This is a genomic window from Catellatospora tritici (assembly GCF_019083965.1).
In the GTDB taxonomy this organism is placed as follows: Bacteria; Actinomycetota; Actinomycetes; order Mycobacteriales; family Micromonosporaceae; genus Catellatospora; species Catellatospora tritici.
In genome coordinates this window covers 57672-172651 of the sequence record NZ_JAHRCY010000015.1, presented here as the reverse complement: position 1 = coordinate 172651, position 114980 = coordinate 57672, and the positions used below count along the sequence as shown (strand labels likewise).

At 71.4% G+C, this 114980-nt stretch carries 101 protein-coding genes, 1 tRNA gene and 2 riboswitches (2 of these 104 cut by a window edge); of the genes, 58 read left to right on the top strand and 44 right to left on the bottom strand.

Translation table 11 applies throughout. The annotated features are described in order from the left end of the window. The 5 genes from KUA19_RS29365 to KUA19_RS29345 all read left to right on the top strand — a co-directional run. Positions 1 to 208 carry the end of a citrate synthase gene (locus KUA19_RS29365; protein WP_217401013.1) on the top strand. 1076 nt of this gene lie to the left of the window's left edge, so 208 of the gene's 1284 nt are visible here — the last part of the coding sequence; its start codon lies beyond the left edge, outside the window; it ends in the stop codon at positions 206 to 208. Positions 209 to 293: 85 nt separating this feature from the next. Next, positions 294 to 893, top strand: coding sequence for a sulfite oxidase-like oxidoreductase (locus tag KUA19_RS29360; protein ID WP_217401011.1), 600 nt, complete (start codon positions 294 to 296; stop codon positions 891 to 893). Next, positions 863 to 1627, top strand: coding sequence for a ferredoxin reductase (locus tag KUA19_RS29355; RefSeq protein ID WP_217401009.1), 765 nt, complete (start codon positions 863 to 865; stop codon positions 1625 to 1627). Before KUA19_RS29360 ends, KUA19_RS29355 begins: the two co-directional genes overlap by 31 nt. Positions 1628 to 1641: 14 nt before the next feature. Continuing rightward, the gene (locus tag KUA19_RS29350) at positions 1642 to 1947 is read left to right on the top strand and encodes a DUF6510 family protein (protein WP_217401007.1); all 306 of its coding nucleotides are present in this window, start codon (positions 1642 to 1644) and stop codon (positions 1945 to 1947) included. A gap of 37 nt (positions 1948 to 1984) precedes the next feature. Continuing rightward, on the top strand, positions 1985 to 2374 hold the full coding sequence (locus KUA19_RS29345; protein ID WP_217401005.1) for a PPOX class F420-dependent oxidoreductase: 390 nt from the start codon (positions 1985 to 1987) through the stop codon (positions 2372 to 2374). 21 nt (positions 2375 to 2395) lie between these two features. On the opposite strand, the gene KUA19_RS29340 is transcribed toward KUA19_RS29345, so the two are convergent. The 3 genes from KUA19_RS29340 to KUA19_RS29330 are packed head-to-tail and all read right to left on the bottom strand — an operon-like array spanning position 2396 to position 5630. Beyond that, positions 2396 to 3577: an ABC transporter permease gene (locus KUA19_RS29340; protein ID WP_217401003.1), complete on the bottom strand. Its 1182-nt coding sequence runs from the start codon at positions 3575 to 3577 to the stop codon at positions 2396 to 2398. Beyond that, entirely contained in the window at positions 3577 to 4284 is a 708-nt protein-coding gene (locus KUA19_RS29335; RefSeq protein ID WP_372451874.1) for an ABC transporter ATP-binding protein, read from the bottom strand. The genes KUA19_RS29340 and KUA19_RS29335 overlap by 1 nt, the downstream gene beginning before the upstream one ends. Continuing rightward, a complete protein-coding gene (locus tag KUA19_RS29330) occupies positions 4281 to 5630 on the bottom strand; it encodes an efflux RND transporter periplasmic adaptor subunit (protein WP_217401001.1) in 1350 nt (449 codons plus the stop codon). The genes KUA19_RS29335 and KUA19_RS29330 overlap by 4 nt, the downstream gene beginning before the upstream one ends. 234 nt (positions 5631 to 5864) lie before the next feature. On the opposite strand from KUA19_RS29330, the gene KUA19_RS29325 reads away from it, so the two are divergent. The 3 genes from KUA19_RS29325 (at position 5865) to KUA19_RS29315 (ending at position 10566) form a co-directional block, all read left to right on the top strand. Then, the gene (locus KUA19_RS29325; RefSeq protein WP_217400999.1) at positions 5865 to 7496 is read left to right on the top strand and encodes a DUF4331 domain-containing protein; all 1632 of its coding nucleotides are present in this window, start codon (positions 5865 to 5867) and stop codon (positions 7494 to 7496) included. Positions 7497 to 7624: 128 nt separating this feature from the next. Beyond that, positions 7625 to 8920 (top strand): tetratricopeptide repeat protein, encoded by a 1296-nt coding sequence (locus KUA19_RS29320; protein ID WP_217400997.1) that lies wholly within the window; start codon positions 7625 to 7627, stop codon positions 8918 to 8920. After that, positions 8917 to 10566 (top strand): hypothetical protein, encoded by a 1650-nt coding sequence (locus KUA19_RS29315; RefSeq protein WP_217400995.1) that lies wholly within the window; start codon positions 8917 to 8919, stop codon positions 10564 to 10566. Before KUA19_RS29320 ends, KUA19_RS29315 begins: the two co-directional genes overlap by 4 nt. A gap of 79 nt (positions 10567 to 10645) precedes the next feature. Here the strand turns inward: KUA19_RS29315 and KUA19_RS29310 are convergent, their stop codons facing one another. After that, the gene (locus KUA19_RS29310) at positions 10646 to 11143 is read right to left on the bottom strand and encodes an NUDIX hydrolase (protein WP_217400993.1); all 498 of its coding nucleotides are present in this window, start codon (positions 11141 to 11143) and stop codon (positions 10646 to 10648) included. A gap of 211 nt (positions 11144 to 11354) precedes the next feature. On the opposite strand from KUA19_RS29310, the gene KUA19_RS29305 reads away from it, so the two are divergent. Further along, positions 11355 to 11675 carry a hypothetical protein gene (locus tag KUA19_RS29305; RefSeq protein WP_217400991.1) on the top strand — a complete coding sequence of 107 codons (321 nt, stop codon included), beginning with the start codon at positions 11355 to 11357 and terminating at the stop codon, positions 11673 to 11675. 2 nt (positions 11676 to 11677) lie between these two features. Continuing rightward, entirely contained in the window at positions 11678 to 12487 is an 810-nt protein-coding gene (locus KUA19_RS29300) for a DUF6585 family protein (protein ID WP_217400989.1), read from the top strand. A 52-nt stretch (positions 12488 to 12539) separates the two neighbouring features. Here KUA19_RS29300 and KUA19_RS29295 read toward each other — a convergent pair whose 3' ends face one another. From KUA19_RS29295 to KUA19_RS29265, 7 genes are all read right to left on the bottom strand, one after another. Further along, the gene (locus KUA19_RS29295; protein ID WP_217400987.1) at positions 12540 to 13451 is read right to left on the bottom strand and encodes a GNAT family N-acetyltransferase; all 912 of its coding nucleotides are present in this window, start codon (positions 13449 to 13451) and stop codon (positions 12540 to 12542) included. Further along, the gene (locus tag KUA19_RS29290; RefSeq protein WP_217400985.1) at positions 13451 to 14365 is read right to left on the bottom strand and encodes a GNAT family N-acetyltransferase; all 915 of its coding nucleotides are present in this window, start codon (positions 14363 to 14365) and stop codon (positions 13451 to 13453) included. Before KUA19_RS29290 ends, KUA19_RS29295 begins: the two co-directional genes overlap by 1 nt. An 85-nt stretch (positions 14366 to 14450) precedes the next feature. Continuing rightward, positions 14451 to 16400 carry a M14 family metallopeptidase gene (locus tag KUA19_RS29285; RefSeq protein ID WP_217400982.1) on the bottom strand — a complete coding sequence of 650 codons (1950 nt, stop codon included), beginning with the start codon at positions 16398 to 16400 and terminating at the stop codon, positions 14451 to 14453. Between the two features lie 71 nt (positions 16401 to 16471). Continuing rightward, entirely contained in the window at positions 16472 to 17896 is a 1425-nt protein-coding gene (locus KUA19_RS29280; RefSeq protein ID WP_308167709.1) for a trypsin-like serine protease, read from the bottom strand. Between the two features lie 122 nt (positions 17897 to 18018). Next, positions 18019 to 18999: a TAXI family TRAP transporter solute-binding subunit gene (locus KUA19_RS29275; protein WP_217400980.1), complete on the bottom strand. Its 981-nt coding sequence runs from the start codon at positions 18997 to 18999 to the stop codon at positions 18019 to 18021. Between the two features lies 1 nt (position 19000). After that, entirely contained in the window at positions 19001 to 19423 is a 423-nt protein-coding gene (locus tag KUA19_RS29270) for a roadblock/LC7 domain-containing protein (RefSeq protein ID WP_217400978.1), read from the bottom strand. Next, the gene (locus KUA19_RS29265; protein WP_217400976.1) at positions 19420 to 21939 is read right to left on the bottom strand and encodes a sensor histidine kinase; all 2520 of its coding nucleotides are present in this window, start codon (positions 21937 to 21939) and stop codon (positions 19420 to 19422) included. The genes KUA19_RS29270 and KUA19_RS29265 overlap by 4 nt, the downstream gene beginning before the upstream one ends. A gap of 291 nt (positions 21940 to 22230) precedes the next feature. On the opposite strand from KUA19_RS29265, the gene KUA19_RS29260 reads away from it, so the two are divergent. Beyond that, positions 22231 to 23868: a PQQ-dependent sugar dehydrogenase gene (locus KUA19_RS29260; RefSeq protein WP_217400974.1), complete on the top strand. Its 1638-nt coding sequence runs from the start codon at positions 22231 to 22233 to the stop codon at positions 23866 to 23868. 54 nt (positions 23869 to 23922) lie between these two features. Here KUA19_RS29260 and KUA19_RS29255 read toward each other — a convergent pair whose 3' ends face one another. Continuing rightward, on the bottom strand, positions 23923 to 24936 hold the full coding sequence (locus tag KUA19_RS29255; RefSeq protein WP_217400972.1) for an OmpA family protein: 1014 nt from the start codon (positions 24934 to 24936) through the stop codon (positions 23923 to 23925). Beyond that, on the bottom strand, positions 24936 to 25586 hold the full coding sequence (locus KUA19_RS29250) for a helix-hairpin-helix domain-containing protein (protein WP_217400970.1): 651 nt from the start codon (positions 25584 to 25586) through the stop codon (positions 24936 to 24938). The genes KUA19_RS29255 and KUA19_RS29250 overlap by 1 nt, the downstream gene beginning before the upstream one ends. 330 nt (positions 25587 to 25916) lie before the next feature. On the opposite strand from KUA19_RS29250, the gene KUA19_RS29245 reads away from it, so the two are divergent. Together KUA19_RS29245 and KUA19_RS29240 are read left to right on the top strand one after the other, a co-directional pair. Beyond that, a complete protein-coding gene (locus KUA19_RS29245) occupies positions 25917 to 27323 on the top strand; it encodes a cellulose binding domain-containing protein (RefSeq protein ID WP_217400968.1) in 1407 nt (468 codons plus the stop codon). A 40-nt stretch (positions 27324 to 27363) separates the two neighbouring features. Continuing rightward, the gene (locus tag KUA19_RS29240; RefSeq protein ID WP_308167708.1) at positions 27364 to 27846 is read left to right on the top strand and encodes a MaoC family dehydratase; all 483 of its coding nucleotides are present in this window, start codon (positions 27364 to 27366) and stop codon (positions 27844 to 27846) included. A 4-nt stretch (positions 27847 to 27850) separates the two neighbouring features. On the opposite strand, the gene KUA19_RS29235 is transcribed toward KUA19_RS29240, so the two are convergent. Both KUA19_RS29235 and KUA19_RS29230 read right to left on the bottom strand, forming a co-directional pair. Next, complete coding sequence (locus KUA19_RS29235) at positions 27851 to 28054, bottom strand: hypothetical protein (protein WP_217400966.1); 204 nt, start codon at positions 28052 to 28054, stop codon at positions 27851 to 27853. Positions 28055 to 28081: 27 nt separating this feature from the next. After that, on the bottom strand, positions 28082 to 29134 hold the full coding sequence (locus KUA19_RS29230) for a coiled-coil domain-containing protein (protein ID WP_308167707.1): 1053 nt from the start codon (positions 29132 to 29134) through the stop codon (positions 28082 to 28084). Positions 29135 to 29423: 289 nt separating this feature from the next. On the opposite strand from KUA19_RS29230, the gene KUA19_RS29225 reads away from it, so the two are divergent. Next, positions 29424 to 32420, top strand: coding sequence for a putative bifunctional diguanylate cyclase/phosphodiesterase (locus tag KUA19_RS29225; RefSeq protein WP_217400964.1), 2997 nt, complete (start codon positions 29424 to 29426; stop codon positions 32418 to 32420). A gap of 125 nt (positions 32421 to 32545) precedes the next feature. Next, positions 32546 to 33274 (top strand): helical backbone metal receptor, encoded by a 729-nt coding sequence (locus KUA19_RS29220; RefSeq protein ID WP_217400962.1) that lies wholly within the window; start codon positions 32546 to 32548, stop codon positions 33272 to 33274. A gap of 190 nt (positions 33275 to 33464) precedes the next feature. Here the strand turns inward: KUA19_RS29220 and KUA19_RS29215 are convergent, their stop codons facing one another. From KUA19_RS29215 to KUA19_RS29205, 3 genes are all read right to left on the bottom strand, one after another. Continuing rightward, positions 33465 to 34907 carry a carboxylesterase/lipase family protein gene (locus tag KUA19_RS29215; RefSeq protein WP_217400960.1) on the bottom strand — a complete coding sequence of 481 codons (1443 nt, stop codon included), beginning with the start codon at positions 34905 to 34907 and terminating at the stop codon, positions 33465 to 33467. A gap of 125 nt (positions 34908 to 35032) precedes the next feature. Continuing rightward, entirely contained in the window at positions 35033 to 36679 is a 1647-nt protein-coding gene (locus KUA19_RS29210) for an FAD-binding dehydrogenase (protein ID WP_217400958.1), read from the bottom strand. A gap of 234 nt (positions 36680 to 36913) precedes the next feature. Next, positions 36914 to 38503, bottom strand: coding sequence for a PKD domain-containing protein (locus KUA19_RS29205; RefSeq protein WP_217400956.1), 1590 nt, complete (start codon positions 38501 to 38503; stop codon positions 36914 to 36916). Positions 38504 to 38776: 273 nt separating this feature from the next. Between KUA19_RS29205 and KUA19_RS29200 the strand changes: the two genes are divergently transcribed. Together KUA19_RS29200 and KUA19_RS29195 are read left to right on the top strand one after the other, a co-directional pair. Then, on the top strand, positions 38777 to 39739 hold the full coding sequence (locus tag KUA19_RS29200; RefSeq protein ID WP_308167706.1) for an isopenicillin N synthase family dioxygenase: 963 nt from the start codon (positions 38777 to 38779) through the stop codon (positions 39737 to 39739). Between the two features lie 130 nt (positions 39740 to 39869). Beyond that, the gene (locus KUA19_RS29195; RefSeq protein ID WP_217400951.1) at positions 39870 to 40217 is read left to right on the top strand and encodes a hypothetical protein; all 348 of its coding nucleotides are present in this window, start codon (positions 39870 to 39872) and stop codon (positions 40215 to 40217) included. A gap of 394 nt (positions 40218 to 40611) precedes the next feature. On the opposite strand, the gene arfB is transcribed toward KUA19_RS29195, so the two are convergent. Next, positions 40612 to 41025, bottom strand: coding sequence for an alternative ribosome rescue aminoacyl-tRNA hydrolase ArfB (gene arfB, locus KUA19_RS29190; protein ID WP_217400949.1), 414 nt, complete (start codon positions 41023 to 41025; stop codon positions 40612 to 40614). 277 nt (positions 41026 to 41302) lie between these two features. Between arfB and KUA19_RS29185 the strand changes: the two genes are divergently transcribed. From KUA19_RS29185 to KUA19_RS29170, 4 genes are all read left to right on the top strand, one after another. Beyond that, positions 41303 to 42577 (top strand): ABC transporter substrate-binding protein, encoded by a 1275-nt coding sequence (locus KUA19_RS29185; RefSeq protein WP_217400947.1) that lies wholly within the window; start codon positions 41303 to 41305, stop codon positions 42575 to 42577. A 106-nt stretch (positions 42578 to 42683) separates the two neighbouring features. Then, complete coding sequence (locus KUA19_RS29180) at positions 42684 to 43616, top strand: carbohydrate ABC transporter permease (RefSeq protein WP_308167705.1); 933 nt, start codon at positions 42684 to 42686, stop codon at positions 43614 to 43616. A 74-nt stretch (positions 43617 to 43690) separates the two neighbouring features. Further along, positions 43691 to 44551 (top strand): carbohydrate ABC transporter permease, encoded by an 861-nt coding sequence (locus KUA19_RS29175; protein ID WP_254550291.1) that lies wholly within the window; start codon positions 43691 to 43693, stop codon positions 44549 to 44551. Then, positions 44551 to 47007, top strand: a complete 2457-nt coding sequence (locus KUA19_RS29170; protein ID WP_217401100.1) for a glycoside hydrolase family 2 protein — start codon at positions 44551 to 44553, stop codon at positions 47005 to 47007. The genes KUA19_RS29175 and KUA19_RS29170 overlap by 1 nt, the downstream gene beginning before the upstream one ends. A gap of 675 nt (positions 47008 to 47682) precedes the next feature. On the opposite strand, the gene KUA19_RS29165 is transcribed toward KUA19_RS29170, so the two are convergent. Beyond that, the gene (locus tag KUA19_RS29165; protein WP_217400945.1) at positions 47683 to 48303 is read right to left on the bottom strand and encodes a GTP cyclohydrolase II; all 621 of its coding nucleotides are present in this window, start codon (positions 48301 to 48303) and stop codon (positions 47683 to 47685) included. 218 nt (positions 48304 to 48521) lie between these two features. Here KUA19_RS29165 and KUA19_RS29160 point away from each other — a divergent pair, with 218 nt between their 5' ends. From KUA19_RS29160 to KUA19_RS29150, 3 genes are all read left to right on the top strand, one after another. Next, positions 48522 to 49910, top strand: coding sequence for an MFS transporter (locus tag KUA19_RS29160; protein ID WP_217400943.1), 1389 nt, complete (start codon positions 48522 to 48524; stop codon positions 49908 to 49910). Next, complete coding sequence (locus tag KUA19_RS29155; RefSeq protein WP_217400941.1) at positions 49907 to 51373, top strand: pyridoxal phosphate-dependent decarboxylase family protein; 1467 nt, start codon at positions 49907 to 49909, stop codon at positions 51371 to 51373. Before KUA19_RS29160 ends, KUA19_RS29155 begins: the two co-directional genes overlap by 4 nt. 168 nt (positions 51374 to 51541) lie before the next feature. Beyond that, a complete protein-coding gene (locus tag KUA19_RS29150; protein WP_217400939.1) occupies positions 51542 to 52192 on the top strand; it encodes an FMN-dependent NADH-azoreductase in 651 nt (216 codons plus the stop codon). A gap of 47 nt (positions 52193 to 52239) precedes the next feature. Here KUA19_RS29150 and KUA19_RS29145 read toward each other — a convergent pair whose 3' ends face one another. The 4 genes from KUA19_RS29145 to KUA19_RS29130 form a co-directional block, all read right to left on the bottom strand. Next, a complete protein-coding gene (locus KUA19_RS29145) occupies positions 52240 to 52647 on the bottom strand; it encodes a PaaI family thioesterase (RefSeq protein WP_254550264.1) in 408 nt (135 codons plus the stop codon). 145 nt (positions 52648 to 52792) lie between these two features. Then, a complete protein-coding gene (locus KUA19_RS29140) occupies positions 52793 to 53290 on the bottom strand; it encodes a hypothetical protein (RefSeq protein ID WP_217400937.1) in 498 nt (165 codons plus the stop codon). A gap of 109 nt (positions 53291 to 53399) precedes the next feature. Beyond that, positions 53400 to 53693 (bottom strand): GlsB/YeaQ/YmgE family stress response membrane protein, encoded by a 294-nt coding sequence (locus KUA19_RS29135; RefSeq protein WP_217400934.1) that lies wholly within the window; start codon positions 53691 to 53693, stop codon positions 53400 to 53402. 91 nt (positions 53694 to 53784) lie between these two features. Further along, positions 53785 to 54807: a lactonase family protein gene (locus KUA19_RS29130; RefSeq protein WP_254550263.1), complete on the bottom strand. Its 1023-nt coding sequence runs from the start codon at positions 54805 to 54807 to the stop codon at positions 53785 to 53787. 134 nt (positions 54808 to 54941) lie between these two features. On the opposite strand from KUA19_RS29130, the gene KUA19_RS29125 reads away from it, so the two are divergent. Then, on the top strand, positions 54942 to 56501 hold the full coding sequence (locus KUA19_RS29125; protein ID WP_217400932.1) for an NAD(P)-binding domain-containing protein: 1560 nt from the start codon (positions 54942 to 54944) through the stop codon (positions 56499 to 56501). Positions 56502 to 56590: 89 nt separating this feature from the next. Here KUA19_RS29125 and KUA19_RS29120 read toward each other — a convergent pair whose 3' ends face one another. The 3 genes from KUA19_RS29120 to KUA19_RS29110 form a co-directional block, all read right to left on the bottom strand. Then, positions 56591 to 57244, bottom strand: a complete 654-nt coding sequence (locus KUA19_RS29120; protein WP_217400930.1) for a nitroreductase family protein — start codon at positions 57242 to 57244, stop codon at positions 56591 to 56593. A gap of 82 nt (positions 57245 to 57326) precedes the next feature. Further along, the gene (locus KUA19_RS29115) at positions 57327 to 58430 is read right to left on the bottom strand and encodes a carboxylate-amine ligase (RefSeq protein ID WP_217400928.1); all 1104 of its coding nucleotides are present in this window, start codon (positions 58428 to 58430) and stop codon (positions 57327 to 57329) included. 376 nt (positions 58431 to 58806) lie between these two features. Next, positions 58807 to 59946 (bottom strand): M20 family metallopeptidase, encoded by a 1140-nt coding sequence (locus KUA19_RS29110; protein ID WP_308167704.1) that lies wholly within the window; start codon positions 59944 to 59946, stop codon positions 58807 to 58809. A gap of 189 nt (positions 59947 to 60135) precedes the next feature. Here KUA19_RS29110 and KUA19_RS29105 point away from each other — a divergent pair, with 189 nt between their 5' ends. Then, entirely contained in the window at positions 60136 to 60687 is a 552-nt protein-coding gene (locus KUA19_RS29105; protein WP_217400924.1) for a carboxymuconolactone decarboxylase family protein, read from the top strand. A 32-nt stretch (positions 60688 to 60719) separates the two neighbouring features. Here the strand turns inward: KUA19_RS29105 and KUA19_RS29100 are convergent, their stop codons facing one another. Together KUA19_RS29100 and KUA19_RS29095 are read right to left on the bottom strand one after the other, a co-directional pair. Continuing rightward, entirely contained in the window at positions 60720 to 61724 is a 1005-nt protein-coding gene (locus tag KUA19_RS29100) for a sensor histidine kinase (RefSeq protein WP_217400922.1), read from the bottom strand. Beyond that, a complete protein-coding gene (locus KUA19_RS29095; protein WP_217400920.1) occupies positions 61717 to 62418 on the bottom strand; it encodes a response regulator transcription factor in 702 nt (233 codons plus the stop codon). The genes KUA19_RS29100 and KUA19_RS29095 overlap by 8 nt, the downstream gene beginning before the upstream one ends. A 144-nt stretch (positions 62419 to 62562) precedes the next feature. Between KUA19_RS29095 and KUA19_RS29090 the strand changes: the two genes are divergently transcribed. The 11 genes from KUA19_RS29090 to KUA19_RS29040 all read left to right on the top strand — a co-directional run bounded on the left by KUA19_RS29090 (position 62563) and on the right by KUA19_RS29040 (position 78160). Continuing rightward, positions 62563 to 63135 carry a DM13 domain-containing protein gene (locus KUA19_RS29090; protein WP_254550262.1) on the top strand — a complete coding sequence of 191 codons (573 nt, stop codon included), beginning with the start codon at positions 62563 to 62565 and terminating at the stop codon, positions 63133 to 63135. Between the two features lie 116 nt (positions 63136 to 63251). Then, on the top strand, positions 63252 to 63728 hold the full coding sequence (locus KUA19_RS29085; protein ID WP_217400918.1) for a hypothetical protein: 477 nt from the start codon (positions 63252 to 63254) through the stop codon (positions 63726 to 63728). 143 nt (positions 63729 to 63871) lie between these two features. After that, on the top strand, positions 63872 to 64357 hold the full coding sequence (locus KUA19_RS29080; RefSeq protein ID WP_217400916.1) for a GbsR/MarR family transcriptional regulator: 486 nt from the start codon (positions 63872 to 63874) through the stop codon (positions 64355 to 64357). Positions 64358 to 64406: 49 nt separating this feature from the next. Next, the gene (locus tag KUA19_RS29075) at positions 64407 to 66176 is read left to right on the top strand and encodes a glycoside hydrolase family 35 protein (protein ID WP_217400914.1); all 1770 of its coding nucleotides are present in this window, start codon (positions 64407 to 64409) and stop codon (positions 66174 to 66176) included. A gap of 536 nt (positions 66177 to 66712) precedes the next feature. Continuing rightward, positions 66713 to 67903: an ROK family transcriptional regulator gene (locus KUA19_RS29070; protein WP_217400912.1), complete on the top strand. Its 1191-nt coding sequence runs from the start codon at positions 66713 to 66715 to the stop codon at positions 67901 to 67903. Between the two features lie 43 nt (positions 67904 to 67946). Next, entirely contained in the window at positions 67947 to 69524 is a 1578-nt protein-coding gene (locus tag KUA19_RS29065; protein ID WP_217400910.1) for a sugar ABC transporter ATP-binding protein, read from the top strand. Next, complete coding sequence (locus KUA19_RS29060) at positions 69521 to 70561, top strand: ABC transporter permease (RefSeq protein ID WP_217400908.1); 1041 nt, start codon at positions 69521 to 69523, stop codon at positions 70559 to 70561. Before KUA19_RS29065 ends, KUA19_RS29060 begins: the two co-directional genes overlap by 4 nt. A gap of 107 nt (positions 70562 to 70668) precedes the next feature. After that, the gene (locus KUA19_RS29055; RefSeq protein WP_217400906.1) at positions 70669 to 71724 is read left to right on the top strand and encodes a substrate-binding domain-containing protein; all 1056 of its coding nucleotides are present in this window, start codon (positions 70669 to 70671) and stop codon (positions 71722 to 71724) included. A gap of 57 nt (positions 71725 to 71781) precedes the next feature. After that, on the top strand, positions 71782 to 72972 hold the full coding sequence (locus tag KUA19_RS29050) for a Gfo/Idh/MocA family protein (protein ID WP_308167703.1): 1191 nt from the start codon (positions 71782 to 71784) through the stop codon (positions 72970 to 72972). Between the two features lie 108 nt (positions 72973 to 73080). Continuing rightward, positions 73081 to 74085, top strand: coding sequence for a sugar phosphate isomerase/epimerase family protein (locus KUA19_RS29045; RefSeq protein ID WP_217400904.1), 1005 nt, complete (start codon positions 73081 to 73083; stop codon positions 74083 to 74085). Between the two features lie 139 nt (positions 74086 to 74224). Next, complete coding sequence (locus KUA19_RS29040) at positions 74225 to 78160, top strand: ThuA domain-containing protein (RefSeq protein ID WP_217400902.1); 3936 nt, start codon at positions 74225 to 74227, stop codon at positions 78158 to 78160. Positions 78161 to 78327: 167 nt separating this feature from the next. On the opposite strand, the gene KUA19_RS29035 is transcribed toward KUA19_RS29040, so the two are convergent. After that, positions 78328 to 79209 carry a phytoene/squalene synthase family protein gene (locus tag KUA19_RS29035; RefSeq protein WP_372451877.1) on the bottom strand — a complete coding sequence of 294 codons (882 nt, stop codon included), beginning with the start codon at positions 79207 to 79209 and terminating at the stop codon, positions 78328 to 78330. 219 nt (positions 79210 to 79428) lie between these two features. After that, a complete protein-coding gene (locus KUA19_RS29030; RefSeq protein WP_217400898.1) occupies positions 79429 to 80175 on the bottom strand; it encodes a M23 family metallopeptidase in 747 nt (248 codons plus the stop codon). Between the two features lie 236 nt (positions 80176 to 80411). On the opposite strand from KUA19_RS29030, the gene KUA19_RS29025 reads away from it, so the two are divergent. After that, positions 80412 to 82421, top strand: a complete 2010-nt coding sequence (locus tag KUA19_RS29025; RefSeq protein WP_217400896.1) for an AfsR/SARP family transcriptional regulator — start codon at positions 80412 to 80414, stop codon at positions 82419 to 82421. A 44-nt stretch (positions 82422 to 82465) separates the two neighbouring features. Here KUA19_RS29025 and KUA19_RS29020 read toward each other — a convergent pair whose 3' ends face one another. Then, positions 82466 to 83539, bottom strand: a complete 1074-nt coding sequence (locus KUA19_RS29020; protein ID WP_217400894.1) for a golvesin C-terminal-like domain-containing protein — start codon at positions 83537 to 83539, stop codon at positions 82466 to 82468. 148 nt (positions 83540 to 83687) lie between these two features. Between KUA19_RS29020 and KUA19_RS29015 the strand changes: the two genes are divergently transcribed. Continuing rightward, positions 83688 to 83828: a hypothetical protein gene (locus tag KUA19_RS29015; RefSeq protein WP_217400892.1), complete on the top strand. Its 141-nt coding sequence runs from the start codon at positions 83688 to 83690 to the stop codon at positions 83826 to 83828. A gap of 40 nt (positions 83829 to 83868) precedes the next feature. On the opposite strand, the gene ftrA is transcribed toward KUA19_RS29015, so the two are convergent. Beyond that, entirely contained in the window at positions 83869 to 84852 is a 984-nt protein-coding gene (gene ftrA / locus KUA19_RS29010; protein ID WP_217400890.1) for a transcriptional regulator FtrA, read from the bottom strand. Positions 84853 to 84978: 126 nt separating this feature from the next. On the opposite strand from ftrA, the gene KUA19_RS29005 reads away from it, so the two are divergent. The 3 genes from KUA19_RS29005 to KUA19_RS28995 all read left to right on the top strand — a co-directional run bounded on the left by KUA19_RS29005 (position 84979) and on the right by KUA19_RS28995 (position 89634). Next, positions 84979 to 85437, top strand: coding sequence for a rhodanese-like domain-containing protein (locus KUA19_RS29005; RefSeq protein WP_217400888.1), 459 nt, complete (start codon positions 84979 to 84981; stop codon positions 85435 to 85437). 329 nt (positions 85438 to 85766) lie between these two features. Next, positions 85767 to 85979, top strand: a riboswitch (cobalamin riboswitch). A gap of 146 nt (positions 85980 to 86125) precedes the next feature. After that, positions 86126 to 88627, top strand: coding sequence for a ribonucleoside-diphosphate reductase subunit alpha (locus KUA19_RS29000; RefSeq protein ID WP_372451868.1), 2502 nt, complete (start codon positions 86126 to 86128; stop codon positions 88625 to 88627). After that, complete coding sequence (locus KUA19_RS28995) at positions 88618 to 89634, top strand: ribonucleotide-diphosphate reductase subunit beta (protein WP_217400886.1); 1017 nt, start codon at positions 88618 to 88620, stop codon at positions 89632 to 89634. The genes KUA19_RS29000 and KUA19_RS28995 overlap by 10 nt, the downstream gene beginning before the upstream one ends. A gap of 3 nt (positions 89635 to 89637) precedes the next feature. On the opposite strand, the gene KUA19_RS28990 is transcribed toward KUA19_RS28995, so the two are convergent. Both KUA19_RS28990 and KUA19_RS28985 read right to left on the bottom strand, forming a co-directional pair. Then, positions 89638 to 90363 (bottom strand): HD domain-containing protein, encoded by a 726-nt coding sequence (locus tag KUA19_RS28990; RefSeq protein WP_254550261.1) that lies wholly within the window; start codon positions 90361 to 90363, stop codon positions 89638 to 89640. Positions 90364 to 90426: 63 nt separating this feature from the next. After that, on the bottom strand, positions 90427 to 91266 hold the full coding sequence (locus tag KUA19_RS28985; RefSeq protein ID WP_217400884.1) for an MHYT domain-containing protein: 840 nt from the start codon (positions 91264 to 91266) through the stop codon (positions 90427 to 90429). A 248-nt stretch (positions 91267 to 91514) separates the two neighbouring features. Between KUA19_RS28985 and KUA19_RS28980 the strand changes: the two genes are divergently transcribed. Then, a complete protein-coding gene (locus KUA19_RS28980) occupies positions 91515 to 92165 on the top strand; it encodes a dTMP kinase (RefSeq protein WP_217400882.1) in 651 nt (216 codons plus the stop codon). Positions 92166 to 92459: 294 nt separating this feature from the next. Further along, entirely contained in the window at positions 92460 to 93392 is a 933-nt protein-coding gene (locus tag KUA19_RS28975) for a sigma-70 family RNA polymerase sigma factor (protein WP_217401086.1), read from the top strand. A gap of 107 nt (positions 93393 to 93499) precedes the next feature. On the opposite strand, the gene KUA19_RS28970 is transcribed toward KUA19_RS28975, so the two are convergent. After that, positions 93500 to 94477: a C40 family peptidase gene (locus tag KUA19_RS28970; RefSeq protein WP_254550260.1), complete on the bottom strand. Its 978-nt coding sequence runs from the start codon at positions 94475 to 94477 to the stop codon at positions 93500 to 93502. A gap of 9 nt (positions 94478 to 94486) precedes the next feature. After that, positions 94487 to 94631: riboswitch (cyclic di-AMP (ydaO/yuaA leader) on the bottom strand. A 470-nt stretch (positions 94632 to 95101) separates the two neighbouring features. Here KUA19_RS28970 and KUA19_RS28965 point away from each other — a divergent pair. Further along, positions 95102 to 95632: a DUF6232 family protein gene (locus KUA19_RS28965; protein ID WP_217400880.1), complete on the top strand. Its 531-nt coding sequence runs from the start codon at positions 95102 to 95104 to the stop codon at positions 95630 to 95632. 13 nt (positions 95633 to 95645) lie between these two features. On the opposite strand, the gene KUA19_RS28960 is transcribed toward KUA19_RS28965, so the two are convergent. Next, on the bottom strand, positions 95646 to 96380 hold the full coding sequence (locus KUA19_RS28960; protein ID WP_217400878.1) for a PIG-L deacetylase family protein: 735 nt from the start codon (positions 96378 to 96380) through the stop codon (positions 95646 to 95648). Positions 96381 to 96411: 31 nt separating this feature from the next. Next, positions 96412 to 97284 (bottom strand): helix-turn-helix domain-containing protein, encoded by an 873-nt coding sequence (locus tag KUA19_RS28955; protein ID WP_217400876.1) that lies wholly within the window; start codon positions 97282 to 97284, stop codon positions 96412 to 96414. A 248-nt stretch (positions 97285 to 97532) separates the two neighbouring features. Between KUA19_RS28955 and KUA19_RS28950 the strand changes: the two genes are divergently transcribed. Further along, positions 97533 to 97727 carry a DUF397 domain-containing protein gene (locus KUA19_RS28950; protein WP_217400874.1) on the top strand — a complete coding sequence of 65 codons (195 nt, stop codon included), beginning with the start codon at positions 97533 to 97535 and terminating at the stop codon, positions 97725 to 97727. 139 nt (positions 97728 to 97866) lie between these two features. On the opposite strand, the gene KUA19_RS28945 is transcribed toward KUA19_RS28950, so the two are convergent. Then, positions 97867 to 98583: a serine/threonine-protein kinase gene (locus KUA19_RS28945; RefSeq protein WP_217400872.1), complete on the bottom strand. Its 717-nt coding sequence runs from the start codon at positions 98581 to 98583 to the stop codon at positions 97867 to 97869. 107 nt (positions 98584 to 98690) lie between these two features. Then, a complete protein-coding gene (locus KUA19_RS44685; RefSeq protein WP_217400870.1) occupies positions 98691 to 99275 on the bottom strand; it encodes a thermonuclease family protein in 585 nt (194 codons plus the stop codon). A 95-nt stretch (positions 99276 to 99370) separates the two neighbouring features. Between KUA19_RS44685 and KUA19_RS28935 the strand changes: the two genes are divergently transcribed. The 8 genes from KUA19_RS28935 to KUA19_RS28900 all read left to right on the top strand — a co-directional run bounded on the left by KUA19_RS28935 (position 99371) and on the right by KUA19_RS28900 (position 108151). After that, positions 99371 to 99784, top strand: coding sequence for an organic hydroperoxide resistance protein (locus tag KUA19_RS28935; protein ID WP_217400868.1), 414 nt, complete (start codon positions 99371 to 99373; stop codon positions 99782 to 99784). 4 nt (positions 99785 to 99788) lie between these two features. Further along, positions 99789 to 100256, top strand: a complete 468-nt coding sequence (locus KUA19_RS28930) for a MarR family winged helix-turn-helix transcriptional regulator (protein WP_217400866.1) — start codon at positions 99789 to 99791, stop codon at positions 100254 to 100256. Next, a complete protein-coding gene (locus KUA19_RS28925) occupies positions 100253 to 101260 on the top strand; it encodes an NADP-dependent oxidoreductase (protein WP_217400864.1) in 1008 nt (335 codons plus the stop codon). Before KUA19_RS28930 ends, KUA19_RS28925 begins: the two co-directional genes overlap by 4 nt. A 79-nt stretch (positions 101261 to 101339) precedes the next feature. Continuing rightward, positions 101340 to 101774 carry a Rieske (2Fe-2S) protein gene (locus KUA19_RS28920; RefSeq protein ID WP_217400862.1) on the top strand — a complete coding sequence of 145 codons (435 nt, stop codon included), beginning with the start codon at positions 101340 to 101342 and terminating at the stop codon, positions 101772 to 101774. Positions 101775 to 101877: 103 nt separating this feature from the next. Continuing rightward, on the top strand, positions 101878 to 102825 hold the full coding sequence (locus tag KUA19_RS28915) for a hypothetical protein (protein ID WP_217400860.1): 948 nt from the start codon (positions 101878 to 101880) through the stop codon (positions 102823 to 102825). Positions 102826 to 102828: 3 nt separating this feature from the next. Then, positions 102829 to 104541, top strand: coding sequence for a M16 family metallopeptidase (locus tag KUA19_RS28910; RefSeq protein ID WP_217400858.1), 1713 nt, complete (start codon positions 102829 to 102831; stop codon positions 104539 to 104541). A 100-nt stretch (positions 104542 to 104641) separates the two neighbouring features. Further along, complete coding sequence (locus KUA19_RS44110) at positions 104642 to 106525, top strand: right-handed parallel beta-helix repeat-containing protein (protein ID WP_217400856.1); 1884 nt, start codon at positions 104642 to 104644, stop codon at positions 106523 to 106525. Between the two features lie 198 nt (positions 106526 to 106723). After that, complete coding sequence (locus tag KUA19_RS28900) at positions 106724 to 108151, top strand: hypothetical protein (RefSeq protein ID WP_217400854.1); 1428 nt, start codon at positions 106724 to 106726, stop codon at positions 108149 to 108151. A 7-nt stretch (positions 108152 to 108158) separates the two neighbouring features. On the opposite strand, the gene KUA19_RS28895 is transcribed toward KUA19_RS28900, so the two are convergent. Then, positions 108159 to 108235: transfer RNA gene (locus tag KUA19_RS28895), tRNA-Arg, on the bottom strand. 110 nt (positions 108236 to 108345) lie between these two features. Beyond that, a complete protein-coding gene (locus KUA19_RS28890) occupies positions 108346 to 109314 on the bottom strand; it encodes an alpha/beta hydrolase (RefSeq protein ID WP_308167701.1) in 969 nt (322 codons plus the stop codon). A gap of 164 nt (positions 109315 to 109478) precedes the next feature. Here KUA19_RS28890 and ssb point away from each other — a divergent pair, with 164 nt between their 5' ends. From ssb to KUA19_RS28870, 4 genes are all read left to right on the top strand, one after another. Beyond that, positions 109479 to 110135, top strand: a complete 657-nt coding sequence (gene ssb, locus KUA19_RS28885; protein WP_217401080.1) for a single-stranded DNA-binding protein — start codon at positions 109479 to 109481, stop codon at positions 110133 to 110135. Positions 110136 to 110205: 70 nt separating this feature from the next. Further along, entirely contained in the window at positions 110206 to 111738 is a 1533-nt protein-coding gene (locus KUA19_RS28880; RefSeq protein WP_217400852.1) for a cobyric acid synthase, read from the top strand. Beyond that, complete coding sequence (locus KUA19_RS28875) at positions 111735 to 112310, top strand: uridine kinase family protein (protein WP_217400850.1); 576 nt, start codon at positions 111735 to 111737, stop codon at positions 112308 to 112310. The genes KUA19_RS28880 and KUA19_RS28875 overlap by 4 nt, the downstream gene beginning before the upstream one ends. A 59-nt stretch (positions 112311 to 112369) precedes the next feature. After that, positions 112370 to 113743, top strand: a complete 1374-nt coding sequence (locus KUA19_RS28870; RefSeq protein WP_217400848.1) for a dipeptidase — start codon at positions 112370 to 112372, stop codon at positions 113741 to 113743. A 126-nt stretch (positions 113744 to 113869) separates the two neighbouring features. On the opposite strand, the gene KUA19_RS44105 is transcribed toward KUA19_RS28870, so the two are convergent. Together KUA19_RS44105 and KUA19_RS28860 are read right to left on the bottom strand one after the other, a co-directional pair. Further along, positions 113870 to 114625 carry a hypothetical protein gene (locus KUA19_RS44105; RefSeq protein ID WP_217400846.1) on the bottom strand — a complete coding sequence of 252 codons (756 nt, stop codon included), beginning with the start codon at positions 114623 to 114625 and terminating at the stop codon, positions 113870 to 113872. A 162-nt stretch (positions 114626 to 114787) separates the two neighbouring features. Next, positions 114788 to 114980: the 3' portion of an SURF1 family cytochrome oxidase biogenesis protein gene (locus KUA19_RS28860; protein WP_308167700.1), read on the bottom strand. The gene runs 581 nt beyond the window's last position; 193 of the gene's 774 nt are visible here — the last part of the coding sequence; its start codon lies beyond the right edge, outside the window; the stop codon is at positions 114788 to 114790.

Below are 114980 nucleotides of genomic sequence, written 5' to 3'. Positions count from 1 at the left end.
GAACGTGGACTTCTACACCGGCCTGATCTACAAGGCCATGGGCTTCCCGACGAAGATGTTCACGGTGCTGTTCGCCCTGGGCCGCCTGCCCGGCTGGATCGCGCAGTGGCGCGAGATGATCAGCGACCCGGCCACCAAGATCGGCCGCCCGCGCCAGGTGTACATCGGCTCGCCGGAGCGGAACTTCGTGCCGCTCGACCAGCGCTGACGCATACCGTCGAAACCGCTCTTCGCCCCCGCTCCCGGCAGGCGAAGAGCGGTTTTTCGTGTCCCGGGTGTGGTAGCTCTAGTGGATGGGCATCGTCTCGCCGGGGTTCCACGGGCGGCGCTCGGCGGCGGCTCCCAAGCTGCCGCCGGGGCAGTACCTGACCGAGGACTTTCCCGTGCTCACGGCCGGGCCCACGCCGCGCGTGCCGACCGACACCTGGGAATTCGTGATCATCACGGAGGCCGGGCAGCGGTACACCTGGAGCTGGGAGCGGCTGATGGCGCTGCCCAGCCAGACCGTCACGGTCGATCTGCACTGCGTGACGAAGTGGTCGAAGCTCGGCACCACCTGGACCGGGGTCAGCCTGGACACGCTGCTGGAGAACGTGGAGACCGCCGCCGACTTCGCGCTGGTGCACTCCTACGGCGGCTACACCACCAACCTGCCGGTGGAGGACCTGCTCGACGGGCAGGCGTGGGTGGCGTTCAAGTACGAGGGCGAGGACGTGCCGCCCGCGCACGGCGGCCCGGCCCGGCTGCTGGTGCCGCACCTGTACCTGTGGAAGTCGGCCAAGTGGGTGCGCGGGATCCAGCTGCTCAACGAGGACGAACCGGGGTTCTGGGAGAGCGCCGGCTACCACGACTACGGTGACCCATGGCGCGAGCAGCGGTATCAGGGGGACTGAGCCGGCGGCTCGAGTGGCGCGTGGCGCGGCTGGTGGAGCGCCGCGCCGAGACGTCCAGCGCCAGCACCCTGGTCCTGGACGTGCCGGGCTGGCCGGGACACCTGCCCGGTCAGCACGTGGATGTGCGGCTGACCGCCGAGGACGGGTACAGCACGCAGCGCAGCTACTCCATCGCCTCGGCGTCGAACGGTTCGCACGTCGAGCTCACCGTGCAGCGAGTGGACGAGGGCGAGGTCTCGCCGTACCTGGCCGAGGTGCTGGCGGTGGGGGATCCGGTGGAGATCCGTGGGCCGGTGGGCGGCTGGTTCGTGTGGCGGCACACCGACACCGTGCCGGTGACGCTGGTCGCGGGCGGTTCCGGGATCGTGCCGCTGATGGCGATGGTCCGCACCCGGCGCGCGGCGGGCAGCATGGCGCTGTTCCGGTTGCTCTACTCGGTGCGTACGCCCGAGGATCGCTTCTACGCCGACGAGCTGCGTCGCCGCGCGCGCGAGGACTTCGGCCTGGACGTCGCGTACGTGTACACGCGGCAGGCGCCGGAGGGCTGGCCCGGTGAGCCCCGGCGGCTGGGCGTGGCCGAGGTGAACACGCACGGCTGGCCCGCCGAGTTCCAGCCCTCCTGCTTCGTGTGCGGGCCGACCGGGTTCGTGGAGGCGGTCGCCGACATCCTCATCGCGCTCGGCCACGAGCCGCGCCGGGTGCGCACCGAACGCTTCGGCCCGAGCGGCCCCTGACCGAGAGGATCACGATGAACCCGTTCCAGGGCCCTGGCGAGGACTACCTCGCCGACGGCGACTACACCGACGGAAACGCGCTGGCCGGGCCGCTGCGGGAGATCTTCGCGGTGGATCTGACGGCGGCCAGCGGCAGGTGCGCGCACTGCGGCGCCGAGGGGCCGGTGGCACTGCTGCGGGTGTACGCGCACGCGCCCGGCCTGGTCGCCCGCTGCCCCTCCTGCACCGAGGTGATCATGCGGCTGGTCTGCGGCCCGAGCAGCGCCTGGCTGGACCTGCGCGGCGCGGTGAGCCTGCGCATCCCCCTCGGCATCGAATGACCTATGTGCTGCGGTTTCGCCCGGTAGATTCGCTCTCATGCCAATCCTGACCGAAGAAGACGTCGCCCTGCTCAACGAGCCGCAGCTCGCGCACGTGGCCGTGACCGCGTTCGACGGCTCCCCGCACGTCACCGCGGTATGGGTCGACACCGACGGCGAGCACATCATCTTCAACACCGCCAAAGGCCGGGTGAAGTACGACGCCCTGGTCCGCGACCCCCGCGTCGGCATCTCGGTCGTCGACCGCGCCGACGACTACCGCGCGCTGTGGGTGAAGGGCACCGCCGAGCTGGTCGAGGAGGGCGCCCGTGCCCACATCGACAAGCTGTCCAACAAGTACCTCGGCAAGGACTACCCGTTCGCCAAGCCGGGCGAGGAGCGCGTCATCGTGCGGATCACCCCGACCGCCAAGCTCGGCCAGGGCTGACCTCACTCCGTCCGGCCGACCTCACTCCGTCCGCAGCGCCGGTACGGGGTCCAGGCGGGCGGCGCGCAACGCGGGCGCCACCCCGAACACGACCCCTACCGTCGCCGCGACGGCGAAACTGAGCAGCACCGACCACCAGGTCAGCGCCGCGGGCACCGGGGTGAGCCGGTCGACCAGCACCGAGCCGAGCGCGCCGACGCCGATGCCGACCACGCCGCCGACGCTGGTCAGCAGCACCGCCTCGGCCAGGAACTGGGCGGCGATGTCGGCCGGTCCGGCGCCCAGTGCCCGGCGCAGGCCGATCTCGCGCACCCGCTCCCGCACCGACACCAGCATGATGTTGGAAACGCTCACCCCGCTGACCAGCAGCGAGATCCCGGCGGTGGCCGCCAGCACCCCGCCGAGCAGGCTGAGCACCCGGTCCAGCACGCCGACGATCTGATCCTGGGTGACCACGCTGAACTCGGTCTCGGGATGGCGGGCGGCCAGTTCGGCCGAGATGCGGTGGGTCAGGTCGGCCAGTTGCGCGGGCGCGTCGGCGCGTACGGCCAGCATGTCCACCCGGCCGGTGCCCAGCAGCCGGTGCGCCGTGGTGAGCGGGATGTGCAGCTCGTCGTCACGGTCCACGCCCAGGCTCTGCCCGAGCGGGGCGAACACCCCGATCACCCGAAACCGCACCCCGGCGACGCTGACCTGTGCCCCGACCGGGTTCGCGGGGCCGAACAGCGTGCGCGCGACCGTGGCACCCAGCACGGTCACCCGCCGGGCCAGGTCCACGTCGGTGGGCGACAGGTAGGCGCCCGCCGTCAGCTGCCGGGTCAACACCCGGGGCGAGTTGTCCAGCGCCCCGACGACGCTGGTGTACAGCTTGGCGTTGCCCGCCCGTACGGTCTCGCCCGAGGCGACCGAGGCGGCCACCCGGTCCGGGTCCCCGACGACCCGCGCCACCGCGGTCACATCGGACAGCTGCAGCCGCGAGGTGGCGGGCATGCCGATCTCCAGCTTGCCCGGCACCACCAGGAGCAGGTTCGAGCCGAGACTGGACACCGTCCCGGCCACCTCCTGCCGGGTGCCGTTGCCGACCGCGACCAGCACCATCACCGAGGCGACCCCGACGGTCACCCCCAGCATGGTCAGCGCGCTGCGCAGCGGGGTGGCGCGCAGCGACGCGGCGGCCACCCGGCACGCCTCGGCGAACCTCATCACCACTCCGTTCCGGTGTCGGCGGTGATCCGCCCGTCGTGCAGCTCGATCCGGCGCCGCGCGCGGTCGGCGATCCGGCGTTCGTGCGTGACGATCGCCAGGGCCACCCCGCGTTCGACGTTCAGTTCCTCCAGCAGGCTGAGCACCTGCTCGCCCGCGGCGGAGTCCAGGTTGCCGGTGGGCTCGTCGGCCAGCAGCACCGCCGGTTCGGTGACCAGCGCCCGCGCCACCGCGACCCGCTGCTGCTCACCGCCGGACAGCTGGCCGGGCCGGTGCTGCGCCCGGTGCGCCAGACCGACCCGGTCGAGCAGGTCCAGGGCGCGGCGGCGCCGCTGCGGGCCGGGCACGCCCCGGTAGACCAGCGGCAGGGCGACGTTGTCGACCGCGGTGGCCTGCGGTTGCAGGTGGAAGCTCTGGAACACGAATCCGATCACGCTGTTGCGCAGCCGGGCGAGCCTGCCCGCGGGCAGCGCGCCGACGTCCTCGCCGTCGATGAGCACCTGCCCGGCCGTGGGCCGCTCCAGGCCGCCGAGCAGGTGCATCAGCGTCGACTTGCCGGAGCCGGACGGGCCGGTCAGGGCGACGTGCTCGCCGCGTACGATCCGCAGGCTCACGCCGTGCAGCGCGGCGACGGCGGTCGTGCCGACCCGGTAGTCGCGCGAGACCTGCCGCGCCTCGATCACGGCGACGGAACCGGCGGCCGTCACTCGACGGTCATTCCCTCGCGGACCCGGGCCAGGCCGCTCACCACGATCTGGTCACCGTCGGTCAGGCCATCCAGGATCTCCGTACGGCCGTCGCCCGCCGCCCCGATCTTGACCGCCTGGGCCACCGCCTTGCCGGCCCGGACCAGCCAGACGAAGCTCTGACCGAGCTTGGTGAACAGCGCGTCGGTCGGCACCGACAGCTTGGCGTTCGTGTCGCCCACCGGCAGGTGCGCCACCGCGGACATGCCCGGCAGCGGCACCGGCTCCAGCTCGCCGTTGAGCGCGAACTTGGTCCGGTACGCCACCCCGCCGCGCGCCGACTTGGTCGGCAGCACGTCGATCGAGGTGATCGAGGCGTTGAACCGTGCCCCCGGCGCCGCCTCCAGGCTGACCGTGGCGTCGTCGCCGTTCTTGACATTCAGCACGTCGGTCTCGTCGATCTCACCGACCAGTGACAGCTCGCTGGTGTCGACGATGGTGACGATGGCCCGGCCCGCCGTGACGGGATCGCCGACCTCCGGGGTGTCGTTGACCCCGGGGTCCCCGGGCCCGCCGACGCCGACGTCGATGCCGGTGAGGCCGGGCAGCAGGGTGGCCAGCGGTCCCTGCGGCAGCCGGTCGGCCAGCATCGACGCGATGATCGCGTTGCTCTCCGGGCCGCCGAGCTGCACCGTGCCGTCGATCGGGGCGACCAGGGTCAGCGCGTCCACGGTGTTCTGCGCCGCGTCGGCGGCCGACTGGGTCAGCAACCGGGTCACCGCGTTGATGCCGACCAGGATCTCGTCGAGCTTCTTGAGATTGTCGTGCACGTCGTCGGCGAAGTCGTCCACGTCGTCGATGGTGTCCTTGAAGAGGTCCTCGCGCTCGTCGATCTCCTCGAGCGCGGCGTCGCGCAGCTCCGGGAACGGGATGAGCTCGGCGACGTCACGGGCCTCGTCGAACTGCTCCTCGCCGGTCTTGCGCAGGTCGTCGATGATGTCGTCGAGGTCGGCGGGGTCGATCTTCTTGATGTACTTGACCGTGTTCGCGGCCTGGCGGGCGCGGGCCAGCCGCTGCATCGCCAGCGGGGAGTCGACGCGGCCCAGCACCTCGCCCTGGTGCACGAACTGGCCCGGCTGGACGGTCAGCTCCACCAGCACGCCGCGGGCCGGGGCACGCAGCGTGGCCGAGTTGCGTGCGGCCACCTGGGCCGGAACGTCGATGAACTCGGAGACGCTGGCGCGGCGCACCTCGTCCAGGACGATGGACGGGTCGGGCTCCTCGACCGCCGCACCGGCCACCGTGAACGGCAGCGTGGCGGCTGTCAGCCCCAGGACGGCGCGGCGGGCGGTGAAGGCACGGGTCACCGCACCAGCCTAGCGACATTGTGTCACATTACGGACTTATCACCACTGTGTCCGCCGGAATTGTGTATCCGGTCGAAAGTGCCCGCCGAGCCGCGACGTGGGGGGTGATTCGGTGCCGAGGGCCGCGCGGATGGCCCGGTGACGCCATGTCGACAACGGCCAATCCATGCCGGTCGGTGGGCCCGAAGTCCTCGCGCAGTCAGCTCTCGACTGTCCGAAGGGGAGGACCATCCGATGTCAGACATCCCGCGCCGCAGGGCACGTCGCCTCGGCGTCGCGCTCGCGGCAGTCACCTGCCTCGCCCTGGCCGCCGCCGGGTACGCGCTCGGCCCCGGCTCGGCCGGGGCGTCCAGCCACCGCGAGGCGCCGCTCATCGCGCTCGACCCGGCCGTCGACGCGACCGACCTGTACGCCTTCGTCAGCCCGGACCGCCCCGGCTACGTCACCTTCGTCGCCAACTGGGTGCCGTTCCAGGAGCCCAACGGCGGACCGAACTTCTACCCGTTCGCCACCGACGCGGCGTACGCGATCAATGTGGACAGCGACGGGGACGCCCGGCCGGACGCGCGGTTCCGGTGGACGTTCCAGAACGTCGACAAGCGCGGCAACTCGACGTTCCTGCTCAACAACGGGCCGGTGACCTCGCTCGACGACGAGAACCTGCTGTTCCGGCAGACCTACACGCTGGAGTCGTCGTTCCACGGGGAGGCGTTCCGGACCCGCGCGAGCAGCGTGCCGGTGGCCCCGTCCCGGGTCGGCCCGGCGTCGATGCCCGACTACGGCGCGCTGCGCGAGCAGGCGACGATCAAGCTGTCCGGCGGCTGGCGCATCTTCGCCGGGCAGGCCGACGACCCGTTCTTCCTCGACCTGCGCGTCTTCGACCTGCTCTACGGCGGCGACCTCAGCGAGACCGGGCAGGACACGCTGGCCGGATACAACGTCAACACGATCGCGCTGGAGGTGCCGTTCAAGGACGTCGCCCTCGGCGGCGACGGCACCCGCAACCCGGTGATCGGCATCTGGACCAGCACCGAGCGGCCCCGGGTCCGCATCACCGGCAAGACCGGCGACATCCGCTCCGGCGAGCGGGTGCAGGTCTCGCGCCTGGGCAACCCGCTGGTCAACGAGGTGGTGGTGCCCGCCGGGCTCAAGGACGCGTTCAACGCCTCCACTCCGGACGGGGACGCGAAGATCCCGCAGCTGGTCCAGCGGGTCACCGAGCCCGAGGTGCCGAAGCTGATCGAGGCGATCTACCAGATCCCGGCCCCGGCGACGCCACGGAACGACCTGGTGGAGATCTTCCTGACCGGCATCACCACCAAGGCGGGCGGCCCGATCAAGGCCGACCTCAACTCGCAGCTGAACAACGCCGACGTGGACCCGAAGCGGTTCCGCCCGGCGGAGATGCTGCGGCTGAACCTGTCCGTGCCGCAGACGACCGGCCCGAACCGGCTGGGCGTGCTCGGCGGCGACCTGCAGGGCTTCCCGAACGGGCGGCGGCTGACCGACGACGTGGTCGACATCGAGCTGCAGGCGCTGGTCGGCGCCGCGCAGACCGGCAAGCTGGTCGACGCGCTCGCGACCGGCGACGGGGTGGACGCCAACGACAACGCCTTCGGCGACACCTTCCCGTACGTGGCCCTGCCCAACGCCACCGCCGTCAACGGCGGCACCGTCGCCCGGGGCGCCCCGCCCGCCACCCCGGACCCGGACGCCTCCCTGGCCCCGGCGGCCTCGTCCGCGACCGACACCCCGATGACCAGCGGACAGATGTGGGCCACGGTCGGCACCGCCTCGGCGGGTGCGCTGGGGTTGGCGTTCTTCGTCGGCTGGTGGATGCGCCGCCGCCGCACCCAGCCCCACTGAAGTAAGCAAGGGCACCTTCTTATCGGAATCCGTTGCAGAAGGTGCCCTTCTTGACCCGCTTCCGGCACAGGCCGGACGACCTTCTCCGGTGCGGAGCCGGAGGCAGCGAGCGAGCAGGGGAGAAACAGATGTGGCGCAGGATTGCCGCCGTGGTGATCACGGGGTTTCTGCTGACGGGGCTGGGTGGCGCGCTCGGCGCGGCACCGGCGGCGCCGGTCGACGGGGCGCCGGGCGAGCTCGCGTACGACCGACCCGACCCTGTCGCCCGCGGCGTGGCGCAGTTGCAGCGGCGGCTGGCCGACGTGCCCGGTGACTGGGCGGCCTGGGCGGCGCTGGGCACCGCGTACGTCGAGCAGGCGCGCCGCACCGGCGATCCCGGCTACTACCCGCGGGCGCAGGGCGCGCTCGACCGGTCCCGGCAGGTGCGCGCGGACAACGACGCGGCCCTGGTCGGCCTCGGTGCGCTGGCCAACGCGCGACACGACTTCGGGCAGGCCGAGCGGCTGGCCCGGCAGGCCCTGTCCGCCAACCCGTGGAGCGCCGACGCGTACGGCGTGCTGGCCGACGCGCTGACCCAGCTCGGCCGCCCCGCCGAGGCCACCACGGCGGTGCAGCGCATGCTCGACCTGCGGCCGGGGCTGCCCGCGCTGGCCCGCGCCGCGTACGACCTGGAGCAGCACGGCCAGGTCGAGACGGCCCGCGAGCTGTGGACCCGGGCGCTGGCGGCCGCGGTGGCCCCGGCCGACGTCGCGTTCGTCCGCCAGCAGCTTGGCGACCTGGCCTGGCACGCCGGTGACCGCACCGCCGCCGCCGAGCAGTACCGCGCCGGACTCGCCGCCGACCCGCACCTCCCGGCGCTGCGGCTGGGGCTGGCCCGGGTCGACGCCGGCACCGGCCACACCGACGCGGCCCTGTCCGCGTACGCCGACCTCGCCGCCGCCCAGCCCGCCCCCTCCCTGCTGGTCGAGTACGCCCAACTGCTGACCGCCGCCGGGCACCCCGACGCCGCGCGGGAGCAGCTGCGGCTGGCCGGGGCGGCACTGGCGCTGCTGGCCGCCAACGGTGGCGGCGACGAACTCGCCGCGGCCGAGGTCGCGCTGGCCATCGGCGACACCGAGGCAGCCGTCGCGCACGCGCGGGCCGAGTGGCGTCGCCGCCAGCACACCGACGTCGCCGATCTGCTCGGCTGGGCGCTGCACCGGGCGGGACGGTCGCGCGAGGCGCTGACGTACGCGCGGGCCGCCAACGCGCTCGGGACGCGCAGCGCCGGGTACGCGTACCACCTCGGCATGATCGAACTTGCTCTCGGTGACCGCGCGGCCGCGCGCCGGGACCTGGCCCGTGCGCTGGCGCTCAATCCCCACTTCTCGCCCGTCGACGCGCCCGCGGCGGCGCGCGCCCTCACCCTGGCAGGTGCCCGATGAGACCCGTCCGCCTCCTGACCGTGTTCGTCGCCGCGCTGGCCGGGGGACTGCTGCTGCCAGCGCCCGCCTCGGCACACCCGCTCGGCAACTTCTCGGTCAACCAGCTCGTGGCGCTGACCGTACGCCCCGCGACGCTGCACGCCACCGTCGTCGTCGACCTCGCCGAGCTGCCGACCCTGCAGGACCGGACGGCGGTGGACGCGTCCGGGGACGGGCTGGCCGAGCCCGCCGAACTGTCCGCGTACGCCCGGCGCAGCTGCGCCGACGTCGCCCGCGACGTCACCGTCACCAGCGGATCCGCCCGCCTGGGCTGGACCCTCGACTCCGCCGTCGCCGGGTACGCCCCGGGCGCGGCGGGCCTGTCCACCAGCCGTGTCACCTGCACCCTGCGTACGGGGCTGCCCGGGGCGCGGGTCGAGCTGTCCGTGCACAACGGATTCCGGGCCGACCGGGTCGGCTGGCGTGAGATCACCGTGGCCGGGGCGGGTGTCACCGCGACCGGCACGACCCCGTCCGGCGCCATCCTGCCCGCCCACAGCGGCACCGACGAGCTGCGCGTGTACCCGACCGATCCGCTCGCCTCGCCGCTGGACGTCCGAGACGCCCGCCTCGACATCCGGCCCGGCGCCGCCACCGCGACCGACACCGACACCGACACCGCCGCCGCGACCAGCACCGCCACCGGTGCCGACACGAGTACCGGCAGCACGGCCACGCCGCTGCGGCTGCTCGGCTGGGCGCAGGAGCGCATGCTCGCCGCCGTCGGTGGATCCGAGCTGACGCCGCTGGTCGGCGTGCTCGCGGTGCTGCTGGCGCTGCTGCTCGGGGCCGCTCACGCACTACTGCCCGGCCACGGCAAGACCGTGATGGCCGTATACCTGGCGGGTCGGGCCGGTCGCCCGCGCGACGCGTTGACCGTCGGCATCACCGTGACCGCGACCCACACGGGCGGGGTGATCGTGCTGGGCCTGGTGCTGACCGTGGTCTCCGGCCTGACCGGACAGACCATCCTGGGCTGGCTCGGCGTGGCCAGCGGCGCCATCGTCACCGCCGTCGGCCTGGGCATGCTCCTCCCCACCCTCCGCCACTCCCACCCGCACCCGCACCCGCACCCGCATCCGCGCCCGCACTCAGGCGACAGTTTCGGGGAAACTGCAGGAAAAGAGCCCTCGATTCCAGCAGTTTCCCCGAAACTGCAGCCAACCCACGGACACGCGCACGACGCGCACGCGCACGCGCACGCGCACGCGCACGGGCATGTGCATGGGCACGGGCATGCGCATGGGCATGGGCATGGGGGACACCGGCATCGGCACGGTGGGGGCGGGGGCGGGCGGGTGGGGATCGGGGCGCTGGGGGTGGCGGCGGGGCTGGTGCCCAGCCCGTCGGCGCTGGTGGTGCTGCTGGGCGCGATCGCGCTGGGGCGCACCGGGTTCGGGATCCTGCTCGTGCTCGCGTACGGCGTGGGTATGGCCGCGACGTTGACCGCCGCGGGCCTGCTCCTGCTGCGGCTGCGTGATCGCTGGTCAGCCCGCCTGAGCCGGTTCCGCCCGCTGGTCACCGCCGGTCCGGCGGTGGCAGGTCTGCTGGTGCTCGTGGTCGGCCTGGGGCTCGCGGCGCGCTCGGCCGCGCTGATCCCCGCCTGAGCCCCGGGCCCGGATGCCCCGCGGCCCGGTAGCCCCACCGGGCCGCGGCCTCAATACGCCCGGCGGACTCCGGCCGGGGTCACAGGCCCAGCTGCACCGGTTCGGCCGGAATGCCGCCGGTGAGCAGGACGGGCAGCAGGGTGGCCAGGGCGCGGGGCGAGAACAGGTCCGGACCCGCGTACGCGGTGATCTCCGGCAGTGACCACCAGCGCCAGGCGAAGAGGCTCTCCGCGGCCAGTTCCTCGTCGGTCATCGCACCGCGCGGCGTGAACGCCGCGGCGCGGACCAGGAAGTAGTCGTTGACGACGCCGTCGTAGCCCTTGGCGTGCCCGGCCGCGACGACCCGCTGGTGCCACACGTGCGGCGGCTCGGCGCTGATGGTGAGCCCGGTCTCCTCCCGCAGTTCGCGGTGCAGTGCGTCGAGCGTCGACTCGCCGGGTTCGACGCCGCCGCCCGGCGCGGCCCAGACGCTGATCCGTCCGGTCGGTTTGTCGAGGTCGTGTCGGCACAGCAGGATGCGGTCGGCGGGGTCGAGCACGATCGCACGGGCCGCTGGTCGCAGGTTCGGCGTCAGCATTGCCGCAGCCTACGACCCGGGTGATCAGGTCGCAGCCCGTTATCGGGCCTGGTGAGTCACCGCAGGTCACGCCGATGGTCCTGTTCGCACGGATGGCAACCGCCGCACTGAGCCGTGTCGAGCCATCCGAGAGCCGATCGGCCGATCCGGTATGGATCTCCCCGGTCGTAGGGTGTCGCAATCTTGACAGCTTTTACACAGGGGAATTTCCATGAGTAGAAAAGCGGTGCCGTACCTCCTGCTCCTCCTGATCGGGCTGGCGATGGCGGTCGGTGGGTTCCTGTTGCTGGACACCAAGGTGACCTGCGACGGCGAGGAGATGAGGCCCGGCGACCAGTGCATCGAGTACAGCGACACCAGCCGTAAGGCCTACACCTTCGACGAGTACGCCGACAAGGGCCGCCGTCAGTCCCTGGTCATCATGATCGGCGGCCTGGTGATCGCCGCCGGCAGTGCCTTCGGCGCCTGGCGCGCGGGCCGGACCCAGCACACCCAGGCCGAGGCCGCGGCCGCCTGGCAGCAGGGGTCCTGAGCATGTCGGCTACGGATGTGGTGACGGAGCCCGTCACCGTCACACAGGCGGCGGCGACGGCCGGCCTGGGGGAATTCCGCGCCTTCCACCGTGCCCGCAACGCGGTCACCCTCATGGTGGTCTGCGGCATGTTCGCGCTGATGTCGCTCGGCTGCGCCGGAGCCCTGCTGGTGGTCGACACGGACAGTCCCATGTACGACCAGCACGCCGCGGGCGCCCCGTACGTGGCGATCCCCGGGCTGGTGTTCCTGGTGCCGCTCATCTGGCTGATCGTGCGCAGCCCGGCGGTGTCGGCCAAGGCCCGCCGGTACGGCGTCTACGAGTACGAGCACGGCTTCGTGCACCTGCGGGCCAAGGGCGTGCAGGCGTACCGCTACGAGGCGGTGCAGACGGTGCACATGCGGATCGTCCGCAACAACACCTACGGCGCCGTCAACATGATCTACGACTACAACCTGGTGCTCAGCGACGGCCGCAAGCTGCAGCTCGGCACGTACGCCGCGGACATGGCCAAGTTCGGTCCGGTGCTGGCGGCCCAGGTCGCGCAGGCTCAGCTGCCCAAGGCGCTGGCCTACTTCGACCAGGGCAACCCGGTGACGTTCGGCCGGTTCACCGTCAGCGAGGAGGGCGTGTCCTCCGGCAAGAAGCTGGTCGCCTGGTCCGAGCTGGCCGGGATCACCGTGGCGCAGGGCCGGGTCTCCGTCCTGCGTACCGACGGCAAGTCCGTCGGCTGGAACATCGAGGTCGCCACGGTGCCGAACCTGTACACCATGCTCGCGCTGGTGGACAAGCTGCAGAAGAAGGTCCGCTGATCCGGCGGCACACGGCGGTGGGCGGCACTGGCGCGCCGCCCACCGCCACGTTTCACAGCTCCTTGAGATACGCCTGCTCGCTGGCGAAGATCTCGTAGCCGAACCAGTCGTTGACCGCGAGCATGGCCGCGTTCTCGTAGTCGTTGCAGGTGAACGCGGTGTGGATGCCCGCCTGCGCGGCCCGGCGCAGCGACTCCCACTTGACCAGCCGGGCCAGCCCGCGCCCCCGGTACGCCCGCAGCGTCGACGTGGTCTGCGTCATCGCCCGGCCCAGCTCCCGGTTGCCCTCGACCAGGGTCACCGAGGCGGGCACGCCGTCGACCACGGCCACCACGCCCACGTCCGGCAACTGGTCCGGGTTGTGCCAGCTGCGGTCGAGCCAGTCGGCATAGCCCAGGCCGTCGTACGGGACGTCGCCGGGCAGGTCGAGCATGGCGGCGTGCTCCAGCGTGAACACCGCCTCCGGACCGACCTCGGCCGCGGTGCGCAGCTCGACCCCGGCCGGGACGGGTGGCCGGGGTGGCAGTGTGCCGGTGTCGATCCGGGAGAAGCGGTTGCGCGCGCCGGGCCGGTAGCCGCGCGCGAGCGCGAAGGCGTGGTCTCCCGGGTCATGCTCGGTGATACCGCGCACCTGCCGGGCGCCGATGTCGCGCAGGTGCGCCTCCAGCCGGTCGTGCAGGGCCGAGCCGATGCCGCGACGGCGGTGGGCCGGGTCGACGACGATGTGGATCACGGCCGCGCCGGGCTGCGAGGTGTGGTCGTTGAATCCGGCGACCCCGACGGCGACGACCACGCCGTCGACCTCGGTGAGCAGCCGCAGCGTGCGTGTGGCGGCCGTCACGGTGCGCCAGCGGTTGACCTGGTTGGACAGGCTGGCGACGTACCAGGGAAAGGCGGCGTAGCGGACCCGCGACAGGTGCGGCACGTCGGCCTCGGTCGCCTCGCGGATGACCATGTCGCTCATCACAGCTCCTTGAGGACGGACCACTCGGCCGCGCAGACCTGGTAGCCGAGCCAGTCGTTGACCGCGAGCATCGGCTTGTTCTCGTAGTCGTTGCAGGTGATCGCGGTGTGGATGCCGACCTCGGCGGCCTTGCGCAGCGCGGCGGACTTGACCAGCTTGGCCAGGCCCCGGCCGCGGTAGTCGCGCAGGGTGCAGGTGCCGGTCGAGGTGCCGCGACCGGTGGCCTGGTCGGCCTCCATGAACGTGGCGCACGCGGGCACGCCGTCGACGACCGCCACGGTGCCGACGTGGTGCTGCTGGTCGGGGCTTCCCCAGTAGCGCTTGAGCCACAGGTCATAGGGCGTGCCGTCGTACGACACGTCGCCGGGTTCGTCGATCGAGGCGGCCTGGTCGAGGTCGTACACCGCGCGCGGACCGGCCTCGGTGAGGCTGATCAGGGTCACGCCCGGCGGCAGCTCCGGCATGGGCGGCAGGGCACGGGTGTCGAGCTGGGAGAAGCGGTCCTTGGCGCCGAGGGTGAAGCCCCGGTCGCGGGCGAAGGCGAGCGTCGCCTCGTCGTCGTTGGCCCACGCGTGCACCCGGGTGGCGCCGATGTCGCGCAGGTGCTCCTCCAGACGGCTGTGCAGCGCCGAACCGGTGCCCCGGCGGCGGAAATCCGGGTCCACCACCAGCGTCAGCGCGCCGGTGTTGGGCACCGAGGTCTGCAGGTTCAGGTTGGCCATGCCGAAGCCGACGACGCGGCCCTCGTGCTCGGCGAGCAGGCGCAGCGCGCGGCTGGCCTCGGGCACGGTCTGGAACCAGTTCTCCTGGGCCGCCACGCTGGCGGTGAACCAGGCATAGCTGGCGGTCCGGATGCGGGCCAGCTCAGGGACGTCCGCCAGGGTCGTCTCACGGATCAGCAGTTCGTCGGTCACGCCCCCTGTCTAACAGCGGCCGCAACCCATTTACCGGGTACGGCACCCGCCCGCTGGGCAGCCGGGCGGGTGCCGTACCCGGGTCTCACAGCGTCAGCGTCCAGGAGTTGACGTAGCCGGTGTCGGCCGAGGCCGCGTCCTGCACGCGCAGTCGCCACACGCCGTCGGCCGCCTCGCCCGACAGGTTCACGGTGAACGTCTGGTCGATGTTGTCGGCGCTGCCGCCGGTCCGGTTGGCCAGCGTGTAGACGCTGCCGTCCGGCGCCACCAGGGCCACCACCAGATCACCCTTGTACGTGTGCACGATGTGCACCTCGGCGGTGGCCGTCGCCGAGGCGTTGCGGCCGCAGCCGGTGATGGTGATGTCGCTGTAGACGGTGCTCAGGTCGGGGATGGTCACGTCGGTCGGGTTGGTGCCGACGCAGCCGGGCGCCCCGTTGACGGTCAGGGTGTAGGTCGCGGTCCGGGTCGCGCCGGTGCCCGTGCCGGTCACGGTGATCGGGTACGTCCCCGCCGGGGTCGACGCCGAGGTGCTGACCGTCAGCGTCGCCGACTGCCCCGAGGTGACCGAGGACGGGCTGAACGACGCGGTCGCGCCCGACGGCAGGCCGCTCGCGGTCAGGTTCACCGTCTGCGCCGCCCCGTTGGTGACCGCCGTGGCGACCGTCGAGGTCACCGCGCTGCCCGGGTTGACCGCGCCCGAGGCCGGGCTCAGGCTCACCGAGAAGTCGTTGGCCGCGGTGCAGTACTGCGCCTGCTTGTTGATGGCCCGGTACGGGCAGTCGGCGTACTCCGACAGCAGCAGCACCGCGTCGCGGTTGCGCGAGGTCTGCGCCGCGATCACCTCGTCGGCCGGGTAGAAGCCGGGGCTCGACGAGACGGGGTACATCTCGAACGTGTACGTCCATACCCGCTGGTCGCCCCAGAGCCAGTCGGTGATGTCGCCGTCGGTGATGTAGAGGTCGCTGCCCTGCTCCGGGGTGTAACCGTTGGTGGCGGCCATCTGCTGGCCGATGGTGGCGAACACGTTGTGCTCGTCGGCTGTCATGCCCGGGTTGACCGTGTCGGCGGTGGTGTACCCGAACGGCCACAGGATCAGCTCACCGTAGGTGTGGAAGTCGATGTTGGCCTTGACCTGCTGCACCCCGCCGATCCGGCGCGAGAGGACGAAGTCGCGCAGCACCTGCGCCTCCGGGGTGGAGAACGCCGACGGACCGCGGTAGGTCTCGCTGGAGGTCGTGCCGCTGGAGCCGCCGCAGCAGCCCCACTTGTAGCCGAAGTTGCGGTTGATGTCGGTGCCGACGCTGCTCGAACCGCTGTTGGGCTGCCGGTTCTTGCGCCAGGAGCGGTAGGAGCCGGTCGCGATGTCGTACTCGCCGCCGTCGGGGTTGAGGTCCGGGATGATCCAGATCTCGCGGGAGTCGACCACGGCGCGCACCCGGCTGTCGGTGGCGTACTGGTCGGTGAGCAGGTTGGCCAGGTAGAGCGCCATCTCGACGGTCAGGTGCTCGCGCGCGTGCAGGTGCGCGTTGATCAGGATCTCCGGCTCGTTCTCGTCGGTGCCGACGTTGTCGGAGATCTTCAGGGCGGTGATGGCCCTGCCCTCGTACGAGGTGCCGATCTGGGTCTTGGTCGCCAGCGTCGGATGGTCGGTCACGATCTTGTTCAGCTCGGCGGTCGCCTCGGCGAAGTCGTGGTAACCCGAATCCGCCGATGGGAACCCGTAGGCGATCGCGCCGGGGCTGCTCAGCTGGGCCGGGCCGGGCTGCTGCTCGAGCGTGAAGCCCAGCGCGCGGATGCGGGCCACCTCGGCGCCGGTGGCGGTGATGTAGATGCGGCCGTGCTCGACCAGGTCGATCGCGGCGCCCGTGCGGGCGACGGCGTTGCGGTCGGCCAGCGTCTTCGGGCCGACGACGAGGTACTGCGCGGAGCTGTCCGCGGTGGTGCTGGGGCCGACCGGCGCGGCGGCGGCCGGGGCCGTCACCACCAGCGCCGCGCCGAGCGTCAGCGCGGTGAACAGGATTCTGCCTCGCATGGGGTGTCCCTTCCGGGGGTATGGGGCAGGCCCGGCCGACGGGGGAGCGACCGGGCCTGCCAGGAGTGAGGTCAGAGGGTGAGCGTCCAGCTGTTGATATAGCCGGTGTCGGCCGACGCGGCATCCTGGACACGCAGGCGCCAGGTGCCGTTGCGGGCCTCGCTCGACAGGTTCACGGTGAAGGTCTGGTCGATGTTGTCGGCGCTGCCACCGGTGCGGTTGGCCAGCGTGTAGACGCTGCCGTCCGGCGCCACCAGGGCCACGACCAGGTCACCCTTGTACGTGTGCACGATGTGCACCTCGACCGTCGAGGTCGCCGATGCGTTGCCCGTGCAGCCGGACATGGCGATGTCGCTGTAGACCGTGCTCAGGTCCGGGATGGCCACGTCGGTGCCGTTGGTGACCGCGCCGCAGCTGCCGACCGCGTTCACGGTCCAGCCGAACGAGGCGGTGCCGGTCTTGCTCGCGCTGTCGGTGGCGGTCACGACCACGGTGGAGCTGCCGGGGGTGGTCGGCGTGCCGGTGATCTGGCCCGTGCTCGCGTTGATGGACAGGCCTGCGGGCAGGCCGGTCGCCGACCAGCTGTACGGCGCGGTGCCGCCGGAGGCGGTGTTGTTCAGGGTGACCGCGGTGCCGACGGTGGTGGTCTGGTTGCCGGGGTTGGCCACCGCGACGCCGCCCGGCGCCCCGCCCAGGGACACGGCCGCGTTGTAGATGTCGGTGGCGAAGTAGCGGACCTCGGTGTAGACGCCCGGGTTCTGGGCTCGGGCGCAGCCGGTGCCCCAGCTCGTGATGCCGACCTGGACCCACTCGTTGGCCGCGTTGCGCTTGAACATCGGGCCGCCGGAGTCGCCCTGGCAGGTGTCCACCCCGCCGGAGCTCCAGTTGCCCGCGCAGATCTCCTCGTTGGCGATCAGGCCCGAGTAGTCGCCGCCCGCGCTCTGGCACTGGGTGTCGGTGATGAACGGGACGTCGGCCTTGCGCAGGTAGCGCTGCTGCGCGCCGCCCTCGCTGGCCGCACCCCAGCCGGCCACGGTGAACGTGCCGCTGTGCAGGGAGGTGTCGGTGGCGATCTTCAGCAGCGGGGCCTGGGTGATCGGGCTGGACAGGCGGATCAGGGCCCAGTCCTTGCCGGTGCCGTTGTAGCCGGGGGCCCGGTAGACGTAGTTGGACGTCCGGGTGACCCGGCTGGAGTCCTGCAGGTCGACCACGCCCCAGGTGGCGGTGATCGAGCTGTTGTTCCCGGTGGCGCCGACGCAGTGGGCCGCGGTGAGCACGAGGCTCTGGGTGTACATGGCACCGCCGCAGCCCATGGACAGGCGCACCATCCACGGGAACTCGCCCTGCGTGGCGAGCACGCCGCCGACCACGGGCTGTGGGCCCTCCGGCCCGATGGGCACGGCCTGCGCGGGCGCTGCCGCGGCCAGGCTGCCGATGACGGCCGCGGCCAGCGCGATCGCGCCGGCCCGCAGGGCCGTTCGTAGTGTTTGCCTCACGGATCCTCCCAAGGTCCGACCGGCCGCCCGGTGGCTTCTGGCCCCGGGCAGCGGTGAGTTCCCCTGGAAGGTAACGATTCCAGTGATACATGGCAATATTGAAGTTAGTGAAACTTTGTGGGTCAGCCGGCGGCGTAGAACAGCTCCGCGCCGGTGTGCAGGGGGAGGGGGTCGGTCTGGGGCGCGATCGCCTTGTCGATGTTGCCGCCCTCGGGGTGCACCGCGGCCAGCTCCGACCGGTAGGTGAACAGCAGCTCGGTGAGCTTGTTCGCCAGGTCGATCGGCATGTCCTCGCCCACCACGATCAGGTTCGGCACGGCCACCGTGGCCACGCCGCGGTCCAGCCCGTACGTCGCCTTCGGGATGGTGCCCGCGGTGTAGATGTTCGGATGTGCCTTGTCCAGCGCGGGCAGCACGTCGGCCAGCGACACCAGCGTGAACTTCCCCGGCGCCTGGCCGAACAGCGCGGTGATGCCGACCGTGGGCAGGCCCGCGGTGTAGAACATCGCGTCCAGCGCGTCGTCACGCATCATCGTCGCCATCTGCGACAGCGACGCCGACGTGCGGTTCAGGTCCCGGTCGGGGCTCAGTCCGGCCGCGGTGAGCACCCGCAGCGCGACCTCCTCGGTGCCGGAGCCCTTCGGGCCGGTCGCCACCCGCAGCCCCTGCAGACCCTTCACCGACGAGATGTGGGCGTCGGCGCGGACCACCAGATGGGTGTAGCTGTTCCACACCCGGGCCAGGGCACGCAGCCGCACCGGCTTGCCCGCGAAGGCGCCCCGGCCCGCCGCGGCGTCGGCCGCCACGTCGGCGAAGGTGAACGCGATGTCGACGTCGCCACGGGCGAGACGCTGCAGGTTCTCGCCCGCGCCGTTGGTCGGCGGGGCCAGCGCCTCGTACCCGGGCAGGTGCCGGTTCACGACGTCGGCGTAGCCGACGCCGATCTGGTTGAACACGCCGTTGGTGGGCCCGGTGCCGATGGTCAGGATGCCGTTGTGCCAAGGCGGCAGGCCGCCGTCCGGCTCGGACGAGCACGCCGTCGCGACGGCGGCCAGCAGCACGGCCGACACCATGACGGCCAGTCGGCGTCGGATCCCCCTCATGTCAGCCCTCGGTTCGGGCGCCGGGCTCGAGGGCGTACGCCACGCGGTGGGCCAGCAGGGCCGTCTCGTAGCCGATCTGACCCAGGTCGCAGCCGGGCGCGGTGACCACGGCGAGGAAGGCCCGGTCGCGTACGGCCATGATGAGCAGCACACCCTCGTCCATGTCCACCACCGTCTGCCGCACCTGCCCGGTGTTGAGGCAGGTCGCGGCACCGACGGTGAGGCTGGCCAGGCCGCTGGTGATGGCCGAGAGCTTGTCGGACAGGTCCTGGCGCAGTCCCTCGGACGACGCGATGGTCATGCCGTCCACGGACACGGCGAGGGCGTAGGTGACGTCGGCGATCCGTTTGGCGAACGAGGTCAGCAGCCAGTCCAGGCTGTGGACCTCTTCGGCACCGGCGAGCTGGGCGGAGTTCTGATTCATGATGTGCTTTCCTTCTTAGCCGGCGAGCTTGCCTGCTGCTCGAGGGCCAGTTCGCGGTGAGCGGCCGCGATACCGGTGGCCAATCCCGACAGCCGGGTCCGGACCACTTCCGGGTCCAGTGCGTCGACCCGTGGTCGGGCTACGGTGCCGCCGTCCGGTGCCAGCACGTCGCCGGGTCGGCGACGCGGCAGTCCTGACGGCAAGAGCTCGCGTTCGTGATGAGCGGGGGGTGCGGCGACGACCGCAGGGATCACCTGGGTCGCCGCTTCGGTGCCGCCCGGACGGACCGGGAAGTGGACGGCGGAAGACGGGACGGACGGGGTCGGCGGAACGGCGGTGACGGTGATGATCGGAGACGGGACGGTGGGTGAGTCGAGCGTAGGTGATGGAACGGTCGGCGAGGGGTCCCGGGACGGCTCGACGCCGCCACGCCGGGTGCGCAGCATCTCGCCGTCGGGCAGCGCCGGGCCGGGCGCCGACACGGTCAGCCGCTCGGCCGCGACGGGTGGCGGGGCCAGCAAGGTCGTCGGCAGCAGCACCAGTGCGACAGTGCCGCCGCCGGGGCTGCTGCGCAGCTGCACCGAGATGCCGCGCCGGGCCGCGATCCGGGCCACCACCAGCAGACCCATGGTGCGGGTCAGGTCACTGGTCAGCGTGGACGGACGGGTCAACCGCTCGTTGATCTCGTCGAGCTGCTGCGGCGGCATGCCGATGCCGGAGTCGAACACGCTGAGCGTCAGGCCGTCCACGCCGCGGCGGCTGGAAACCAGCACCCGGCTGTTGGGCGGGGAGAAGTCGGTGGCGTTCTCCAGCAGCTCGGCCAGCAGGTGCACCACGTCACCGACCGCGTGGGCGACCACGGACAGGTCGGCGATGGCCTGGGTCTCGATGCGGGTGTACTGGTCGATCTCGGCGGCCGCCGCGTGCACCACGTCGATGAGCAGCTCGGACCGGACGAATCGGCGGCTGGGCTCGCCGCCCGCCAGGACCAGCAGGTTCTCCTCGTTGCGGCGCATCCGAGCGGCGAGGTGGTCCAGCGCGAACAGCCGGGCCAGCGACTGCGGGTCGGTCTCGTCGCGTTCGAACTCGTCGATCAGGTGCAGCTGCCGCTGTACCAGCGTCTGCCCGCGCCGGGACAGGTTGACGAACATCGCCGACACGTCGTTGCGCAGCATCGCCTGATCGGCCGCCAGGCGCAGCGCCTGCTGGTGCAGCGCGCCCAGCGCCGCGCCGACCTCACCGATCTCGTCGGCGGGACCGGACAGCTGGGTGTCGACCCGGGTGGTCGCGGTCTTGGTGAGGCGGCGCACCGTCTCCGCGCTCGGCGCGGCGGCGACCTCGGCGATGGCGGTGGGCAGTTCGTCGGTGGCGACGGTGAGCGCGGCTCGGCTCAGCTTGCGCAGGCCACGGCTGGTGCGTACGGCCAGGAACACCGCGAAGGCCAGCGACACGATGATGGCCGCGACCGTGCCGCTACCGACCAGCCACGCCCTGCGCTGCGCGGTGGTCTGCAGCATGGCGGCCCGGTCGTCGAGATCGGTGACGACCTCCAGCTCGAACAGGTAGAGCCGGCGCAGCGCGTTGGTCTGGGCGATGTGCCAGGTGTCGGGGTCGACGCGCAGGGCCGCCGGGTCGGTGTCGCCGCGTAGCGCCGCCTCCAGCAGTTGCTCGGCCTTGTCCACGTCCTCGCCGCTGACCACCTTGAGGTAGCGGGCGTGCAGGCTCGCCCCGGCGATCGGTTCGAGCTGCGCCTCGCGCTCGATCTGGGCGCCGTGCAGCTCGGCGAGTTCGGCCAGCTGGCCGGGCTCGAACTCGTTGCGGCCGAACGCCTCGCGCAGCAGGCCGCGCGCCTCCGACCGGTGGTGCTCGAGCGCGTTGAGCACCGACACGGTACGGGCCAGCGCGTTCAGGTCCGCGTCCTTGGGTTCGGCGGCCAGCGCCTCGCCGACGGCGACCATCGCGTGGGTGAGGTCGTCGTAGATCTCCTCCGGGGAGGTCTCGCCGTCCTTGCTCTCGGCGTTCAGCGCGGCGGGCTGCTGGGCGCGGTCGCGCAGCTGGGGCAGGGCGGACAGGTCGGCACCGGCCTCGGCCAGCAGGTCGCGCAGGGCGGGCGTGGTCTGCATGACCTTCGCCGCGGCATCTCCATATCGCTGCACGGCCTCGTCGGTGCGCCGCCGCTGGGCCACGAGCAGCTGCTCGCCCGCCTTGCCGCCGCGCTGCAGCAGCGCCTCGGTCTCGGCGACCTCCTGCTCGAGTTGGTGGCCGAGTCGGACGGTGGCGGTGAGCGCGTCGGTCAGCACCACCGACTGCCGGGCGTCGTCGATGCTGCGCATCGCCGTGCGGGTCTGGATGCCACCGAGCACGGCGAGCGCCGCCGTGGCCACGGCGATGGGCAGGAGCAGCCGATACCGGATCGAGCGCAGCGGCTTGACCCGGCGGCGCGCTGGAAGGGCCGGTTCGGTTTCCCGCGCGTAAGGAGGTGCCCACGGCGGCGTGGAGCCGCTCGTGCCTGTCATTCCATGCACCTCCGGACAGTGTGTCGCGCCTTATTGAGCGTTGCGTGCGCAAACGTGTGCCACAACCCCCGAATCGTCCACCGGACGGCTACTTCGTGGTCACCTATGACGACACGTTCAGCGGTACCGGTGGCCGATCTGAGGGGATGGTAGATGTTTCAACGGTGTTTCGGTGAAGCGTGCTCACGTTAACGGGTTCTCATCGTCACCGGGCGTGTGGCGCCGTCGTGACCCAGGCGCTGTGGGTAGCCTGACCCGGATTGCCGAATAACTGGTGATTCTGGGGGAAATATGAAAACCCGCAACACCCTCGTCCTGGCGGCGGTGCTGGCCGTCGCGGTCGGCGGCGGCGCCTGGACCGCACTGCGACCGGCAGCATCCACATCGGACCCTGGTGTTGCGGCCGACGCGCCCGTCATCACCGAGCCCGCGGTGGAGGGTCGGCTGGTCAGCGGCGCCGACGTGCACATGGAGACGGCGCCGGCGGCGGCCGAGGCCGCCGCGCAGGTCCACGGGGCCACCCTGGGCTGCACCGACTGGGAGATCTGGACCACCCAGCCCGCGCGGCGGGTATGGTTCGGCGGCTGCGTGGGCGGCCCGCAGAAGGTACACGCGCACCTGGGCGACGGGGTGTTCGAGAACGAGTTCGCCGGGCGCGCGGACCTGGCCCCCGATCGCGACTACGAGCTGCGGGTGCGCTACCGGTTCGACACGGCGGGCGGGCAGACCCAGTGGGGCGCGTACGGGCAGCGGGCCTTCCGCACCGACGCGCGGCGCGAACCGCTGCCCAACGGCGACCGCTGGGTGGTGCGCCAGCCCGGTTACCGGGTCGAGGAGGTCGCCGACGGGTTCGAGCTGCCGGTGCACATCGCGATGGTGCCGAAGCACTCCGACGACCGCGCGGCGCCACTGGCGTACGTGACCGAGCTGTACGGCTCGATCAAGGTCGTCACCGGCGACTTCAAGACCCATACGTACGCCAAGGGCCTGTTGAACTTCGACCCCAGCGGCAAGTTCCCCGGCAAGGGCGAGACCGGCGTGACCGGCGTGGTCGTCGAGCCGCAGACCGGCGACGTGTTCGCGGCGATCCTGCACGAGTCCGACGGCAAGCACTTCCCGCGCGTGATCCGGCTGCACAGCACCGACGGCGGCCTGCACGCGGCCAAGCAGACCACGGTGCTGGACATGCCCGGGGAGTCGCAGGAGGCCGCGCACCAGATCTCGCAGCTGACCATCGGCCCGGACGGCAAGCTGTACGTGCACATGGGCGACGGCATGACCCCGGAGACCGCGCGCAACCTCGACTCCTTCCGAGGCAAGATCCTGCGGCTGAACCCGGACGGCAGCGCGCCGGAGGACAATCCGTACTACGACGCCAAGGACGGGATCACCTCCCGCGACTACGTGTACGCCCTGGGCTTCCGCAACCCGTTCGGTGGCGCCTGGCGGCCTGAGGGCGGCTACTACGAGGTGGAGAACGGAACCTCCATCGACCGGCTGGCCAAGGTCGACAAGGGCGTGGACTACCAGTGGAACGGCGAGCGCGAGAGCATGCGCCGGCCCGCCCTGTACGTCTGGGAGCGTTCGACCGCCCCCACCGCGATCGCCTTCATCGACCCGCAGGTCAACCACGGCGCCGGCTTCCCGCAGGACAAGTACGGCCACATGTTCGTGGCCGAGAGCGGCCCCACGTACGCGCTCGGGCCGCAGGAGCTGGGCAAGCGGATCGTGGAGTTCACGTTCGGCCCGGACGGTTCGGTGTCCGACCCCAAGCCGCTGATCGAGTACAACGGCGAGGGCCGCTCGACCGTGGTCGGCCTGGCCGCGGGCCCGGACGGCCTCTACTTCACCGCCCTATGGCCCGACGCCGAGAAGGACGACCCCACCTCGGCCCACGCCAAGGTCTACCGCGTCCGCTACACGGGCTGACCGAAACGCAGAGCGCCCCGCGACAGCTGTCGCGGGGCGCTCTGCGTTCGTGCGTCACTGCAGGACGATGAACTCCACCCGGCGGTTGATCGCCCGGTTGGTCTCGGTCGTGTCCGGCACCTTCAGCCGGGTCTCGCCGTAGCCCACCGAGGTGAGCCGGTCGGCGCTGACGCCGTGCGCGACCAGGAAGTCCACCACCGTCTTGGCCCGCGCCCTGGACAGCGCCAGGTTGGACTCGTTGCTGCCGATGGTGTCGGTGTGGCCCTCGATGCGCACCTTGACCGTCGGGTTGTCGGTCAGGATCTGCGCGGCCTTGACCAGCGCGGCCTGCCCGGCCTCGGTCAGCACGGTGCGGTTGTCCAGGAACGTCACCGGCGGCAGGCTGATCAGCGCCTGCTGCACCTCGACCTTCATCTGGTCGATGACGGTGGCGCCACCGGCCGTGGCCGCGGTCGCGATCGCGTCCTTGGCCGCCTGGGTCTTGACGGTGCCGGTGAGCGTCAGCGCGCCCTCGCGCAGCTCCACCGTGGCGTCGGCGGCGTTCTTGCCCAGTGCCTGCAGCACCGGGGCCAGACTGCCGAGCCCCGTGTCACTGACCGTCGCGTCAACAGTGACCTGGTTGTCGACCTCGGCCGAGATCGCGGTCGCCGCCTGCGCCAGCGCGGTGCGGGTGGCCTCGTCGGGCACCTTGCCGCTCAGGGTGACCTTGCCGCCGGCCACGGTGACCAGCACCGACGGCAGGACGGGTGCGGGCGGCGGGGTGGGCGCGGGGGCCTCGGGGATGACAGCCTCGGCGACCCGTACGCCCTCCAGCGCGCGCACGATGGCCAGGGCCGGGTCCGCCTGGTCCGCCGAGGCGACGCGCAGCGTGCCGTCGCGGCCGATGAAGCTGACCCGGATGCCGGTCAGCCCGGCCGCCGCCAGCGCCTGCTCGGAGCGGCCGGTGAGGTTGTCCTCGATCCGGTGCCGAATGGGGATGTGCTGCGCCACCACGATGCCGGTCAGGCCGACCACGGCGACGGTCAGCCCCACCAGCCGGCTGAACCTGCGGTTGTTCCGGTCGCTCATCAGGCCCGTCCCGTGTCCCGCCCGGCGACCAGGCGACGGGTCAGGTCCTCGAACCCGGCCTCGTCCCCGTCGGCGAGCAGTTGGGCCTGCGCGGCCCAGGTCACGATGCTGGGCGCGAAGTTCATGCCCGCGTTCTCGATCGCCGTGCGCAGGGCGGTCTCGTCGGCGGTGGCGAGCTGGGCGTACGTGCGGATGCCGGCGGCATTCAGGGCGGCCTTCATCTTCGGCCCGATGCCCTCGATGCGCTCGATGTCGTCGGCGGGGGTGTCCTCGGTCGCGACCGCGACGGCGGCGACCACCGGGATGTCGGCGTCGGCGGCGTCATCCGGCTCGACCTGCTTGGGGATCGCGGCCTTCACGATCGGAGCGACCTTGGTGACCGGGCGCTGCTGCACCTCGATCTCGTCGGACTCGGCGGCGGCGACCACCGGCTGCTCGGCGGCGACCTGCGCGGTGTCGGTCTTGGCCGACTCCATGGCCACCACCTCCTCCCTGATCCGGGACAGCGTGATGGTGTCGACCATCTCCTCGTCGACGGTCTCCTCAATGGACTCCGGCTTGCGCCGCGCCCAGAGCAGATAGCCGACGAGCAGGCCCAGGATGAAGGCAGCGATGATTATGAGGAGCGACTGGCCGATGAACCAGGCCACGAAGACCTCCAAAGTGAACGCGCTTTTCGGGGTGAAGCGCTGCGGGAAACTCGGGGCAGCTTCGCATACGCCTGTCGGTTGCGACAGAGCGCACCGGCCTGTTGTGGCGTCGTCGGCAGGGGCGGAGCCGGTTCGGCTGCTTGACACTCCACCGCTCGGACACCGGGTGTCGGCCACCCGGTGTGGTGTGCGACGATATCGACGGGAGCCTACGTCGTCGGCGGCCATCAGGGTGGGTCAGACCCGGCCGGACCACGGCGTCATGTCAGCCAAGCAGCGACACTCGTCACCGTGCCGTGCGCCGGTGGCGGGCGAAAGGACTTCCCGCTCATGACGACTCGACCTCTGTCCCTGTCGCGGCGCGCCGGTGAGCTGCGCCTGCGCGCGGCGGTGCTGGCCGCGCTGTCGGCGCTGGCCCTGGCCCTGCTCATGCTGCCGCGCCTGCCCGCGGCGGCGCTCACCGTGACCACGCCGGTCACCGGCAACACCACCTGGTTCGACGCGCTCGGCGCGCCGTACGGCGGCTGCGGCATGCCGCAGGCCAACCTCGACAGCCAGGACTTCATCGCGCTCAACGTGTTCAACACCCCGAACGACTACGCGTACTCGACGCGGCCGGTGCCCGCCGGGACGAAAGTCGGGGCGTGGGACAACGGGCGCAACTGCGGCCGGTGGGTGCAGGTCACCGTCGGCGACTACTGCACCGGGATCAACGACGGGGCACCCGGCCAGGCATTCTGCCGCAACGGGTCATACGTCGCCGACGGCTACAACGGCGGCGTGCTGAACATGCTGGTCGCCGACAGCTGCGGTGACGCCAACGCGTGGTGCCGGGACGATCCGTACCACATCGACCTGGCCAAGGCGTCGCTCAACCGGTTCGTCAAGAACGGCGCCACGGTGACCGACATGTACCCCAACCACTTCAACAACCGCCACATGACCTGGCAGTTCATCTCCGCGCCGAACTACAGCGGGGACATCAAGGTCGGGTTTCTGCAGGGCGCGCAGTCGTGGTGGGGCGCGATCGCGGTGTCGCACCTGGCCAACGGCATCCACGGGGTGGAGTACTTCGCCAACGGCGCCTGGCAGACCGCGAACATGAACAGCGACATGGGGCAGAGCTACCTCACCGCGCCGGTCACGGCCGGTGGCACCCAGTTCCAGATCCGGGTACGCGACGCCAACGACGCCCTGATCAACAACGGCCGGGTGTACACGTTCTCGCTGCCCGCCTCCTGCGGCTCGTCCTGCCCGGCGGCGTACACCGAGGTCGCCTACACCACCAGCGGCGGCCCGTCCGGCAGCCCTTCGGCCAGTGCCAGTGCCAGCGCCTCGCCGCGCCCCAGCACCTCGCCGAGCGCGTCGCCCAGCCCGTCGCCGAGCGCGAGCCCGTCGCCGAGCCCGTCGCAGAGCCCCTCGCCCAGTCCGTCGGGCCAGGGCGGGGCGTGCACCGCGACGCTGTCGCTGTCCAGCCAGTGGCAGGGCGGCTGGCAGGGCCAGGTCACCGTCACCGCCGGGGCGGCGGCGATCAGCGCCTGGACGGTCAAGTTCACGACCCCGTCCGGTGCCTCGATCACCCAGCTGTGGAACGGCGTGCTGACGGTCAGCGGATCGAACGTGACCGTCAAGAACCAGACCTACAACGGCAGCCTGACCGCGCGGGCCTCCACCACGTTCGGCTTCACCGCGACCGGTTCCCCGTTCAACGTCCCGCTCACCTGTACCAGCCCGTGAGCCGATGATCGGCACATGGGCATCCGTCTAGGATGCCCATGTGCCGAAGACGATCACGCACGTACACGACCTGGACTCGGTGGTGGGCCGGTTTCTGGGCCACAGCGAGTGGCACGAGATCACCCAGCGCCAGGTGGACCTGTTCGCCGAGGCGACCTGGGACCACCAGTGGATCCACACCGACCCCGAGCGCGCCGCCGCCGGGCCGTACGGGCAGACCATCGCGCACGGCTTCCTCACCATGTCGCTCACCCCGACGCTGCTGGCCGAGATCTGGCGGGTCGACGGCGTCGACATGACCGTCAACCAGGGTCTGGACAACCTGCGCCTGCGCGCCCCGGTGCCGGTCGGCGCCCGGGTGCGGATGGGGGCCGACCTGCTGTCGGCCCGCACCCGCCCGCGCGGCTACTTCGAGGTGGTGGTGAAACTGGTCTTCGAACTGGAGCACGCGGGCCGGCAGAAGAAGGCGGCCACCGCCGACCTGACCATCCTGCTGCGCGAACCCGCGCCGCAGGCGGCCTGAGCGGTCAGGACTGCTGCCCGCTCCAGCGGGCGTCGTCCTCGTCCCACTGTTCGTTGCGCTCCTGCACGCGCTGGAGCGCCTGCTCGGCCTCGGCGGGCGTACCGTACGGGCCGAGCAGGTTCTTCGCGGGGCAGCGTTCCTTGCCCGTCTCGACACGGTGGTGCACTACGCACCAGAAGTACTGCGGCGGGTTTCCGACATCCGTCATGAAATCACTATGCCCCGCCGCGCACCCCTACAACACCGAGACGTGTACGTGGTTGGTGTGGTCGCCGGCGGGGGAGTCGCCGCAGTTGGAGCCCGCTGAGCTGTACGACTTCCAGGCGCCGTTGACCCAGATCTTGCAGTACCAGATCACGTACATGATGCCGAGGCGGTTCGCGTTCTTGATGAAGAACGAGGCCAGCTCGTTGCCGTACGTCCGGTTGGCGCCACTGGCCGACCTGTTCTCGAACCCGCTGACGCCGGCGGCGAAGTCGCAGGCGCGGCCCTTGGGGTGCTCGCCGTCGCCGCCGTCGCGGTGGCAGGAGACGTAGTGGTTGAACCCGGCGGCCTTGGCCTGCTTCATCGCCCAGAGCGTGCGCGGGGTGATGCAGCCGCCCGTGGTCGGGTCGTCCACGCTGCACTTCTCGCTGGGCCAGGACCCGTCGGAGTTGCGCGGGGCGGGCTTGGCCAGCGGCGAGTTGGGGTTGATGTATCCGCTGGTGGTGCCGCCGCCGACGGCCGCCTGCAACGCCTTCTCGGCCGCCTTCTTGCGCTTGTCCATGTCGGCGAGCGCGGCCTGCTCGGTCTTGATCTCGGCTTCGAGGGCGGCCTTGGCGTCGGTGATGTCCCGCTGGCGCCGGGTCAGTGCGGCGAGGCGGCTCTGGTCGCGCTCGGTGAGCCGGTCCATCGCGCTGGCCCGCTGGAGCAGCGAACCGGGCTCGCCACCGCTGATCATCAGGCTGATGACGCCGAGGCGGCTGGTCTTGTACGCCTCCGCGGCGTACACCGCGACGAGCTTCTTGAGCCCGACCAGGTCGGCCTCGGCGGTGGCCAGGTCGGCGGTGAGCGTCTTCTGTCGGGCCTGCGACGCCTCCAGGGTCGCCTGGGCTTCCAGGTAGCCCTTGGCCAGGCTGTCGAGGTTCGCGCGCAGCTGGGCCAGCTTGGTGCTGCTGCCCTCGTTCGGCGGCTCGGCCAGCGCGGGCGCGGCCGGGGCGAGCCCGGTCAGCAGCAGGGTCACGGCGGCCAGCAGCAGCGCGGCCGTGGTGCCACGTCGCCTCGGCCGTCGGGGCGCGATGGGGGTCACGGGGGTTCCTTCCGTCGTTGCCGCGCGGACTCCGGGGTGCCGTCCGGGCCACCGGGGGTGGCGGCCGGGTAGACGGGCCAGGTGGTGGGGCCACTGGCGGAGTCGGGGTGCGCGACGGTTGGCAGGCGGTACGTGAACAGGGCTCGTTGCCAGGACAGGCGGTCAGACTACCGCGTCGTGGCGGGGCCCCTCAAAAGCGCATTCGAGCGACGCCCGGCCGGTCACGTAATACTGTTATCCGGAGGGGATTGTGTCGTCTCGCACCGTTTCGGCGCTATTCACGGCCTGGATGGTGCTGCTTGGCGCGCTCTACTACGCCATCGCACCGATCCAGGTGTGGCTGTGGGCCGTGCTCGGGGTAAGCGGCATCCTGGCCGTCGAGCTCGGGATACGCCGCAACCGCCCGAGACGCGCGCGCCCATGGCATCTGCTCGCCCTGGCGCTGTGCCTGTTCGTGGTCGGCGACGCCGCCTCGGCGGTGATCAATCGCGACAGCGGCACGCCCTACCATGTGCCCCTGGCGATCGACCTGTGCTACCTGGCCATGTTCGTGCTCATGAGCATCGGGCTGATGGGCCTGGCCAGCTCGGGCTCGGCGGTGCGCGACCGGGCGGGGCTGCTCGACGCGCTCACCCTCATTCTCGGCACCGGTCTGGTCGCCTGGGTGCTGGTCATCGAACCCCGGTTCACCACCCCCGGCCTCTCCCCGTTCGACCAGATCACCACCGTCGCCTATCCGCTGGCCGATCTGGTGCTGCTGGCGCTGGTGATGCGGATCGTGGTGGTGTCGCGCTGGAGCGCGCCGGTGATCCTGCTGGCCGTCGGCGGGGCGGGCATGTTCGTCAGCGACATGCTGCACCTGTTCGCCCGCCTGGACGGGTTCTGGCACATCGGTGGGCAGCTCGACGTCGGCTGGATGCTGCTGTACTGGGGCTGGGGCCTGGCCGCGCTGCATCCGGACATGGTGTGGCTGACCGAGCCTCGGCCGCTGCAGTCGGCCGAGCTGAGCGGGCGGCGGCTGGTCGTGCTGGGGCTGAGCTCGCTGGCGCCCCCGGCGGTGCTGCTGGTCGAGGCGCTACGCGGGCCGGTCGGCAACGGCGAGATCATCGCCGTGCTCACCGTGGCGATGTTCGCGCTGGTGCTGATGCGGCTGGTCGACGCGATGCGTACACATCGGCAGTCGCTGCTGCGCGAGCGCATGCTGCGCGAGGTCGGCGCGGAACTCGTGGGCTTCACCGACTCGGCTCAGGTGACCGAGGCGGTGCGCCGGGCCGCGACCGGGCTGATGCCCCGGGACACCGACCACCGGGTGATCCTGACCGTGGACCGGCCCGACCAGCCCACCCGGTCCGGTCCGGCCACGGTCGCCGCGCCCAGGAGCGCGCTGCTGTGCCGGATCGGCGACCTGCCCGAGCCGGACGCGCGCGAACTGGCCGGGTTCGACGTCGCGCTCAGCTGCCCGCTCGCCCCGGCCGATGGCGCCGCGGGCGGGCGGCGCATCGGCACCCTGCTGGTCGCCGCCGAGGAGAACGTGCTGCGTACGCTGCAGGGCTCGATCGAGGTGCTGGCGCTGCAGGCGGCGCTCGCGCTGGCGCGGATCACGGCCAACGAGGAGATCAACCGGCGCGACAGCGAGGCGTACTTCCGCGCGCTGGTGCACAACACCGCCGACGTCATCATGATCGTCGAGGCGGGCAACGAGATCCGGTACAGCAGCCCGTCGGCCATGGCCATGTTCGGCCGCGACCGGCTGGAAGGCACCGACCTGCTCGACCTGGTCGTGCCCGAGGAGCACGAGCGCAGCGCCGCCTACCTGCGGCGGGCCCGCAGCGAACGGCGCGGCGAGACCACCGACTGGACCGTCTGCGGGGTCGGCAACCGCCGCATCCAGGTCGAGGTCTCCAGCCGCGACCTGCGCGACGACCCGACCGTGGGCGGGCTGGTGGTCACCCTGCGCGACGTCACCCAGCGCCGCCGGCTGGAACGCGAACTAACCCACCGGGCCTTCCACGACTCGCTCACCAGCCTGGCCAACCGGGCGCTGTTCGTCGACCGGGTGACCCTCGCCGTCGACCGGGCCCGGCGCAACAGCACCATCGCGGGCGTCCTGTTCATCGACCTCGACGACTTCAAGGACGTCAACGACACCCTCGGCCATCCGGTGGGCGACCAACTCCTGGCAGAGGTGGCCGAGCGGCTGCGCGGGGTGCTGCGCCCGCACGACACCGCGGCCCGGCTGGGCGGCGACGAGTTCGCCGCCCTGATCGAGGACGCCGCGGACAACGCCGCGATCGAGCGGGTCGCCGAGCGGGTGGTGCGGGCGCTGTCGCTGCCCGTTCCCATCGGCGACCATATGGTGCCCGCCGAGGCCAGCGTCGGCGTCGCCACCACCCGCCACGCCGACGACGGCGACGAACTGCTGCGCCACGCCGACCTGGCCCTGTACGCCGCCAAGGGCGCGGGCAAGGGTCAGTGGCGCCGATACCAGCCCGCACTGCACGAGGCGCTGATCGAGCGCCTCCAACTGCGCGCCGACCTGGACCGGGCCGTGGCCGAGCAGGAGTTCAGCCTGCGCTACCAGCCGGTGGTGGGACTCGACGGCGGGCAGACCGTCGGCCTGGAGGCGCTGGTGCGCTGGGAGCACCCCGCCCGGGGCACCCTCGCCCCGGACGAGTTCATCGGGGTGGCCGAGGAGTCCGGGCTGATCGTGCCGATCGGCACCCAGGTGGTACGGCAGGCCCTGGCCGCCGCGGCGCTGTGGCCGACCCGGGTCGGGGTCGGGCCGTACGTCAGCATCAACGTCTCGGCCCGCCAGTTCCGCACCCCCGGCGTCGTCGCCGACCTGCTGCGCGAGCTCGACGAGGCCGGGCTGCCCCCGCACCGGCTGATGCTGGAGATCGTCGAGACGCTGCTGCTGCACGACGACGAGGAGGTCTGGGCCGACCTGGCCGAACTGCGCGAAGCGGGGGTACGGGTGGCCATCGACGACTTCGGCACCGGCTACTCCTCGCTCAGCTACCTGCGCCAGGTGTCCCTGGACGTGGTGAAGCTGGACAAGTCGTTCGTCGGGGCCATCGAGACCTCGCCTCAGCAGCGCGCCCTGGTCGAGGGCATCGTCCGGCTCGCCGCGACGCTGGGGCTGGAGGTCATCGCCGAGGGCATCGAGACCGAGCAGCAGCGCGACATCCTGCGCGACATCGGCTGCGGCTTCGGCCAGGGCTACCTGTTCAGCAAGCCGCTGCCCGCCTCCGACACCGTCGCCTGGCTCGTCACCGAACTGAAGTAAGGAAGGGCCCCTTCTTATCGCTTTACGTGGAGGAAGGGGCCCTTCTTGACGCCTACCTGCGGCGGTGCGTGGCGCTGGGCGGCGGCGCGCGGCAGCGGGCGAGTGTGGCGGCGTAGCGTGGCGGGGTGCGGATCGTGTCGCTGGTGCCGTCGTTGACCGAGGCCGTGGCCGCGACCCTGCCCGACGATCTCGTCGGCGCCACCGACTGGTGCACCCACCCCGCCGACCTGGCGGTCCCCCGGGTGGGCGGCACGAAGTACCCCGACCTCGACCGCGTGCTCGCGCTGCGCCCCGACGTGGTGCTGGTCAACATGGAGGAGAACCGGGTCGAGGACGCCGACGCGCTGCGGGCCGCGGGCGTGGAGCTCCACGTGACCTTTCCGCGTACCGTCGACGAAGCCCTATCCGACCTGGGCACCATGCTCGCCGCCCTCGGCGCGCCCGCCGAACCCGGCTGGCTGGCCGATGCCCGCGCCGCCTGGGCCGCCGTCGGGCCGCGGCCCGCCCGCCGGGCGATCGTCCCGGTATGGCGCCGCCCGTGGATCGTGCTCGGCGGCGGCACCTTCGCCGGGGACGTGCTGCGTCGCCTCGGCGTCGACAACGTCTACGGCGACGACCCGGATCGCTACCCGCGCCCCGCCCTCGCCGAGCTGCGGGAGCAGGGCGCCGAACTGGTGGTGCTGCCCGACGAGCCGTACGCGTTCACCCGCGACGACGGCCCCGAGAGCTTTCCCGGCACGCCGTACGCCCTGGTCAGCGGGCGCCACCTCACCTGGTACGGCCCGTCGCTGACCGAGGCGCCGACCCTCCTCGCCGAGCAGCTCGCCGCCGCCCGCATGCCACCCGCGCCCTGAGCCCGGATCCACCCGCCCGCCCGCCGCCCAGATGATCGTGCAGTTTCGGGGAAACTGCACGAATCCGCCCCAAGATTCCAGCAGTTTCCCCGAAACTGCAGCCTCCGCCCGGCGGCCCGGCGGCCCGGCGGCCCGGCGCGGCGCGTGGCGTGGCGCGCGGACTGGCGCGGGGTGTTGCGTCGGGGCGGAGTCACGGCCAGGCGTTGAGTTCGGCCGCCCGGGGTGCTCGGACCAGCTCGGACGCGGGTGCGTCGAAGCGCATGACGGGTCGGGTCGGGTCCCAGGCGGGCCAGCCGGGGTCGCCGGTGGTGGCGAAGGAGACCCAGGCGCGGTGCATGGTGTCGGCCAGCGGCTGCGGCGGGGCGTCCCCGGCCAGGGCGCGGCCGTCCGGGCTGGACAGGGTGTCGAAGACGAACCCGATCTCCAGCGCGTGGCAGGCGCCGAGCCGGTCCACGGGGGACTGCCAGGCGAACTCGTACAGCCAGGTGCGGGCGGGCAGGCGGGCGTCGGCCAGCCGGTTCAGGGGCAGCCGCAGCATCCGGTCGGTGGCGATGATGCCCAGCAGTTCGCCGGGGCGTGCCAGCGGCCACGCCGCGCGGTAGACCTGGGTGGTCCGGCCCGAGACGCGGAACTTCGCCAGCGCCAGCCGCAGCGTGAGGCCGTTGACCTTCTCCAGCAGCCCGGTGGGTACGAACCACAGCCGGTACTCCTCGGCGTTGTAGCCGAGCAGCACGTCGATCCCGGCCCCGGCGCCCGCGTGCAGCGCGCTCATCGGGTCCCGCGGCACGGTGTCGCCGTCGACGGCCAGGGTGAACCCGTTTCCGTTGCCGATCGGCGGCCCGCCCCGGGCGATGGCGACCTGCGCGTCGAGCAGCCGTCGCGGTTCGACCGCGGCGAACGCCTCGGCGGTGGCCGGGACGCGCAGCTTCTTGGCGATCATCCGGGTCGGCCGGGCCGCGGCATCGCGCGGCTGGGCTGTCGGGGCGCCGCTCTGCAGCACCGCCCGCCGGAACAGTCCCTCGGCGTACGGGCTGGTCAGCAGGGCGCCGATGGAGATGGAACCGGCGGACTCGCCGAAGACGGTCACGTTGTCGGGGTCGCCGCCGAACGCGGCGATGTTGTCGCGCACCCACTCCAGCGCGGCGATCTGGTCCCGCAGGCCGAGGTTGGCGGGGGCGTCGGGGAAGACGCCGAAGCCCTCGATGCCCAGCCGGTAGTTGAGCGACACCAGCACCACGCCGTCGCGGGCGAAGGCGCTGCCCTCGTACGCGGGCGGGCAGGACGAGCCGTTGCGCAGCGAGCCGCCGTGGATCCACACCATGACCGGGCAGGCGGAGCCGTCAGTCGGTGCCCAGACGTTCAGGTTGAGGCACTCGGTGCCGGGCACGTCCGGGTCGGCCAGCAGCCGGTCCATCGGGGGCGGGAACGGGGCCTTCGGCGCGGTCGGGCCGTAGGCCAGCGCGTCGCGTACCCCGTCCCAGGGCTGCACCCGGGCGGGGCGCCGAAACCGGTGCTCGCCGAACGGGGCGGCGGCGTACGGAATGCCCAGGAACACCGCGATCCCGTCGCTGATCCGCCCGCGGACCCGACCGGCCCGGGTGGCGACGATCGCCTCCGTCGCAATCTCGGTCATGGCCGTATTCTGCGCCCCCCGCGGTAAGGAAGGGCCCCTTCTTATCGGAATACGAGGTAGAAGGGGCCCTTCTTAACGCGTCTGCGGCCCGCCGCGGCGCGCGGTTCGGGGGCGGGTCGCGCGGGTCAGAGCGCCGCGGCGGCCGCGCGTCCGGCCTGGCGGCCGGAGAACAGGCAGCCGCCGAGGAAGGTGCCCTCCAGCGACCGGTACCCGTGCACGCCGCCGCCGCCGAACCCGGACACCTCGCCCGCCGCGTACACGCCGGGCAGTGGACTTCCGTCGGCGCGCAGCACCCGCCCGGACAGGTCGGTCTCCAGCCCGCCCAGCGTCTTGCGGGTGAGGATGTTCAGCCGTACCGCGATCAGCGGCCCGGCCTTCGGGTCGAGCAGCCGGTGCGGCGTGGCCACCCGGATCAACTTGTCGCCCCGGTAGTTGCGGGCGCCCCGGATCGCGGTGACCTGCAGGTCCTTGGTGAACGCGTGGTCCATCTCCCGGTCGCGGGCCTCGACCTGGCGGCGTACCTCCGGCAGCTCCAGCAGCGGGGTCTCGGTCAGCTTGTTCATGCCCGCGACCAGCTCGTCCAGGGTGTCCGCGACGACGAAGTCGGCGCCGTTGCGCTTGAACGCCTCGACCGGGCCGGGCGCGCCGGGCAGCACCCGCTTGAGCAGCTGGCGCACGCTCTTGCCGGTCAGGTCGGGGTTCTGCTCGGAGCCCGAGAGCGCGAACTCCTTCTCGATGATCTTCTGGGTGAGCACGAACCAGGTGTGGTCGTGCCCGGTGGTCATGATGTGCTCCAGCGTGCCGAGGGTGTCGAAGCCGGGGAACAGCGGTACCGGCAGGCGGCGGCCGGTGGCGTCCAGCCACAGCGACGACGGGCCGGGCAGGATCCGAATGCCGTGCTTGTCCCAGATCGGCGCCCAGTTCTCGATGCCCTCGGTGTAGTGCCACATCCGGTCCGGGTTGATGATGTTGGCGCCCGCGGCCTCGGTGATGCCGAGCATCCGGCCGTCCACGTGCGCGGGCACGCCCGACAGCAGCTTCTTCGGCGGGGTGCCGAGCCGCTGCGGCCAGTTGCGCCGGACCAGGTCGTGGTTGCCGCCGATGCCGCCCGAGGTCACGATCACGGCCTGGGCGCGAAGTGCGAATTCGCCCGCGGGGGTACGGCTGGACGCCTCGCCCCGCTGCGCGGGGCTCGGTTCGAGCACGGTGCCGCGTACGCCGTCGACGACGCCCCCGGTCACCGTCAGTTCGTCCACCCGGTGCCGGAACGCCAGCTTGACCAGCCCTCGCTCGGCCGCCGCCCGCACCCGCTTGATGAACGGGGCGAGCAGCCCCGGCCCGGTGCCCCAGGTGATGTGGAAGCGCGGCACCGAGTTTCCGTGCCCGTCGGCCAGGTACCCACCGCGCTCGGCCCAGCCGACGACCGGGAAGAACCGCACCCCCTGCGCGTGCAGCCAGGGCCGCTTCTCGCCCGCGGCGAAGTCGACGTACGCCTCGGCCCAGCGGCGCGGCCACGCGTCGCACTCGCGGTCGAACCCGGCGCTGCCCAGCCAGTCCTGCAGGGCCAGCTCACGCGTGTCGCGGATGCCCATGCGGCGCTGCTCGGGGGAGTCGACCAGGAAGAGGCCGCCGAAGGACCAGAACGCCTGCCCGCCGAGCGCGGCCTCGGGCTCCTGGTCCAGCAGGATCACCCGCTTGCCCGCGTCGGCCAGTTCGGCGGTGGCGACTAATCCGGCCAGGCCGGCACCTACGACGATGACGTCGGCGTCCACGGGCGCCACTCTCCTCTGCTCGCCGCGGCTGTGATGCGCGGCACGCCGCGAGCTTAGCGAACGCGAAACCCATTCGCTTCCGGGGTCGCCGCTCGGACGGGCGGCGCCCCGCCCTTCAATGACACTGGCCTATCTGGAGGACTGTTGCGGGGGTCCGCGTCCTCTAGATAGGCCAGTGTCAATGCTGGGTGGTGGCGTGGTGCCGCCGGGCCACCACCGGTCCGGTCGAGCGGGTCACGCCGCCTGGAGGATGAAGGTCCAGGTCGTCGTGGTGGTGCTGGCGGCGGCAGCGGTGGCGGTCAGACCGCCGTAGTTGCCGGTCGGCAGCGAGCTGCCCGAGTCGGCCAGCAGACCGGTGACCCGGCCGCCGCCCGTCTGCGAGCCGTTGCTGCGCACCTCGACCCCGGCCGGAGCGGTCAGGGCCGTGGAGGCGGCGTCGCCGTGCATCCAGTACGACACGCCCCAGCTCTGGCTCCCGGTCACCGCCACGGTCGGCGTGATCCGGCCCGCGCTGCTGGCGATGTCCGTGGCACTGGCGAAGGTCACCCCGTCGACGCCGCGGTACGCCGCGACGATGAAGTTGCCCTTCGACTGCGCCGACAGCGTCACCCGCACCTGGGTGCCCGCGTCCCCGGCCGCCGCGACCTTGGTCCACGCGGTCGTGGTGGCGTAGCCGCCGTCGAGGCGCTCCAGCTGGGTCCAGCCGGTCACCCCGGTCGGCGCACCCGTGGTGGCGTGCGTGTTCTGGCTGAGGACCAGCAGCAGCCGGTCGCCCGCCTGCACCGAGGACGGCACCGTCACCACGTGCTGGGCGACGTTCGCGTTCGCGGTGGCCTGCCCGACGAAGGAGATCTTCTCCGGGATCGGCGCGACGGTGACCTGCTGGGTGTCGGTGTCCGTGGCGCCCCGGTCGTCGGTGACGGTCAGCGTGACGCTGTACGTGCCCGCCGCCGCGAAGGTGTGCGACGTCGCCGGGACGCTGTCGGTGTCGGCACTGCTGCCGTCGCCGAAGTTCCAGGCGTAGTTCTGGATCGCCCCGTCGGAGTCGGTGGAACCCGAACCCGACAGCGAGCAGATCAGACCGGTGCAGCTCGGGGCGAGGTGGGCGACCGGAGTGGCGTTGGCCGCGCCGCCCGCGCCCTTGAGAATCTTGATGTAGTCGATGTCGCCCACGAAGTAGTCGCAGGTGACCGTGACGCCATCACAGGCGCTCTTGCCACCGATCGAGAACTGCCGGGTGTTGGAGATGGTGCCGGTCGGGCCGTTGAGGCGGCTGGTGCGCACGCCGTCGACGAACATCTCGACGTACGCCGAGGTCCGGTTGCAGGTGACGGTGTGCCACTGGCCGTCGTTGATCGTGCCGTCCATGTAGCCGGTGCGCGAGGCGCCGTCGCCACCCCGGAACAGGCACTTGGGGCTGCCACCGGGCGCCTCGAACTTCCAGTAGCCGCCGACCTGGCTGCCCTGCCCCTTCTGCATGATGTTGCCGAAGGAGTAGGTGGTCCGGTAGCGGATGGTGAACGAGAAGTCGCCCGCGTCGGGGTTGAAGTCGTTCGTGTTCGGGACCGTGTTCACGTGTCCCGGCACGTACTCCTCATCCTCGGGCAGGTGCACGGCGAACCGGTGACCGGTGGCTCCGGCGTACAGCGTGCCGGTGGCCACCTCGTCGCCGATGGTGCCGTTCTTGCCGTTGCCGCTGCTGTCCACCAGCACGGTCGAGCCCGAGGCCTCGTCCATGCTGTAGAACGCCACGGTCTTGGTGGCCGTCGCGTGCGCCGGCGCCGCTCCTACGAGGACCCCCGCGAAGGCCACAGCGGCGACCATGCCCAGCCTTCCGGCGGAGCGTAGCCCGCTTGGCCTGATGCTTGAACGCATGCGTTCCTCCTAGTCGTTGCTTGGGGCTCACCCTTCCATGTGTGAACAAACGGTTGAATGGCCCTTTGGGTGGACCGGCTGACGCATTTCCGTCGCAGGTGGAGGGACTGGTTGACGGACGATCGGACGGTTGACCGGTGCGGTCGTATACGGGTGGGTGGCCCTATTCGAGGTAGCCGGGATCGGCACGCGCGGCCGCTCGGGGTGCGCGAGGATGGAGGCGTGAGCAGCCTGCCGATCATCGACCTGGCCCAGCCGCGCGCGACCGTGGCCCACGGCATCCGCGCGGCCTGCCGTGACAGCGGCTTCTTCTACCTGACCGGGCACGGTGTGCCGCCCGAGCTGATGGCGCAGCTCGACCAGGCCGCGAGGGAGTTCTTCGAGCTGCCCGAGCCCGACAAGATGGAGATCGCGATGGCGCGCGGCGGGCGGGCCTGGCGCGGCTTCTTCCCGGTCGGCGGCGAGCTGACCTCCGGCCGCCCAGACCTCAAGGAGGGCCTGTACTTCGGCACCGAGTTGCCCGACGACGATCCCCGCGTACGGGCCGGGCTGCCGCTACACGGCGGCAACCTCTTTCCACGGCAGGTGCCCGAGCTGGCTCCCCTCGTGCTGACCTATCTGGACGCGCTGACCGCGGTCGCCCAGGAGGTCATGCGCGGGGTGGCGGTCAGCCTGGACCTGGACGAGGACTACTTCGCCGCCGGATACACCGCCGATCCCACCGTGCTGTTCCGGATCTTCCACTACCCGCCCGCGCCGGCGGGCGACGACGGCTGGGGCGTGGGCGAGCACACCGACTACGGCCTGCTGACGCTGCTGGCCCAGGACGACAACGGCGGCCTGCAGGTGAGGACGCCGCGCGGCTGGATGGAGGCGCCGCCGGTGCCGGGCACGTTCGTGTGCAACATCGGGGACATGCTCGACCGGCTCACCGGGGGGTGGTACCGGTCGACCCCGCACCGCGTACGCAACACCAGCGGGCACGACCGGCTGTCGTTCCCGTTCTTCTTCGACCCCGCGTTCGCCGCCACGGTGCCGCCGCTGCCCGGCCGGGCCCGGACCGGAGACGACGGCCGCGACCGCTGGGATGGCCAGGACCTGCGCGCCTTCACCGGAACGTATGGCGAATATCTGCTGGGTAAGGTGGGCAAGGTCTTCCCTGAGCTGGGCGGGGCGGTGCTGTGATCGTCTCTTCGCCTGTTGGGTGACGTGCTGTTCACCGTATGGCCAAATTCTGTCCACGTTGCCGGGTGACGGTGTTCTGATCCGGTGTGCGGCCATTGCCCCGGACCGTCTGGCAGAACGGGGATCGTCGGTGACCGCTCGGTTCGAGTTCTACGAGCGGCCGCCGATGGGCGTCACCTGGCGCCTGCTGTCCAGCAACAACCGCGATCTCGGCCGGTCCGCGTCCGGCTATCCCGACGTCGACGAGTGCATTGTCGCGGTCGAGGCACTGCGCGCGGCCCTGGCCGACACCGAGCCCCAGGTGTACCGGGTGAACCGGCTCGCCTGGGCGTGGCGGCTGGACGTCGCGGCCGACGCGACGGCCGTGGCCAGTCGCGCCTACCAGCGGCGGGTCCAGGCGCAGACCGCCTGCGGCCTGTTCGTCAAACTCGCCGCCCTGGCCGAGGTCACCCCCGCCGTCCGCCAGGCCCGCAGCTGACCCTGACTGTCCAATCCCGTCGATTCATCGGCCGGTGGGCGCGATGCGTGGGGGCGGGGTTTCACTCGGAGCGCGTTCTGGGGCAAGATCGCGGTCTGCGGAACGTTTCGGTGTATCCATGATGGCGGATGCCTGTCCGGCGGCTCGGATGTTGGGACGGCTGCTTCGAAGATCGCTACGAGCGGTCATTTCCGTGCATGGCCATGGCCCACTTCTCCGCATTCTGACCACTGACGCCGATCTCCCCGATGATGATCGCCGCTTTCGGTCAAAACCTGCGCCCCCAGCCCACATTTTGACCGCCATCAGCGATCATCCTCCCGCCCTCCGGCCCCGGCGGGCGGTCGACGGGCGGGCGGCCAGTGAGTCGGTTGCTGTTGCCGCGGCTGGTGGGTCAGTCGCTGTAGCCGGAGCGGCGGTTCTGCTTGATGGCCGAGCGGTGACGCTTGGACTCCAGGCGGCGGGCCTGGGCGCCCTTGCTGATCCGGGTCGGGCGGCGGGCCGGTGGCGGCGGGGCGATCGCCGTACGCAGCAGGGCGGCCAGCCGGGCGCGGGCGGCTTCGCGGTTGGCGAGCTGCGCGCGGTGCTCGCTGGCGGCGATCGTCAGCACGCCGTCGACGAGCCGGTTGGCGAGCTGCGCCAGCGCGCGCTGACGCAACGGTTCCGGCAGTGCCTGGGAGCGCTCCACATCGTATGAAAGCTCCACCCGACTGTCGGCCGTGTTGACCCCCTGTCCACCCGGCCCGGAACTGCGCGAGAAGCGTTCCCGCAGCTCTCCGGCCGGAATGACCACATGCTCACTGATCATCAAATCCTGTGCCACGGTCCGTTTCACCTCTTCTCGTCGCCGCACACCACCCGACGATCATGCCCTACGGAGAGCGTGTTCACGACCAACTTTTACCGTCATAAATCAATGATCATAAATATAGCTTAATCGGTTTTCATGCGCCACGTCACAGAACTGTCACGGCGAAGACTCACGGTTGACACATGAACGCGGCGCTCGTAGCGTAGGGCCACTTATCCGGTTCAGTAGACGCTTCGCTATATATGGGAGCGCTCCAAATGGTACGGAGGATGCCATGCGACTGACCAGGTCCCGTTGGGCCACAGTCACCGCAGTCCTTGCCGTCGGCGCCGTGGTCCTCGCCGGGTGCAAGGGCGGGGACGACCCCGAGAAGCCCGGCGGCACGGTCGAGCTGAAGATCGCCTTCTGGGGCGACTTTGGCCTCGACGAGCTCAAGGCCAAGTACGAATCGGCACACCCGAACGTGAAGATCGTCCTCAACTCGGGCGAATACAACGCGCAGCACGAGGACCTGCAGAAGAAGCTGATCGCCGGCTCCGGCGCGGCCGACATCGCCGCCATCGACGAGGGCTTCATCGTCAGCTTCCGCAGCCAGGCTGACAAGTTCGTGAACCTGCTGGACAAGGGCGCGGGCAAGTACCAGGACAAGTACCTGCCCTGGAAGTGGAAGCAGTCCCTGTCGGCCGACGGCAAGACCCAGATCGGCCTCGGCACCGACGTCGGCGGCCTGGCCATGTGCTACCGCACCGACCTGTTCAAGGCGGCGGGCCTGCCCACCGAGCGCGACGAGGTCTCGGCGCTGTGGCCCACCTGGGACGAGTTCATCAAGGTCGGCCAGGGCTACACCGCCAAGTCGAAGAAGAAGTTCCTCGACAACGCCACCAACCTGTTCAACCCGGTCCTGGGCCAGCAGCCGGTGGGCTTCTACGACGAGCAGGAGACCCTGAAGATGGACGGCGGCCCCAAGGTCGCCTTCGACACCACCATGAAGGCCATCGACGCGGGCCTGTCGGCGAACCTGGCGGCCTGGTCGCCGGAGTGGAACGCGGGCTTCGTCAAGGGCGACTTCGCGGTGCTGGCCTGCCCGGCCTGGATGCAGGGCCACATCAAGAACACCGCGCCGGACACCTCCGGCAAGTGGGACGTGGCCGCGATCCCGGGCGGCGGCGGTAACTGGGGCGGCTCGTTCCTGACCATCCCGAAGTCCGGCAAGCACACCGCCGAGGCGTACGAGCTGCTGGAGTGGCTGATCCAGCCCGAGCAGCAGATCGAGATCTTCAAGAAGGTCGGCAACCTGCCCTCCCAGCCGGCCCTCTACAAGGACCCGGCGATCGCCGACTTCAAGAACCCGTTCTTCAGCGACGCCCCGGTCGGCCAGATCTTCAGCAAGACCGCCGAGGGTCTGACCCCGCAGTACCTGGGCAAGAAGAACGGCCCGACCCGGGTCGCGGTCGAGAACGTCATCAACTCCGTGCAGGCGGGCACGACCAAGTCCGCGGACGCCTGGGCGCAGGCGCTCAAGGAAGCGGACAAGGCGGCCAAGGCCTGACCCGCGTTGCAGTGGGGATCTGAAGGGGTGGGCGTCTCCCTACGGCGTCCACCCCTTCGCCCGCGACCGCATCATATCGACCGATCTCGGTTAACTGGAGGTAATCGTGCGCGGGCTATCGCACCGGCTGCACCGCTTCGACGTGCGGCAGATGCCGTACGTCCTCGTCGCTCCGTTCTTCATCCTCTTCGCCGTGTTCGGGCTGTTCCCGCTGATCTTCAACGGGATCGTGGCCCTGCGCACGTGGCGCCTGGACGACCCGGCCCAGGACGGCTGGGCCGGGTTGGCCAACTTCGAGCGCCTGACCGGCGACGAGGACTTCTGGAACGCGCTGTTCAACACGTTCGGCATCTTCGTGCTGTCCACGGTGCCGCAGCTGTTCGCCGCCGTGTGCCTCGCGCACCTGCTGAACCGCAAGCTCAAGGGCAAGATCTGGTTCCGGGTGAGCATGCTGCTGCCGTACATCACGCCGCTCACCGCGTCCACGTTGGTCTTCCTGGTGATCTTCTCCAAGAACAGTGGCGTGGCCAACTGGGTGCTGTCGCTGATCGGGCTGAACGACCCGAGTGACCCGCTGGACTGGCGGGCCGGGAAGGCGCAGTCCTGGATCGCCATCGCCACGATGGTCAACTGGAAGTGGATCGGCTACAACGCGCTGCTCTACCTGTCGGCGATGCAGACCATCCCGCGGGACATCTACGAGGCCTCGGCGCTGGACGGCGCGAGCGCGTGGAAGCAGCTGTGGCGGGTCACCGTACCGATGATCCTGCCGGTCGTGATCTTCACGGTGGTGCTGTCCACCATCGGCGGGCTGCAGCTGTTCACCGAGCCGATGCTGTTCGAGGCCAACCCGGCGGCCGCCACCGGCGGCTCCAACGGCGAGTGGCAGACCATCGCCCAGCTCATCTACAAGGTCGGCTGGAAGAACCTCAACCTGGGCTACGCCGCGGCGATGTCCTGGGCCCTGTTCCTGATCATCATCCTCGTCGCCGGGCTCAACGCCCTGGTGGCGAACCGGCTCGGAGGAGGACGTCGGTGACCACGACCGTCGACCGGCAGCACACCGCGCAGCCGGTCCCACCCGCGCGGGTGCGCCGGACCAAGCCCTCCCAGCTGGGCCGCGCCCCGCAGGACACCCCCGCGGGCGCCTGGACGTACGTCCTGCTCACCGTGTTCTTCCTGGTGTCGGCGTACCCCATCTACTGGATGTTCGTCATCGCCACCAGCACCGACGCCGCGCTGGCCGACATCCCGCCGAAGTTCCTGCCCGGCGACAACCTCGGCACCAACCTGACCGAGGTGTTCACGCTCGAGGACGTCTACTTCGCCGAGTCGCTGCTCAACAGCGTGATCGTGTCCACCCTGGTGACGGTGTCGATCCTGTTCTTCTGCTCGGTGGCTGGATTCGCCTTCGCCAAGCTGCGGTTCCGGGGCAGCAGGGTGCTGATGCTGATCGTCATCCTCACCCTGACCGTGCCCAACCAGCTCGGCGTGGTCGCGCTCTACATCCTGATGGGCAAGCTGCCCGGCCAGGGCGAGGGCGGCTGGAACGGCAGCCTGCTCGCGGTCATCGTGCCCGGCCTGGTCAGCGCGTTCGGCGTGTTCTACATGCGGCAGTTCATCATCGGCGCGGTGCCCGACGAGCTGATCGAGTCCGGCCGCGTCGACGGCGCCACCACCATGCGCGTCTACTGGAGCATCGTGCTGCCCGCGATCCGGCCCGCACTGGCCGTGCTGGGCCTGCTCACCTTCGTCGGCACCTGGAACGACTTCCAGTGGCCGCTGATCACCCTCGGCGGCTCCGACTACCCCACCTCGATGGTGGCCCTGTTCGACCTGGCCAGCGGCAACTATGTGCTCTACCGCCGGGTGCTGGCCGGTGCGCTGGTGGCCACCGTGCCGTTGATTCTGATGTTGGCAGTCGGGGGCAGGCAGATCGTCCGCGGCATCATGGAGGGTGCGGTCAAATCGTGATGGCGACAGCAAGCAGCATGGTCCGGCTGCACCAGGGCTGGACCGTGTCCGCCCGGGACACCCCGGTGCGGGTCACCGAGGTGCCCGCGAGCGTGCCGGGCTGCGTGCACACCGACCTGCTCGCGGCCGGGCTGATCGAGGACCCGTACCTCGACGACAACGAGAGCCGGCTCGGGTGGATCGGGCGCACCCGGTGGGAGTACCGGACCGGCTTCGAGTGGGCCGGTCCGGGCGACGACCGGATCGACCTGGTCTGCGCCGGACTCGACACGGTGGCCACGATCGAGGTCAACGGCGTCGAGCTGGGTCGGACCGCGAACATGCACCGGAGCTACCGGTTCGACCTGCGCTCGGTGCTCAACCACGGGCACAACGACCTGAAGATCACCTTCGATTCCGCGTACGACTACACGGCCGCGATGGCGCGGCAGGTCGGCACCCGGCCGGGGGCGTACGACGAGCCGTACAACCTGATCCGGAAGATGGCCTGCAACTTCGGCTGGGACTGGGGCCCGACCCTGGTCACGGCTGGGATCTGGCAGCCGATCGGGCTGCACAGCTGGTCCACGGCGCGCCTGGCGCAGGTCCGCCCGCTGGTCACCGTCGAGGGCACCACCGGCCGGGTCGAGCTGCACGTCGAGGTGGAACGGGCCTCGGCCGAGGCGCTGACCGTCACCGCCGAGATCGGCGGTGTCAGGGTAAGCGGCGGCCTTGCCGCCGGGCAGATGAGCACCGTGCTGCACATCGAGGTGCCCGACGTGCGGCGCTGGTGGCCGCGCGGCTACGGCGAGCAGCCGCTCTACCCGCTGCGGGCGGTCCTGGCCACCGGCGGCGGCCGCGAGCTGGGCCGGTGGGAGCGCCGGGTCGGGTTCCGCACGGTACGGCTGGACACCACCCCTGACGAGCACGGCACGCCGTACACGGTGGTGGTCAACGAGCGACCGGTCTACGTCAAGGGCGTCAACTGGATCCCCGACGACACCTTCGTCACCCGGATCACCCGCGAGCGGCTGGCCGAGCGGTTCGCCCAGGCGTGCGCCGCGAACGTCAACTACCTGCGGGTCTGGGGCGGCGGCCGGTACGAGTCGGAGGACTTCTACGAGCTCGCCGACGAGCTGGGGCTCATGGTCGGGCAGGACTTCCTGTTCGCGTGCGCGGCGTACCCGGAGGAGGAGCCGTTCGCGGCCGAGGTGGCGGCCGAGGCGCGCGAACAGGTGGTGCGGCTGGCCTCGCACCCCAGCCTGGTGACCTGGACCGGCAACAACGAGAACATCTGGGGCTTCGCCGACTGGGGCTGGCCGGAGCGGTTGCAGGGGCGCAGCTGGGGTGCCGGCTACTACCACGGGCTGCTGCCGTCCATCGTGGCCGAACTCGACCCCACCCGGCCGTACTGGCCGGGCAGCCCCTGGTCGGGCCGCGCCGACCGGCACCCCAACGACCCCGACCACGGCACCACCCACCTGTGGGAGGTGTGGAACCGGATCGACTACACCCACTACCGCGACAGCGTGCCCCGGTTCGTGGCCGAGTTCGGGTTCCAGGCCCCGCCCGCGTACGCCACCCTGCGCCGGGCGCTGCACGACGAGCCGCTGGCCGCCGACTCACCCGGCATGCGGCACCACCAGAAGGCGACCGACGGCGACCTCAAACTGCGCCGGGGCCTGGACGCGCACCTGCCGCTGCCGGTCGACTTCGCCGACTGGCACTACCTGACCCAGCTCAACCAGGCCCGCGCGATCAGCCTGGCGCTGGAGCACTTCCGCTCGCACACCCCGCACAACATGGGCGCGATCGTCTGGCAGCTCAACGACTGCTGGCCGGTCACGTCCTGGGCGGCCGTCGACGGCGACGGGCGGCGCAAACCCCTCTGGCACGCGCTGCGCCGGTCGTTCGCACCCCACCTGCTCACCATCCAGCCCCGGCCGGACGGCCCGGCCCTGGTCGCGGTCAACGACACCGACCAGCCCTGGTTCGCACCGGCCGTGGTGACCCGGCACGGCCTGGGCGGCGACGTCCTGGCCCGCACCGAGGTCACGCTGGACGTGCCTCCCCGCTCGGCGGTCACCGTGCAACTGCCCCCGGACGTCGCGACCTGCGGCGACCGTACGGGCGAATTGGTGCGGGCGGTCGCCGGGGACGAGAGCGCGCTGTGGTTCTTCGCCGAGGACCACGAGATCGACTACCCGGCGGCCCGGTTCGAGGCGAAGGTCGAGCCGGTCGTCTCCGGCCCGGCCGTCATCGCGTACGAGGTGACCGTCACGGCCGGGACGATCCTGCGCGACCTCGTGCTCTTCCCCGACCGGCTCGACCCGGCCGCTCAGGTGGACCAGGCCCTGGTCACCCTGCTGCCGGGGGAGTCGACGACGTTCACGGTGACCGGCGCCGAGCTCGGCGACCCGTCAGCCCTGGCCGCCCGGCCGGTGCTGCGGTGCGTCAACGACATCACGCGCGCCTGACCCCTCCACACCCCTCCCAAGGAGCACGCGCATGAACCGAAGGATCCTGGCGGCTGCCGCCGGGGCGCTCGTTCTGCTGCTCGGCACCGGCCCCGGCTCCTTCGACCTGGACCACGTCCGCGCCGAATAGCCGCTGCTCGGCATGGGCCATGACGCCGGCTCAGGACAACGGGCCGAGAGCTTCGGCTCCCGGCCCGTACTTCCGCGCCCTTCACGCCGCCGGCTCGTTCCGGCCTCGACTCGATCTTCACGAGGCCGATGATCGGCGTCTGCGGTCACTTCCTCGGCTGTAAGCCGACGATTTGACCGCAGACACCGATCATCGCCGGGGACGGCCCCCAAGATCGCTACTTCCGGTCATTCTCCTGCGCGGCCCAGGGGCCGAAACCCGCTTTCTGGCCACAGATGCCGATCATCTGCGGGCGATGTCGGCCAAGATCGCTATCTCCGGTCATTTACCTGCACGCGTCAAGCGCCACACCCACGTTCCGTCCCCAAGCGGCGTTCCTCGGTCCGAAGATCGATGCCTGCGGTCATTTCCTGCCCCTGTAGCCCGAGAATTGCCCGCAGGCAGCGATCTTGGCGACGCAACGCGGCGGCACGCGGCGCGGCGCGGCAGGGCGCGGCGCGGCCCGGCGCGGCGGCCCGGGGCGAGGGCGGCCGGATGCGGTGCGGTCAGGCGGGGATGGGGAGGGTGAGGGTGTGGTGGGTGTGGTTGACCTTGGCGAGCAGGTAGTTGAGGTTGTCCGGGGCGGCGTGCACGCCGGTCGGGACCACGTCGGCGATGTCGATGCCGTGGTCGCGCAGCTGGCTGGGCTTGTCCGGGTTGTTGGTGAGCAGGTCGACGCGGGACACGCCCAGGGCGGTCAGCATCTGGGCGGCGGCGGTGTAGTCGCGCTCGTCGTCGCCGAAGCCCAGGGCCCGGTTCGCGGCGTACGTGTCCAGGCCGGTGTCCTGTAGGGCGTACGCGTCGAGCTTGGCGTACAGGCCGATGCCCCGGCCCTCCTGACGCAGGTAGAGCAGGTAGCCGCCGCGCTCGGCGATGCGCTGGACGGCCTCGCGCAGCTGGGGTCCGCAGTCGCACCGGGCGGAGCCGAAGACGTCGCCGGTCATGCACTCCGAGTGGGCGCGCACCAGCGGTGTCGCCGCGCCCCGGTGGTCGCCGAGCCCGAGCGCGATGTGCTCCTTGCCGTCACCGAGCCCGGTGAAGGTGAAGACCCGCGCGTCCACGGCGTAGCCGTCGGCGAAGCGCAGCGGCACGGTCACCTGCGTACGGATGCCCAGCTGTTCGGTCATGGTCACCAGCTCCAGTGCTGTCCGGGCCGGGCCGCTGAAGTCGCGGTCCGGTTCATGATTGTTGAAGGATCAAGTGGCGTGTCGCATTCCCGCATCCGGCGGCGTGCTGTTGTGACCTGTGCCGCGTAGCCCACCCGGCGCTGACCTTCGTGAAAAGGCGAATAAGTCTCGCGGCGGGCCCTTCTGGGTGTGACCCGGGCCGCGTACCATCCGCCACCATGACCGTGTCCCCCTCCCCGTCCCAGGTCAGCGCCCCCGCGCGGCCGCTGTCCGGGGGCGTGCGCGCCGGGTACGCCCTCGGCTCGCTGGCCACCGGTGCCTTCGGCACCGTGCCGGGCCTGCTGCTGCTGCCGTACCTCACCGACAACCTCGGCGTCGCCGCGGGCCTGGCGGGCCTGCTGGTGCTGCTGCCGAAGGCCTGGGATGTCCTGATCAACCCGTTGGCCGGGCGGTTCTCCGACCGGACCGTCTCGCGCTGGGGCGCTCGACGACCGTACCTGCTGTTCGGCGGGTTGGGCGTGGCGGTGCTGTTCGCGCTGATGTTCGCGGCCCCGTTCGGCACCGGCGCGGGCGCTTCGGCCTACGTCGCGGTCGCGTTCCTGGCCACGGCGACGGCGTACGCGTTCTTCCAGGTGCCGTACGTGGCGATGCCCGCCGAGATGACCGACGACTACAGCGAGCGCACCCGCCTGATGACCTGGCGGGTCGCGGTGCTCGCGGTGGCGATCCTGGTCTCGGGCGCGGTGGCGCCGATCGTGGTGAACAGTACCGGCGGGGGCGTCGCCGGGCACCGCTGGATGGGCGTGTTCGTGGCGGCGCTGATCGTGGCCGGGTCGCTGGGGGCGTTCTTCGGCACCGCGAAGGCGCCGACCGGGCAGGTCACCGAGAGCGAACCGTCGCTGCGTGCCCAGCTCGCGGTGGTACGCGCCAACCGTCCGTTCACCGTGCTGCTGACCGTGTTCGTGGTGCAGTCGATCGGGGTCGCGACGATGCTGGCCGGGGTCAAGTACCTGGCCGACCACGTGCTGCACCGCCCCGATGACGGGCCGACGTTGCTTTTCGCCTGCTTCGTCGGACCGGCGCTGCTGGTCATGCCTTTGTGGACCCGGGTCGGCGCCCGGCTCGGCAAGACCGGGTCCCTGGTGCTGGCCTCGCTGCTGTTCGCGGCCGGGGCGTTGGCGCTGGTGCTGGCCGGTTCGGTGCCGCCGGTGGTCGCGTACGTGGTGACCGGACTGATCGGCGTCGGGTACGCCGGGCAGCAGGTGTTCGCGATGGCGATGCTGCCCGACTGTGTCGCCTACGACGCCGCCCGCACGGGCCGTCGCCAGGCGGGTGTGTTCACCGGCCTGTGGACGGCGGGGGAGACTCTGGGCCTGGCGCTCGGCCCCGGCCTGTACGCGCTGGTCCTGCAGCTGACCGGCTACGTCTCCTCCGACACCGGCACCGCCGTGGCCCAGTCCGGCACCGCCCGCCTGGGCGTGCTCCTCGGCTTCACGGTCGTGCCCGCGTTGCTGGTGGGACCGGTGGTGCTGCTGCTGCGCCGGTACGACCTGACCCCCGAGCGGCTGGCGTCGGTCCAGGTCGAGACGGATAGGGTGCCCGCATGATCGACGCTTTGCCGACCCAGGGGGTCCCCGCCGAGCAGGTGCTCGCCGAGCTGCGCGGGCTGCGCTCGGCCGACCTGCCGACCCACGGCGGCCGCCTGTTCGCCTACGTGTACGACCCGGCGAGGGCCGGGCTGGACGAGCTGGCGATGTCGGCGTACGCCCTGTCCGCGCACGTCAACGGCCTGGACCCGACCGCGTTCCCGTCTCTGCTGGCCACCGAGAACGCGCTGGTCGCTGCCGCCGCCCGGGTGCTGGGCGCCGGTCCGGGCACCGCCGCGCCGGACGTGGTCGGCTCGGTGACCAGCGGCGGCACCGAGTCGCTGATCCTGGCGGTGAAGACCGCCCGCGACGCGCACCCCGAGATCGAGCACCCGCGCCTGGTCATCCCGTCGACCGCGCACGCGGCGTTCGCGAAGGCGGCGCACTACCTGGGGGTGGCCCTGGATCTGGTGCCGGTCGATCCGGTGACCTGCGTGCCCGACCCGGCCGCGATCGCCGCCGCGATCACGGCGGAGACGGTGCTGGTGGCGTGCTCGGCGCCGTCGTACGCGCACGGCGTGGTCGACCCGGTCGAGCAGATCGCGGCGCTCGCGGCCGAGCGGGGCGTGCGCTGCCACGTGGACGCCTGCTTCGGCGGCTGGGCGCTGCCGTTCCTGCGCCGGATCGGGGCGCCGGTGCCCGCGTTCGACTTCGGCGTGCCGGGCGTGACCAGCATGTCGGTGGACCTGCACAAGTACGCGTACACCCCGAAGGGCGTGTCCGTGCTGCTGCACCGCGACGCGTCCCTGCGCCGCCCGCAGTACTTCGCCTTCGCCGACTGGCCCGGGTACACCATGATCAACCCGGTGATCTCGTCGACCCGCTCCGGCGGCCCGATCGCGGCGGCGTTCGCGACGCTGCGGCACCTCGGCGACGAGGGCTACCTGGAGCTGGCCCGGCAGACCCGCGACGCGGTGGCCGGGCTGGCCGCCGCAGTGACCGCGACCGAGGGCCTGCGGCTGCTGACCCCGGCCGACTACACCGTGGTGTGCCTGACCTCCGACGATGCCGAGCTGGACCTGTTCGTGCTCGCCGACGAGCTGGCCGCGCGCGGCTGGCACACCCAGCCGCAGCTGCCGTTCGAGGGCATCCCGGCCAGCATCCACCTGACCGTGACCGCGTCGGTCGCCCCGCAGGTGGCCCAGTTCGGTCCGGCACTGGCCGAGGCCGCCGCGGCGGCGCGGGCGCAGGGCCCGGTGCGGCTGCCCGCGGAGCTACTGGCCATGGCGGCGCACCTGCAGCCCGACCAGCTCACCCCGGAGCTCGTCGGCGGCCTGGCGGAGAGCCTGGGCCTGGGCGGGTCCGAGCCCGGCGCCGCACCGCGCCTGGCCGTGGTCAACACCGTACTGGCCGCCGCGCCGCCGCGCCTGCGCGAGCGGCTGCTGGTCGAGTTCGTCGGACTGCTGCAGCGGCCGTCCTGGTAAGCGGTCGACGCTTATACGCGACATGGGCGCGACTCCGCCATCACCCGGATTGCGGAGGTCGCGCCCATCGATTCACCAATAAGGGCGCCATAACCTGACACTCGGCTCCTGGGCAGCGACGACGGCTCTACATTGGCCTTTTCGCCACTCCATTCAAGGAGCCGGTAAGTGCGAATTCTTCACATCGTGGCGACACCTCGCGGCGAACAGTCCCACACGCTGCGGATAGCTCAGGAATTCATCGACACCGTGGTCGAGCGCAACGGCGACGTCGAGGTCGACGTGCTCGACCTTTACCGGCACGACCTGCCCGCGATGGCGGGCGACAACATCGAGGCCAAGTACACCCTGATGGTCGGGCGCCCGATCGACCGGGGCCACGCCGAGTCCTGGCGCGAGATCGAGTCGCTGATCGAGGACTTCACCTCCGCCGACGCGTACGTGGTCACCGCGCCGATGTGGAACTTCGGCATCCCGTACGCGCTGAAGTACTACATCGACTGCGTCGTGCAACCCGGCTACCTCTTCCGCTACGACGAGACCGGCAGCGTCGTGCCGATGGTGACCGGTAAGAAGATGGTCTGCGTGACCTCCCGCGGCGGCGACTACTCGCCCGGCGGGTTCATGCACGCCCTCGACTTCCAGGAGCCGTACCTGCGCACGGTCTTCGGCTTCGTCGGCATCACCGACGTGGCGTTCATCAACGCCCAGCCCATGGACGTCACGCCCGACCTGCGGGCGGCGGCACTGACCGCGGCGCTGGCCCAGGCGCGCGAGCTGGGCGGATCCTTCCTGCCGCAGGCCGGTGCCCTGGTCTGACCCGAGCCGGGCGGGCGGCCCGCCTGCCGCCCGCCCCCGGCCGGTGCCTACTTGCGCTGCAGCAGCATGCAGGTCAGGCGGGCGGTGCAGATGCGGTGCTCTTCCTCGTCGGTGATGACGATCTCGTACGTCACCACGCTGCCGCCCCGGTGCAGCGGCGTCGCAACCCCGGTGACCAGGCCGCCGCGCGCCGCCCGGTGATGGGTCGCGCTGATGTCCACCCCGACCGCGAACGGCCGCCCCAGTGTCGCGCCGTGCAGGCTCGCCCCGATCGAGCCCAGCGTCTCGGCGAGCACGCACGAGGCGCCGCCGTGCAGCAGCCCGAACGGCTGCGTGTTGCCCTCGACCGGCATCGTGGCGACCAGCCGCTCCGGCGTCGCCTCCAGCAGCTTGATGCCGAGCCGGTCGGCCAGCGCCCCGTTCATGCCCGATGCGGCGTCGAACTCCATCTCCATCCGCCGCACGGTACACGCCGGGCCGGCGCATGGTTTCGGGGAAACCACGGCCTCCGGGGGAGCGGAAGCGGCGGTTTCCCCGAAACGGTGGTGCGGGTACGGGTGCGGGGGTGGCGGGAGAGGAGTGCGGGGGTGGAGCCAGCCGTCACGGAGCCGTGCCGCGGCGGTGACCGAGGGTGGCCACGCCGACGATCCAGCCGACGAACAGGCCGTAGATGGCGCCGGTGCCCGCTGCCTGGAAGCCGCCGAGCAGGGACGCGTCGGAGCGGATGAACGCGGTCAGCAGACCGGCCAGCGCACCCGCGAAGATGTAGCCGGACCAGCCCGCCACCAGCTGGCTGAACGTGCCGCGAGCGGCACCCAGCTGTGCACCGACGGTCAGCGCGAGGAAGAGCGCGGTGAAGACCACCACCAGGATCGCCTTGAGGTCGGCGGCGAGCACGTCCTGCACGGAGGAGTCGGCGTCGAAGCTCCACGCCGGCCACGCGAGCAGGTTCAGGAACCAGCCGCCCGCGGTGTTGGGGTCGGCGTTGTCGTGCGCCCAGTCCCGGTAGACCGGGCTGCCGAAGACCAGCACCAGGATCAGCGCGGCGATGACGCCCGCACCGGTCGCGGTGCGGTATCGCGAAGCAGTGAGTACCATGCCGCCCCGATAGCCGCCCGCGACGATCGGTAAACTCGCCTGCCCAATGTGTCCTAAAGATACATATTGCCCGGGCGCACAGCGGACGTGCGCCCGAGACGGCGGGGGCTCAGGGAGTGCGTTGGGTCGGCGTGATGGCGGTGTGTCGGCTCGCGCTCACCTTCGCGGCGATGTACACGAAGATCATGGCCAGGACCAGCTGGATGAAGTGGCGGATCCAGTCGATGCCCCGGGTCTCGCCGACGCCGAGCCAGGTGGCGATGATGCCGCCGAGGGTGGCGGCGACGATCCCCACCAGCACCGTGGTCAGCGCGGAGATGTTCTGGCGACCGGGCAGCAGCAGGCGGCCCAGGTAGCCGACGATGGCCCCGCCGATGATGCCCCAGATGATCGAGCCGATCATGTACGCCTCCCGTGATCATGCCTGCTCCTGGCCAGTATCGACCCGGCTCGGCGGCGTTCGGGGAGGTTCGCGAATAATCGTCCGATCCGCGTCAGCGGCGCGGCAGCAGCACGCAGGCGGGCGCGGCCACGCCGACCTCGGCGTCGGTGGGCGCGGGGACGCCGGTGCTCGGGTCGACCCGCAGCACCGTCACCGAGTCGCCCTTCTGGTTCGCGACGTAGATCAGGTCGTCGATTTGGGCGAAGTGACGCGGCCACCGCCCGCCCGCCGGCGCGTCGGCCAGCGGCGTCAGCTTCGCACCGTCCACCGCGAACACGGTCAGGCAGTCCGGCCCCCGGTTGGCCAGGTAGAGGAACCGACCATCGGCCGAGCACTCGATATGGCTGGGGTAGGTCCGCTCGTCCTCGGGCCGGGTCAGTGCCGCCGGGTACGTCCGCTCCGGGCGCAGCACCCCACCCTCGACCGTGCAGGCCATCACCGTCGCGTCCAGCTCGCCCGCGACGAACACGCCCCCGTCCGGGTGCGCGGCCAGCCAGCGCGGGCCCATCCCGGCCGGGAAGGCCACGGCGTCCGCGCGGTGCAGCCGACCATCCTCCACGGTGTACCGGAGCACTTCGTCGGTGCCGAGGTCGGTGACCCAGAGGACGTCGCCGAGCCACTGTGCCAGGTGCGCGTGCGGGGCCTCCTGGCGCTCGGCGTCGGGGCCGCTGCCGTTGTGCCGGACCAGGTCCCGCGGCTGCGGGGTGCCGTCGGCGGCGACCTCGAACAGCGCCACCGAGCCGCCGCCGTAGTTGGCCACGGCGATCCAGCGGCCGGTCGGGTCCACGCTCAGGTGGCACGGCTCGCCACCGGTCGGGCGGGTGCCCAGGTGGGTCAGGGCGCCGTCCGGCGCCACGGCGTAGGTCAGGATCTCGCCCGCGAACTCGCTGGCCGCGTACAGCCAGGGACCGGTGGGGTGCCAGGCGAGGAACGAGGTGTCGGTGGCGGGGGCGTCGCCGTGGGGCGCCCGGGTCAGGGCCCCGGTCTCCGGATCGCGGTGCCAGCCGGTGATCCCAGGCACCCCTTCCTCGGTGTACGCGCCGATGTAGACGAGTTCGTGCCCGGTCATCGCCATGCCGGGCAGTCTATTACGCCGACCGGAGCCGAGATCCACCCGGTCGGACCTCAGCGTTTCCGGTGTGCCGCATTGACACATCGACATTGCTGCGAAAGGTTTCCCCCGGACATTGACACGTATGGGGAGACGTAATGACCGAGATCCACCCGGTGCTGGGGCGACACCGGTACCTCATCGTCGGCGCGGGCCCGGCGGGTCTGCAACTGAGCTACTACCTGCAGCAGCGTGGCTGCGACTACCTGACGCTCGAGCGCGAGGCGGCCCCGGCGGCCTTCTTCCGGCACTTCCCGCGGCACCGCCGCCTGATCTCCATCAACAAGGTGCACACCACCAGCACCGACCCGGAGATCCGGCTGCGCTGGGACTGGAACTCGCTGCTGCACGAACCGGCCGACCTGCCGTTTCCGAAGTACAGCGGCGAGTACTTCCCGCACGCCGACGACCTGGTGCGCTACCTGGAGGACTTCACCGCGCACCACCAGCTGCGGGTGCGCTACGACACCGGCGTCACCCGCGTCGAGCGCGACGGCGACGGCTTCCTCGTGTACACCGACCAGGGCACGTACGCGGCCGACTGCCTGGTCATGGCGACCGGCTGGCAGCGGCCGAACGTGCCGCAGATCAAGGGCATCGAGCACGTCACCGGGTACGAGTCGATGGAGACCGACCCGGCCCACTACGCCAACCAGCGGGTGCTCATCCTCGGCAAGGGCAACTCGGCGTTCGAGACCGCCTCGTCGATGCTCGGCCACGCCGCGATGATCCACCTGGCCAGTCCGCGCCCGCTGCGGCTGTCCTGGAACACCAAGCACCCCGGCGACGTGCGCGGCCACCACGGCGCGGTGCTGGACAGCTACCAGTTCAAGACGCTGCACTCGGTGCTCGACTGCACCATCGACGAGATCGTGCCGCTGGAGAACGGCAATCTCGAGGTGCACCTGACCTACACCCACGCCGACGGCGAGACGGCCGTCATGGAGTACGAGTCGGTGCTGCGCTGCACCGGCTTCGCCATGGACACCTCCGTCTTCGGCGACGACTGCCGCCCCGACCTGGTGCCCAGCGGCCGCATGCCGACCACCCGACCCGACTGGCAGTCCACCAACGTGGACGGACTCTACTTCGCGGGCACGCTGGCCCAGGACCGGGACTTCAAGAAGGCCTCCTCGGCCTTCATCGACGGCTTCCGGTACAACCTGCGCACCCTGACCGCGCTGCTGGTCGAGCGGTACGAGCAGACCCCGCTGCCCCACGACACCACCAAGGCCGACCCGGCCACCCTCACCGACCTGGTGCTGGACCGGGTCAACTGGAGCTCGGCCCTGTGGACCCAGTTCGAGTTCCTGGTCGACGCGCTGGTCGTCGACGCCGCGACGGGCCAGGTGCGCCACTACGTCGACCTGCCCGAGGACTACGCGGTCGCCCGCTTCGCCGACGAGCCGCACTTCTACACCTTCGGCCTGCGCTGGGGCCGCGACGAGTACGGCGACGTCTTCGCCATCGAGCGCCACCCCCAGCCCGACCGCGCCGCCGAGAGCGCCTTCATCCACCCGGTGGTGCGCCGCTACCACGGCACCACCCGGGTCGAGGAGCTGCACCTGCTGGAGGACCTGCTGGCGGAGTGGCGGCGACCGGAGCGGCACGTCAACCCCCTGCGCGACTTCTTCACCGCCCAACTCCCGCACGCCTAGAGAAGAAAGGAAGGGCCCCTTCTTATCGGAATCCGATGTAGAAGGGGCCCTTCTTGACCCCGGGGCCCGAAGGCGGCGGGCCACGGTGGTTAGAGGCGCACCATCACCTCGGACAGCGGCTTGCGGGACAGGTCGGGCACGCGGACCTCGTCGGCGGGGTAGCCCACCGGCAGCACCACGCAGGCGCGCTCCTCCGACGGCCGCTGGCACACCTCGTTGAGGAACTGCATCGGGCTGGGCGTATGCGTCAGCGTGGCCAGCCCGGACAGGTGCAGCGACGTGATCATCATGCCGACCGCGATGCCCACCGACTCCTTGACGTAGTACGGCTTCGGCGAGTTCGGGCCCTTGTGCACCTCGAACACCACGATCACGGCCGGGGCCGTCTCCAGGAACGGCTTGCGCCAGTCGGTGCCCATCGGCGCGACGGCCTCCAGCCACTCGGCGGAGGCGCGGCGGCTGTAGAACGCCCGCTCCTCGGCCTCGGCCGCCTCGCGCAGCATCCGCTTGCGCACCGGGTCGGTGAGCACGACGAAGCGCCAGGGCTGCAGGTTGGCGCCGCTGGGCGCGCTGGCGGCGGCCCGGATCGCCTCCTCGATCACCCCGGCGGGGATCGGTTCGGGCGAGAAGTCGCGAATGGAGCGGCGGGTCGCCATCCGGTCGGCGAAGCCCCGCGCGGTGCGGACCGTCGCGGCGGGGGACTTGCGGCGTACCGGTAACGGCACGGTCGCGATGCTGGTCATGGCATTCCTCCCGATCGGGTGGGCTGCGAACCAGCATCGCGTACGCGCATACGAGCCGAGTATTGCCAAAAAGCTCTTTACATCAGGCGGCGGTGTGCTCGGCCAGGTAGTCGACCACGTCCGCCAGCCGCCCCTGCCGCCGTGCGGCCGCCCGCTGCCGTTGGGCCCCGATGCCGCCGCGCCGCAGCGAGGTCAGCCACCCGGTGACCGTCTCGGCGTCGCCGTTGGCCGCCAGCACCGGGCCGATCTCGGCCAGCAGCCGGTCGACCAGTTCGAACGCGGGCGTCAACCGTCCGGTACGCAGATCGACCCCGTCCCCGCACAACCCGTCCCGCGCGGCCCGCCAGTACGCCGTGCGCATCAGCTCGCCGGGGATCTGCGGGCTGGCCGCCCCCTCGTCGACCCGCGCCGACAGGTACGACACCAGCGCCCGGACCAGCGCGGCGTACAGTGCCGACTCCTCGGCCGTGATCGGCACGTCCGCGACGCGCACCTCCAGCGTCGGGTGGCTGGCCGACGGGCGTACGTCCCAGAAGACGGTGCCCCGGTCCACCAGTGCCCCGGCGGCCAGCAGCGTCTCCACCACCTCGTCGTAGTGGGCGGCCGAGGCGAACTCCGGCGGCGGCCCGGCGACCGGCCAGCGCGGCCAGGTCATGGTGCGCCAGCTGGCATATCCGGAGTCCCGACCATCCCAGTACGGCGAGTTCGCCGTCAGCGTCAGCAGCACCGGCAGGTACGGCCGCAGCTGGTTGCTCACCCGCACCGCGTGGTCGCGGTCGGGCAGCTCGATGTGCACGTGCAGGGCGCAGATGGCCAGCTCGTCGTGCAGCCCCCGGAACGACTGCTGCCCCCGCGTCTGGCGGGGACCCTGCGTCATCGGGGGCGGCATCGTGGCGCCGAGCACGGGCGTGCCGGAGGCGATCACCCGTACCCCCAGCTCGCGGGCCTGGGCGCAGACCTCCGTGCGGGCCTGCCGCAGCTGCTCCAGCACCTCGGCCGCGCTCGCGCACGGCTCGGTCCGGGTCTCCAGCTGCCAGGTGGTGATCTCGCCGGAGACGCAGCCGCCCAGCCGCGCCTTGGCCGCGTCGACGACCTCCTGCGCCCGGGGCACCGGCCCCCGGGTCTGCGGATCGACGACGAGGAACTCCTCCTCGACCCCGAACCGTGGTGCGCTGCCTGTGCCCATGCGGTGCTGCCCTTCCGCTCGCGGTGCCGAGTCGGCGGCACACGCCGCGACCGGCGCGAGCTTAACCGCGCACATCGGCCGCGCTCGACACAACGCGCCGCCCGCCGCCAATTTGGACGGACGCGTGGGTCGCACGCCGCCGCGGCGTCGCGGTCTCGGAAGGGGCCAGTTTCGGGGAAACTGCGCGAATCTTGGCCCGCATTCGCGCAGTTTCCCCGAGAGTGCGCGAACGCGAGGCGCGAGGCGAGGCGGGTGGCGGGCCCGAGGCGCGGGCTGGCAGGCGGCGGGTGAAGGAGGGCCCCCTTCTGCTACGGAAAGCAAGCTGAGTATCTGCTCGTCTCGCTGACGCGAGCCGACGAAGGGGCCCTTCCTTTCGTCAGGGGTGGGGGTGGCGGGTGGGGGCGGTGAGGATGCGGTCGATGAGGGCGGCGAGCAGGGCGGTGCGGGGGACCAGTTGGGTCACGTCGACCCACTCGGCGCGGCTGTGCGAGCCGCCGCCGACGCCGCCCAGGCCGTCGAGCGTGGCCACGCCCACCGAGCCGGTGAAGTTCGCGTCCGAGGCGCCCGGCGCCCAGGCGCCCTCCGGTTCGGGCTGGCCCAGCGCCCGCGCCGCCTCCTGCGCCAGCCGGAACAGCGGCCGGGTCAGCTCGGGCTGCAGCGGGTACCGGTTGACGCCGCCGCCGACCGTCAGCACCGCGTCGGCCAGCCGGGGCGTGATCGCGTGGATCATCCGGTCGACCCGGTCCAGTTCCGCTGCGGTCCAGGCGCGTACGTCCACGGCGAGCGTCGCGCTCTCGGGGACCACGTTGGTCATGGTGCCCGCGCTGAGCACGGTCGGCGTCACGCTGGTCCCGTCCGCGGCCAGCGCCTGCACGGCCAGCACCTGGTGGGCCAGTTCGACCGCGGCGTTGACGCCCCGGTGCGGCTCGACTCCGGCGTGCGCGGCCCGGCCCTTGACCGCGATCCGGTACACCGAGCCGCCCTTGCGGGCGATCTTGAGGGCGCCGGACTCGGTGCTCGGCTCGCCGACCAGCACCGCGCGTGACCGGGCGGCCTGCTCCTCGATCAGCGGGCGCGACGTCGGTGACCCGGTCTCCTCGTCGCAGGTCAGCAGCAGGCCGACCGAGGAGGTGTCGCCGAGCAGCTCCAGCGCGGTGAGCTGCTGCACGATCCCGGCCTTCATGTCGCACACCCCCGGGCCGCTGGCGATGCCGTTGGTCACCGAGTACGGCCACTCGTCGACCGTCCCGGCCGGCCACACCGTGTCGTAGTGCCCCAGCAGCAGTACCCGCTGGTCGGTCGCGGGCCACAGCAGGTGCGGCAGCCCGTCCACGGTGATCCGCCGCGCCGGGCGGCGCAGGATCGCCGTGCCCCACTGCTCCAGCAGGTCCGCGCAGCGCGACAGTCGCGCGGTGTCACCGGGTGGGGACTCCAGGGACACCAGCTCGCGCAGCCGGTCATGCAGCACCTCGGTCCGGGCATGTGCCCCATGGCGTATCGCATCGGCATCGGTCACCGCAAAAGCGTCGCACCGGGGCCACCGGCCATCCATACGCAACCGTGCGCCCCGATGTTCCCGCTGTTCAGGCGCCGATCAGGCGCATCGGGCAAGAAATGGGCGGTGTAGAGCACGATCGAAGAAGACGTGGCGGGCGGCGGCACGGCAGCATGTTAGGGTCGACTGTCTACAAAGGAGAGTGGAGTCATGGCACACATCGACCTTGGTGTAGACGAGACCCAGGTGCCCGGCATCAGCGGACCGATGCGCTACCGCCCCGAGACGGCGGCGCCGCTCAACGCGCTGGCCGAGGCGCTGCTGCGGGCGCCGCACCCGACGCTGACCCAGGGCGAGCGCGAGCTGATCGCCGCGTACGTCTCGGGTCTCAACGACTGCAACTTCTGCTGCAACTCGCACTCGGCGTTCGCGGCCGCGTGGCTGCCCGAGGGGATGGAGCTGGTGCGGCAGGTCCGCGGCGACCTCGCCACCGCCCCGATCGGCGAGAAGCTGCGCGCCCTGCTGCACATCGCCGCCGCGGTGCAGGTCAGCGGCCGAAAGGTCACCTCCGAGCTGATCGACGCCGCCAAGGCCGAGGGCGCCACCGACCTGGAGATCCACGACACGGTCCTGATCGCCGCCGCGTTCTGCATGTTCAACCGATATGTCGACGGACTGGGCACCTACGCCCCGACCGACCTGTCGCGATACGACGAGGTCGCCCGCCGCATCGTCGAGGTGGGGTACGGCAACGTGGTGTGAGCCCGGCGCGGGTTGTCCCGAACCCCGCCCGGCTAGGGCAGCCTGACCTCGAACCGGCAGCCCCCGGCCACGTTTCGAACCTCGACGCGGCCTCCGTGCGCCTCCACCAGACCACGCACGATGGCCAGGCCCAGACCCCCGCCGCCAGTGTCGCCGGCGGGGGTCCGCGCCTTCGCGCCCCGGAACGCCACATCGAAGACCCGGGGCAGGTCGGTGTCGGCGATGCCACCGCAGGTGTCGGCGACCGCGAGCCAGCCACCGTTGGCGTCCCGGCCGCCGGTGACGGTCACGGTGCCGTCCGACGGTGTGTAGCGGATGGCGTTGAGCAGCAGGTTCGCCACGATCCGGGACAGCTCGGGCTCGCTGGCGCGGACCAGCGGCCAGTTGCCGGGCTCGGTGACCAGCCGGACCCGGCGGGCGGCGGCGAGCGGCGCGGCCGCGGCGACGGCGTCGGAGACCACCTCGCCCAGCGGCACGTCCACCGGGGACAGCCGCAGCGCCCCGGCGTTGATCCGCGACAGCTCGAACAGGTCGTCGACCAGCGCCGCCATCCGGTCGGTGCCGGTGCGGATGCGCCGGTGGTACTCGGCGACGGTGGCCGGATCGCTGACCACGCCGTCCTCCAGCGCCTCGGCCATGGCCCGCATGCCCGCCAGCGGCGTACGCAGGTCGTGCGACACCCAGGCGACCAGGTCCCGGCGGCTCGCCTCGACCTGGCGCTCGTGCGCGCGGGCGTCCTCGGCCCACATCGCCGACCGGGCCAGCCGCCGCCCCAGCCACCAGCCGATGGCCAGGCTGACCAGCCCCGACAGCGGCACCACGATCAGCAGCACGGTCAGGTCGTGCGGGGAGATGAACATGCCCCCGGCCACCGCGAACACCCCGGCGAGCATCGCCAGCACGGTCACCGCGAGCAGCACGCAGATGTTGAGCGTGATCGAGCGCCGGTGCAGCAGCCGCAGCAGCAGCGCGCCGGGCAGCCACACCACGGCGGCGCCGCCGAGCGCGGCGAGCAGGATCAGCAGTACGTCACGCACCGCCGCCCCCGACCGGTTCGTAGCGGTAGCCCACGCCCCACACCGTCTGGATACGCCGGGGCGCGGCCGGGTCGGACTCGATCTTCTCGCGCAGCCGCCGTACGTGCACGGTCACGGTGGACTGGTCGCCGAAGGTCCAGCCCCAGACCGACTCCAGCAGCCGCTCCCGGCGCAGGGCGACGCCGGGGTGCGACATCAGGAAGGCGAGCAGGTCGAATTCGCGTACCGTCAGCGCCAGTTCCACACCGGCCAGCTTCGCGACGCGCCCGACCGGGTCGACCCACAGGTCGCCGTCGACGAGCAGGGGCGCCGGAGCCGGTGCCGCAGCGGTCCGGCGCAGCACCGAGCGGGCCCGCAGCACCAGCTCGCGCGGCGAGAACGGCTTGGTCACGTAGTCGTCGGCGCCCAACTCCAGGCCGAGGACGCGGTCGGTCTCCTCGCCGAGCGCGGTCAGCATGATGATCGGCACGGGCGCCGCGCCGTCGGCGCGCATCCGGCGGCACACCTCCAGCCCGTCCACGCCGGGCAGCATCAGGTCCAGGATCACCAGGTCGGGCCGGTGCCGCTGGTACGCCGCGAGCGCGGCCGGGCCGTCGGCGGCCAGCTCCACCTCGAACTCGGCGTGCTCCAGGTAGCGGCGCACCACGTCGCTGACGGTCGGGTCGTCGTCGACGACAAGCACACGGGTGGCCATAGCGCGAGCGTACGGCGCGATCAGCCGGGTGGCCCCCGACCGCCGCCGACCGTACCCTTACGATCCGCGAACGCGGGGATCCGCCGTGCCCGGAGCACGGGATAGCGTCTTGCGCGAAGGGTGGAGGGAAACAGGGTGGGACGGTTGAAGCAGCTGCTGCGCAATCCGGTGTACCAGGTGCTGGCCGGGGTGGTGGTGCTGGCGCTGGCGCTGGGCTTGTACTTCGTCGGGCCCTCGAAGCTGTTCGACCCCGGCACCTGGAACGACGGCGCGTCCGAGGCCGCCGCCAGCGGCACACCCGCGCCCGGTGGCGCCGCAGATTCGCCCGCGCCGCTGGTGCCGGCTGAGGACCCGCACAAGACGGTCGCCGTGGTCGTCGCCCAGGGCGAGCTGGTGTCGCAGGAGCACGCCGGCAAGGGCGTCGTCGAGGTGGTGTGGCTGCCCAACGGGCGCTACCAGGTGATCCTGCGCGACCTGGCCACCTCGGGCGGGTCGGACCTGCGGGTGTGGCTGTCCGACCAGGAGGTGCTGCCGGGTAAGGACGGCGGGCGCATCTTCGCCGACGGCAAGCACGTGGACCTGGGCAAGCTCAAGGGCACCAGCGGCACCCAGGTCTACGACGTGCCCAGCGGCGTCGACCCGAAGAGCTTCCGCAGCGTGACCATCTGGAGCACGGGTTCCTCGGTCTCCTTCGCGGCCGCGCCGCTGCAAGCCTGAGCATCCGGGGTCACCGCTTGCGGTGATCCGCCATTCCGGTTGTGTATGGTTGCGTCGGAAACGACATGATATGGCTGCATCGACATATGCGAGTTGTGCAGCCTATCGTTTTCATCATGGCGAAAGCACGTACGGTGACTACGCTCGGGATCATCGCCACTGCGGCGCTGGTCCTGGTATTCGGCAACCAGCCCTTCGTGGAGTGGGTGCACAACCACACCAATCCGGACAGCGCGTGGGGATGGTTCCTGCGCGTGCTGACCTGGCCGCAGTGGGCGTTCGGTCCGATCGACGGCTCCAGCAGGGCGATGCGCCAACTGCTGGCCAACGATCTCCGGGCACTGCTGCTGATCCTGTTCGTGGCGTTGATTCTCGGTGTGGTCGCGAAGGCCGTCACCGGGGGCGCGGGCGGGTTCTTCCTGGGCTGGTCCGCGCTGATCTTCGCGTCGGCGTTGGCGGCCTTCCTCACCTCCTTCATCATCGCCAACCCGACCCTGGTGGGCGCGTTCCAGACCGCGGCCGGCGGCTCTGCGTACGGTCTGTTCGCCGGGTGGATCGTCGGCGCGGTCACGGCCACGGCCAAAGCCGCGTAGACGCCCACCACTCCGAAGGCCCGGTATCCGCTCGGACCGGGCCTTCGCCGCGTCCCGAGCCTGCCCGTCGCCCGCCGACCCGGCGGCGGCACTTCGATCTTCACAAAGTCTTGAACACACGAAACCTTGTTACGATGCTCACGATGAGCGACGACGTGACGCGGGACGAGGACGGTGTGCGCCGCTCGGTGGAGCACATGGCGATGATGCTCGCCGACATGGGCTTCCCCCGGATGGCCTCGCGGGTGCTGCTGACCATGATGGGCGCCGAGGAGTCCTCGTTGAGCGCGGGCGACCTCGCCGAGCGGCTCGGGGTGAGCCCGGCGGCGATCTCTGGCGCGGTCAAGTACCTGATGCACCTGGGCTTCGTCGTGCGCGATCCGGTGCCGGGTTCGCGGCGTGACTTCTACCGCCTGCCCGCCGAACCCTGGTACGGCGTGACCCTCGCCAAGCGCAGCTTCTACGGCTACTTCTCCGACGAGGCCGACAGGGCCATCGCGGCCGCCGGGGGCGAGGCGACCGTGGCGGGGGAACGGGTCGCCCAGATGCGCGACTTCTTCCGCTTCGTGGAGAACGAGCTGGGCACCGCCCTGCAGCGCTGGCAGGAGCAGCGTATGCACCGGGCCTGAGCACGTGTACTCTCCCGCGATGGTAAACGTTTTCCATGCGGAGGGTTCCATGGTCGAGTTCGCGGTGGCGCCGGGCGGCTTCGTCCGTGCCGGGCGCCCGCACCAGGTGCTGTCCGGGGCGCTGCACTACTTCCGGGTGCGTCCCGAGCAGTGGCGGCACCGGCTGCGGATGCTGCGCGCGATGGGGCTCAACTGCGTCGAGACCTACGTCGCGTGGAACCTGCACGAGCCGCGCCCCGGCGAGTTCGACTTCACCGGCATCGCCGACCTGTCCCGCTTCCTGACCGAGGCCGCCGAGGAGGGGCTCGACGCGATCGTGCGGCCGGGGCCGTACATCTGCGCCGAGTGGGAGAACGGCGGCCTGCCCGCCTGGCTCACCGGACAGCCCGGCATCCGGGTGCGCTGCCTCGACGAGCGCTACCTGGCCGCGGTCGACGCCTTCTTCGACCGGCTGATCCCGATCGTCGCGGCGCACCAGACCACCCGCGGCGGCAACGTGCTCATGGTCCAGGTCGAGAACGAGTACGGCTCCTACGGCTCCGACCGCGCGTACCTCGAGCACCTGGCCGACGGCCTGCGGCGGCGCGGCGTCGACGTGCCGCTGTTCACCTCCGACGGGCCCGAGGACTTCATGCTCACCGGCGGCACCCTGCCCGGCGTGCTGGCCACGGTGAACTTCGGCAGCGACCCCGAGGGCGCGTTCGCGGCGCTGCGCCGCCACCGCCCCGACGACCCCCTGTTCTGCATGGAGTTCTGGTGCGGCTGGTTCGACCACTGGGGCGCGCGGCACGTCACCCGCGACCCGGCCGACGCCGCCGACGTGCTGCGGCGCATGGTCGAGGCGGGCGCGTCGGTGAACGTGTACATGGCGCACGGCGGCAGCAACTGGGGCACCTGGGCCGGGGCCAACCGCGCCGACGGTCACCTCGGGCCGCTGCAGCCGGACGTCACCTCGTACGACTACGACGCCCCCATCGACGAGCGCGGCGCGGCGACCGAGAAGTTCCGCCTGTTCCGGGAGGTGTTGGCGCCCTACGCCACCGGGCCGCTGCCCGCGCCGCCGCCGCTGCCCCCGCTGGTGCGCAGCGGCACCGTCGCGTTGACCGGATCGCTGCGCCTGTTCGACGTGCTCGACGTGGTCAGCCCCGGCCCGCGTACCGCCGCGATGCCGCCGACCTTCGAAGACCTCGGCCTCGCCCAGGGCCTGGCCCTCTACCGGGCCACCCTGCCCGGCCCGCGCCGCGAGTATCCGGTCACCGTCGACGGCCTCGCCGACCGTGCCCATGTCTTCGTCGACGGCACCCTCGTCGGCGTGCTCACCGAGACCGACAACGTGGTCGACGTCGAGGTGCCCGGCGCGGTGGCGACATTGGACCTGCTGGTGGAGTCGATGGGGCGGGTCAACTACGGCCCGCGGGTCGGCGAGCGCAAGGGCATCACCGGCGCGGTCCGCCACGGCCAGCAGTACGCGCACGGCTTCACGGCGTACCCGGTCGAGCTGGGCGAACTGCCGCCGCTGCCGTGGGGCCGCGCGCCGCTGGCCGACCCGGCGCTGCCCTCGGGCGGCCCGGTCTTCCACCGGGGCCGGTTCGACCTGACCGAAGCGGCCGACGCCTACCTGGCCGTCCCCAACGGCAGCCGAGGCTACGTCTGGGTCAACGGCCACCTGCTCGGCCGCTACCTGGCCGAAGGACCGCAGCGCACCCTGTACGTCCCCTGGCCCCTGCTGCGCCCCGGCCACAACGAGCTTCTCGTCCTCGACCTCGACGCGGCCCCGGTCACCGAAGTGGAGTTCCGCCCCACACCCGACCTCGGCTGACCTCGCCAGCGCGGCCCCGCCCAGCACCTCCGAGCCCGCATCCAGGTCCGCAGGCCGCTTTCATCTACCCGGTGATCGCCGTCTGCGGTCGAACCGTGTGTCCTGCGCGGACCTTTTGACCGCGGACGGCGATCTTCCTGAGGAGATCACCGTCCGCGGTCCGGGTGGGTGTGCGAGCCCGGACTTTCTGGGCGGAGGGCCGGATTTCCGCCCGAGCGGGCGGCCCGCCGGGCAAAACCTTGGCCGCGCCGATACCGTCCGACCGCCGTCGCGGATCTTTGCGGGAGCTGGACACTTTCCTGCCAACTCGTGGCCTGACATTGGTTGGCCGGATATTCGAGCAGGCCAGAGCCTTGACGAGAAACGACGTTGATCACCATTGAAGATCAACGTTCTGGTGGCATCTCTTGAACTTCTGAATGATCAAACAAAAGTTACGAAGAATCGGGTAGAAGCTATGGACTGGCTCGGCGAAAGCTCGTAACCTGTGCGACACAACACATTCGTAGTCCTCCGAACAGGTGAGAGGTGGCCGGATGAGCCTCGCCCGAGCGCTCTGGGATCCGCTGCACGTGCGCGTGTTGCGGCTGCTGCGCGACGAGGGCGCGCTCTCGCGCGCGGAGCTGGCCGACCGCCTCGACATCCCGCGACCGCGCCTGCTGGCCGAGCTGGACCGGCTCGTCACCGGAGGTCAGGTCGCCGAGGCCGGTCCGGCTGAGTCGCGCGGCGGGCGCCGCTCGACCCTGGTCGAACTCAACCCGGGCATGCGCTTCGCCGGGGTCGACCTGGGCGCCACCTCGATCGACGTCGAGGTGACCAACGGGCGGCTGGAGCCGGTGGCGCACTACAGCGAGGTCGCCGACATCCGCAGCGGTCCGAAGGTGATCCTGCAGCGGGTCAACGAGCTGCTCGCCAAGGCCAAGGTGGAGGGTGCGTTCACGCACCTGGACGGCATCGGCATCGGCGTGCCCGGCCCGGTCAGCTTCCGCGACGGCGTGCCCGTCTCCCCGCCGATAATGCCCGGCTGGGACCGATACCCCGTGCGTGAGCTGCTCACGCGCGAGCACGGGTGCCCGGCCGTGGTCGACAACGACGTGAACATCATGGCGGTGGGGGAGCGGCACGGCGGTGTGGCCCACTCCGTCGACAACTACCTGTTCCTGAAGATCGGCACCGGCATCGGCTGCGGCATCTTCCTGTCCGGCGAGGTCTACCGGGGCACCGACGGCTGCGCGGGCGACATCGGCCACATCCAGGTCGACGCGAACGGCCCGGTCTGCACCTGCGGCAACATCGGCTGCCTGGAGGCCGTGTTCAGCGGCGCCGCGCTGGCCCGCGAGGCCACCGCCGCCGCCCGCTCCGGCGCCTCCCCGGCGCTGGCCGAACGCCTGGCCCAGCACGGTGTGGTCACCGCGATGGACGTCGCGGTCGGCGCGGTCGAGGGCGACGTCACCTGCGTGCAGCTGATCCGCGACGGCGGACGGCGGGTCGGCACGGTGCTGGCCGGGCTGGTCAGCTTCGTGAACCCGTCGATGATCGTCATCGGTGGCGGCCTGGCGCAGCTCGGGCACATCATGCTCGCGGAGATCCGCAGCGTGGTGTACCGGCGCTCGCTGCCGCTGGCCACCGGCAACCTGCCGCTGGTGCTGTCGGAGCTGGGCCCGCGTGCCGGTGTCGCCGGTGCCGCGGTGCTGGCCAGCGAGATCGCCTTCGAGCAGGCGTCATGAACATCCAGGCGGAGACCGCGCGGCGGGCGAGCGAGGAGCTGGCATGAGCGAGCTGCTGATGGACGCGCCCGCGGCGGGCGCGCAGGAGGCCGGCGAGGTGGTGCTGCGCCTGTCCGGCGTGGTCAAGACCTTCCCGGGGGTGCGCGCGCTCGACGGCGTCGAGCTCGAGGTGCGCGCCGGTGAGGTGCACTGCCTGCTGGGCCAGAACGGCGCGGGCAAGTCCACCCTGATCAAGGTGCTGGCCGGGGTGCACCGCCCCGACGAGGGCCAGGTCGAGTGGCTGGGCGAGCAGGTGTCGTTCGGTTCGCCGCAGGCGGCCATGAAGGCCGGGATCGCCACCATCTACCAGGAGCTCGACCTCGTCGACTACCTGAGCGTCGCCGAGAACGTCTACCTCGGACACGAGCCGCGCAGTTTCGGCTTCGTGCAGCGAGGGACGGCCGCTCGGCAGACCCGGGAACTGCTGGCACGGCTCGGGCACGGGGAGATCCCCGCGCACCGGCTGGTCCGGTCACTGCCCGCGGCGGGCAAGCAGATCGTCAGCATGGCCCGCGCCCTGTCGCACGAGGCCAAGCTGATCATCATGGACGAGCCCAGCGCGGTGCTGGCCCACGACGAGGTCGGCAACCTGTTCCGGATCATCCGGGAGCTGACCGCCCAGGGCATCGCGGTGGTCTACATCTCGCACCGGCTGGAGGAGATCCGCGAGATCGGCGACCGGGTCACCGTGCTCAAGGACGGGCGCACCTCCGCGGTGAACCTGCCCGCGCGCACCACCCCGACCCGGGACCTGGTCAGCCGGATGACCGGCCGTTCCATCGAGTACGTCTTCCCGCCCCGGGCCCAGCAGGCGCCCGGCGAGAAGCTGCTGGAGGTGAAGGGGCTGGGCCGCACCGGCGAGTTCGCCGACATCGACCTCGACGTGCGCGCCGGGGAGATCGTGGGCATCGCCGGGCTGGTCGGCTCGGGGCGCTCGGAGCTGCTGGAGACGGTGTTCGGGGCGCGTACGCCCGATGCCGGGACGGTGGCCGTGGACGGGCGCCCGCTGCCCCCCGGCAATGTCGCCGCGGCGGTGCGGGCCGGCCTCGGCATGGCGCCCGAGGAGCGCAAGAGCCAGGCGCTGCTGCTGGGCGAGCCGATCTACCGCAACATGACGCTGACGACGTTCAGCGGGTTCGCCACCGCCGGATTCACCGACGCCGGGCGCGAGCAGGCCGAGGCGATGAAGGTCGCCGACCTGCTGGAGCTGCGCCCGCGCGACGTGCGGCGGGCCGTGCGCACCCTGTCCGGCGGCAACCAGCAGAAGGTGGTGGTCGGGCGCTGGCTGCTCGGCGGCACCCGGCTGCTGCTGCTGGACGAGCCCACCCGGGGCGTCGACGTGGGCGCGCGGGCGGAGCTGTACCAGGTGATCCGGCGCTTGGCCGACCAGGGTGTCGGCGTGCTGCTGGTCTCCAGTGAGGTGCCCGAGGTGCTCGGGTTGTCGGACCGGGTGCTGGTGATGCGGGAGGGCCGGGTCGTGCACACGGCTCCCGCCGAGGGCCTGGCCGAGGAAGACGTTCTCGATCTCGTGATGGCGGGCTCGCTCACCGCCACTGACGAACGTACTGAGGAGCAGTCGTGAGCTGGTGGAGAGATGAGGCCCGGGAGCCGCTGCGGCGCAACCTCGGGCTGGTCGGAGTGCTGCTGGCGCTGTTCGCCATCGGCGCGTTCATCCGGCCCGAGCTTTACGGCGACCCCAAGTGGGTGGTCAACAACCTACTCGTGATCATGACGCAGGCCGCGGCCGTCGGCGTGGTGGCCATCGGCATGACGTTCGTGATCATCGGTGGTGGCATCGACCTGTCCGTCGGCGCGCTGATCGCGCTGTGCGGGGTGTGGGCCACCACCTACGCCACGCAGAGCTACGGCACCGTCGGCATGATCTTCACGGCGCTCGCCGTCGGGGTCGGCGCGGGCGCGGTCAACGGCCTGCTCGTCGCGTACGGCAAACTGGTGCCCTTCATCGCCACCCTGGCGATGCTGGTCGCCGCCCGCGGCCTGGCCGCGCAGATCTCCGGCAAGCAGACCCAGATCTCCAACGACGCCTTCATCAACAGCATCGCGACCACCCGCATCGTGGGCATCCCGATGCTCGTGATCATGCTGCTGGTGGTGGCGGCCCTGGGCTGGGTGCTGCTCAACCGCACCACCTTCGGGCGGCGCACCATCGCCGTCGGCGGCAACCCCGAGGCGGCCCGGCTGGCGGGCATCAACGTCCGCGGGCACACCCTGGCCCTGTACGCGCTGTCCGGCCTGTGCGCCGGCATCGCCGCCATCATGCTCACCTCCCTCGCCACCTCGGCCCAGGCGGCAGCGGCCGACCTGTACGAACTCGACGCGATCGCCGCGGCGATCATCGGCGGCACCCTGCTCTCGGGCGGGCGCGGCACCATCGTCGGCTCGCTGTTCGGCGTGATCGTGTTCTCCGCGATCACCAACCTGTTCGCCATCGCCAACCTGCCCACCGAGGTCCAGAACATGGTCAAGGGCGCGATCATCGTGACCGCCGTCCTGATCCAGCAGTTGCGGTTCGCCTCTGTCACCCAGTTCGCCCGCAGACACGGCTTGACCCGTGCGGGCGCGCCGCCCGAGGCGGCTGTGGCAACACCCGCTCCATAGCGATCCATCCCGCAAACAGAACCCGCTCACCCTGCTCCACCTGGGGCGACTGTCGCGTGCGACAGCCGCTTGACCGAACACACCCTCGTGACGACCAGGAGGTCGTAATGACCAAGCAGAACCCCGACCTGTCCCGCCGCCGCCTGTTCCTCGGCGCGGGCGCGGTCGGCGCCGGTGCCCTTCTCGCTGCCTGCACCAGCAACGAGGCGCCGCCCACCGCGGCGCAGACCAAGGGCGCCGACACCACCAACCCGAACGCCGCCGCGGGCAAGGCCGTCACCATCGGCTTCTCCGCCCCGGCCGCCGACCACGGCTGGATCGCCGCGATCACCAACAACGCCAAGGCGCAGGCCAAGGCGTACCCGGACGTGACGTTCAAGCAGGTCGAGGCGGGCAAGGACGCGGCCGCCCAGCGTGCCGCGCTCGACACCCTGATCGCCGAGAAGCCCGACGTGATCGTGCTGCTGCCGCACGACGGCAAGGAGCTGAACGCGTTCGGCCTCAAGGCGATGGAGGCCGGTATCCCGGTCGTCAACCTGGACCGCGCCTTCCCGGACGCGCTGGCGTACCGCCTGCAGATCAAGGGCGACAACTACGGCATGGGCGTGGCCGCCGGTCACTACATCGGCAAGGCGCTCAAGGCGAAGAGCATCGCCAGCCCGGTCATCGGCGAGATCGCCGGCATGGACGAGCTGGAGCTGACCCAGGAGCGCAGCCAGGGCTTCGCGGCGGCGCTGAAGACCTACGGCTTCACCGTCGCCAACCGGCGCGCGGCCCGGTTCACCGCCGACTCCGGCCAGGCCGAGGCGGCGAACATGCTGCAGGCGCTGCCGAAGATCGACGCGATCTGGAACCACGACGACGACCAGGGCATCGGCGTGCTGGCCGCGATCAAGGCGGCCAACCGCAGCGAGTTCTTCATGGTCGGCGGCGCGGGTTCGCTGAAGGCGATCCAGGACATCGCCGCCGACAACACCGTGCTCAAGGCGACGGTCACCTACAGCCCGTCCATGGCGTCGTCGGCGATCTCGCTGGCCCGCCTGCTGGGCCAGGGCCGCGGCATGGCCGACCTGGTCGAGCTCGCGGTGCCGAAGGAGATCATCCTCGCCTCGGAGACGATCACCAAGGAGAACGCGAGCTCGTACCTCAAGCTCGGCTTCTGATCGAAGCTGCCGCGTTCTGACTGAAACACAGCCTGAAGGAATAAGGAGCCCCAACCCGTGTCCACTTCAGACAGACAACTGCGGGTCGGCATGGTCGGCTACGCCTTCATGGGCGCCGCGCACTCACAGGCGTGGCGCACCGTGAACCGCGTCTTCGACCTGCCGCTGCGGGTCCGGATGGCGGCGGTGTGCGGCCGCGACCAGGAGAAGGTCGCCGCCGCCGCCGCCCGCCTGGGCTGGGACGACCACGTCACGGACTGGCGCGAGCTGATCGCGCGGGACGACATCGACGTGATCGACGTCTGCACCCCGGGCGACAGCCATGCCGAGATCGCGATCGCCGCCCTCGCCGCCGGTAAGCACGTGCTGTGCGAGAAGCCCCTGGCCAACACGGTGGCCGAGGCGAGGGCGATGGTCGCGGCCGCGGACGCGGCGCGGGCGCAGGGCGTACGCACCATCTGCGGGTTCAACTACCGCCGGGTTCCGGCGGTGACGTTGATGCGGCAGATGGTCGAGGCCGGACGACTCGGCACCATCCGGCACGTACGCGCCGTCTACCTGCAGGACTGGATCATCGATCCGGAGTTCCCGCTGGTCTGGCGGTTGCAGCGGGAACGGGCCGGGTCGGGCGCGCTGGGCGACATCGGCGCGCACATCATCGACCTGACCCAGTACGTGACGGGCCAGCGGATCGCCGGCGTCAGCGCGGTGACCGAGACCTTCATCTCCGAGCGCCCGCTGCCGGGGGAGGCCAGCGGGCTGGCTGCCTCCTCGTCCGGCGGTGCGCTCGGGAAGGTCACCGTGGACGACGCCGCGATCTTCACGGCGCGGCTGTCCGGCGGGGCCATCGCGACGTACGAGGCGAGCCGCTTCGCGACCGGGCGCAAGAACGCGCTGCGGGTCGAGATCAACGGCTCGCGGGGTTCGCTGGTGTTCGACCTGGAACGCCTCAACGAGCTGGAGTTCTACGACAACGACCGGCCCGGGGCCGAGCAGGGCTTCACCCGGATCCTGGTCACCGAGCCGGAGCACCCGTACCTGTCGGCGTGGTGGCCGCCCGGCCACATCATCGGGTACGAGCACTCCTTCACCCACCAGATGCGCGACTTCGTGCAGGCGATCGCCGACGGGACCGACCCGGCTCCGTCGTTCACCGACGCGCTGGGCGTGCAGTTGGTGCTCGACGCGGTGCAGCGCTCCGCCGACGCGGGCTCCACCTGGACTCCGGTGGACCCGCTCGGCGCATAGACGTGGCGGGGCCCGGCCGGACGCCGACCGGCCGGGTCCCGTCACCTTCCCATTAGCTAGCACGTTCGCGCACCATCCCTTCGTCCCCGCCCGAACGGAGCACGACTGATGCCACGACCCATCACCCTGTTCACCGGCCAGTGGGCCGACCTGCCGTTCGAGGAGGTCTGTCGGCTGGCGTCGGAGTGGGGCTACGACGGACTGGAGATCGCCTGCTGGGGCGACCACTTCGAGGTCGACAAGGCCCTGTCCGACGAGACCTACGTCCAGCGCAAGCGCGACCAGCTCGACAAGTACGGCCTGAGCGTCTTCGCGATCTCCAACCACCTGGTCGGCCAGGCGGTCTGCGACAACCCGATCGACGAGCGGCACAAGGGCATCCTGCCGTCGCGGATCTGGGGCGACGGCTCGCCCGAGGGCGTGCGCCAGCGCGCCGCGCAGGAGATGGCCGACACAGCCCGCGCCGCCGCCAAGCTCGGCGTGAACACGGTGGTGGGCTTCACCGGTTCCCCGATCTGGCACTACGTAGCGATGTTCCCGCCGGTGTCCGCATCCATGGTGGACGCCGGGTACGCCGAGTTCGCCGACCGCTGGCACCCCATCCTCGACGTGTACGACTCCGTCGGCGTGCGCTTCGCGCACGAGGTGCACCCCAGCGAGATCGCGTACGACTACCACACGACGAAGCGCACCCTGGAGGCCATCGGCCACCGTCCCGCGTTCGGGCTGAACTGGGACCCCTCGCACATGGTGTGGCAGGGCTGCGACCCGGTCGGGTTCATCCTCGACTTCGCCGACCGGATCTACCACGTGGACTGCAAGGACACCAAGGTGCGCATGGGCGACGGCCGCCGCGGCATCCTGTCCTCGCACCTGCCCTGGGCCGACCTGCGCCGGGGCTGGGACTTCGTCTCCACCGGCCACGGCGACGTGCCGTGGGAGGACTGCTTCCGCGCGCTGAACGCCATCGGCTACGCCGGCCCCATCTCGATCGAATGGGAGGACGCGGGCATGGACCGGCTGGTCGGGGCGCCGCAGGCGCTCACCTTCGTACGAAATCTGCTCTTCGATCCGCCCACCGCCTCCTTCGACGCGGCTTTCAGCTCCGAATGAGACGCGGCGGGCACCACTGACTCTCACGCGCGCCGGCGAGCGCGTGAGCAACACCCCCGCCGCGCCCTGCGGCGGGGGCTGTGACACGGGACGTGCCCCTGTGCACGTCCTTCCTCTCCCACAGGAAGGACCCCTGTCCATGCTCACCAACCGTCCCCCGGGATGGCGCCGGCTCCTGAGCGTCCTAGCGGTCGCCGCGCTGGTGTTGGCGGGAACCGCCTGGTCGGCCACGCCGGCCAGCGCGGCACCCGACTTCACCGTGCTGATCTTCTCCAAGACCGCCGGTTTCCGGCACGACTCCATCCCCGCCGGCATCACCGCGATCCAGCAGCTGGGCACGGCGAACAACTTCGCCGTCGAGGCGACCGAGGACGCGGCCCAGTTCAACGATGCGAACCTGGCTCGGTTCAAGGCCGTGATCTGGCTGTCCACCACCGGTGACGTGCTCGACGCCACGCAGCAGGCGGCGTTCGAGCGCTACATCCGGGCCGGTGGCGGCTACGTCGGCGTGCACGCCGCGTCCGACACCGAGTACACCTGGCCCTGGTACGGCAACCTGGTCGGCGCGTACTTCAGCAACCACCCCGCCCCGGCCAACGCCACCGTGAAGGTGGCCGACCACGTCCACCCGTCGACGGTGAGCCTGCCGGAGAAGTGGAACCGGTTCGACGAGTGGTACTCGTACCAGACCAACGTGCGGGGCAAGGCGCACGTGCTGGCGACCTTGGACGAGACCAGCTACGCGGGCGGCACGATGGGCATCGACCACCCGATCGCCTGGTGCCAGAACTACGACGGCGGCCGGGCCTGGTACACCGGCGGCGGTCACACCATCGAGAGCTACAGCGAGGCCAACTTCCGGGCGCACCTGCTCGGCGGCATCCGCACCGCGGCCGGGGCGGTGACCGCCGACTGCGGGGCCACGGTCAGCAGCAACTTCTCGCAGGTCACCCTGGCCAAGGGCGTGGCCGAGACGGGCGAGCCGATGGGCCTCACCGTGCTGCCGAACCGGGGTGTGCTGCACACTTCGCGCGAGGGCGTGGTCCGTTACACCGACGTCGACGGCAACACCAAGGTGGCGCTGACGCTGCCGGTGTACAGCCACGACGAGGAGGGGATGCAGAGCATCAAGGCAGACCCCGGCTTCGCCACCAACCGCTGGGTGTACATCTACTACGCCCCACCGCTGTCCACTCCGGCCGGGGACGCGCCGTCCACCGGCACCGCGGCGGACTTCGCACCGTGGAACGGGGTGAACCGGCTGGCCCGGTTCACGGTCCGGGCCGACAACACCATCGACCCGGCCACGCAGGTGACCGTGCTGGACGTGCCGACCAGCCGGGGCATGTGTTGCCACGTCGGCGGTGACATCGACTTCGACGCCGCGGGCAACCTGTACCTGTCCACCGGCGACGACTCGAACCCGTTCGACTCCGGCGGCTACGCGCCGCTGGACGAGCGGACCGATCGCAACCCGGCCTACGACGCGCAGCGCACCGCGGCCAACAGCAACGACCTGCGGGGCAAGGTGCTGCGGATCAAGCCGAGCGCCGCGGGCGGCTACACCATCCCGGCGGGCAACATGTTCGCGCCGGGCACCGCCAAGACCCGCCCTGAGATCTACGCGATGGGCTTCCGCAACCCGTTCCGGATGAGCGTCGACAAGGGCACCGGCGTCGTCTACCTCGGCGACTACGGTCCGGACGCGGGCACGGCCGACCCGAACCGGGGTCCGGCGGCGCAGGTGGAGATCTCCCGGATCACCGCGCCGGGCTTCTACGGCTGGCCGTACTGCTCCAGCTTCGGTGACGCGTACAACGAGTGGGTCTTCCCGTCGGGGCCGTCGCTGGGCAAGTACAACTGCGCGGGCGGGCCGACCAACAACTCGCCCAACAACACCGGCATCACCACGCTGCCCGCGCTGACCCCGGCCTGGGTGCCGTACAACGGCGGCAGCCCGGCCGACATGGGCGGCGGCGGCATGGCGCCGATGGGCGGCCCGGTCTACCGGTACGACCCGAACAACACCTCCCCGGTGGCGTTCCCGGCGTACTACAACGGCACCTACTTCCACGGTGAGTTCGGCGGTCGCTGGATCAAGAACTTCGTGATCGGCGCCGACGGCAAGTACCTGAAGATCAACCCGTTCCCGTACACGGGTACGCAGGTCATGGATATGGAGTTCGGCCCCGACGGCGCGCTCTACGTCCTGGACTACGGCACCGGCTGGTTCGGCGGCGACGCCAACTCGGCGGTCTACCGTATCGAGTACGCCCGCCTGGGCCGCCCGCCGGTGGCCGTGGTGACGCCGAGCAGGACCTCCGGCGGCGCGCCGCTGACGGTCAACTTCTCCTCGGCGGGCAGCTACGACCCCGATGGCGACCCGTTCACCTACGCCTGGGACTTCGACACCAACGGCACGGTCGACTCGACCGCGGCCAACCCGAGCTTCACCTACAGCACGGTCGGCCAGCGCACCGCCACGCTGACCCTGAAGGACAGCACGGGCAAGACCGGCAACGCCAGTGTGATCATCACGGTAGGCAACAACGCGCCGACCGTGACGCTGACGCTGCCCGCCAACGGCCAGGTGTTCAGCTTCGGCGACGTGGTGAACTACCAGGTCACCGTGACCGACCCCGAGGACGGGACCATCGACTGCAACCGGGTCAAGGTCAGCTACATCCTCGGCCACGACACCCACGGCCACCCGATCACCAGCAAGAACGGGTGCACGGGTGCGATCCAGACGACCAAGGACGGTGAGCACGACACCGCGGCCAACATCTTCGGGGTGTTCGACGCGGAGTACACCGACAACGGCGCCAACGGCCAGCCCGCGCTGACCACGCACGCCACCAACGTCGCCCAGCCGCGTACGCGGCAGGCCGAGCACTTCGGCGCCAGCCAGGGCGTGCAGCCCAGCGCGAACGCCGGGGCCAACGGCGGGTCGGCGGTCGGGTTCATCGAGAACGGAGACTGGATCTCGTTCACGCCGTACAACCTGACCGGGGTCACCACCGTCTCGGCCCGGGTCGCCTCGGCCGGGGTGGGCGGCACCATCGAGTTCCACACCGGCTCCACCACCGGCCCGCTGGCGGGCACGCTCACGGTCGCCCCGACCGGCGGCTGGGCCAACTGGGTCACCGTCAACGGCACCATCACCCCGTCCACCACCTCCGGTCCGCTCTACCTGGTGTTCAAGGGCGCCGCGGGCTCACTCTTCGACATCGACGAGTTCGCCTTCGGGCCGGGCGGCACCCAGCCGCCGGACCCGGGCGGCGACCTCGCCCGCAACCGGCCCGCCGTCGCCTCCAGCACCGAGAACGCGGGCACGCCCGCCTCGGCGGCGGTGGACGGCTCGGGCACGACCCGCTGGGCCAGCGCGTTCAGCGACCCGCAGTGGATCTACGTGGACCTGGGCTCGACCAAGACCATCAACCAGGTGAAGCTCACCTGGGAGGCGGCGTACGGCTCGGCGTACCAGATCCAGACGTCCAACGACGCCGCCACCTGGACCACGATCCGCTCGGTGACCGGTGGTGACGGCGGCACCGACGACCTGACCGGCCTGACCGGTTCAGGCCGCTACGTCCGCGTCTACGGGACCACCCGGGCCACGGCCTACGGCTACTCGCTGTGGTCGTTCGAGGTCTACGGCGGCGGCTCCACTCCGCCCACCTCGACGAACGTGGCGCTGAACAAGCCGGTCACCGCGTCCAGCACCGAGAACGCGGGCACGCCCGCCACCGCGGTGGTCGACGGCGCCACCACCGGCGCCCGCTGGTCCAGTGCGTTCAGCGACCCGCAGTGGATCCGGATCGACCTCGGCTCCACCATGCCGATCAGTCGGGTCCGCCTCTTCTGGGAGGCGGCGTACGGCTCGGCGTACCAGGTGCAGACGTCCAACGACGGCACCACCTGGACGACGATCCGTTCGGTGACCGGCGGCGACGGCGGCACCGACGACCTGACCGGCCTGACCGGCTCGGGCCGCTACGTCCGCATCAACGGCACCACCCGCGCCACCGCCTGGGGCTACAGCCTCTTCGAGTTCGAGGTCTACTCCCCCTAACCCCGCTGTGAAGTAAGGAAGGGCCCCTTCTTGTCGCTTTGCGATGTAGCAGGGGCCCTTCCTGACGCCTGGCCCGCGACGCACACCGGAGCGCGATCCCCGGAACGACGGCCCGAAGTCAAGAAGGGGCCCTTCTTCTACGGAAAGCGATAAGAAGGGGCCCTTCCTTACCGCAGGGCGTGGGGGAGGAGAGTGCGGGTGAGGAGGGCGGCGCGGCGGTGGGTGGGGACGGCGGCGCGGCGGGTGAAGACGTCGTGGTCGGCGCGCTCGATCTCGGTCAGGATGGCGGCGTAGAGGGCGTACGCGGCGCGTACGCAGGTGCCGGAGGGGCCGGGGAGCAGGTCGAGGCCTGGTGCGGCGGCGGTGTAGTGGGCGCGGGCACGTTCGATCTCGTACGCGATGAGCGCCTTGATCGGCTCCGTGGCCCGGCGGCGGGCTGCGGCGTCGTAGAGGTCGGCGGGCATGACACCGAACCGGGCCAGGTCTTGTTGCGGCAGGTAGATGCGGTCGCGGGCGAGATCCTCGGCGACGTCGCGCAGGAAGTTGGTGAGCTGGAACGCCAGCCCGAGCTGGCGCGCCGGTTCCCGGGCCGCGTCGGCGTCGGTGGGTTCCAGCAGCGGCAGCATCAGTGTGCCGATCACCGCCGCCGAACCCTCCATGTACGACAGTAGTGCCGGATAGTCCGCGTACCGGCTGACGGTCAGGTCCATCGCCATGCTGTCGAAGAATGCCGCGAAGTCGGCCGGGTCCAGGGCGAACACGGCCGCCGTGTGCAGCACCGCGGGCAGGATCGGGTCGTCGACCCGGGCGCCGCGCAGCCCGGCGGTGCACCGGTCGGCGAAGTCGCGCAGGCGGCGGGCGCGTTCAGCGACCGGGATCGCGTCGGTGCTGTCGACGATCTCGTCGGCGTGGCGGGCGAAGCCATACAGCGCGTGCACGTGGGGGCGCTTCCAGGCGGGCAGCAGGCGGGTGGCGAGGTAGTAGCTGCGGCCGTGGCGGCGGTGCAGGTCCCGGCAGCGGGCGTACGCGTCGGCCAGCGCCTCGGGCACCGCGGCAGCCGTCACCGCCGTCGCCGTCATCCGTGCACCCTCCCCGCCTGGTCCCGGCGCATCCTACCGACCTGCGCGTCACTGACCAGCACACACGTGACAGCCGTCTCGCCCCGAGACATGTCCGAGGCGAGACGGCTGCGGTTTCGGGGAAGTGCCGTTATCGCGCCCGCTTTTCGTGCGGTCTCCCCGAGACCGCACGAACCGGAGGAGGCGGCGCTAGCAGCGGGGAACGCCCGGGATGAAGCCGTCGTAGCCGGTGTACACGTAGGCGTCGGAGACGTAACGGCCGGAGCCGATGCGGTCCCAGATGTTGCTGGTGCCGTACGTGCCGGTGACCGTGGTGCCGGTGGTCTGGCAGAAGATGCTGACCGTTGCGCCGTCGGCGACCGTGCCGACCGAGCTGTAGCCGGTGCCCGGCCCGGAGCGAACCGTCAGCGCCGTGCCCGCGGTGTTGACCGTGCCGGAGGCTGCGCCGCCGGAGCAGCCGTTGTCACTGGTGTACGTCTTGGTGCCCCAGTACAAAGCGGTCACGCCGTTGAACTTCGCCTGGATGTCGTTGCCGTTGAGCCGCTGCTCGTAGTGCAGGTGCGGGCCGGTCGAGCCGCCGGTCGTGCCGACGTACCCGATCACGGTCCCGTACTTGACCGTCTGGCCCACCGACACGTTGAAGCTGTTGAGGTGCGCGTAGTACGTGGTGTAGCCGCTGCCGTGGTTGATCCGCACGTACTTGCCGTAGCTGGTGTCGCCCAGGTTGGTCACCACGTCGACGGTGCCGGGCGCGCTGGCCACGACCGGGTCGCCCAGGTCGTCGGTGCGGTTGAAGTCGATGGCGTAGGCCGGGCTGTGGTCGGACCGGGTCTGCCCGGACCAGGCCTGGTTGCAGGGGAAGGGGACCTTGAACGTCGGCGCGGCCATGGCGGGCGAGGCCGGTACGGCCAGCGCCGCCGCGGCGGCCAGGACCATAACAGCCAGCCGGATGCGGTTACGGTGCACGGAAAGAGCTCCTCACGGTCGGGGGTCGGGTGCCGGGGGTCGCGTGCTGCGCGGGGTGGGCACAGCGTCACCCTCCGCGCTCCAGACCGCCTCCAGAACGACTACAGCCGTTCAGCTCAGCGCTCTGGTCCGAACAGGCGACCACGCGTAGGCTCACAGACGGCGATCATCGACGCTTCGGTCATGCGCTCCTGGGTGGGTTGGCGATGGATCGGCTGGAACTACGCATCCTCGGTCCGCTCGAGCTGCGGCTGGGCGGCGTGACGGTGCCCGTGGACGGGGTGAAGCCACGCCAACTGCTGGCCACCCTGGCGCTGCACCACGGCCGCACCGTCTCGGTGGACCACCTGGTCGAGGTGCTGTGGCCGCAGGAGGCCCCGCGCTCTGCCCTGGCCAACGTCCAGACGTACGTCAGCTCGCTGCGGGCACTGCTGGGCGAGCACCGGTTACGACGGCTGCCGCCCGGCTACCGGCTCGAGCTGGCCGAGGCGGAACTGGACGCGCTGAGCTTCGAGCGGCACGTGCGCGGCACCGACCGCCCGGCGATCGAACAGGCGCTGCTGCTGTGGCGCGGCGAGCCGGTGGAGAACCTGCCCCCGTCGCCACTGTGGAACGGCGAGGTGAGCCGCCTGGTCGAGCTGCGGCGGGCCGCCCGCCAGCAGCGGGCCCGGCTGTGCATCGAGGCGGGCCGCCCCGATGAGGCGATCGAGGAGCTACGGCAGCTGGTCGGCGAGGATCCGCTCGGCGAACAGGCGTGGCTGCTGCTGGTGACGGCGCTGCGCGACTCGGGGCAGCGGGCCGAGGCGCTGTCGGCGTACGCGGTGGCGCGGCGCACCCTCACCGCCGAGCTGGGCGTGGAACCGGGCGAGCCGCTGCGCCGCCTGCACCGCACGCTGCTGGTCGAGCACGGCACCAGCGCCGACGCGCAACGGCTCGACGGGGCCGCCGCCCTGGTGCTGCGGGGCCTGGCCCGGCTGGGCGCGACCGCGGTCCCCGCCTGGGTGCCCGCCGCGCTGCTGGACCGTCGGGACGCGACCGAAGTGATCGAGGCCCTGGACCGGGGTCGACTGCTGCGCCCGGCCGCGCCCGACCCCCTGGGCCGCCCTCGCTACGGAATGCCGGTGCTGGTCGGCCTGCTCGCCCCGGACCTGCCCGGCGAGGGCATCGAGGCGGCGCTGAGTCGGGTGCTGGGCGGATATCTGATGCTGGCCGAACGGGCCGGTGCGGCGCTGCCGCCGCAGGTGTTCGGCCCCGGCCTCACCGTGGCCGCCCGCTGGCCGGTGCCCGACGCCGACGAGCTGACCCGCGACCCGATCGCCTGGTTCGCCGCCGAGCGGGACGGCCTGCTGGGCGCCGTCGCCGCGGCCGCCGCCACCGGCCTGGACGACCTGGCCTGGGAACTCGCGCACGCCATGGTCGCCTGGTTCGACCTGGGCGGCCACACCGCCGAGTGGGAGCAGACGCACCGGGCGGCACTGGCGGCCTGCCGGGCCGCGGGCAACCCGCTGGGCGAGGCGGTCACCCTGCGCGGACTGGGGCAACTGCACCTGTACCGCGACGACTACGCGCACGCGGCCGAGGCGTTCAGCCGGGCCCGCCTGCTGTTCGCGCGCCTGGGCAACCTGTACGGGCTGGCCGCCGCGCTGGCGGGCCTGGGCACCGTGCACCGCGTCCGGGACGAGTTCGACGAGGCGTATGACTGCTACGAGCAGGCGCTGGCGGCCTACACCGAGCTGGAGCACCGCCACGGTGAGGCGTACGCCCAGGGGGCGCTGGGCATGGTGTGCCTGGCCCGGGGCGAGCTGGCCATGGCGCAGCACCACTTCACGGCCGGGCTGCAGTTGGCGGAGGAGATCGGCGACGAGCACCGCACCGCGCTGCTGACCCGCCAACTCGGCCTGACCCGACTGCGGCGCGGCGAGCTGAGTGACGCGCGGGCGTCGCTGACCTCGGCGCTGGACCGGTTCGCGGGGCTCGGCGACAGCCACTGTGCCGCGTACTGCCTGACCGACCTGGCCGGGCTGGAGTCGCCGGAGTTGGCGGTGAACCGGCTCACCACGGCGCTGGAGATATTCGAACGGATCGGGGACCGGCGCGCCCAGGCGCAGACCGCGCACCGGCTCGGTGAGCTGCACCGGGGCGACGGCCGCCACGGCCTGTCCGACGCGTACCTGGCCGAAGCCCGCCGCCTGCGCGCCACCGTCGACCTGGCCTGACCCGGCCCACCCCGCCCGCTTGGGGCAGGGTGGGAAAGGGTTGGTCAGGCCTGGGTGATCCGGAGGGCGTCGGCGACGACGTACTGGGTGCCGGAGGTCCATCGGCTCACGGCGACGAGCTGCTGCGCCCCGGCGGAGAACGCGAACGTGCCGAGGCTGCGCCACGCGCCGCCGCCGCTGGTCTGGTTCACCGTCACGGTCTGGCTGCCGGCCGAGCTGTACACGATGAACGGGGTGGCCGCGTTGTAGCCGGGATCGGCGGGGTACCAAGTCTCGATCTTGTAGTTGCCGGCGCTGGGCAGGGTGGCCGAGTAGTAGGCGGGATCGCTGGCCGCGACCGGGGTGGCGTACCGGTAGTCGGCGCCGTAGCGCTGGGTGGAGTAGGTGGAGGTGCCCCAGCTCGCCGAGGCGCTGAACCCTGCCGAGCTGTTGTCCACGATGGTCGACCAGGCGGTGCCGCCGGAGAGCTTGGCCGCGACGGCCGAGCGCAGCGCGGGCAGCTGGGCGTAGAAGGCGTCGCCGGGGCACTCGGTGGAGATGAAGTCGCGGTGGCCGTAGATTTTCGTGGCGGCGATGCCGTACCGGTCGCAGATGTAGGCGCACAGGTCGACGAGCTTGTTGAACAGCGCGGTCGGCGGGGTGGTCGAGGTGTAGGTGCCCTCGTTCTCGATACCGATGGCCTGGTCGTTCTGGCCGGGGCAGTGCGCCCCGACCACCATGCCGTTGCCGCTGGTCAGGTGGGACAGGCTGTAGTGGCGGCCCTCGGTGATGAACCCGCCGCGGCTGACCGTGAAGTGCTGGCCGGTGTCGGACCAGCCGTTGCTGTCCATGTGGTAGTTCTGAATGGACTTGGCCAGCGCGTACGCGTGTGCCTGCGAGTAGTCGGTGGAGTTCGCCGTCGCCGTGTGGTGAATGATGATCTTATTGGCGTCGGTGGCGATCTGCGACAGCGTCGAGGACGGGTTGCGCGCACCCCAGGTGGCGCAGCTGGCGATGGTCGGGGCGGCGATCGCGGCGGCGGCCGGACCGGCGATGCTCAGTTCGAGTCCGCCCAGGGCGGCGCCGGTGCCGAGCAGGACGGCACCCCGGAAGACGTTGCGTCGGGACAGTGAGGACATGGGGTTCGCTCCACAGTGGTGTGGTGGATGGAACCCGCGCAGCGAAACTTTTCTACCAACGGATACAAGTTCGCGCAAGATGGCAACCATCGAGTGGCCTCAACGCGTGTCCTGTAGGTAAGGGCGGTGGGAACTCGGGAGAAACGCGATGCGCAGGGTGATGGCGACGCCGGCGCTGTTCGCGACGCTGGGCCTGGCGGGACCGGTGCCGTTTTACGGGGGCGGCACCGGCCCCGCCGGGGACCGGACGGCCGCGGCACAGCACGGCCTCGGCATCCACTGCTGCTGAGCCGGTGCCCGGTCGGTTCGTCGGGGCGGACCGACCGGGCTCACCGTCCGCGGAACGTGCGCCGGTAGGCGGAGGGCGACGTGCGCATGCACCGTCCGAAGTGATGCCGGAAGGTGACCGGGCTGTCGAAGCCCACCGCCGTGGCGACCGCCTCCACCGGCGTGTCGGCGGCCTCCAGCAGCGGCAGGCTCGCCGCGATCCGCTGCTCGATCAGCCACCGGATCGGGCTGGTCCCGGTGTGCCGGGCGAAGTGGCGCAGGAACGTCCGGGGTGACATGTGCGCCCGTGCGGCCAGCGCATCCACCGACAGCGGCTGGTCCAGGTGGGCCAAGGCCCAGGTCATCGCGCGGGCCACGCCGTCGTCGCCGGGCAGTTCCCGCACCGGGGACTCGATGAACTGCGCCTGCCCGCCGTCGCGGTGCGGCGGCAGCACCAGTCGCCGGGCCACGCTGTTGGCCACCTGCGCCCCGTGGTCGCGCCGCACCAGGTGCAGGCACAGATCCAGTCCGGCGGCGCTGCCCGCACTGGTGACGATCTGTCCGTTGTCGACGTACAGCACGTCCGGGGTGACCTCGACCAGCGGGTAGCGTTCGCGCAGCAGGGCGGCGTAGCGCCAGTGCGTGGTGGCGGCCAGCCCGTCCAGCAGCCCGGCGGCGGCCAGCGCGAACGCGCCCGAGCAGATCGACACGATCCGCGCGCCGCGGTTCGCGGCGGCACGCAGCGCCGCGACCAGCTCGGCCGAGACGGCCGAGCTGACATCGGCCACCCCGGGCACGATCACGGTGTCGGCGGCGGCGAGCACGTCCAGCCCGTGCGCGGCGGTGATGGCGAATCCGCCGACGGCGGGCAGCGGCTCGGGTGTCTCGGCGCAGACGGCCAGCTCGTACCAGGGCACGCCGAGTTCGGGACGGTCCAGCGCGAACACCTCGACCACGCAGCCCAGCTCGAACGGGGCCATCCCGGCGAAGGCCAGCACGGCGACGCGATGGCGGCGGCGGGTCTCCAGGCGGACGGAGGTCGGCATGGCGAAATGTTAGCGGACAGCGGCGTTACCGCCACTTCTGCCCGATCGCGTACGCCCGCAGGATGGTCCTTGTCCACCGGACCGCCGACCACCGACCACCGACCATCGACCACCAGGAGAAACGCCATGTCCGCCGTCCTGTCCACGCCGCCCGCCAACCCTGACGCGGCGCTCGCCCACTTCGCCGCCAAGCTCGCCTGCGAGACCGACGTCTCCGACGTGCGCGCCGACCTGGAGTCAGGCGTGCGGGGCGTGGTCGTGGTCGACACCCGCTCCCGGGAAGCGTGGGAGCAGGGTCACATCCCCGGCGCGGTGCACCTGCCGACCGCCGAGATCGCGGCCCGTGCCGCCGAGCTGATCGGCCCTGACCAGGTCGTCGTCACCTACTGCTGGGGTCCGGGCTGCAACGGCTCGACCCGGGCCGCGCTGGCCTTCGCCCGCCTCGGCCACCCGGTCAAGGAGATGATCGGCGGCTATGAGTACTGGGTCCGCGAGGGCTTCCCGACCCAGACCCCGCTCGGCCTCCGGTACAACTCCGTGGACCCGCTGACCGCCCCCGCCAGCGGCGCCGCCTGCGCCTGCTGATCTGCCACTCAACAGCCCGAGCGCGGCTCAAATATGGTTCGCCCGCTACCGCGGCCGCTCGGTGGCATCCTGCGCTTCGCTACGGATGCCACCGAGCGGCCGCTCACGCAGGCTCACGGCGTTCACGTATTGATGCCACCGGTTGTGGTCCATCGACGACACGCCGTGCTTGATGTGGGGTCGCTTTCGCCGCCCACCCACTAGATGTAGTGTGAGGGCATCGCTGGTCCACCCCTTCGGCACCGCGACGGTCGCTCTACGCGATCGCCGCAGGCCGGGTCGGGTGGGGCCGCGCGGCAGCCATCCTCGCGACGGTCCGGCCTGTGCCGGGCCTCCGCGAGGCTGCCGTGACAACAGGGAACCCGGTGTGACTCCGGGACTGCCCCGCAGCGGTGAGTGGGAACGAACCCGCCCCGCGAGGACGCGACCTCGTGGAGCAGCACTGGACCGTACGGTCCGGGAAGCGGCGGGTAAGGGGGTCGACCAGACGCGGCACGCGAAGCCGCGTCGACCGGCCGTGCCCACGAGTCCGAAGACCTGCCAGCGTGCGCGTGCGGACCTGACCCGTGCGCGTCGTACACACCGGGCCGCGCGGGACGGTCCACGGTGGACCGCGCGTGCCCACAGGTTGGGCTTCGCCGCGCTCCGGCGTGCCGTTCCCCGCTTGAGACGAGGGGTAGCGCACGCGTTGACCAGCACGATTCTGGCCGGTACACCCACTGCGGGTAAGCAGACCGGCACGACCTGGGAAGCCGCACCGGCGGACAGACTCGCACAGCAGCTCGAGGCGGCGGCCGAGGGCCTGCCCGACCTCGACCCCGACACGGTGCTCGCGCCCGTGGTGGCGGGGGTGTGGCCCGGCGCCACCGAAGCCGACCTGCGGCTGCGCGCCATCGAGACCGCCGCGGCGCTGGTGGTGCGGGAGCCTTCGTACAGCAGACTCGCCGCGCGCCTGCTCGCCGTGCACATCGTCGACGAGGCCGCGACCCAGGGCGTACGCGACTTCGCCGACTCTGTGCGGGCCGGCCACGAGGCGGGCCTGCTCGCCGACGACCTGGCCGCGTTCGTGGCCGTCAACTCCGCCGAGCTGGCCGAACTCGTCGACCCGACCGCCGACGACCGCTTCGAGTACTTCGGCCTGCGCACCGTCTACGACCGCTACCTGCTACGCCACCCGGTGACCCGGCGCGTGCTGGAGACGCCGCAGCACTTCCTGCTGCGGGTGGCGTGCGGGCTGATGGGCGAGGTCGGCAGCGCGAGCACCGCCGGGCTGCGCCTGCCCGGCAGCGTCGCCGAGGTCGCCCGGCTGTACGCCATCCTCAGCCGCCTGGCCTACCTGCCCAGTTCGCCGACGCTGTTCAACGCCGGTGCCCGCCGCCCGCAGCTGAGCAGCTGTTTCCTGCTCGACTCGCCCCGCGACGAGCTCGAGTCGATCTACGAGCGGTACGGCCAGATCGCCCGGCTGTCCAAGTACGCCGGGGGCATCGGGGTGGCCTGGTCGCGCATCCGCTCCCGGGGCTCGCTGATCCGGGGCACCAACGGCCTGTCCAACGGCATCGTGCCGTGGCTGCGCACCCTGGACGCCAGCGTCGCCGCGGTCAACCAGGGCGGCCGCCGCAAGGGCGCGGCCTGCGTCTACCTGGAGACCTGGCACGCCGACCTGGACGACTTCCTACAGCTGCGCGACTCGACCGGCGACGAGAGCCGTCGCACCCACAACCTGCACCTGGCCAACTGGGTGCCCGACGAGTTCATGCGCCGGGTCGAGGCCGACGCGAGCTGGTCGCTGTTCGACCCCAAGGACGTGCCGCAGCTGGTCGACCTGTGGGGCGAGCAGTTCGACGCGGCGTACCGGGCCGCCGAGGCGGCCGGGCTGGCCGTGCGTACGCTGCCCGCCCGTGAGCTGTACGGCCGGATGATGCGCACCCTGGCTCAGACCGGCAACGGCTGGATGACGTTCAAGGACGCCGCCAACCGCACCTGCAACCAGACCGCGGTGCCCGGCAACACGGTGCACCTGTCCAACCTGTGCACCGAGATCCTCGAGGTGACCAGCGACGGCGAGACCGCGGTCTGCAACCTGGGCTCGATCAACCTGGCCGCCCACTGCGGCCCCGACGGCGTCGACTGGGCCGGGCTGCGCGACACGGTCACCGTCGCCGTGCGGGTGCTGGACCGGACCATCGACCTGTCCTACTACCCGACCGGCGAGGCGGCCGGGGCCAACAGCCGCTGGCGGCCGATCGGCCTGGGCGTGATGGGGCTGGCCGACGTCTTCTCCACGCTCGGCCTGGACTTCGACTCGCCCGAGGCGCTGGCCCTGTCCACCCGCATCGCCGAGGAGATCGCGCTCGCGGCGTACGACACCAGCGCCGACCTGGCCGTGCGCCTCGGCGCGCACCCGTCCTACGCCGACACCCGGGCCGCACGCGGCGTGCTGCACCCCGACCACTGGGCCGACGCGGCGCACACCCGCCCGGAGGCCTGGGCGGCGCTGCGCGAGAAGGTCGCCCGCACCGGGCTGCGCAACTCGCTGCTCGTCGCGATCGCGCCGACCGCCACCATCGCCTCGATCGCGGGCTGCGCCGAGTGCATCGAGCCGCCGGTGGCCAACGTGTTCAAGCGCGAAACCCTGTCCGGCGAGTTCCTGCAGGTCAACCGCTACCTGGTGGACGAGCTGAAGGCGCGGGGCCTGTGGACCGAGGCGTTGCGCGAGCGGATCCTGTCGGCCGAGGGCTCCGTCGCCGACATCCAGGAGATCCCGGCCGAGTTGCGTTCCCGCTTCCGCACCGCCTGGGAGCTGCCGCAACGCGCCCTGATCGACCTGGCCGCGGCCCGTGCCCCGTACATCGACCAGTCGCAGTCGCTGAACCTGTTCATGGCCGCCCCCCAGATCGGCAAACTCTCCTCGATGTATGCCTACGCCTGGCGTCGCGGCCTGAAGACCACCTACTACCTCCGCTCCCGCCCCGCCACCTCCATCGCCAAAACCACCGGCGCAAGGAAGGGCCCCCTCTTATCGGAATCCGTTGTAGAAGGGCCCCTTCTTGACGGCGGCGCAGGCGGCGCAGGCGGTGGTGGTGGCGCGGCGGCGGCGGCGAGCGTCGCGCCCGCGCAGCCGCTGCGGGCGGCGAAAGGGCTGATCGAGTTCAACCTGGAGAACCCGGAGATCTGCGAGGCATGCCAGTGACCGACAAGAAGATGCTGCTCGACCCGGGCCTGGACCTGACCCTGCGGCCGATGCGCTACCCCGACTTCTACGAGCGCTACCGCGCCGCCATCCGCAACACCTGGACCGTCGAGGAGGTCGACCTGTCGGCCGACCTGCCCGACCTGGCCGGGCTCAGCGACGGCGAGCGGCACCTGGTCAACCGGCTGGTCGCGTTCTTCGCCACGGGCGACACCATCGTCGCCAACAACCTGGTGCTGAACCTGTACCGCCACATCAACGCCCCGGAGGCCCGGCTCTACCTGAGCCGTCAGCTGTTCGAGGAGGCGGTGCACGTCCAGTTCTATCTGACCCTGCTGGACACGTACCTGCCCGACGACGCGGAGCGGGCCAAGGCGTTCGACGCGGTGGAGAACATCCCGTCGATCGCCCGCAAGGCCCGGTTCTGCTTCGAGTGGATCGACTCGGTCTTCGACCTTCCGGCGCTGACCACCGTCGACGAGCGACGCCGCTTCCTACTCAACCTGATCTGCTTCGCCGCCTGCATCGAGGGCCTGTTCTTCTACGGCGCCTTCGCGTACGTGTACTGGCTGCGCTCGCGCGGCCTGCTCGACGGCCTGGCCGCGGGCACCAACTGGGTGTTCCGCGACGAGTCCATGCACATGGACTTCGCCTTCGCCGTCGTCGACACGGTCCGGGCCGAGGAGCCCGAACTGTTCGACGAGCAGCTGGGCAAGGCGGTCACCCGGATGATGGAGGACGCGGTAGAGGCGGAGCTGGCGTTCGCCGAGGACCTGTGCGGGGCCGGGCTGCCGGGGATGACGCAGGCGGACATGCGGGAATACCTGCAGTACGTCGCCGACCAGCGGCTGGCCCGGTTGGGGTTGCCCGCCCGGTTCGGCTCGGGCAACCCGTTCCCGTTCATGGCCCTGCAGGACGTGCAGGAGCTGGCGAACTTCTTCGAACGCCGGGTCACCGCGTATCAGGTCGCCGTCGGCGGCAGCGTGAGCCTGGACGAGGACTTCTAGCCCTCACTCACCCAAGATCGCTCTGAAGCGCTGCTCGGCGAGGTCGAACTGACGGAAGATGTGCGTCTTGACCTCGCCGGGCAGCGGCGTGTCCGGCCGGGACACGAGCTCCCGCAGCAGCGGCACCAGCGGCGTGTACTTCACCGCAGCCCGCATCACCTTCGGCCCCGTGGTGTGCACGATGCCCACGCCGTTGTCGGTGAAGTCGGACACCTTGATCACCCGCGCCCACGGCTCGGCGTCCAGCGACTCGACCACATGCTCGAGGTACTGCTCGTCGTGGTCGCGGTCGGGCGTGTAGACCGGGTTGGTGACCGCGTCGACCAGCCGGGCCACCCGGGCGCCGTAGCGCCGCTCGACCTCGGCCAGGGCGGCGTCGTGCGGCGCCGGACCCTCCTTGTCCGGCATGCCCGCCAGCCGCCATGGCTGGTCCTCGACCGCGTCGTGCAGCAGGGCCGCGACCAGCACGTCCCGCTCGGTGACGTGGTAGTAGCACATGATCCGGATGGCGACCCGCAGCACGTGGTTCAGGTACGGCTCGCGCACCCGGCGCTGCCCCTCGTGCAGCCGGGCGGTCAGCTCCATCGCGTCGGTCAGCACCGCCTGGTCGTCCTCGGGCAGCCGGTGTATCTCCAGGGCGAACCGGTCCCGCAGGCCCTGCTCGCCCAGCACCTCGGTGATCGCGTGCAATGGCATGGTCAACAGGTACGCGGGTGTGGTGGCCTCCATGCCGGTGTTTATATCCGATCAACGCGTTGCGCGCTGTGCCTCTTTTGTGGACTGTGGACAACCTCAGCGGCCGACTCGGGCGGCGCGGGGGACGGCGGCGTGGCCGGTGACGCGCTGGGTCGGGACGACGGCCGACAGCGGCATCCGGTGGCGGGGGCGGCTGGGCTCACCCTCGAACTCCTCCTGGGTCATCGCCTGCAGGGCACTGAACAGCGTCGTGATCAGGCCGAGGGCGGCCAGCAGGACGATCGGCACGATCAGCACGAACGGGCTGATCCCGGCCACCCGGCCGTCGCCGCCGAGCTGCACCCGTACCGCCGCCATCGCGGTGTAGTGCATGCCGCACACCGCCACCGCCATGACCACCGCGGCGCCGGAGATGGCCGACAGCTTGCGCACGGTGACCGCGAACCACAGTGCCACCGTGGCGGCGGTGACTGCGATCGCCACGGACGCGCCGACCAGGCCCGGGTCGTACGCGATGGTCCCGGCCACGCGCATGGCGGCCATGCCGGTGTAGTGCATCGCGACGACGCCCAGGCCGGTGAAACCGCCCCCGGTGACGATCCGCACCGCGGAGATGTCGCCCTGCGCCGCGATGAACAGGCCCACGCCGACCGTGAGCACGGCCAGCACCAGGCTGATGAAGGTGATCACCGGGTCGAAGCGCACCGGGCTGTGCGGCACGTCGAAGCCGATGATGGCCATGAAGTGCATCAGCCAGATGCCGGTCCCGCCGATGGCCAGCGAGGCCAGCAGCAGCCAGCGGGCCCGCCGTCCGGCAGTGCGCGCGTGCCGGGCGCGCGCGGTGCAGACCAGGCCCAGCAGCGAGCCGAGGAACGCGAGCACGAACGCGGCGATCGGATTGAAATAGCCGTACGCGAAATGATGCACTTCACTCATTGCGGCGCCTCCGATGATGGGGTCGCACCATTCCCACACGCCGCAAGCCCCCCAGGTCGCACAGCGTGTGCGCAATTGCACTCTGGATCATTGGACGTTCGTGCACTTTCGGGGAAACTGCACGAATCGAGTCCAAGATTCGTGCAGTTTCCCCGAAACTGCCGCATGACCGTCGCGCGCGACGCGAGGGCGCGCGAGAGTGCGTGAGGGCGGCGGGGGTGGTGGCGGGGGGTGGGTAGCGTCGGGGCGTGGCAGGGCATGGGGCGTGGGTGGTCGCGCTGGTCGGGATCGACGGGTCGGGCAAGACGACCCAGGCGATCCGGCTGGCGGCGGCGCTGTGCGCGGCCGGGCTGCCCGCGCGGTACGGCCGCAACGCCGGTGGCCGCAGGTTCCTCGGCCGGGTGGCGCAGCGCCTCGGCGGCCGGGACGCGGCGACCATGCTCGGGCGCCCCGGCCTGCTGCTGATCGAGTCGATGCTGCGCTGGTTGGCCATCGCCCGCTCGCTGCTGGCGGCCCGGATCACCGGCCGAGTGGCGGTGATGGACCGTTACACCCCCTGCCAGCTGGTCAGCCTACGAGTGCACGGCGGCGGCGCCCGCCTGGAGCGTGCGGTGCGCGCGATGTACTCGGTCTTCCCCGCCCCGGACCGGTTGATCTTCCTGGACGTGGGTCCGTCCCAGGCCTACGACCGGATCGAAGAGCGCGCCAGTGATCACGAGGACATGTCATACCTGAACGCGACATACAGTGCTTACAAGGACATAGCATCGACTGCGGTGCCGGTCTCCGGCGCCGGTGATCCCGACGACGTCGCCGCCGCGATCTGGTCCGCCGCCTGGCCCGCGCTGCGCACCGCCCGCCAGGGGATCGGCGGACGAGGGATCCCGGACGAGGGATAAAGCGTCATAGCGCGGGTACTTGGATCTCACCAAGAGATGGCGATGCGGCTCACAGCGTTCTAGTGACGCAGGTCGCTGTGCTCGGACGGAGCCCGTGGTCCCATAAATAGGGCATTGCGGACCTATCCCAACCGGGACACAGCAGGTCGACATGCCTGTATCAGGGAGTTCACAGCTTTTCGTGACACTTTCGATGGGCAACGCGGAATCATCTCCGGGCGTCATCTGTTGTGAAGGTGTCAGCACCGCTAGGCCCTGCGGCGATTACGGGGGAGGACCCGAGACGTGGAGAACATGACCATGCTGCGCACCGACCAGGTGGCTGAGGAGCGCGACCTCGTCGGCGTGTACCTGCACGAGATCTCGCGTACGCCCCTGCTGGACGCGGCGGCAGAGGTCGACCTCTCGAAGGCGATCGAGGCCGGCCTGTACGCCGAGCACCTCCTCGAGGGCGAGAAGCTCAAGCGCGGCCTCAAGCGCGAAGAGCTGGAGAAGCTGGTTTCCGAGGGCGAGCGGGCCAAGGACCTGTTCATCCGCGCCAACCTGCGCCTGGTGGTGTCGATCGCCCGCCGTTACGTCCGCTCGGGCATGCCGATGCTCGACCTGATCCAGGAGGGCAACACCGGCCTGGTGCGCGCGGTCGAGAAGTTCGACTACGTGAAGGGCTACAAGTTCTCCACCTACGCCACCTGGTGGATCCGGCAGGCGATCAGCCGCGCCATCGCCCAGCAGGAGCGGACCGTGCGACTGCCCGTCCACCTGGTCGAGGACGTCAACCGGATGCGCAACGTCGCCCGCCAGCTCACCCGTGAGCTGGGCAGCGAGCCCGAGCCGCAGCAGATCGCCGAGGCCCTGGGCGTGACCGTCGAGCGGGTGACCGAGCTGATCCGCTGGTCGCAGGACACCGTCTCGCTGGACACTCCGGTGGGCGACGACGGCGACACCAACCTCGGCGACCTCGTCGCCGACCGAGACTCGCCCAGCCCCGAGGAGATCGTGCTGTCGGCGCTGGAGCGCCAGCGCATCGAGGGCCTGCTCAACCACCTCGACGACCGTTCGGCGGGCATCATGCGCGCCCGCTACGGCCTCGAGGACGGGCGGGAGCACTCGCTGACCGAGGTGGCCTCGCGCTTCTCGCTCTCGCGGGAGCGCATCCGCCAGCTGGAGATCCAGGCGCTGGGGCGGCTCCGGGAGCTTGCTCGGGCTGAGGGGCTGCAGGCTGTTTGAGGTTCGCTGGAAAGGCCCCGCCCGTTTGGGCGGGGCCTTTCTGCACGAGTAAGGAAGGGCCCCTTCTTATCGCTTCGCGTAGCAGAAGGGGCCCTTCTCAACTCGCGTCACGTGCGGACGCGGCCGAAGCCGTACGGCGTCATCATGTCGACGCTGGAGATCTTCACGACCTCGCCGAACGTCGGCGCGTGGATCACCTTGCCGTTGCCGACGAAGATCGCCACGTGCCCGAGCCCGGAGTAGAAGACGAGGTCACCGGGGGCGAGCTGGGATCGTTTGATGTGGGTCACCTCGTTCCACTGGGTCGCGGCCTGGTGGTAGAGGCTCACTCCCGCGGCGCGCCAGGCGGCCAGGGTCAGTCCGGAGCAGTCGTAGCCGTTGGGCCCGTCCGCGGCCCAGACGTACGGCTTGCCCAGCGCCTTGTACGCGAACGCCACGGCCACCCCGGCCTTGCCGGACACGTTCGGCACCGAGCCGGTGTAGCTCGAACCGCGCTCGTCGGACAGCCCCGCCTGGCGGCGCAGCTGCTCCAACTTCTTCAGCTCGGCCTCGATGCCCCGGCGCTGCGTGGCGATCGCGGCGGCCCGCGCGGTCAGGTCCTTGACCTGCTGGTCGAGCTCACCCTTGGTGTGGAACTGGTCGGCGGCGGCCGCGTGGGCCGCGGTGACCTGCTCCTGCTGGTCGGTGGCGAGCTGGTCGAGGGTCTTCAGCCGGGCCAGGGTGGCGTCCTGGCCGCCGCCGGCGAGCAGCGCGTTCCAGGTGTCCAGGCGGCCGGTCTGGTAGGCGGTGACGGCGATCGCGGCGACGTTGCGGTGGGCGGCGTCGGCGCGCTGCTGCAGCGGACCGAGGTCCCGCTCGAGCACGGCGACCCGGCTGCGGGTCGTCTTCAGCTGGCTGTCGAGTTTGTTGTACGCCTCGACGACGCGTTCGAGCTGCGTCGACTTGGCCGAGATCTGCTTGCGCAGGTCGGCGGCGCTGGGTTGGGCATGGGCGGGGGTGCCCGTGGCGGCCAGCCCGATCAGGGCGGCGGCAGGGGCCAGGAGGCGGACGGCGATGCGCCACCCCCTGCCGTGATGCGATGGCAAGGTGCTGTCGGCCCTTCTCCGCAGCCGCCTACCGGGTTAGCTGACGGGTTCGGGCGAAGGGCGCCCTACTGCAGTCACTATGAGTGACTGCCGATTCACCCCAAAACAAACCTGGGTCCCCGGCTCGCGGCGCCCGCTCGGGAGAGGTCCCGGGGCGCGTTGCGACTCGGCGGCGCTGGTCCGGTGCCGCCCGGGGGTGAGCGGCTGGGAACCGGCCCAGTGCTGGCCACGGTAGCCGCGCGCGCGGCATGACCCAAGTGCTCGCTGACCGAAGTGCCCGATCTGGACCTGTTATGCGGAGAAAGTTACGTCACTTTGGGTGATGGAACTCGACCTCAGCTGGAGGCAGGCTGAGTGAGTGCTGTCTGCCGGGAACGTGCCAATCTGCCACCTGGCTGATCGACATACTTCCCTCGCCGGCGGCTCAGGCACACACTGAGGTCACGGTTCGGCCACACGCGCGGTCGGAAAACTGTCACGTGCGGGCGTACGCCAACAGGTTAAGAAGGGCCCTTCCGCTACGGAAAGCGAGCTGAGTCGCTGCTCGTCTGGCTGACGCCAGCCGACGAAGGTGCCCTTCCTTACCTCTCGATCACATTGGCCACGAGACGTTGGGAGAGCCCGATGAAGGCCACCCGCCCGCCGGACCGTCCCTCGGAGACGCCGATCCTGACGTTCCGCCCCGGACTGCAGATCACGACCACCTGCCTGCAGGTCGGCAGCCAGCACTTCGCGCTGTCCCGGCTGAGCGGCGTACACAGCAGGCAGACCGGTCACGATCCGCTGACCCGCCGCTGCGCCGGGATGCTGGCCGGCGGGGTGGTGCTCACCGGGCTGTTCGCCCCCGTGATGCGCCCCGCCGGGATCGTCGCCGCCGTCGCGGTGCTGTGCGGGCTGGCCGTGCTCACCGTGGTCAGTTCCCGGCGCCGCCCGCGGCGGATGGAACTGTGGGCCGACTACCGGGGCACGCCGACCCAGCTGCTGGTCAGTGAGGACGTATGGCTGCTCGGCGGGGTCGAGCGATACCTGCGTCGGGCGCTGGAGAATCCGTCCCGCCTGCCGCGGCGGGCGGCCGAACCGCCCGCCACCAGCGGCGTGCCGCATCCGTCGCGGATGCACCCCGGCCGGATGAGTCCCGTCCCGGCCGGGCGCTGAGCACCGCGCGCCGTCACTCGGTGCGGATGATGGTGAACGCCTCGCAGAGGCGGCCGGGCAGGCCGTGGGCGGCGGCGAGGGCGCCGAGGCGTTCGCGCAGCATGCCGTCCAGGTCCGGCAGGTGCGACGTCTGCGAGGCGTGCGCGCGCAGCGCGGCCAGTTTACGGTCGAAGACGTCGGTCACGTCGACGGCATGGTCGGGGTCCGGGCCGCCGGAGTACCAGATCTCGCGGACCGTCCAGGCCTCCAGCCCGGCGGCCGCCAGCTCCGGGTGCGCGAACGGGTTGCGGGCGTCGGGGTAGACCGCGCAGGTCACCGCCTCGCCCGCGGCCAGGTGGTCGGGGTGGCTCGGCCCGGCGATGCGGTCCCAGCGGCGCAGCGGCGAGCTGGTCAGGATGCGGTCGGGCCGGTGGCGGCGGATCGCGGCGACCAGGTCCCGGCGCAGCTCCAGCGACGGGGTGACCGAGCCGTCGCGATACCCCTCCAGGAACTCCACCGTCTTGACCCCGACGGCGGCCGCGGCGGCCCGCTGCTCGGCCTCGCGCAGCACCGGCATCTCGTGGCGCGGCGTGTCGTCGAAGCCGCCCGCGTCACCGCGGGTCACCAGCAGGTACGACACCTCGATGCCCGCGTCGACCCAGGCCGCCACGGTGCCCGCCGAACCGAAGTCCACGTCGTCGGGATGGGCGAACACGCACAGGACACGGGAGACGTCGGGCAGGGGCGCGGCAGACGGCGGAAAGCTCATGAGTCCCGAGCATATGCACCGACCGGCCCGGTCAGCGAAGCTCGCCCGCGACCTGGGCGATGTAGGCCAGCGAGTCGGCCTCGCCGAGCGCGACCGCGGCGAGCCGGTCGAACGTCTCCCGGTACGGCCCCGCGTCCTCCTCGCGGTCGAGCACCTGGCCCCGGTCCACCGCCGGGACCACGCTGCTGAACTCGAGATAGACCACGTCGTGGTCGGCACCGTATGGGAACGACATCAGCACGAAGGCGGGCTCCAGCGCCTGCAGCCCGGCGCTGAACGGCAGCACCTGCAGCCGGATGTTGGCACGGGTGCCCAGGCGCACCAGGTGGTGCAGCTGCTCGCGCTGCACCGAGACCCCGCCGTTGATGCGGCGCAGCGTCGCCTCGTCGAGCACCGCGTGCACCCGCGGCGGCTCCGCCCGCTGCAGCACCCGCTCCTGGCGCCGCAGCCGGATCGACACGTAGTCGTCGCCGGCGGGCAGGGCTTCGGGCTGGCCCGCCGACACCACCGCCCGCGCGTACGCCTCCGTCTGCAGCAGCCCCGGGATGACCAGTTGCTGGTAGCAGCTGATCGCGGCGGCGCCCTCCTCCAGCCCGATGTAGTTCGCGTACTTCGGGGCCAGGTCGCCGAACTCGGCCCACCACGCCTTGGCGCGGGCGGTGCGGGCCAGCACCTCCAGCTCGGTGACCGCCGACTGCTCGCGGATGCCGTATAGCTGCAGCAGCGCGCGCATGTCGGTGATGGTCATCCGGACCGAGCCGTTCTCGATGCGGATCACCTTCGACAGCGACCACTCCAACGAGGCGGCTACCTGCTCCTGGGTCAGGTCGGACGAGTCACGGGCCGACCGCAGCGCGTGACGTAGGCGGAGCCGAGCGACGGCGGGATTGTCACGCTCGCTCACCTTGACCGTCCACCTCTCGACGCGGGCCCTGCTCGGCACGGACCTGTGGTGCGCGGCCCGCGCGGCGTGGCCTGCGACACGTGGAAAGCGCCACCACGACACGCCATGTCACGACACGCCATATGGCGATCTGCGTGCGGCTACTTGCCACTGTCCTATCACACGAGTTTACTGTGGCGCTGTGGCGCCTGCCAGTGGCGTCGCGACCCCAGCCTGTGCCTCTGTCTGACGACAATCGGGAGTTGACGATGACCCTGGTCTCCGGTGCCACGTGGCGCAAGAGCCGCCGCTGCGAGTCCGCCGCCTGCGTGGAGATCGCGGCGCTGCCCGCGGCCGTGGGCGTGCGCAACTCGACCCGCCCGCAGACCAGCGTCGTGGTGTCCACCGAGGCCTTCCGCGCCTTCATCGCCGGGGTCAAGCAGGGCGAGTTCGACCTGAACTGAACCCCCGCCGCCTGGCACCAAGATCCTCTATATTGCCGGGCAATCGGGCGTATCTTGCACCTTCATACGCCCGATTGCCCGGCAACTTGCGCGATCTTCGGGCCGGGCGGGCGGGCCGGGCGGGCGGGGCGGGGGAGGGTCAGGGGAGGGCGGCGAGGCTCCAGAGGGCGAAGGAGGCCTCGCGGGCGCTCGGGCGGCCGAGCGCGTTCTTGTCCATGCACGCGCGGCACAGTTCGGCCAGCGCGTGCGGGAGGCCCGGCACCGCCAGCACCGGCGTCGGCGCCAGGCTGCGCACCGCCGTCGCGTCGCGTGGGCTGCCCCGGTGCGGGTACGGCGACGCGCCGGTGATCATCTGGTACATCAGCGCGCCCAGGGCGTACACGTCGTCGGCGGGGCTGGCGTAGTGCGCCGGGCCCGGGTGGATCAGCTCGGCCAGTCCGAAGTCGACCACCTTCGGTCCGTTCGTGGTCAGCATGACGTTGCCCGGGGTCAGGTCGCGGTGCACCACCCCGCGCCGGTGCGCCACCGCCAGCACGTCGGCGGCCGTGCCGGCGACCCGCAGCGCGTGCGAAACCGACAGCGGGCCGCCGTCGAGCACACTGTTCAGGCTCTGCCCCTGCAGCAGCTCCAGGGCCAGGTAGCCGATGTCGCGGCCGTCCGGACCCGGCACCACGTCCACGTCGAAGATCTTCGGCACGTGGGGGTGGCGCAGCATCTGGGTCATCTCCGCCTCGTGTCGGATCAGCCGCGAGTAGCGCGGACTCACCACTTTGACCGCGAGCCTGCGGCCCGCGGCAGCGTCTACGGCCTGATAGACCGTGGACACTCCGCCGCGCGCCAGAGGCCTGGTCAGCACATATCTCCCCGCGATGGCCGTGCCGATAGGGAGCTCCACGGGCGCCGATTCTTCCGTACTGAAGGACACAAAGCCATCGCGGTAGCTTGAAATCTTCAATAATTCGCTCACGTTCCGACGCAGTTACCCCACAGTCCGTGCCGAGCCGCCCGCGCCCGCTCGACCGCGTCGTGCAGCTCGCGCTGATGGGCCAGATTCGGCGGGATGGCGAGTTCCCTCACGTCGCCGCGCTCGGCCAGGTCGGCGTTGACGAACGTGCCGTCGGCGGTCCAGGCGTAGACGAGGTAGCGGTCGTACGGGTCGCGGCGCTGGGTGTCGGGCAGGATCCACAGGGTCCGGCCCGGTGGGGCGAGCTGCTTGAGGCGGGTGTACGCGCTGTCGGCCCAGCACTGTGGGGTGCCGTCGGCGCCGTGCAGCTCGGGGGCGTCGATGCCGAGCAGGCGCAGCTGGACCTCGCCGGTGGCGTCGACGACGGGGCCGGCAGTGGCGATGACCACGATCGAATCGCCGTCCAGCGGATGGCTGACCCGAACCCGCTGGGCGCCGGGCGGGGGAGTGGGGGAGGCGGTGGCGGCGGGGGTGGGTTCGGCGTGGACGCGGGTGTACCACCACCAGCCGAGCGCGCCCAGCGTCAGCACCAGCAGCCAGAACACCGTCGCCACCAGTTCCCGTCGACGTCCGTGTAGCCGCACCTCTCGATTGTCGATGCCGAGTGGGGGGCGCGGTCGGGGAGTTGAAAGTGTCACGTTTGGTTGTGGGCAATTTAATTGGTGGCTACGTTTCTGGCATGACTTCTCTGTACACCGCAGTGGTGACCTCGTCCGGCGACGGGCGGGACGGCAAGATCCTCAGCTCCGACGGGCTGCTCGCGGCCGACCTCGCGATGCCGACGGCGCTCGGCGGAAGCGGCGCGGGCACCAACCCCGAGCAGCTGTTCGCGGCCGGGTACGCCGCCTGCTTCCACTCCGCGCTGCGGCTGGTCGCGCGGCGCGCCAAAGCCGACGTGGACGGGTCCGAGGTGACCGCGAAGGTGGACCTCAACCGGGTCGGCGCCGGGTTCGGGCTGGGCGTGACGCTGGAGATCGGCCTGCCCGGCGTGGCGCCGGAGGCGGCCCGGGAGCTGGTCGAGGCGGCGCACCAGGTCTGCCCGTACTCGAATGCGACCCGCGGCAACGTCGAGGTCGAACTCGTGCTTGTCTGAGAGCATGACGCCCGCCGAGCGCTTCGACGACTTGGACCTGCGCAAGCAGGTGTGCTTCGCGCTGTATTCGGCCAGCCGGGCGCTCACCGCGCTGTACCGGCCGGTGCTGGACCGCCTCGGCCTGACCTACCCGCAGTACCTGGTGATGCTGGTGCTGTGGGAGCGCGGCGAGGTGAGCGTGAAGGCGCTGGGCGAGGCGTTGCAGCTCGACTCGGGCACGTTGTCGCCGCTGCTGAAGCGGCTGGAGGCGGCCGGGCTGGTGGTGCGCGCGCGCAGTGCGCGCGACGAGCGCTCGGTCCTGGTCAGCCTCACCCCGTCCGGTGACGTCCTGCGTGAGCGGGCGACCGGCATCCCGCGGGCCATCGCCGAGGCGACCGGCGTGCCCGCACCACAGCTCGCGGCGTTGCGCGACACGCTGCGCGCCATCACGGAGGCGGCCCACGAGGCCGCCGACGAAAAGGAGAGATCGTGACGACAGGACGTGAGATCCAGCTGGCCTCCCGGCCCGAGGGGACGCCCACCGCGGACAACTTCCGGCTGGTGGAAGTGGAGGTGCCCGAGCCGGGCGAGGGGCAGGTGACGGTACGCAACACCGTCATGTCCGTGGACCCGTACATGCGGGGGCGGATGAACGACGTGAAGTCGTACGTGCCGCCGTTCCAGGTGGGGCAGGCGCTGGACGGCGGCGCCGTCGGCGAGGTGGTCGCGTCGAACTCGCCACTGCTGTCCGTCGGCGACCTGGTGCTGCACGGGTACGGCTGGCGTGACCTGGTCACCGGCGAGGCCAAGCGGTTCCGCAAGCTGACCGGGCCGTCCGAAGACCCGATCGCCCCGCCGAGCGCCTTCCTCGGCGTGCTCGGCATGCCGGGGCTGACCGCGTACGTCGGCCTGCTGGACATCGCCGCGATGAAGCCCGGCGACACCGTGTTCGTCTCCGGCGCGGCCGGTGCCGTGGGCAGCCTCGTCGGCCAGTTGGCCAAGCTCAAGGGCGCGGCCCGGGTGGTGGGCAGCGCGGGCAGCCCGGCCAAGGTGAAGCACCTGGTCGACGAGCTGGGCTTCGACGCCGCGTTCAACTACCGCGACGGTGACGTGGCCGGGCAGCTCAAGCAGGCCGCGCCGGACGGGATCGACGTCTACTTCGACAACGTCGGCGGCGACCACCTGACCGCGGCCATCGCCCGCGCGAAGGTGTTCGCTCGGTTCGCGCTCTGCGGCGCGATCTCGGGCTACAACGAGCCGGTGCCGGGGCCGGACAACCTGACGCTGCTGATCGGCAAGCGGATCACCATGCGCGGCTACATCGTCAGCGACCACAATGACCGGATGCCGGAGTTCCTGAGCGAGGTCGGCGCCTGGTACGCCGAGGGGAAGCTCAAAGCCGAGGAGACCGTCGTCGCCGGGCTGGAGAACGCCCCGGCCGCGTTCCTGGGCCTGATGCGCGGCGAGAACACCGGCAAGATGCTGGTAACCATCTGACCTGCGCAAACAGCTCCAAAGCCACCCGTACCCCCGCTAGTGTCGCCAGAAGGCGATCTCGAAGCGGGGGTGCGGGGAAATGGTGGACACCGGAGCGACGCGGCGCGTGCTGCTGGCCGGAGTGTGCGGGGCAGGTCTGGGCGCGGTGAGCGCGGCGTGCGGCGGAGCTGCCGGTCCGCCGGAGGCGGGCGCGAGCAGCACCGCGAAGGCGGCGCCGACCGGGCCGGTGGTGCTCGGTCCGGTGACGGACGTGCCGGTGGACGGGGGGAAGGTGTACGAGACCGCCCAGGTCGTCGTCACCCAGCCCCAGCAGGGCGTCTACAAGGCGTTCACCTCGGTCTGCACGCACCGCCAGTGCCAGGTCGGGTCGGTCGCGAGCAACCAGATCAGCTGCCCGTGCCACGGCAGCAAGTTCTCCGCGGAGGACGGCAGTGTGATCAACGGACCCGCGACCCTGCCGCTCGAAGCCAAGAAGATCACCGTCGACAACGGTCAGATCGTCCTGTCGAACTGACCCGGGACCACCCGACCGTCCGGTCTGCTTCGACGGACCGGACGGCCGATGACCAGTGAATACGGGGCTGCGCCAAGGTCAGCACTGACCTAGGATGCCCCGGGTGAGCACCCCCCTGCACAGCCCGCCCGACTTCCGGCCCGAGGCGGCGTTTCCCGAATTCGCGTCGCTCAGGGCGGCCGCGCGCGCCGGTGACTGGCCGGCGGTGGCACGGCACTTCGACGGCCGTACCGGCACCGACGAGATCGTCGTGCTCGCGCTCGAGGTCGCCGAGGTTCCCGGCGTGGAGGCGATGCTGGCGAAGGCCGCCGCCGAAGAGGAGTCCTCGACCCTGCCGGAGCTGCTGCTGGGCGCCCGCTGCCTGGAGCTGGCGTGGGAGGCCCGCACCAGCAGGCTCGCCAAGTACGTCAGCCGCGAACAGTTCGCGCGCATGCGCGAGCACCTGTGCAATGGCGAGCAACTGCTGATCGACGTGACCGCGGTCGAGCGGCACAACACCGCCGCGTGGACGATCCGGATCAAGAACGGGATGGGGCTGAGCACCGGCCTGGCCGAGGCGCGCCGCCGCTACGACCAGGTGGCCGCGCACGACCCGCACTCGTACCGGGCGCAGATCGCCTACCTCAACCAGATCTACCCCAAGTGGGGCGGCAGCTGGGAGATGGTGTGGGCGTTCGTGCGCGAACGGGCCGCCGCCGCCCCAGCGGGCGCGATCAACGCGACCCTGGTCGCCGAGGCCTACTACGAGCAGTACCTGTGGACCGAGGGGGAGGAGCGCCGCCGGTTCTGGCAGCGGGCCGAGGTCATGAACGAGCTGTACGCGGCCGCGCAGCGCTCGGTGCTGCACCCGGCGTTCCGTCCCGGCTACGGCTGGGTCGGCGCGCACAGCCAGTTCGCGGCCCTGTTCTGCCTCGGCGGGCGGCATGATCTGGCGGCACCGCACTTCCGCGCGCTGGGCGGGCTGGCCAGCGACTCCCCGTGGTCCGATCTCGGCGAGACAGCGGCCGAGGCGTTCACCAAGCACCGCGCGATCGCGCTGAAGAAGGGCTGACCCGTGCTGTACACCACCGAGGTCGACGGGGTCCCCACGCTGGTCGCGCCGACGTCCGGCCCGATGAACGTCGGCCTGGTCTTCCGGGTCGGCCAGGCCGACGAGACCCTGCCCACGCACGGCATCACGCACCTGGTCGAGCACCTGGCGCTGCACGACAGCGGCCTGTCCGACTACCACTACAACGGGGCGACCGCGTCGGTCTACACCCACTTCCACATGCAGGGCACCGAGGCCGACGTGGTGACGTACCTCGGGAAGGTCTGCGCCGGGCTGCGCAACCTGCCGATGCACCGGCTGGAGACCGAGAAGGAGATCCTGCGGACCGAGGCCCGCTCCCGCGGCGGCTACCCGTCGATGCCGCTGTGGCGCTACGGCGCCCAGGGCTACGGGCTGCCCAGCTACCCGGAGTGGGGCCTGTTCCGGCTGCGCCCCGACGACCTGCGGTCCTGGGTGGACAGCTACTTCACCCGCGACAACGCGGTGCTGTGGATCGCGGGCAACGGTGTGCCCGCCGGGCTGCGGCTGGACCTGCCCGGCGGGGCGCGCCGCCCACTGCCCGTGCCCACCTCGGCCCTGCCGAGCACACCCGCCTACTTCTGCGGCGACGACGCCAGCGTCCTGCACACCGCCGTGGTGCGCCGCAGCACCCCCGCCCGGATGTACGCCGACGTGCTCGAGCGGGCGCTCTACCGCGAGCTGCGCCAGGAAGGCGGCCTGTCCTACACCGCCTCCACCTCGTACGACCCGCGCAGCGACGGCTATGCCACCGTCTCGGCGTACGCCGACGCGCTGCCGGAGAAGCAGGGCGCGGTGCTCGGCGGGTTCGTGGACGTGCTGGCCCGGATGCGGCTGGGCCGGATCGAGGAGCACGACCTGACCTCGGTGCGCACCAAGACGCTCGAGAGCCTGAATCACCCGGAGATCGAGGCGGCCCGGCTGCCCTCGCACGCGCTGAACCTGCTCACCGGGCAGCCGGTGAGCAGCGCCGAGCAACTGCGCGCCGAGATCGTCGCGACGACGCTGGACCAGGTGCGCGAGGTCGCGGTCGAGGCGGCGGGCACGGCCCTGCTGCAGACCCCGGCGCGCGCGCAGGCCGACTGGGCCGGGTTCGTCGAAGCACCGAGCACCTCGACGACGGTCGCCTCCGGCAGCCGCTACACCTACGTCGAGGATCCGCAGTACGCCCTGATGGTCGGCGCGGACGCGGTGAGCGTGGTCCAGCCCGAGAGTTTCCAGACGGTCCGCTACGCCGAGTGCGCCGCGATGCTGGTATGGCCGGACGGGGCGCGACGGCTGGTCGGCAACGACGGCATCGTCGTACACCTGGAACCGACCCTGTGGCACCTGAACGGGGCGGGCCTGAGCGTGCTCGACCAGGCGGTGCACCCGTCGTTGCACATCCCGATGCCCGCGCGCGACTCGGAGGCGATTCCGAAGCCGGACGGCGCCAAGAAGGCGGGACAGGCGCGGAGCTCCACCGCACCGGTCAGCGGCGGCCGCAACGTGCTGGAGATCGTCGGCATGGTGCTGCTCGGGCTGCTCTCCGGTTTCTTCGCCCTGATCGTCCTGCTGTTCGCGATCTACATGCTCACCGCCGACAAGCTCGAATCCGAGGACTGGGCGACGGTCGCCTGCTCCGGGGTGGGCGCCGCGGTGTTCGGGGTGCCGCTGTTGCTCCTGGTCCGGGCCAGGAGGAAGCGCAGGAGCCGATAACCGACAGTGGCTCGTAGCCGACCGCGCGCTGGTGCGGTCGGCCACCCGCGCGCAGGCTCTCACCGACCGGGCACGCTCCGCCCGCCCTCGGGAGGCTTCCATGCGCCGCACCCTCGCTCTGGCCCTGCTCCTGCCCGCCCTGGTGCTGCTGCCCGCGGCACCGGCGCAGGCGGCGACGGTCACCGTCACCACCACGGCCGACGTGGTCAACGGCGGTGACGGGCTCACCTCGCTGCGCGAGGCGGTCGACGCCGCCAACGCGGCGGGCACGCCGACCACCATCGCGCTGGCGGCGGGCACGTACCCGCTGGACCTGTGCAGTGCCGACGAGGACGCCAACGGCGGCGGCGACCTGGACGTGACCACCGCCCAGCCGGTGACCGTCGACGGTGCCGGGGCGGTCGTCACCCAGACCTGCGCCGGGCAGCGGGTGCTGGAGACGCTGGACACCGCGGGCACGGTGGCGCTGCAGAACCTCACCCTCACCGGTGGGCACGGCAGCGGCGCGGCCGTGTCGTACGGCGGTGATCTGGACCTGACCGGCGTGACCGTCAGCGGCAACGACGCGGGCGGCGGCGCGGTGCTCAACAGCGGCGACGGCGTCTCCGGTGCCCGCATCGACCTGATCGACTCGACCGTCGGGCCGAACATCGGCACCGGTATCCGGGTCTCCTTCGGCACCGTGCACATCACCGACTCGGTGATCTGGCAGAACACGCTGCGCGGCGCGGGCCTGATCGACGGTTCGCTGACCGTGTCCGGCTCGACCGTCACCCAGAACGGCACTGGCGGCCTGAGCACCACCGGCCAGGGCAGCGGCCTGTTCACGCTGACGAACTCGACGATCTCCGACAACGGCGGCACCGGCGTCACCTGTTCGGCCTGCGGGCACCTGGAGATCACCGGATCCACCATCACCGGCAACCACCCCGGCACGAGCAGCCCCGGCGGCGGCATCACGGTCAACGCCGACCAGGACACCCCCACCGACGACCTGCACGTGTACGTGGTCGACTCGACCGTCAGCGGCAACACCCGCGACGGCGCCGGCGGCGGCCTGGGTGTGTACATCCTGGAGAACACCGACAGCCCGCCGCCCGCGCAGATCGTGCTGACCCGCTCGACGTTCAGCGCCAACGGCGCCTCCGGCCCGTCCGGGCGCGGCGGCGGCGTCTACGCCGAGACCGGCGAGCTGCGCGTCGACGACTCGACGCTGACCGGCAACGCCGCCTCGGTGTCGGGCGGGGCGGCGTACACCCAGAACGGCGACGTCTTCCTGCGCCACGCCACCGTGTCTGGCAACTTCGGCCCCACCGGCTCGAACATCGCCACCGGCGAGGACCTGCACGCCTTCGCCTCGGTGGTGGCGCTGGGCACCGGCGGCGCCGACGAGTGCGCCATCGCCGGGACCACCACCTCGACCGGCTACAACGTCGGCGGCGACGGGTCGTGCGCGTTCGTCGCCGGACCCGGCGACCTCAACACCACTCCCGACGCGGGCCTGCTGAGCCTGGCCGCCAACGGCGGCCCGACCCAGACGCTGCTGCCCACCGCGACCAGTCCACTCAACGGCCGGGTGCCCGCGGCGGCCTGCACCGAGCTGACCGTCGACCAGCGCGGCCTGGCCCGGCCGCAGGGCACCGCCTGCGAGACCGGCGCGGTCGAGGTCGCCGAGGCGCCGCCGGTGCCCCCGGCCCCGGCCTGTACCAGGACCGGCACCCCCGGCCCGGACGTGCTGGTCGGCACCGACGGCGACGACGTGCTGTGCGGGCTCGGCGGTGCCGACACGCTGCTCGGCGGGCGCGGCGACGATGAGCTGCGCGGCGGCGACGGCAACGACCTGCTGATCGGCGGTGCGGGCGACGACGTACTGCGCGGTGGCGCGGGCAACGACCTGCTGATCGGCGCTCCCGGTCACGACGTCTTCGACGGCGGCCTCGGCAGCGACCTCTGCGCCCGCGTACCCGGCCCCCTCGTCTGCTGACCCGCCCTTTCCTTCGCGCGTCGCGCTTCGCGCCGCCTCGCGTTGTTTGGCTGCAGTTCGGGGAAACCGCAGCCAAACAACGCCGAATTCGTGCAGTTTCCCCGAAACTGCACGCCGCCGCCGCGCGCGGATGAGGCGGCGGCGGCGTGCAGTGAGCAGGGAGGGCTCGGGTGGACGCGAGTGTCCACAATGGGCGGCATGGTTCCTGAGGTGATCAGTGCGGCTGAGCGGGCGGTGGTGGACGGGTTCGGCACCGGATCGGTCGTGGATCTGAGCGAAGCCGAGGATCGGGAGGTACGCGCCGAGGTGCTGCGCGGGCTGCTCCTGGGCGGATCCGGTGGCGAGTCGGCTCGGCTGGCTCGGCTGCGGCTGACCGGCGCCCGGATCACCGGCCCGCTCGACCTCGACCACGGCCAGGTCGAAACCTCGGTCACCCTGCAGAACTGCGCGTTCACCGACCGGATCCGCTGCTACGGCGCCACCCTGCGCCATCTCGACCTGCAGGGTTGCCGCTTCCCGGGCATGGTCGCGTCATACGCCGTCTTCGCGGGCACGCTGAACCTGCGCGACAGTCACAGCAGCGCGACCGTGCACCTGATCGGTGCCCGGATCGAGGGCTCGCTGATCCTCAACCGCGCCCAGCTGACCGATCCGGAGCTGGCGCTGTCGGGCACCCGGTTGCACGTCGGCGTCGACATCCTGGCCCAGGGCGGGTTCGTCTGCCATGGCGAGCTGCGGCTCAACGACGCCGAGATCGGCGGGGCGATGCGCTGCGAGGGTGCGACCCTGCGTAACCCGGGTGGCAAGGCATTGTTCGCCCCGGATCTGAAGGTCGGCGCGGTGGCGAACCTGTGCGACGGATTCACGGCCGAGGGGGCGATGCGGTTGGCGTACGCCCAGATCCGTAGTCGGCTCTGCTTGGACGGCGCGTCGCTGTCCGGGGGTGCGCAACCGCTGCTCGACCTGCGCCACCTGGAGACCCGGGAGCTGACCATGCTGACGATCGGCCCCGTCGACGGAGAGGTGGACCTGCGCAACGCGCGCCTCGGTGTGCTGCGCGACGACCCGGCCACCTGGCCGGGGCGGCTACGGTTGACCGGGGCGAGCTACGAGATCCTGTCCGGGCGGCACCTGGGCGCCGGGCGGCTGCCGTGGCTGCGCCGCGACCCCGACGGCTACCAGCCGCAGCCGTACGAGCAGCTGGCGGCGGTCTACCGGCGCGCCGGGCACGAGCCGGACGCGCGCGCGGTGGGGCTGGCCAACCAGCGCGACCGCCGCGCCACGCTCGGCCTGCTGGGACGGCTCTGGGGACACGCCCAGGACCTGCTCATCGGGTACGGCTACCGTCCGCGCCGCGCGGTCGTGGCGCTGGCCCTGCTGGCCACGGTCGGCACGGCCGTGTTCGCGCTGCACCCGCCGATGGCGGCGGTGCCCGCCGAGGCGCCGCAGTTCAACCCGTTCGTCTACACGGCCGACCTGCTGATGCCGCTGATCGACTTCGGACAGGAGCAGGCGTTCCATCCCCGGCCCCCGCTGACCTGGCTCGCGTACGGCCTGATCCTGAGCGGTTGGATCCTCGCCACGACGGTGGCCGCCGCCGCGACCCGACTGCTGCGCCGCGACTGAGCGGTGCTGGTGCGCCCGGCAGGACTCGAACCTGCGACCTGAGGATTAGAAGGCCCCTGCTCTATCCGGCTGAGCTACGGGCGCGCGTAGTGAAGGCTACCGTGACCGGGCGTCGCGGTGATCGGCTACCCGGTCGGAGTCGACCACGATCCTAGGTCAGAGACAGGCTGCCGAGCAGGTATTTATCGCCGTGCTCAGCCGTGGACGTAGGTCGACAGCCAGCGGTCGGCCTCGGCGAAGAACGCGTCCCTGGCCGGGCGCCGCGACAGGGTCAGATCGTGCTTGCCGCCGTCGATGCGGACCAGGGTCAGGTGGCGGCCGAGCGCGGGCGCCCAGCGCACGATGTGATCCACGTCCAGCACCGCGTCGGTCTCGTGCGCCGCGTCGGTCCAGCCCCGCTGCCGGTAGGACTGCGTAGAGCAGGCGACGAAGATCGGCATCCGCAGGTCCAGGCCCGCGTGCAGGCGCTGCTGTCCGGCCCGGATCGCCTTGATCCAGGCCACCCGCACCGGGAACCCGGCCACCGGCTTCCAGTCGACCCGGAAGTCCCACTCGCCGTCGTGGTCGCGGTGGATGCTGCGGCCGTAGAGCCGGGGCACCTTCAACGGCACGACGCGGTACGGCGCCCGCCGGGCCAGCGAGCCCACCGCGCTGACGGCCGGTCGACGCATGAACCAGGGCGCGTTGAAGTCGAAGAACGGGCTGTTGAACAGCAGGCCGTCGACGGTGCTGTCGTCGCCGCGAGCCTGCGCCCACAGCGCCGTGATCAGTCCGCCGGTCGAGTGCGCGGCCACCACCAGCTTCTCGTGGCCGTCCTGCTCCCGGATGATCCGGGCGGCGGCGTCGAGTTCCGGGAAGTACTCGTCCATGCTGCGGGTGAAGTTGGGGGTCTGGTGCTCGAGCAGACTGCGGCCGTACTTGCGCAGGTCGATGGCGTAGAAGTCGTAGCCGCGCTCGACGAAGAAGTCGGCCAGGTGGGTCTGGAAGAAGTAGTCGTTGAAGCCGTGCACGTAGAGCACCGCGCGGGTGGTGGGCTGGGCCGCGCGGCGGCTCACCAGCGTGGCCACCACCGGGCCCTGGTCGTCGTCGGGCAGCGCGATGACCCGCTGCCGGTACGGCTCGCCCAGGATGTCGATCTGCTCGCCCACGATGTCGGTCTGCACGCTGGAATGTTACCGCGAAGTAGCGCTCGGCATAACAGATCATTTGGCTGTTCGGGCCGTCGTCCCCAATAGGGTCGCCGTCCACAGGCCCGACGCTCACGTGGTGGCTCGCAAGCCCGCCTGCCGGAAGTCTCATCGGCGTCGGACATCGAGAGGAGATGGCAGTGTTCGATACGTATGTCACGATCGTCGGGAATGCGCTGACCGCGCCGGAGTGGCGGCGTACACAGCAGTCCGGGCAGCTCGTGGCCAACTTCAAGGTCGCCTCCACCGCGCGGCGGTTGGATCGGGCCACCGGCCGTTGGGTCGACAGCAACAGCCTGCGGGTGCGGGTGAACTGCTGGCGGCGGTTGGCCGAGGGCGTGGCCAGCTCGGTCATGATCGGCGATCCGGTGATCGTCACCGGACGCCTCTACACCCGGGACTGGCTCGACGAGGAGGGCCAGCACCGGGTCATGTACGAGCTGGAGGCGGTCGCGGTCGGCCATGACCTGTCCCGGGGGCGGGGACGGTTCGCCCGTACCAAGCCGGGCACCGGCACCAGTGCGGTCGAGGACGGCTCGGCCGAGTCCCGGGTGGGCAACGAGGAGACGGTGGCCGCGCCGGACCTGCGGGTCGGGCCCGACCCCGACGATCCGCTGTTCGCCGACGACTTCGGCGACGCGTTCGGGCTGGACCCGGTCTCGGCGCTGCGCGGCGGCGGCATGACCGCCGAGCTGGTCGGCGGTCGCCCGGTCGGCGAGGAGGACGAGGACGACGACCTCGACGAGGTCGACGACGAGCAGCCCGTCGCGCGCGAGCGCGTCCCGGTCGGGGTGTAGCGGAGGTGAACAGGGGGCGGCCGGAGGGGTTCGCTGAGGGACCGGCCGTCCCCGCGCCTACGCTGACGGCATGAGCGGGATCTTGATCGCCGGCACCACCTCCGACGCGGGCAAGAGCGTGCTCACCGCTGGGGTGTGCCGCTGGCTGCACCGGCGCGGTGTGCGGGTGGCCCCGTTCAAGGCGCAGAACATGTCCAACAACTCGGCCGTGGTCGTGGACGAGACCGGACGCGGCGGCGAGATCGGGCGGGCCCAGGCGCTGCAGGCCGTCGCCGCCGGGCTCGCGCCGCAGGTGCGGTTCAACCCGGTACTGCTCAAGCCCGGCAGCGACCACAGCAGCCAGGTGGTGCTGCTGGGCCAGGCCGTCGACACCATCGACGCGGTCGACTTCCGGCGGCTGAAGACGGCGATGTCCGGCGCGGCCTACGCGGCCTTCGACGAGCTGTCCCGCGAGTACGACGTGGTCGTGTGCGAAGGCGCGGGCAGCCCCACCGAGATCAACCTGCGCGAGCACGACTACGTGAACATGGGCCTGGCCCGGCACGGCAACCTGCCCACGATCGTCGTCGGCGACATCGACCGGGGCGGCGTCTTCGCGGCCATGTTCGGCACCGTGGCGCTGCTGGACCCCGCCGATCAGGCACTGGTCGCCGGATTCGTGGTGAACAAGTTCCGCGGCTCGCGCGAGCTGCTGCAACCCGGCCTCGACATGATCGAGAAGGCGACCGGCCGCACCGTGTACGGCGTGCTGCCCTTCGACGTGGACCTGTGGCTCGACGCCGAGGACGCCCTCGCGTACGGCAAGGTGCTCGGGCGGCCCGGCCCCGCGCGGGGCACCGAATGGCTGCGGGTGGCCGTGGTTCGGCTGCCGCACATCTCCAACGCCACCGACGCCGAGGCGCTGGCCTGCGAACCGGGCGTCAGCGTCCGGCTCACCGTGGAACCGGCCGAACTCGCCGAAGCTGACCTGGTCGTGCTGCCCGGCACCAAGGCGACCGTCGCCGACCTGCGCTGGCTGCGCGACACCGGGCTGGCCGACGCCATCGCCGGGCACGCGGCGCGCGGCAAGCCGCTGCTGGGCATCTGCGGCGGCTTCCAGATGCTCGCCGAGCAGATCACCGACGAGGTCGAGAGCCGTCGCGGCATCGTCGACGGGCTCGGGCTGCTGCCGGTGCGGATCGCGTTCGCGCCGGAGAAGGTCCTGTCCCGACCGGCCGGGTCGGGGCTGGGGGCGCCGGTGCGCGGCTACGAGATCCACCACGGCCGGGTGGCTCACCGCGACCCTGGCCTCGCCCCGCTCATCACGTACGACCAGGGCGAACCCGAGGGTGCGGCGGCCGGCCACGTGTTCGGCACCCACTGGCACGGCGCGTTCGAGTCCGACGAGTTCCGGCGCCGCTTCCTCACCCTCGTCGCCGGGATCGCCGGGCGGCCCGGCTTCGCCGTGGCGCCGGACACCGGCTTCGCCGCGCTGCGCGAGGCGACCGTCGACCGGCTCGGTGACCTGGTCGAGGAGCACCTGGACACCGAGGCGCTGTGGCGGCTGGTGGAGCAGGGACCACCGGTGGACCTGCCGTTCCTGCCCCCGGGTGCGCCCGCATGACACCCCAGGAGATCGCCGAGCTGGTGCGGGCCGCGCCGCCGAAGTTGGGCGGCACCCGGCTGGTGCTGGTGGACGGGCCGAGCGCGTCGGGCAAGACGATGTTCGCGGCGCTGCTGGCGCGGGAACTCGGCCGCTCCGAACAGGGCGGCGAGTCGGCGGAGCCGGTCGACATGGTGCACACCGATGACCTGCTCGACGGGTGGGACGACCAGTTCACGTACTGGCCGCGGCTGGAACGGCAGGTCCTCAGGCCGCTGCGGTTCGGCGCGCCGGGTGGGTACCACCCCTTCGACTGGCAGCTCGGCCGCTTCGGCACCGAGTGGGTGACGGTGTGGCCCACCGACGTCGTGATCGTCGAGGGTGTCGGGGCGGCGCGGGCGGAGGCGCGGCAGTGGGCGTCGCTGTCGGTGTACGTACACGCGCCCGCCGCCCTGCGCCGGGCCCGCAGCATCCTGCGCGACGGCCCCGCCATGCAGGGCGTCCTGCGGGTCTGGCGGCACCGCGAGCTGATCCACTTCGCCGCTGACGCCACCGCCGACCAGGTCGACCTCCGCATCGACGGCTCCGGCTAGCCCCCTGGGGCTGTGGATCGCTGTGCGGGCCGATGGGGCGGCGTGTAAGGATCATCTGCATGACGACCCTCACTGTTGACCAGCTACGCGCTGCGATCGAGCGCGAGCTGCCGGGCGTACGCGCCGACCTGGAGGCCCTGGTCCGTATCCCCGGTATCGCCTTCGACGGCTTCGACTTCGCCCCGCTGGAGCGCTCGGCCCAGGCCGTGGCCGGACTGCTGCGCGGTGTCGGCCTCGAGGTCGAGGTCAGCCGCATCGGCGACGGCCACCCGGCCGTCATCGGCCGCCGCCCGGCCCCGCCCGGCGCGCCCACCGTGCTGCTGTACGCCCACCACGATGTGCAGCCCGTCGGTGATCTGAGCAAATGGGAGTCGGATCCGTTCGAGCCCACGGAGCGCGACGGCCGCCTGTACGGCCGGGGTGCCGCCGACGACAAGGCCGGCGTCATGGCGCACGTCGCCGCGCTGCGCGCCTTCGGCTGCGGCACCCCTGACGACCAGCTGCCGCTCGGCGTGGTCGTGTTCATCGAGGGCGAGGAGGAGTTCGGCTCCGACTCGCTGCCCGAACTGCTGGCCAAGCACCGGCAGGAGCTGAGCGCCGACGTCATCGTCATCGCCGACTCCGGCAACTGGGACATCGGCGTGCCCGCGCTCACCACCTCGCTGCGCGGCATCGTCAACTCGTTCGTGGACGTGCAGGTGCTGCACTCGGCCGTGCACAGCGGCATGTACGGCGGCCCGGTGCCCGACGCGCTGACCGTGCTGTGCCGCCTGCTGGCCACCCTGCACGACGACAACGGCGACGTGGCGGTGCCCGGCCTGGTCAGCAAGGCCGCCGCGCCGCTGGACTACCCGGAGGACCGGTACCGGGCCGAGGCCGGAATCCTCGACGGGGTCGAGCTGATCGGCACGGGCCGCATCGTCGACCGCATGTGGACCAAGCCGTCGCTGTCGGTGCTGGGCATCGACGCGCCGCGTACCGCCGAGGCGCCCAACGCGCTGGTGCCGTCGGCGCGGGCCAAGCTGAGCATGCGACTGGCGCCGGGCGACGACCCGAAGTCGGCGTACCAGGCGCTGCAGGCGCACCTGGAGAAGCACGCCCCGTGGGGCGCGAAGATCAGCTTTGAGTTCGAGCACGACGGCAACCCGTGCGTGATCGACGCGACCGGCAAGTACTTCGACGCCGCCCGCGCCGCGTTCACCACGGCCTGGGACGGCACCGAGCCGGTGGAGATCGGGGTGGGCGGGTCGATCCCGTTCATCGCGACCTTCCAGGAGGTGTACCCGGAGGCGTCGATCCTGGTCACCGGCGTGGAGGACCCGAACGCGAAGGCGCACGGCCCCAACGAGAGCCTGCACCTGGGCGAGTTTGCCCGGGTCTGCCTGGCCGAGGCCCTGCTCCTGCACAACGTCGCCGAGGCCGCCAAGTCCTGACCCGCGCCACGGCTTCCGTTGCTCTTCAGGCCGGCCTGTCCAGCGGATGATCCTTCGAGATCTGTCCGCTGGATGGGCCAGCGTCATTGCTGAACGCGGTGCCGCGCGGGCGCCGCTCGGCAGGCCTTACAGGGCCGCCAGGGAGCGTACGTAGTTGACCTGGGCGTGCAGGTGGGCGATCACGCGCTGGTCCGACACCGGGATGCGCACCACATAGTGCCGCCCGGCGTTGGCGATCGAGATCTGCACCGACCCCTCGTACGTCGTCTCCTTGACCAGCAGGAACAGCAGGCTGAGGAAGCACAGCAGGAAGAACAGCAGGATCGCGCAGACCACCGCCCAGGAGGGAATCCGCTGCCTGCTGTGGAACTGGTCGTTGACCGTCCACTGGGAGCCGCGCAGCGGGATCTCCCCGGCCGGGGTGATGATCGTCGTCGCGGTGACCGCGACCTCCCCGAGCTGCACCAGCACCGGCCCCCCGGAGCCGACGCGCACCGGGAGGGGGGCCGCGGACGGCAACCGCAGTCGGGGCGGGGCGGGCGGGTTCACCGGAGGCATGGGCGGTATGGGCGGCACCGCGGCGGATTTCGCGACCGACGGCATCGGCGGGGTGCCGACCGCGGCCGCTTCGATGGGGTGCACCCGCATGGGCGCGATCCCCATCGGGTCCGGCGGTCGCATCCGTACCGTCGGTTGGGCGGGTTCTGCCGGCGGGGGCACGGCGGCTCGACCCGACGGCGCGGGCGGCTCGGCGGGCTCGGGCACCTCGGCGGTGGCCCGGACGCCGAAGCCCGCCAGCGGCTCGGTGGGCAGCGGCAGCGTCGGCGGCAGGAAGGGGTTGGGCCGGTCCGCTTCGGGCTGGTCGGGCTGCTCGTCGGTCACCACCGCACCATAGCGGTCACGCGCTCGAACCACAGCCGTCGTGTGTCGCCGTGGCAGCCGATCCGGCCGTCGCAGTGTGGTTGAGAAGGGGCCCTTCCTCTACGCAAAGCGAGCAGAGTCGCAGCTCGTCTCGCTGACGCGAGCCGACGAAGGGGCCCTTCCTTACGTCAGGGCGGGGGTGGGGGAGGGGGCGGTGGGGTCGGCGGCGGTCAGTTCGCGCAGGTCCTTGCGGGCGAGCAGGCCCACGCCGACGAGGGCGCCGACCGAGAAGATCCACCACTGGACGGCGTAGCCGAGGTTGAGCCAGGCGTTCTCGTGGCCGACCGGGATCGGGGTGAGGCCCTTGGCGCCGGGG

Excerpts from the sequence above, each read along its gene's own strand:
- KUA19_RS29360 (WP_217401011.1), top strand. The coding sequence starts at position 294 with ATGGGCATCGTCTCGCCGGGGTTCCACGGGCGGCGCTCGGCGGCGGCT.
- KUA19_RS29355 (WP_217401009.1), top strand. The coding sequence starts at position 863 with ATGGCGCGAGCAGCGGTATCAGGGGGACTGAGCCGGCGGCTCGAGTGG.
- KUA19_RS29350 (WP_217401007.1), top strand. The coding sequence starts at position 1,642 with ATGAACCCGTTCCAGGGCCCTGGCGAGGACTACCTCGCCGACGGCGAC.
- KUA19_RS29345 (WP_217401005.1), top strand. The coding sequence starts at position 1,985 with ATGCCAATCCTGACCGAAGAAGACGTCGCCCTGCTCAACGAGCCGCAG.
- KUA19_RS29340 (WP_217401003.1), bottom strand. The coding sequence starts at position 3,577 with ATGAGGTTCGCCGAGGCGTGCCGGGTGGCCGCCGCGTCGCTGCGCGCC.
- KUA19_RS29325 (WP_217400999.1), top strand. The coding sequence starts at position 5,865 with ATGTCAGACATCCCGCGCCGCAGGGCACGTCGCCTCGGCGTCGCGCTC.
- KUA19_RS29320 (WP_217400997.1), top strand. The coding sequence starts at position 7,625 with ATGTGGCGCAGGATTGCCGCCGTGGTGATCACGGGGTTTCTGCTGACG.
- KUA19_RS29315 (WP_217400995.1), top strand. The coding sequence starts at position 8,917 with ATGAGACCCGTCCGCCTCCTGACCGTGTTCGTCGCCGCGCTGGCCGGG.
- KUA19_RS29310 (WP_217400993.1), bottom strand. The coding sequence starts at position 11,143 with ATGCTGACGCCGAACCTGCGACCAGCGGCCCGTGCGATCGTGCTCGAC.
- KUA19_RS29305 (WP_217400991.1), top strand. The coding sequence starts at position 11,355 with ATGAGTAGAAAAGCGGTGCCGTACCTCCTGCTCCTCCTGATCGGGCTG.
- KUA19_RS29300 (WP_217400989.1), top strand. The coding sequence starts at position 11,678 with ATGTCGGCTACGGATGTGGTGACGGAGCCCGTCACCGTCACACAGGCG.
- KUA19_RS29295 (WP_217400987.1), bottom strand. The coding sequence starts at position 13,451 with ATGAGCGACATGGTCATCCGCGAGGCGACCGAGGCCGACGTGCCGCAC.
- KUA19_RS29285 (WP_217400982.1), bottom strand. The coding sequence starts at position 16,400 with ATGCGAGGCAGAATCCTGTTCACCGCGCTGACGCTCGGCGCGGCGCTG.
- KUA19_RS29275 (WP_217400980.1), bottom strand. The coding sequence starts at position 18,999 with ATGAGGGGGATCCGACGCCGACTGGCCGTCATGGTGTCGGCCGTGCTG.
- KUA19_RS29270 (WP_217400978.1), bottom strand. The coding sequence starts at position 19,423 with ATGAATCAGAACTCCGCCCAGCTCGCCGGTGCCGAAGAGGTCCACAGC.
- KUA19_RS29265 (WP_217400976.1), bottom strand. The coding sequence starts at position 21,939 with ATGACAGGCACGAGCGGCTCCACGCCGCCGTGGGCACCTCCTTACGCG.
- KUA19_RS29260 (WP_217400974.1), top strand. The coding sequence starts at position 22,231 with ATGAAAACCCGCAACACCCTCGTCCTGGCGGCGGTGCTGGCCGTCGCG.
- KUA19_RS29255 (WP_217400972.1), bottom strand. The coding sequence starts at position 24,936 with ATGAGCGACCGGAACAACCGCAGGTTCAGCCGGCTGGTGGGGCTGACC.
- KUA19_RS29245 (WP_217400968.1), top strand. The coding sequence starts at position 25,917 with ATGACGACTCGACCTCTGTCCCTGTCGCGGCGCGCCGGTGAGCTGCGC.
- KUA19_RS29235 (WP_217400966.1), bottom strand. The coding sequence starts at position 28,054 with ATGACGGATGTCGGAAACCCGCCGCAGTACTTCTGGTGCGTAGTGCAC.
- KUA19_RS29225 (WP_217400964.1), top strand. The coding sequence starts at position 29,424 with ATGGTGCTGCTTGGCGCGCTCTACTACGCCATCGCACCGATCCAGGTG.
- KUA19_RS29215 (WP_217400960.1), bottom strand. The coding sequence starts at position 34,907 with ATGACCGAGATTGCGACGGAGGCGATCGTCGCCACCCGGGCCGGTCGG.
- KUA19_RS29205 (WP_217400956.1), bottom strand. The coding sequence starts at position 38,503 with ATGGTCGCCGCTGTGGCCTTCGCGGGGGTCCTCGTAGGAGCGGCGCCG.
- arfB (WP_217400949.1), bottom strand. The coding sequence starts at position 41,025 with ATGATCAGTGAGCATGTGGTCATTCCGGCCGGAGAGCTGCGGGAACGC.
- KUA19_RS29185 (WP_217400947.1), top strand. The coding sequence starts at position 41,303 with ATGCGACTGACCAGGTCCCGTTGGGCCACAGTCACCGCAGTCCTTGCC.
- KUA19_RS29170 (WP_217401100.1), top strand. The coding sequence starts at position 44,551 with ATGGCGACAGCAAGCAGCATGGTCCGGCTGCACCAGGGCTGGACCGTG.
- KUA19_RS29165 (WP_217400945.1), bottom strand. The coding sequence starts at position 48,303 with ATGACCGAACAGCTGGGCATCCGTACGCAGGTGACCGTGCCGCTGCGC.
- KUA19_RS29160 (WP_217400943.1), top strand. The coding sequence starts at position 48,522 with ATGACCGTGTCCCCCTCCCCGTCCCAGGTCAGCGCCCCCGCGCGGCCG.
- KUA19_RS29155 (WP_217400941.1), top strand. The coding sequence starts at position 49,907 with ATGATCGACGCTTTGCCGACCCAGGGGGTCCCCGCCGAGCAGGTGCTC.
- KUA19_RS29145 (WP_254550264.1), bottom strand. The coding sequence starts at position 52,647 with ATGGAGATGGAGTTCGACGCCGCATCGGGCATGAACGGGGCGCTGGCC.
- KUA19_RS29140 (WP_217400937.1), bottom strand. The coding sequence starts at position 53,290 with ATGGTACTCACTGCTTCGCGATACCGCACCGCGACCGGTGCGGGCGTC.
- KUA19_RS29135 (WP_217400934.1), bottom strand. The coding sequence starts at position 53,693 with ATGATCGGCTCGATCATCTGGGGCATCATCGGCGGGGCCATCGTCGGC.
- KUA19_RS29130 (WP_254550263.1), bottom strand. The coding sequence starts at position 54,807 with ATGGCGATGACCGGGCACGAACTCGTCTACATCGGCGCGTACACCGAG.
- KUA19_RS29125 (WP_217400932.1), top strand. The coding sequence starts at position 54,942 with ATGACCGAGATCCACCCGGTGCTGGGGCGACACCGGTACCTCATCGTC.
- KUA19_RS29120 (WP_217400930.1), bottom strand. The coding sequence starts at position 57,244 with ATGACCAGCATCGCGACCGTGCCGTTACCGGTACGCCGCAAGTCCCCC.
- KUA19_RS29115 (WP_217400928.1), bottom strand. The coding sequence starts at position 58,430 with ATGGGCACAGGCAGCGCACCACGGTTCGGGGTCGAGGAGGAGTTCCTC.
- KUA19_RS29105 (WP_217400924.1), top strand. The coding sequence starts at position 60,136 with ATGGCACACATCGACCTTGGTGTAGACGAGACCCAGGTGCCCGGCATC.
- KUA19_RS29095 (WP_217400920.1), bottom strand. The coding sequence starts at position 62,418 with ATGGCCACCCGTGTGCTTGTCGTCGACGACGACCCGACCGTCAGCGAC.
- KUA19_RS29085 (WP_217400918.1), top strand. The coding sequence starts at position 63,252 with ATGGCGAAAGCACGTACGGTGACTACGCTCGGGATCATCGCCACTGCG.
- KUA19_RS29080 (WP_217400916.1), top strand. The coding sequence starts at position 63,872 with ATGAGCGACGACGTGACGCGGGACGAGGACGGTGTGCGCCGCTCGGTG.
- KUA19_RS29075 (WP_217400914.1), top strand. The coding sequence starts at position 64,407 with ATGGTCGAGTTCGCGGTGGCGCCGGGCGGCTTCGTCCGTGCCGGGCGC.
- KUA19_RS29070 (WP_217400912.1), top strand. The coding sequence starts at position 66,713 with ATGAGCCTCGCCCGAGCGCTCTGGGATCCGCTGCACGTGCGCGTGTTG.
- KUA19_RS29065 (WP_217400910.1), top strand. The coding sequence starts at position 67,947 with ATGAGCGAGCTGCTGATGGACGCGCCCGCGGCGGGCGCGCAGGAGGCC.
- KUA19_RS29055 (WP_217400906.1), top strand. The coding sequence starts at position 70,669 with ATGACCAAGCAGAACCCCGACCTGTCCCGCCGCCGCCTGTTCCTCGGC.
- KUA19_RS29045 (WP_217400904.1), top strand. The coding sequence starts at position 73,081 with ATGCCACGACCCATCACCCTGTTCACCGGCCAGTGGGCCGACCTGCCG.
- KUA19_RS29040 (WP_217400902.1), top strand. The coding sequence starts at position 74,225 with ATGCTCACCAACCGTCCCCCGGGATGGCGCCGGCTCCTGAGCGTCCTA.
- KUA19_RS29030 (WP_217400898.1), bottom strand. The coding sequence starts at position 80,175 with ATGGTCCTGGCCGCCGCGGCGGCGCTGGCCGTACCGGCCTCGCCCGCC.
- KUA19_RS29025 (WP_217400896.1), top strand. The coding sequence starts at position 80,412 with ATGGATCGGCTGGAACTACGCATCCTCGGTCCGCTCGAGCTGCGGCTG.
- KUA19_RS29020 (WP_217400894.1), bottom strand. The coding sequence starts at position 83,539 with ATGTCCTCACTGTCCCGACGCAACGTCTTCCGGGGTGCCGTCCTGCTC.
- KUA19_RS29015 (WP_217400892.1), top strand. The coding sequence starts at position 83,688 with ATGCGCAGGGTGATGGCGACGCCGGCGCTGTTCGCGACGCTGGGCCTG.
- ftrA (WP_217400890.1), bottom strand. The coding sequence starts at position 84,852 with ATGCCGACCTCCGTCCGCCTGGAGACCCGCCGCCGCCATCGCGTCGCC.
- KUA19_RS29005 (WP_217400888.1), top strand. The coding sequence starts at position 84,979 with ATGTCCGCCGTCCTGTCCACGCCGCCCGCCAACCCTGACGCGGCGCTC.
- KUA19_RS28995 (WP_217400886.1), top strand. The coding sequence starts at position 88,618 with ATGCCAGTGACCGACAAGAAGATGCTGCTCGACCCGGGCCTGGACCTG.
- KUA19_RS28990 (WP_254550261.1), bottom strand. The coding sequence starts at position 90,363 with ATGGAGGCCACCACACCCGCGTACCTGTTGACCATGCCATTGCACGCG.
- KUA19_RS28985 (WP_217400884.1), bottom strand. The coding sequence starts at position 91,266 with ATGAGTGAAGTGCATCATTTCGCGTACGGCTATTTCAATCCGATCGCC.
- KUA19_RS28975 (WP_217401086.1), top strand. The coding sequence starts at position 92,460 with ATGACCATGCTGCGCACCGACCAGGTGGCTGAGGAGCGCGACCTCGTC.
- KUA19_RS28965 (WP_217400880.1), top strand. The coding sequence starts at position 95,102 with ATGAAGGCCACCCGCCCGCCGGACCGTCCCTCGGAGACGCCGATCCTG.
- KUA19_RS28960 (WP_217400878.1), bottom strand. The coding sequence starts at position 96,380 with ATGAGCTTTCCGCCGTCTGCCGCGCCCCTGCCCGACGTCTCCCGTGTC.
- KUA19_RS28950 (WP_217400874.1), top strand. The coding sequence starts at position 97,533 with ATGACCCTGGTCTCCGGTGCCACGTGGCGCAAGAGCCGCCGCTGCGAG.
- KUA19_RS28935 (WP_217400868.1), top strand. The coding sequence starts at position 99,371 with ATGACTTCTCTGTACACCGCAGTGGTGACCTCGTCCGGCGACGGGCGG.
- KUA19_RS28930 (WP_217400866.1), top strand. The coding sequence starts at position 99,789 with ATGACGCCCGCCGAGCGCTTCGACGACTTGGACCTGCGCAAGCAGGTG.
- KUA19_RS28920 (WP_217400862.1), top strand. The coding sequence starts at position 101,340 with ATGGTGGACACCGGAGCGACGCGGCGCGTGCTGCTGGCCGGAGTGTGC.
- KUA19_RS44110 (WP_217400856.1), top strand. The coding sequence starts at position 104,642 with ATGCGCCGCACCCTCGCTCTGGCCCTGCTCCTGCCCGCCCTGGTGCTG.
- KUA19_RS28900 (WP_217400854.1), top strand. The coding sequence starts at position 106,724 with ATGGTTCCTGAGGTGATCAGTGCGGCTGAGCGGGCGGTGGTGGACGGG.
- KUA19_RS28880 (WP_217400852.1), top strand. The coding sequence starts at position 110,206 with ATGAGCGGGATCTTGATCGCCGGCACCACCTCCGACGCGGGCAAGAGC.
- KUA19_RS28875 (WP_217400850.1), top strand. The coding sequence starts at position 111,735 with ATGACACCCCAGGAGATCGCCGAGCTGGTGCGGGCCGCGCCGCCGAAG.
- KUA19_RS28870 (WP_217400848.1), top strand. The coding sequence starts at position 112,370 with ATGACGACCCTCACTGTTGACCAGCTACGCGCTGCGATCGAGCGCGAG.